The sequence below is a fragment of the Pseudomonas sp. App30 genome (assembly GCF_047947025.1).
GTDB lineage: Bacteria > Pseudomonadota > Gammaproteobacteria > Pseudomonadales > Pseudomonadaceae > Aquipseudomonas.
In genome coordinates this window covers 2,765,063-2,877,777 of the sequence record NZ_CP133165.1, presented here as the reverse complement: position 1 = coordinate 2,877,777, position 112,715 = coordinate 2,765,063, and the positions used below count along the sequence as shown (strand labels likewise).

General features: G+C 63.8%; 101 protein-coding genes and 6 tRNA genes (2 of these 107 running past the window's edge). 60 read left to right on the top strand and 47 right to left on the bottom strand.

The window, feature by feature from the left end; translation table 11 throughout:
* Together RAM80_RS13315 and RAM80_RS13310 are read right to left on the bottom strand one after the other, a co-directional pair.
* Positions 1 to 275: the beginning of a methyltransferase gene (locus RAM80_RS13315; RefSeq protein WP_416426993.1), read on the bottom strand. 850 nt of this gene lie to the left of the window's left edge; the window shows 275 of its 1,125 coding nt (coding positions 1–275); the start codon lies at positions 273 to 275; the stop codon falls past the left edge of the window.
* 135 nt (positions 276 to 410) lie between these two features.
* Entirely contained in the window at positions 411 to 1,112 is a 702-nt protein-coding gene (locus tag RAM80_RS13310) for an autoinducer binding domain-containing protein (RefSeq protein ID WP_416426992.1), read from the bottom strand.
* Between the two features lie 207 nt (positions 1,113 to 1,319).
* Between RAM80_RS13310 and RAM80_RS13305 the strand changes: the two genes are divergently transcribed.
* Positions 1,320 to 2,096 (top strand): ferredoxin--NADP reductase, encoded by a 777-nt coding sequence (locus RAM80_RS13305; RefSeq protein WP_416426991.1) that lies wholly within the window; start codon positions 1,320 to 1,322, stop codon positions 2,094 to 2,096.
* A 48-nt stretch (positions 2,097 to 2,144) separates the two neighbouring features.
* Here the strand turns inward: RAM80_RS13305 and mscL are convergent, their stop codons facing one another.
* Positions 2,145 to 2,558 (bottom strand): large-conductance mechanosensitive channel protein MscL, encoded by a 414-nt coding sequence (gene mscL, locus RAM80_RS13300; RefSeq protein WP_416426990.1) that lies wholly within the window; start codon positions 2,556 to 2,558, stop codon positions 2,145 to 2,147.
* Positions 2,559 to 2,723: 165 nt separating this feature from the next.
* On the opposite strand from mscL, the gene radA reads away from it, so the two are divergent.
* The 6 genes from radA (at position 2,724) to RAM80_RS13270 (ending at position 18,439) form a co-directional block, all read left to right on the top strand.
* Positions 2,724 to 4,091 (top strand): DNA repair protein RadA, encoded by a 1,368-nt coding sequence (gene radA, locus RAM80_RS13295; RefSeq protein ID WP_416426989.1) that lies wholly within the window; start codon positions 2,724 to 2,726, stop codon positions 4,089 to 4,091.
* Between the two features lie 325 nt (positions 4,092 to 4,416).
* Complete coding sequence (locus RAM80_RS13290) at positions 4,417 to 6,129, top strand: ShlB/FhaC/HecB family hemolysin secretion/activation protein (protein ID WP_416426988.1); 1,713 nt, start codon at positions 4,417 to 4,419, stop codon at positions 6,127 to 6,129.
* 24 nt (positions 6,130 to 6,153) lie between these two features.
* The gene (locus RAM80_RS13285; protein WP_416426987.1) at positions 6,154 to 15,762 is read left to right on the top strand and encodes a hemagglutinin repeat-containing protein; all 9,609 of its coding nucleotides are present in this window, start codon (positions 6,154 to 6,156) and stop codon (positions 15,760 to 15,762) included.
* 4 nt (positions 15,763 to 15,766) lie between these two features.
* The gene (locus tag RAM80_RS13280) at positions 15,767 to 16,225 is read left to right on the top strand and encodes an SMI1/KNR4 family protein (protein WP_416426986.1); all 459 of its coding nucleotides are present in this window, start codon (positions 15,767 to 15,769) and stop codon (positions 16,223 to 16,225) included.
* A gap of 498 nt (positions 16,226 to 16,723) precedes the next feature.
* Complete coding sequence (locus tag RAM80_RS13275) at positions 16,724 to 17,119, top strand: barstar family protein (RefSeq protein WP_416426985.1); 396 nt, start codon at positions 16,724 to 16,726, stop codon at positions 17,117 to 17,119.
* A gap of 157 nt (positions 17,120 to 17,276) precedes the next feature.
* A protein-coding gene (locus tag RAM80_RS13270) for an IS3 family transposase (RefSeq protein ID WP_416426984.1) occupies positions 17,277 to 18,439 on the top strand; the annotation gives its coding sequence in 2 pieces (ribosomal slippage) (positions 17,277 to 17,532 and positions 17,532 to 18,439; 1,164 coding nt in all).
* A 126-nt stretch (positions 18,440 to 18,565) separates the two neighbouring features.
* On the opposite strand, the gene RAM80_RS13265 is transcribed toward RAM80_RS13270, so the two are convergent.
* Complete coding sequence (locus tag RAM80_RS13265) at positions 18,566 to 19,141, bottom strand: RNA 2'-phosphotransferase (protein WP_416426983.1); 576 nt, start codon at positions 19,139 to 19,141, stop codon at positions 18,566 to 18,568.
* A 220-nt stretch (positions 19,142 to 19,361) separates the two neighbouring features.
* Between RAM80_RS13265 and RAM80_RS13260 the strand changes: the two genes are divergently transcribed.
* Positions 19,362 to 19,739 (top strand): hypothetical protein, encoded by a 378-nt coding sequence (locus RAM80_RS13260; protein ID WP_416426982.1) that lies wholly within the window; start codon positions 19,362 to 19,364, stop codon positions 19,737 to 19,739.
* A 171-nt stretch (positions 19,740 to 19,910) separates the two neighbouring features.
* On the opposite strand, the gene RAM80_RS13255 is transcribed toward RAM80_RS13260, so the two are convergent.
* Both RAM80_RS13255 and RAM80_RS13250 read right to left on the bottom strand, forming a co-directional pair.
* Positions 19,911 to 20,279 carry a PilZ domain-containing protein gene (locus RAM80_RS13255; protein ID WP_416426981.1) on the bottom strand — a complete coding sequence of 123 codons (369 nt, stop codon included), beginning with the start codon at positions 20,277 to 20,279 and terminating at the stop codon, positions 19,911 to 19,913.
* Positions 20,280 to 20,321: 42 nt separating this feature from the next.
* On the bottom strand, positions 20,322 to 20,771 hold the full coding sequence (locus tag RAM80_RS13250; RefSeq protein WP_416426980.1) for a methyltransferase family protein: 450 nt from the start codon (positions 20,769 to 20,771) through the stop codon (positions 20,322 to 20,324).
* Positions 20,772 to 20,989: 218 nt separating this feature from the next.
* Between RAM80_RS13250 and RAM80_RS13245 the strand changes: the two genes are divergently transcribed.
* The 4 genes from RAM80_RS13245 (at position 20,990) to RAM80_RS13230 (ending at position 25,646) form a co-directional block, all read left to right on the top strand.
* Positions 20,990 to 23,056, top strand: coding sequence for a carbon starvation CstA family protein (locus RAM80_RS13245; RefSeq protein WP_416426979.1), 2,067 nt, complete (start codon positions 20,990 to 20,992; stop codon positions 23,054 to 23,056).
* Positions 23,057 to 23,074: 18 nt separating this feature from the next.
* The gene (locus RAM80_RS13240) at positions 23,075 to 23,272 is read left to right on the top strand and encodes a YbdD/YjiX family protein (protein WP_416426978.1); all 198 of its coding nucleotides are present in this window, start codon (positions 23,075 to 23,077) and stop codon (positions 23,270 to 23,272) included.
* A gap of 124 nt (positions 23,273 to 23,396) precedes the next feature.
* On the top strand, positions 23,397 to 24,359 hold the full coding sequence (gene yjiA, locus RAM80_RS13235) for a GTPase (RefSeq protein ID WP_416426977.1): 963 nt from the start codon (positions 23,397 to 23,399) through the stop codon (positions 24,357 to 24,359).
* Between the two features lie 63 nt (positions 24,360 to 24,422).
* Positions 24,423 to 25,646, top strand: coding sequence for a phospholipase D-like domain-containing protein (locus tag RAM80_RS13230; RefSeq protein WP_416426976.1), 1,224 nt, complete (start codon positions 24,423 to 24,425; stop codon positions 25,644 to 25,646).
* Positions 25,647 to 25,764: 118 nt separating this feature from the next.
* Here RAM80_RS13230 and glyA read toward each other — a convergent pair whose 3' ends face one another.
* Positions 25,765 to 27,018 carry a serine hydroxymethyltransferase gene (gene glyA, locus RAM80_RS13225; RefSeq protein WP_416426975.1) on the bottom strand — a complete coding sequence of 418 codons (1,254 nt, stop codon included), beginning with the start codon at positions 27,016 to 27,018 and terminating at the stop codon, positions 25,765 to 25,767.
* A gap of 190 nt (positions 27,019 to 27,208) precedes the next feature.
* Positions 27,209 to 31,042: an EAL and GGDEF domain-containing protein gene (locus tag RAM80_RS13220; RefSeq protein ID WP_416426974.1), complete on the bottom strand. Its 3,834-nt coding sequence runs from the start codon at positions 31,040 to 31,042 to the stop codon at positions 27,209 to 27,211.
* Between the two features lie 245 nt (positions 31,043 to 31,287).
* Here RAM80_RS13220 and ettA point away from each other — a divergent pair, with 245 nt between their 5' ends.
* Positions 31,288 to 32,952, top strand: a complete 1,665-nt coding sequence (gene ettA / locus RAM80_RS13215) for an energy-dependent translational throttle protein EttA (protein ID WP_416426973.1) — start codon at positions 31,288 to 31,290, stop codon at positions 32,950 to 32,952.
* A gap of 163 nt (positions 32,953 to 33,115) precedes the next feature.
* On the opposite strand, the gene RAM80_RS13210 is transcribed toward ettA, so the two are convergent.
* The 3 genes from RAM80_RS13210 to RAM80_RS13200 all read right to left on the bottom strand — a co-directional run bounded on the left by RAM80_RS13210 (position 33,116) and on the right by RAM80_RS13200 (position 36,014).
* Positions 33,116 to 33,466 (bottom strand): hypothetical protein, encoded by a 351-nt coding sequence (locus RAM80_RS13210; RefSeq protein ID WP_416426972.1) that lies wholly within the window; start codon positions 33,464 to 33,466, stop codon positions 33,116 to 33,118.
* A 124-nt stretch (positions 33,467 to 33,590) separates the two neighbouring features.
* Positions 33,591 to 35,444 (bottom strand): DUF4105 domain-containing protein, encoded by a 1,854-nt coding sequence (locus tag RAM80_RS13205; RefSeq protein WP_416426971.1) that lies wholly within the window; start codon positions 35,442 to 35,444, stop codon positions 33,591 to 33,593.
* An 81-nt stretch (positions 35,445 to 35,525) separates the two neighbouring features.
* A complete protein-coding gene (locus RAM80_RS13200) occupies positions 35,526 to 36,014 on the bottom strand; it encodes a DUF3015 domain-containing protein (protein WP_416426970.1) in 489 nt (162 codons plus the stop codon).
* A 250-nt stretch (positions 36,015 to 36,264) separates the two neighbouring features.
* On the opposite strand from RAM80_RS13200, the gene RAM80_RS13195 reads away from it, so the two are divergent.
* From RAM80_RS13195 to RAM80_RS13175, 5 genes are all read left to right on the top strand, one after another.
* Positions 36,265 to 38,703 carry a Lon protease family protein gene (locus tag RAM80_RS13195; RefSeq protein WP_416426969.1) on the top strand — a complete coding sequence of 813 codons (2,439 nt, stop codon included), beginning with the start codon at positions 36,265 to 36,267 and terminating at the stop codon, positions 38,701 to 38,703.
* A gap of 162 nt (positions 38,704 to 38,865) precedes the next feature.
* Complete coding sequence (locus tag RAM80_RS13190; RefSeq protein WP_416426968.1) at positions 38,866 to 39,186, top strand: hypothetical protein; 321 nt, start codon at positions 38,866 to 38,868, stop codon at positions 39,184 to 39,186.
* 146 nt (positions 39,187 to 39,332) lie between these two features.
* Positions 39,333 to 39,821 carry a TIGR00645 family protein gene (locus tag RAM80_RS13185; protein WP_027981200.1) on the top strand — a complete coding sequence of 163 codons (489 nt, stop codon included), beginning with the start codon at positions 39,333 to 39,335 and terminating at the stop codon, positions 39,819 to 39,821.
* Between the two features lie 103 nt (positions 39,822 to 39,924).
* On the top strand, positions 39,925 to 40,230 hold the full coding sequence (locus RAM80_RS13180; protein WP_416426967.1) for a DUF6482 family protein: 306 nt from the start codon (positions 39,925 to 39,927) through the stop codon (positions 40,228 to 40,230).
* Positions 40,231 to 40,351: 121 nt separating this feature from the next.
* Positions 40,352 to 40,969, top strand: coding sequence for an FKBP-type peptidyl-prolyl cis-trans isomerase (locus RAM80_RS13175; protein WP_416426966.1), 618 nt, complete (start codon positions 40,352 to 40,354; stop codon positions 40,967 to 40,969).
* 143 nt (positions 40,970 to 41,112) lie between these two features.
* On the opposite strand, the gene RAM80_RS13170 is transcribed toward RAM80_RS13175, so the two are convergent.
* From RAM80_RS13170 to RAM80_RS13160, 3 genes are all read right to left on the bottom strand, one after another.
* Entirely contained in the window at positions 41,113 to 41,355 is a 243-nt protein-coding gene (locus RAM80_RS13170) for a hypothetical protein (RefSeq protein ID WP_158153825.1), read from the bottom strand.
* Positions 41,356 to 41,494: 139 nt separating this feature from the next.
* Positions 41,495 to 41,836, bottom strand: a complete 342-nt coding sequence (locus RAM80_RS13165) for a zinc ribbon domain-containing protein YjdM (protein ID WP_416426965.1) — start codon at positions 41,834 to 41,836, stop codon at positions 41,495 to 41,497.
* Between the two features lie 153 nt (positions 41,837 to 41,989).
* Positions 41,990 to 42,958 (bottom strand): polyprenyl synthetase family protein, encoded by a 969-nt coding sequence (locus RAM80_RS13160; protein WP_416426964.1) that lies wholly within the window; start codon positions 42,956 to 42,958, stop codon positions 41,990 to 41,992.
* Positions 42,959 to 43,197: 239 nt separating this feature from the next.
* Between RAM80_RS13160 and rplU the strand changes: the two genes are divergently transcribed.
* The 6 genes from rplU (at position 43,198) to RAM80_RS13130 (ending at position 48,236) form a co-directional block, all read left to right on the top strand.
* On the top strand, positions 43,198 to 43,512 hold the full coding sequence (gene rplU, locus RAM80_RS13155; protein ID WP_007950961.1) for a 50S ribosomal protein L21: 315 nt from the start codon (positions 43,198 to 43,200) through the stop codon (positions 43,510 to 43,512).
* 34 nt (positions 43,513 to 43,546) lie between these two features.
* A complete protein-coding gene (rpmA, locus tag RAM80_RS13150) occupies positions 43,547 to 43,804 on the top strand; it encodes a 50S ribosomal protein L27 (RefSeq protein ID WP_003281574.1) in 258 nt (85 codons plus the stop codon).
* A 185-nt stretch (positions 43,805 to 43,989) separates the two neighbouring features.
* Positions 43,990 to 45,213: an Obg family GTPase CgtA gene (gene cgtA, locus RAM80_RS13145; RefSeq protein WP_416426963.1), complete on the top strand. Its 1,224-nt coding sequence runs from the start codon at positions 43,990 to 43,992 to the stop codon at positions 45,211 to 45,213.
* A gap of 204 nt (positions 45,214 to 45,417) precedes the next feature.
* On the top strand, positions 45,418 to 46,536 hold the full coding sequence (gene proB, locus RAM80_RS13140) for a glutamate 5-kinase (RefSeq protein WP_416426962.1): 1,119 nt from the start codon (positions 45,418 to 45,420) through the stop codon (positions 46,534 to 46,536).
* 9 nt (positions 46,537 to 46,545) lie between these two features.
* A complete protein-coding gene (locus tag RAM80_RS13135) occupies positions 46,546 to 47,010 on the top strand; it encodes a CreA family protein (RefSeq protein ID WP_416426961.1) in 465 nt (154 codons plus the stop codon).
* A gap of 470 nt (positions 47,011 to 47,480) precedes the next feature.
* Complete coding sequence (locus RAM80_RS13130) at positions 47,481 to 48,236, top strand: LuxR family transcriptional regulator (RefSeq protein WP_416426960.1); 756 nt, start codon at positions 47,481 to 47,483, stop codon at positions 48,234 to 48,236.
* Positions 48,237 to 48,304: 68 nt separating this feature from the next.
* Here RAM80_RS13130 and rpsT read toward each other — a convergent pair whose 3' ends face one another.
* Complete coding sequence (rpsT, locus tag RAM80_RS13125; RefSeq protein WP_027981210.1) at positions 48,305 to 48,580, bottom strand: 30S ribosomal protein S20; 276 nt, start codon at positions 48,578 to 48,580, stop codon at positions 48,305 to 48,307.
* A gap of 254 nt (positions 48,581 to 48,834) precedes the next feature.
* Between rpsT and murJ the strand changes: the two genes are divergently transcribed.
* From murJ to ispH, 6 genes are all read left to right on the top strand, one after another.
* Positions 48,835 to 50,373, top strand: coding sequence for a murein biosynthesis integral membrane protein MurJ (gene murJ / locus RAM80_RS13120; RefSeq protein ID WP_416426959.1), 1,539 nt, complete (start codon positions 48,835 to 48,837; stop codon positions 50,371 to 50,373).
* Between the two features lie 108 nt (positions 50,374 to 50,481).
* Positions 50,482 to 51,435 carry a bifunctional riboflavin kinase/FAD synthetase gene (ribF, locus tag RAM80_RS13115; RefSeq protein WP_416426958.1) on the top strand — a complete coding sequence of 318 codons (954 nt, stop codon included), beginning with the start codon at positions 50,482 to 50,484 and terminating at the stop codon, positions 51,433 to 51,435.
* Position 51,436: 1 nt separating this feature from the next.
* Complete coding sequence (gene ileS / locus RAM80_RS13110; RefSeq protein WP_416426957.1) at positions 51,437 to 54,268, top strand: isoleucine--tRNA ligase; 2,832 nt, start codon at positions 51,437 to 51,439, stop codon at positions 54,266 to 54,268.
* Complete coding sequence (gene lspA / locus RAM80_RS13105; RefSeq protein WP_416426956.1) at positions 54,261 to 54,776, top strand: signal peptidase II; 516 nt, start codon at positions 54,261 to 54,263, stop codon at positions 54,774 to 54,776. The genes ileS and lspA overlap by 8 nt, the downstream gene beginning before the upstream one ends.
* Complete coding sequence (gene fkpB / locus RAM80_RS13100; protein WP_416426955.1) at positions 54,769 to 55,206, top strand: FKBP-type peptidyl-prolyl cis-trans isomerase; 438 nt, start codon at positions 54,769 to 54,771, stop codon at positions 55,204 to 55,206. The genes lspA and fkpB overlap by 8 nt, the downstream gene beginning before the upstream one ends.
* 33 nt (positions 55,207 to 55,239) lie before the next feature.
* Entirely contained in the window at positions 55,240 to 56,184 is a 945-nt protein-coding gene (ispH, locus tag RAM80_RS13095; protein WP_416426954.1) for a 4-hydroxy-3-methylbut-2-enyl diphosphate reductase, read from the top strand.
* On the opposite strand, the gene RAM80_RS13090 is transcribed toward ispH, so the two are convergent.
* Positions 56,164 to 56,679 carry a GspH/FimT family pseudopilin gene (locus RAM80_RS13090; RefSeq protein WP_416426953.1) on the bottom strand — a complete coding sequence of 172 codons (516 nt, stop codon included), beginning with the start codon at positions 56,677 to 56,679 and terminating at the stop codon, positions 56,164 to 56,166. The two genes, ispH and RAM80_RS13090, sit on opposite strands and share 21 nt — an antisense overlap.
* Positions 56,680 to 56,822: 143 nt before the next feature.
* Here RAM80_RS13090 and RAM80_RS13085 point away from each other — a divergent pair, with 143 nt between their 5' ends.
* The 7 genes from RAM80_RS13085 to thiO all read left to right on the top strand — a co-directional run bounded on the left by RAM80_RS13085 (position 56,823) and on the right by thiO (position 63,673).
* Entirely contained in the window at positions 56,823 to 57,287 is a 465-nt protein-coding gene (locus RAM80_RS13085; protein WP_416426952.1) for a GspH/FimT family pseudopilin, read from the top strand.
* Entirely contained in the window at positions 57,284 to 57,772 is a 489-nt protein-coding gene (gene pilV / locus RAM80_RS13080; RefSeq protein ID WP_416427471.1) for a type IV pilus modification protein PilV, read from the top strand. Before RAM80_RS13085 ends, pilV begins: the two co-directional genes overlap by 4 nt.
* Positions 57,769 to 58,491 carry a PilW family protein gene (locus RAM80_RS13075; RefSeq protein ID WP_416426951.1) on the top strand — a complete coding sequence of 241 codons (723 nt, stop codon included), beginning with the start codon at positions 57,769 to 57,771 and terminating at the stop codon, positions 58,489 to 58,491. Before pilV ends, RAM80_RS13075 begins: the two co-directional genes overlap by 4 nt.
* Before the next feature lie 65 nt (positions 58,492 to 58,556).
* A complete protein-coding gene (locus tag RAM80_RS13070; RefSeq protein ID WP_416427470.1) occupies positions 58,557 to 59,018 on the top strand; it encodes a pilus assembly PilX family protein in 462 nt (153 codons plus the stop codon).
* A complete protein-coding gene (locus tag RAM80_RS13065) occupies positions 59,008 to 62,127 on the top strand; it encodes a pilus assembly protein (RefSeq protein ID WP_416426950.1) in 3,120 nt (1,039 codons plus the stop codon). The genes RAM80_RS13070 and RAM80_RS13065 overlap by 11 nt, the downstream gene beginning before the upstream one ends.
* A gap of 12 nt (positions 62,128 to 62,139) precedes the next feature.
* Positions 62,140 to 62,544 carry a type IV pilin protein gene (locus tag RAM80_RS13060; protein ID WP_416426949.1) on the top strand — a complete coding sequence of 135 codons (405 nt, stop codon included), beginning with the start codon at positions 62,140 to 62,142 and terminating at the stop codon, positions 62,542 to 62,544.
* 25 nt (positions 62,545 to 62,569) lie between these two features.
* Positions 62,570 to 63,673, top strand: a complete 1,104-nt coding sequence (thiO, locus tag RAM80_RS13055) for a glycine oxidase ThiO (RefSeq protein ID WP_416426948.1) — start codon at positions 62,570 to 62,572, stop codon at positions 63,671 to 63,673.
* A gap of 145 nt (positions 63,674 to 63,818) precedes the next feature.
* Here the strand turns inward: thiO and RAM80_RS13050 are convergent, their stop codons facing one another.
* From RAM80_RS13050 to RAM80_RS13035, 4 genes are all read right to left on the bottom strand, one after another.
* The gene (locus RAM80_RS13050; RefSeq protein ID WP_416426947.1) at positions 63,819 to 65,159 is read right to left on the bottom strand and encodes a sigma-54-dependent transcriptional regulator; all 1,341 of its coding nucleotides are present in this window, start codon (positions 65,157 to 65,159) and stop codon (positions 63,819 to 63,821) included.
* Positions 65,160 to 65,161: 2 nt separating this feature from the next.
* Positions 65,162 to 66,754, bottom strand: a complete 1,593-nt coding sequence (locus tag RAM80_RS13045; RefSeq protein ID WP_416426946.1) for a sensor histidine kinase — start codon at positions 66,752 to 66,754, stop codon at positions 65,162 to 65,164.
* Entirely contained in the window at positions 66,744 to 66,977 is a 234-nt protein-coding gene (locus RAM80_RS13040; protein WP_416426945.1) for a PP0621 family protein, read from the bottom strand. Before RAM80_RS13040 ends, RAM80_RS13045 begins: the two co-directional genes overlap by 11 nt.
* 278 nt (positions 66,978 to 67,255) lie before the next feature.
* Complete coding sequence (locus tag RAM80_RS13035) at positions 67,256 to 68,281, bottom strand: outer membrane protein assembly factor BamD (protein ID WP_416426944.1); 1,026 nt, start codon at positions 68,279 to 68,281, stop codon at positions 67,256 to 67,258.
* Between the two features lie 149 nt (positions 68,282 to 68,430).
* On the opposite strand from RAM80_RS13035, the gene rluD reads away from it, so the two are divergent.
* The 7 genes from rluD (at position 68,431) to RAM80_RS13000 (ending at position 73,789) form a co-directional block, all read left to right on the top strand.
* On the top strand, positions 68,431 to 69,393 hold the full coding sequence (gene rluD, locus RAM80_RS13030) for a 23S rRNA pseudouridine(1911/1915/1917) synthase RluD (RefSeq protein WP_416426943.1): 963 nt from the start codon (positions 68,431 to 68,433) through the stop codon (positions 69,391 to 69,393).
* On the top strand, positions 69,390 to 70,130 hold the full coding sequence (pgeF, locus tag RAM80_RS13025) for a peptidoglycan editing factor PgeF (RefSeq protein WP_416426942.1): 741 nt from the start codon (positions 69,390 to 69,392) through the stop codon (positions 70,128 to 70,130). Before rluD ends, pgeF begins: the two co-directional genes overlap by 4 nt.
* A gap of 246 nt (positions 70,131 to 70,376) precedes the next feature.
* Positions 70,377 to 72,941 (top strand): ATP-dependent chaperone ClpB, encoded by a 2,565-nt coding sequence (gene clpB, locus RAM80_RS13020; protein WP_416426941.1) that lies wholly within the window; start codon positions 70,377 to 70,379, stop codon positions 72,939 to 72,941.
* Positions 72,942 to 73,372: 431 nt separating this feature from the next.
* Positions 73,373 to 73,448, top strand: a tRNA-Asn gene (locus tag RAM80_RS13015).
* A 10-nt stretch (positions 73,449 to 73,458) separates the two neighbouring features.
* A tRNA-Pro gene (locus tag RAM80_RS13010) sits at positions 73,459 to 73,535 on the top strand.
* Positions 73,536 to 73,540: 5 nt separating this feature from the next.
* Positions 73,541 to 73,616 (top strand) — tRNA-Lys (locus tag RAM80_RS13005).
* A 96-nt stretch (positions 73,617 to 73,712) separates the two neighbouring features.
* A tRNA-Pro gene (locus RAM80_RS13000) sits at positions 73,713 to 73,789 on the top strand.
* A 171-nt stretch (positions 73,790 to 73,960) separates the two neighbouring features.
* On the opposite strand, the gene hutC is transcribed toward RAM80_RS13000, so the two are convergent.
* The 5 genes from hutC to RAM80_RS12975 all read right to left on the bottom strand — a co-directional run bounded on the left by hutC (position 73,961) and on the right by RAM80_RS12975 (position 78,777).
* Positions 73,961 to 74,683: a histidine utilization repressor gene (gene hutC, locus RAM80_RS12995; protein WP_416426940.1), complete on the bottom strand. Its 723-nt coding sequence runs from the start codon at positions 74,681 to 74,683 to the stop codon at positions 73,961 to 73,963.
* Positions 74,680 to 76,215, bottom strand: a complete 1,536-nt coding sequence (gene hutH, locus RAM80_RS12990; protein ID WP_416426939.1) for a histidine ammonia-lyase — start codon at positions 76,213 to 76,215, stop codon at positions 74,680 to 74,682. Before hutH ends, hutC begins: the two co-directional genes overlap by 4 nt.
* Positions 76,216 to 76,439: 224 nt before the next feature.
* Complete coding sequence (locus RAM80_RS12985; protein ID WP_416426938.1) at positions 76,440 to 77,735, bottom strand: NAD(P)/FAD-dependent oxidoreductase; 1,296 nt, start codon at positions 77,733 to 77,735, stop codon at positions 76,440 to 76,442.
* Between the two features lie 63 nt (positions 77,736 to 77,798).
* Positions 77,799 to 77,972 carry a DUF3094 domain-containing protein gene (locus RAM80_RS12980; protein ID WP_416426937.1) on the bottom strand — a complete coding sequence of 58 codons (174 nt, stop codon included), beginning with the start codon at positions 77,970 to 77,972 and terminating at the stop codon, positions 77,799 to 77,801.
* Positions 77,973 to 78,147: 175 nt separating this feature from the next.
* Positions 78,148 to 78,777, bottom strand: a complete 630-nt coding sequence (locus tag RAM80_RS12975; protein WP_416426936.1) for a DUF1780 domain-containing protein — start codon at positions 78,775 to 78,777, stop codon at positions 78,148 to 78,150.
* Positions 78,778 to 78,888: 111 nt separating this feature from the next.
* Here RAM80_RS12975 and RAM80_RS12970 point away from each other — a divergent pair, with 111 nt between their 5' ends.
* A complete protein-coding gene (locus RAM80_RS12970) occupies positions 78,889 to 79,356 on the top strand; it encodes a hypothetical protein (protein ID WP_008371544.1) in 468 nt (155 codons plus the stop codon).
* The gene (locus tag RAM80_RS12965; protein WP_416426935.1) at positions 79,353 to 80,030 is read left to right on the top strand and encodes an energy-coupling factor ABC transporter permease; all 678 of its coding nucleotides are present in this window, start codon (positions 79,353 to 79,355) and stop codon (positions 80,028 to 80,030) included. Before RAM80_RS12970 ends, RAM80_RS12965 begins: the two co-directional genes overlap by 4 nt.
* A 129-nt stretch (positions 80,031 to 80,159) precedes the next feature.
* Here RAM80_RS12965 and yacG read toward each other — a convergent pair whose 3' ends face one another.
* From yacG to pilB, 5 genes are read right to left on the bottom strand one after another with little or no spacing between them, the layout of a single operon-like run.
* Complete coding sequence (yacG, locus tag RAM80_RS12960; protein WP_416426934.1) at positions 80,160 to 80,363, bottom strand: DNA gyrase inhibitor YacG; 204 nt, start codon at positions 80,361 to 80,363, stop codon at positions 80,160 to 80,162.
* Complete coding sequence (gene coaE, locus RAM80_RS12955; RefSeq protein ID WP_416426933.1) at positions 80,360 to 80,983, bottom strand: dephospho-CoA kinase; 624 nt, start codon at positions 80,981 to 80,983, stop codon at positions 80,360 to 80,362. The genes yacG and coaE overlap by 4 nt, the downstream gene beginning before the upstream one ends.
* The gene (locus RAM80_RS12950; protein WP_416426932.1) at positions 80,983 to 81,852 is read right to left on the bottom strand and encodes a prepilin peptidase; all 870 of its coding nucleotides are present in this window, start codon (positions 81,850 to 81,852) and stop codon (positions 80,983 to 80,985) included. Before RAM80_RS12950 ends, coaE begins: the two co-directional genes overlap by 1 nt.
* A gap of 1 nt (position 81,853) precedes the next feature.
* Positions 81,854 to 83,077 carry a type II secretion system F family protein gene (locus RAM80_RS12945; protein WP_416426931.1) on the bottom strand — a complete coding sequence of 408 codons (1,224 nt, stop codon included), beginning with the start codon at positions 83,075 to 83,077 and terminating at the stop codon, positions 81,854 to 81,856.
* Positions 83,078 to 83,080: 3 nt separating this feature from the next.
* A complete protein-coding gene (pilB, locus tag RAM80_RS12940) occupies positions 83,081 to 84,781 on the bottom strand; it encodes a type IV-A pilus assembly ATPase PilB (RefSeq protein WP_416426930.1) in 1,701 nt (566 codons plus the stop codon).
* 228 nt (positions 84,782 to 85,009) lie between these two features.
* Between pilB and RAM80_RS12935 the strand changes: the two genes are divergently transcribed.
* The 3 genes from RAM80_RS12935 to RAM80_RS12925 all read left to right on the top strand — a co-directional run bounded on the left by RAM80_RS12935 (position 85,010) and on the right by RAM80_RS12925 (position 86,060).
* Complete coding sequence (locus tag RAM80_RS12935) at positions 85,010 to 85,429, top strand: pilin (protein ID WP_416426929.1); 420 nt, start codon at positions 85,010 to 85,012, stop codon at positions 85,427 to 85,429.
* Positions 85,430 to 85,486: 57 nt separating this feature from the next.
* Positions 85,487 to 85,912: a pilin gene (locus tag RAM80_RS12930; protein WP_416426928.1), complete on the top strand. Its 426-nt coding sequence runs from the start codon at positions 85,487 to 85,489 to the stop codon at positions 85,910 to 85,912.
* Between the two features lie 72 nt (positions 85,913 to 85,984).
* Positions 85,985 to 86,060: transfer RNA gene (locus RAM80_RS12925), tRNA-Thr, on the top strand.
* Positions 86,061 to 86,091: 31 nt separating this feature from the next.
* On the opposite strand, the gene RAM80_RS12920 is transcribed toward RAM80_RS12925, so the two are convergent.
* On the bottom strand, positions 86,092 to 86,481 hold the full coding sequence (locus RAM80_RS12920; protein ID WP_416426927.1) for a hypothetical protein: 390 nt from the start codon (positions 86,479 to 86,481) through the stop codon (positions 86,092 to 86,094).
* Positions 86,482 to 86,770: 289 nt separating this feature from the next.
* On the opposite strand from RAM80_RS12920, the gene RAM80_RS12915 reads away from it, so the two are divergent.
* Complete coding sequence (locus RAM80_RS12915; RefSeq protein ID WP_416426926.1) at positions 86,771 to 87,547, top strand: EAL domain-containing protein; 777 nt, start codon at positions 86,771 to 86,773, stop codon at positions 87,545 to 87,547.
* 94 nt (positions 87,548 to 87,641) lie between these two features.
* Here the strand turns inward: RAM80_RS12915 and RAM80_RS12910 are convergent, their stop codons facing one another.
* Together RAM80_RS12910 and nadC are read right to left on the bottom strand one after the other, a co-directional pair.
* Positions 87,642 to 87,905, bottom strand: coding sequence for a hypothetical protein (locus tag RAM80_RS12910; RefSeq protein WP_416426925.1), 264 nt, complete (start codon positions 87,903 to 87,905; stop codon positions 87,642 to 87,644).
* A gap of 43 nt (positions 87,906 to 87,948) precedes the next feature.
* Entirely contained in the window at positions 87,949 to 88,797 is an 849-nt protein-coding gene (gene nadC, locus RAM80_RS12905) for a carboxylating nicotinate-nucleotide diphosphorylase (RefSeq protein WP_416426924.1), read from the bottom strand.
* 371 nt (positions 88,798 to 89,168) lie between these two features.
* On the opposite strand from nadC, the gene RAM80_RS12900 reads away from it, so the two are divergent.
* The 3 genes from RAM80_RS12900 to ampE are packed head-to-tail and all read left to right on the top strand — an operon-like array spanning position 89,169 to position 92,822.
* The gene (locus RAM80_RS12900) at positions 89,169 to 91,394 is read left to right on the top strand and encodes a DUF1631 domain-containing protein (RefSeq protein ID WP_416426923.1); all 2,226 of its coding nucleotides are present in this window, start codon (positions 89,169 to 89,171) and stop codon (positions 91,392 to 91,394) included.
* A gap of 31 nt (positions 91,395 to 91,425) precedes the next feature.
* Positions 91,426 to 91,989, top strand: coding sequence for a 1,6-anhydro-N-acetylmuramyl-L-alanine amidase AmpD (gene ampD / locus RAM80_RS12895; protein ID WP_416426922.1), 564 nt, complete (start codon positions 91,426 to 91,428; stop codon positions 91,987 to 91,989).
* Positions 91,986 to 92,822: a regulatory signaling modulator protein AmpE gene (gene ampE, locus RAM80_RS12890; protein WP_416426921.1), complete on the top strand. Its 837-nt coding sequence runs from the start codon at positions 91,986 to 91,988 to the stop codon at positions 92,820 to 92,822. Before ampD ends, ampE begins: the two co-directional genes overlap by 4 nt.
* 41 nt (positions 92,823 to 92,863) lie before the next feature.
* On the opposite strand, the gene RAM80_RS12885 is transcribed toward ampE, so the two are convergent.
* Positions 92,864 to 93,277: a serine kinase/phosphatase gene (locus tag RAM80_RS12885; protein ID WP_416426920.1), complete on the bottom strand. Its 414-nt coding sequence runs from the start codon at positions 93,275 to 93,277 to the stop codon at positions 92,864 to 92,866.
* A gap of 148 nt (positions 93,278 to 93,425) precedes the next feature.
* Here RAM80_RS12885 and can point away from each other — a divergent pair, with 148 nt between their 5' ends.
* Positions 93,426 to 94,061, top strand: coding sequence for a carbonate dehydratase (gene can, locus RAM80_RS12880; RefSeq protein WP_416426919.1), 636 nt, complete (start codon positions 93,426 to 93,428; stop codon positions 94,059 to 94,061).
* A 99-nt stretch (positions 94,062 to 94,160) separates the two neighbouring features.
* Here can and RAM80_RS12875 read toward each other — a convergent pair whose 3' ends face one another.
* Positions 94,161 to 95,321: a hypothetical protein gene (locus tag RAM80_RS12875; RefSeq protein WP_416426918.1), complete on the bottom strand. Its 1,161-nt coding sequence runs from the start codon at positions 95,319 to 95,321 to the stop codon at positions 94,161 to 94,163.
* A 119-nt stretch (positions 95,322 to 95,440) separates the two neighbouring features.
* Between RAM80_RS12875 and RAM80_RS12870 the strand changes: the two genes are divergently transcribed.
* The gene (locus tag RAM80_RS12870; protein WP_416426917.1) at positions 95,441 to 96,028 is read left to right on the top strand and encodes a D-Ala-D-Ala carboxypeptidase family metallohydrolase; all 588 of its coding nucleotides are present in this window, start codon (positions 95,441 to 95,443) and stop codon (positions 96,026 to 96,028) included.
* Here RAM80_RS12870 and RAM80_RS12865 read toward each other — a convergent pair.
* Positions 96,020 to 96,877, bottom strand: coding sequence for a LysR family transcriptional regulator (locus RAM80_RS12865; protein WP_416426916.1), 858 nt, complete (start codon positions 96,875 to 96,877; stop codon positions 96,020 to 96,022). The two genes, RAM80_RS12870 and RAM80_RS12865, sit on opposite strands and share 9 nt — an antisense overlap.
* Before the next feature lie 105 nt (positions 96,878 to 96,982).
* Between RAM80_RS12865 and RAM80_RS12860 the strand changes: the two genes are divergently transcribed.
* The gene (locus RAM80_RS12860) at positions 96,983 to 97,381 is read left to right on the top strand and encodes a tautomerase family protein (protein WP_416426915.1); all 399 of its coding nucleotides are present in this window, start codon (positions 96,983 to 96,985) and stop codon (positions 97,379 to 97,381) included.
* 3 nt (positions 97,382 to 97,384) lie between these two features.
* Here the strand turns inward: RAM80_RS12860 and RAM80_RS12855 are convergent, their stop codons facing one another.
* A complete protein-coding gene (locus RAM80_RS12855) occupies positions 97,385 to 98,326 on the bottom strand; it encodes a 2-hydroxyacid dehydrogenase (protein ID WP_416426914.1) in 942 nt (313 codons plus the stop codon).
* Between the two features lie 93 nt (positions 98,327 to 98,419).
* On the opposite strand from RAM80_RS12855, the gene RAM80_RS12850 reads away from it, so the two are divergent.
* Complete coding sequence (locus tag RAM80_RS12850) at positions 98,420 to 99,106, top strand: TerC family protein (RefSeq protein ID WP_416426913.1); 687 nt, start codon at positions 98,420 to 98,422, stop codon at positions 99,104 to 99,106.
* Positions 99,107 to 99,209: 103 nt separating this feature from the next.
* Here RAM80_RS12850 and RAM80_RS12845 read toward each other — a convergent pair whose 3' ends face one another.
* From RAM80_RS12845 to RAM80_RS12830, 4 genes are all read right to left on the bottom strand, one after another.
* On the bottom strand, positions 99,210 to 100,901 hold the full coding sequence (locus RAM80_RS12845) for an acid phosphatase (RefSeq protein ID WP_416426912.1): 1,692 nt from the start codon (positions 100,899 to 100,901) through the stop codon (positions 99,210 to 99,212).
* Between the two features lie 287 nt (positions 100,902 to 101,188).
* Positions 101,189 to 101,596, bottom strand: a complete 408-nt coding sequence (locus RAM80_RS12840; RefSeq protein ID WP_416426911.1) for a hypothetical protein — start codon at positions 101,594 to 101,596, stop codon at positions 101,189 to 101,191.
* Positions 101,593 to 101,835, bottom strand: a complete 243-nt coding sequence (locus tag RAM80_RS12835) for a DUF433 domain-containing protein (RefSeq protein ID WP_416426910.1) — start codon at positions 101,833 to 101,835, stop codon at positions 101,593 to 101,595. The genes RAM80_RS12840 and RAM80_RS12835 overlap by 4 nt, the downstream gene beginning before the upstream one ends.
* 228 nt (positions 101,836 to 102,063) lie before the next feature.
* Positions 102,064 to 102,140: transfer RNA gene (locus RAM80_RS12830), tRNA-Met, on the bottom strand.
* A gap of 252 nt (positions 102,141 to 102,392) precedes the next feature.
* Between RAM80_RS12830 and RAM80_RS12825 the strand changes: the two genes are divergently transcribed.
* Entirely contained in the window at positions 102,393 to 103,610 is a 1,218-nt protein-coding gene (locus RAM80_RS12825; RefSeq protein ID WP_416426909.1) for an MFS transporter, read from the top strand.
* A 683-nt stretch (positions 103,611 to 104,293) separates the two neighbouring features.
* Here the strand turns inward: RAM80_RS12825 and RAM80_RS12820 are convergent.
* From RAM80_RS12820 to RAM80_RS12800, 5 genes are read right to left on the bottom strand one after another with little or no spacing between them, the layout of a single operon-like run.
* On the bottom strand, positions 104,294 to 105,754 hold the full coding sequence (locus tag RAM80_RS12820; protein WP_416426908.1) for an amidase: 1,461 nt from the start codon (positions 105,752 to 105,754) through the stop codon (positions 104,294 to 104,296).
* Positions 105,755 to 105,812: 58 nt separating this feature from the next.
* Positions 105,813 to 106,847: an extracellular solute-binding protein gene (locus tag RAM80_RS12815; protein WP_416426907.1), complete on the bottom strand. Its 1,035-nt coding sequence runs from the start codon at positions 106,845 to 106,847 to the stop codon at positions 105,813 to 105,815.
* A gap of 28 nt (positions 106,848 to 106,875) precedes the next feature.
* The gene (locus RAM80_RS12810; protein ID WP_416426906.1) at positions 106,876 to 107,682 is read right to left on the bottom strand and encodes an ABC transporter permease; all 807 of its coding nucleotides are present in this window, start codon (positions 107,680 to 107,682) and stop codon (positions 106,876 to 106,878) included.
* Positions 107,682 to 108,611, bottom strand: a complete 930-nt coding sequence (locus RAM80_RS12805; RefSeq protein WP_416426905.1) for an ABC transporter permease — start codon at positions 108,609 to 108,611, stop codon at positions 107,682 to 107,684. Before RAM80_RS12805 ends, RAM80_RS12810 begins: the two co-directional genes overlap by 1 nt.
* Positions 108,612 to 108,620: 9 nt before the next feature.
* On the bottom strand, positions 108,621 to 109,733 hold the full coding sequence (locus RAM80_RS12800; protein WP_416426904.1) for an ABC transporter ATP-binding protein: 1,113 nt from the start codon (positions 109,731 to 109,733) through the stop codon (positions 108,621 to 108,623).
* Positions 109,734 to 109,974: 241 nt separating this feature from the next.
* Between RAM80_RS12800 and RAM80_RS12795 the strand changes: the two genes are divergently transcribed.
* Positions 109,975 to 110,886, top strand: coding sequence for a LysR substrate-binding domain-containing protein (locus RAM80_RS12795; RefSeq protein WP_416426903.1), 912 nt, complete (start codon positions 109,975 to 109,977; stop codon positions 110,884 to 110,886).
* Positions 110,887 to 110,889: 3 nt separating this feature from the next.
* Here RAM80_RS12795 and RAM80_RS12790 read toward each other — a convergent pair whose 3' ends face one another.
* The gene (locus RAM80_RS12790; protein ID WP_416426902.1) at positions 110,890 to 111,414 is read right to left on the bottom strand and encodes an RNA polymerase factor sigma-70; all 525 of its coding nucleotides are present in this window, start codon (positions 111,412 to 111,414) and stop codon (positions 110,890 to 110,892) included.
* A 408-nt stretch (positions 111,415 to 111,822) separates the two neighbouring features.
* Between RAM80_RS12790 and RAM80_RS12785 the strand changes: the two genes are divergently transcribed.
* Positions 111,823 to 112,715, top strand: partial view of an ATP-binding protein gene (locus RAM80_RS12785; protein ID WP_416426901.1) — the 5' portion only. Its footprint extends 370 nt past the window's final position; the window shows 893 of its 1,263 coding nt (coding positions 1–893); the start codon lies at positions 111,823 to 111,825; its stop codon lies off the right edge, out of view.

Genomic DNA, 112,715 nt, shown 5'->3' with positions numbered 1-112,715 from the left:
GGCCGGCCGTTGCGCACCAGGTTCTTTTCCAGCGCCTGGCTGCCCAGGAACGAGTCACCGCTGCTGACCAGGTCGAACTGGCCTTGCAGGCTGATGGCCAGGGCGCCAAAGCTGTCGTTGAGCACCAGCACCCGGGTGCTGGCAGGCAACTGCTGCTCGGCCAGGTGGTTGAGCAGGTATTCGTCGGCGGCGTCGAACGCCTGCAGCGGTTCGTTGGGCTGGTCGGGCTGGCGGATCAGGTCAAGCTGGGCGAAGGGCGTGGTCAACACGGGCATGGGGCAGAGACTCGGGGTGGGCAGCTGTAGATTTACGCAAGTCTCGGCGGTACCAAACTCGCAGCAGGGAGGCACAATGGGGTGCTCCGGGTCGTGAATTCTACGTCCATTTGCAGAATTATGCAGGCGTGGGGCTCACAGCAGGCCGGTTTGAGCGGCGTGAACCACGGCAGAGAGCTTGTTGCCCATGCCCATTTTCTTTACGGCCGTGCTGATATGAAAGTTCACCGTGCGCTCGGAAAGGCTGAGAATGGCGGCGATATCGCCGGCGGTCTTGCCCTCGGCCGACCAGCGCAGTATCTCCAGCTCGCGGCCGGACAGCTGGCCGTGGGTGTCCCCGTCCGCGCTGGCCTGCCGGGCGCCCAGGCGCTGGTGCAGCAGGTTGCCCAGCCACAGGCACTGGCCCACCTTCGCGCAGAATTCGTCGGCGCTCACCGGCAGGTGCTGGCGGGCCAGGGTCAGCATGCTGACGTGGTGGTCGCTGTCGTGGATGGCCAGGCTCAGGCCATGGCGAATGCCGTGGCTCCAGGCGTCCTGGCGGAACTCGGGGGTGCTGCGGAACAAGCCGTCAGTCCACAGCAACGGCACCACCGAGTGCCGGCAATGCCTGACGCTGGGGTCGGTAGCGCCATAGCCCTGCTGCCGATAACGCTGGCGCCATGCGGCTGGCATATTGTTCAGGGCCATGCGGTGCGGCATGACCTGGCCGGGGCCGGTGACGAAGGTTGCGTAGTCGAAGCCCAGGTCGCGGGCCAGGTCCAAAGCGCTCTCTACTATATCCTTGCGTTCGGCCATGCCTTGCAGGTGATGCAGTTGCGCTTCATGCCACATTCTCATGACGACACTCCAGTTGAGCTGCCCGATATGGATCCAAGTACTGCCCCGTCGCTTCATTCTAGGTGATTAATGCTTTGATACGAGTTAATTACGTCGATAAAATGTAGTTATCGTCTGGCTACTGCATGAAAAAGCCATTACAACTTGCGGGTGTTCCTGGTTGCCGCTTTGCTGGACACTATAAGCACTGTTCCCACGGAGACCGTCATGACCGCCAGCGCCGAGAATTTCACCCGCCAGACGCTGCTCGAGGTACAGCCGCTGACCCCCAGCCTGTTCACCCTGAGGACCACCCGCGACCCTGGGTTTCGTTTCCGCGCCGGGCAGTTCGCCCGCCTGGGGGTGACCAAGCCTGACGGCAGCGTGGCGTGGCGTGCCTATTCGATGGTGTCCTCGCCCCATGACGAGTTCCTGGAGTTCTTCTCCATCGTGGTGCCGGGAGGGGAGTTCACCAGCGAGCTGAGCCGCCTGCGCGAGGGCGACACGCTGCTGGTGGATCGCCAGGCGTTCGGTTACCTGACCCCGGACCGCTTCATCGACGGCCGCGACCTGTGGCTGCTGGCCACGGGCACCGGGGTGGCGCCGTTCCTGTCGATCCTGCAGGACTTCGAAGTGTGGGAGAAATTCGAGCGCATCATCCTGGTCTACAGCGCCCGCGAAGGCCGCGAGCTGGCGTACCAGCCGCTGATCGCCGAGCTCACCGGGCGTGAGTACCTGGCGGAATACGCGCACAAGTTCCAGTACATTCCCATCGTCACCCGCGAGCAGTGCCCGGGCGCGCTGGGCGGGCGCATCACCACGCTGATCGACAATGGCGCGCTGGAAGCGGCGGCCGGCTGTGCGCTGGCGCCGGAGCATTCACGGGTGATGATCTGCGGCAACCCGCAGATGATCGACGACACCCGGGCGGTGCTCAAGGCCCGCGACATGCGCCTGACCCTGACCCGCAAGCCAGGGCAGATAGCGGTAGAGAACTATTGGTAAGAGCGGGGCGCGCGGTCACGCACCCCGTAGCAGCCGCCGCAGGCTGCGTCACGGCCGCGCGTTCTGCTCTTTCAGCAAATCACGAATCTCGCCCAGCAGCAGCTCTTCCTTGGTCGGGGTAGGCGGCAGGGTAGGGGCGGCGGCTTCTTCGCGCTTGAGCTTGTTGATGGCCTTGACGCCCATGAAGATGGCGAACGCCACGATCAGGAAGTCGATGATGGTCTGGATGAACTTGCCGTAGGCCAGCACCACGGCCGGCGCCGTGCCCTGGGCTTCCCTGAGGGTCACCGCCAGGTCGCTGAAATCGACGCCGCCAATCAACAGCCCCAGCGGCGGCATGACCACGTCACCCACGAACGACGAGACGATCTTGCCGAACGCTGCGCCAATGATGATACCCACGGCCATGTCGACCACGTTGCCTTTGACCGCGAAGGCCTTGAACTCAGCTAGTACGCCCATGCTTTTGATATCCCTTGTTACAGATGAATGGTTGCAGGCAGTGTAAGACAGCGAAGCGCGCCGTGCTCGTTACCTGGTAACAATGACCCGGCTTCTCCCTATTAGTTTTACCGAATCCGGCCAGGATCGGTATGATGACTGTTTTTATATACAGGGGAATTCCTCATGGCCAAGGCCAAGCGCTTGTACGGCTGCACCGAGTGCGGCGCCACCTTCCCGAAATGGGCCGGCCAGTGCGGCGAGTGCGGCGCCTGGAACACCCTGACCGAGACCATGATCGAGGCCGGCGCTGCCGCACCCTCCAGCGGCCGCACCGGCTGGGCGGGCCAGCAGGCGCAGATCAAGACCCTGGCCGAGGTCAGCGTCGAGGAAATTCCCCGCTTCACCACCGCCTCCACCGAGCTCGACCGCGTGCTGGGCGGCGGCCTGGTGGACGGCTCGGTGGTGCTGATTGGCGGTGACCCGGGCATCGGCAAGTCCACCATCCTGCTGCAGACCCTGTGCAACATCGCCGCGCGCATGCCGGCGCTGTACGTCACCGGCGAGGAATCGCAACAGCAGGTGGCCATGCGCGCGCGCCGCCTGGGCCTGCCCCAGGACCAGCTGCGGGTCATGACCGAGACCTGCATCGAGACCATCATCGCCACCGCCCGGGTCGAGCAGCCCAAGGTGATGGTCATCGACTCCATCCAGACCATCTTCACCGAGGCCCTGCAGTCCGCCCCCGGCGGCGTCTCCCAGGTGCGCGAGAGCGCCGCCTTGCTGGTGCGCTACGCCAAGCAGAGCGGCACCGCCATCTTCCTGGTGGGCCACGTCACCAAGGAAGGCGCCCTGGCCGGCCCGCGCGTGCTGGAGCACATGGTCGATACCGTGCTGTATTTCGAAGGCGAGTCCGACGGCCGCCTGCGCCTGCTGCGCGCGGTGAAGAACCGCTTCGGCGCGGTGAACGAACTGGGCGTGTTCGGCATGACCGACAAGGGCCTGAAAGAGGTGTCCAACCCCTCGGCCATCTTCCTCACCCGCGCCCAGGAAGAAGTGCCGGGCAGCGTGGTCATGGCCACCTGGGAAGGCACCCGGCCGATGCTGGTGGAGGTGCAGGCGCTGGTGGACGACAGCCACCTGGCCAACCCGCGCCGCGTGACCCTGGGCCTGGACCAGAACCGCCTGTCGATGCTGCTGGCGGTGCTGCACCGCCACGGCGGCATTCCCACCCACGACCAGGACGTGTTCCTCAACGTGGTGGGCGGCGTGAAGGTGCTGGAAACCGCCTCCGACCTGGCGCTGCTGGCGGCCATCATGTCCAGCCTGCGCAACCGGCCGCTGCCGCATGATCTGCTGGTGTTCGGCGAGGTGGGCCTGTCCGGCGAGGTGCGCCCGGTGCCCAGCGGCCAGGAACGCCTCAAGGAAGCCGCCAAGCACGGCTTCAAGCGCGCCATCGTGCCCAAGGGCAACGCGCCGAAGGAAGCGCCGGCCGGGCTGCAGGTCATCGGCGTGACCCGCCTGGAGCAGGCCCTCGACGCCCTCTTCGAATAACCCATCCCCGTAGCAGCGGCCGCCAGGCCGCGTCCGCTTTTTTCCAGGTGAGCCGCGTGGGGGGGCGGACGCAGCCTGGCGGCAGCGGCCACGGGTTGACCGTTTGTCGGTTTTCGCATTCCGACATTACGGGGTAATGCCGGTAAATCATCTGTGCTGGTTTTCACCTGTTCATCTGCACTTTATCGACAATAGCCACTTAATCGGCACCATAGTCGCCAATGTTCTGAATTGTTCGAAATTGTATCGTGAATTTGACCTCGGGAGGCGCTCCCCCTAGTATCGCCGCTCTTTCGCGCCCCCCGACGTTTCAAGGATCGATTCAATGTCTGCTCCCAGACCACGGAAAACGGCCTGGCTGTTGCTGGTTGCCAGCCTTTTCTGCGCCCCCGCCGCTGTTGTCGCTGCCCCCGTGCCCCAAGGCGACCAGGACCTGATCCGCGAGCGGCAGAACCGCTTGCTGCAAGACCAGCAGCGGCGCCTTGAAGACCTGAAGAACCTTCCTGGCCAGTCCACCCCCGAAGCCGCCCCCGCAGCCCCGGCTGACCCCCGCTGTTTCACCATCCGCCACATCGAGCTCAAGGGCGCCGACCACCTGAGTGCCACTGAGCGCGAACCCTTGCTGGCGCCGTTCCTTGGCCAGTGCCTGGGCGTGGCGCAACTCAACGAAGTGCTCAAGGCCATCACCGACCACTATCTGGCGCGTGGCCTGGTGACCAGCCGTGCCTACCTGCCGCCCCAGGACCTGGGCAGCGGCACGCTGGTGGTGCAAGTGGTGGAAGGGCGGCTGGAACGCCTCAAGGGTGGGGCGGGCAGCGGCATTAGCGAGCGCGAACTGGCCATGAGCTTCCCGGGGCGCGCCGGGCAGGTGCTCAACCTGCGCGAGATCGAACAACTGGTGGATCAGCTCAACCGCCTGCCGTCCAACCAGGCGCGCATGGAGCTCAGCCCTGGCCAGGCCGTGGGTGGCAGCGAGGTGACGGTCACCAACACACCGCAAAAACCCTGGCGCGCTTCCCTGGGCCGCAGCAACGATGGCCAGCGCAGCACCGGCGAGCAGCAGTGGAACACGGGGCTTGAGTGGGACAGCCCGCTGGGCCTGGCCGACGAATTGATGCTGCGCGCCGGCCACGATGCCGTCAGCGACTCGGGCCACAGTTCCCACAACGAACTGCTCAATTACAACCTGCCGTGGGGCTGGTGGACCTTCAACTACAGCTACAGCCAGAGCGCCTACCGCTCCAGGGTCACGCCGCAGGGCTACGGCAGCTTCCTGCAAAGCGGCGACAGCAGCAGCCACCAATTGCGCGCCGAGCGTGTCATCCATCGTGATGCCCTGAGCAAGACCGCGGTCAACGTCGGCCTCACGCGCCTGGCCACCCGCAACTACAACGACGGCGCCTACCTGAGCGGCAGCAGCAACACCCTCACCGAGCTCAGCTACGGCATCAACCACGGCCGCCGTCTGGGCAATGCCTTCGTCAACCTCGACCTGGCCACCCAGAAGGGCATCGGCGCCCTGGGCGCCCAAGGTGACCCGGGCAACGGCGGGCCCTCCGCGCGTTACCGCAAGTACACCGCCACCGCCAGCTACCTGCTGCCCTTCCAACTGCTGGGTGAAAGTTTCACCTTCAGCAGCCTCGCCACCGGCCAGCACAGCAACGACCCTCTGTTCGGCAACCAGCGCATCAGCGTCGGCGGCCTGTCCTCGGTGCGCGGCTTCAAGGACCAATACCTGATGGGCGACAGCGGCGGCTACTGGCGCAACGAAGTGCGCTGGAGCCGCCCCGTGGCCTGGGACCGCCTGCGCCCGGCACTCACCGAATACGGCCTGGCCCTGGCCTACGACCAGGGCGTGATCAGCCGCGACCACACCGACACCGACCAGCACGGACGGCTGAGCGGCAACGCCGTGGAACTGTTTGCCCGCGGCCGCTACCTGGGCGCCAGCGTCACCTTCGCCCACTCGCTGGAACGCCCCGGCGCCGTCGCCGACCGTGAGACGCCGATCTACTTCAGCCTGAACCTCTTTCTCTAATTGTTGCTGCAACGAGTACCCGACATGGACGCCCGTCATCTTGCCTTCCTGGCCCGCCAACCTTCGGCCGCCCTGCAGCCCCGCGAACGCTTCTGGGGCCTGCCCAAGCGCGCCTTGGCGTTCCTGCTGGCCAACGTCATGTTCTGGCAGCCGCTGTGGGCCCAGGCCGAGGGCATCGTGGTCAGCGGCGCGGGCACCACGGTGGGGGCGGCGGGCAACGGCGTGCCGGTGGTCAACATCGCCGCGCCCAACGCCAGCGGCCTGTCGCACAACCAGTTCCAGGACTACAACGTCGGCAGTCAGGGCGTCATCCTCAACAACGCCACTGGCCGCACCCAGGCCACCCGGCTGGGCGGCATTATCCTGGGCAACGGCAACCTCAACGGCCAGGCCGCCAGCACTATCCTCAACGAGGTCACCGGCAACAACCGCAGCCAGCTCAAGGGCTACACGGAAGTGGCCGGGCAGGCCGCGCGGGTCATCGTCGCCAATCCCTACGGCGTCACGTGCAACGGCTGCGGCTTCATCAACACGCCGCGTGCCACCCTCACCACCGGCAAGCCGGTGCTCGACGGCAGCGGCCGCCTGGACCGCTTCCAGGTCGATGGCGGCGACATCAGCATCGAAGGCGCCGGCCTCGACGCCAGCAACGTCGACCAGTTCGAGCTGATCACCCGCTCCACCCAGCTCAACGCCAAGCTGTACGCCAGGAACCTGGCCGTGGTCACCGGCCGCAACGACGTCAACGCCGACACCCTGCAGGCCACCCCGCGCGCCGATGATGCCTCGGACAAACCGGCATTGGCGATCGACAGCAGCGCACTGGGCGGCATGTACGTGGGGGCAGTGAAGCTGGTGGGCACCGAGAAGGGCGTGGGTGTGCGCCTGGCCGGCGACCTGGCAGCCAGCGCCGGCGACGTGCAGATCGACGCCAACGGCAAGCTGACCCTGGCCAACGTCAGCGCCAACGGTGCGGTGGTGGCCAAGGCCACCGCCATCGACGCCCAGGGCCCGGTGTACGCCGGCACCCGCGTTGACCTGCGCAGCGCCGGTGCAATCGACAACCGCACCAGCCTGACCGCACGTGACAGCATCACCCTCAGTGCCGACGGCAAACTGACCAACAGCGGCGTGATCGAGGCCGGCGTCAACGCCGACAACACCCGCAACAGCCAGGGCGACGTGACTCTGCACGCCGCCGAGCTCAGCAACAGCGCCAGCGTGATCGCCAGCCGCACCCTCGACGCCCGCGGCAGCAAGAGCCTGCGCAACGACGGCGGGGTAATCCAGGGCCGCGACGTCAGCCTGCACAGCGCCCAGGTCACCAACAACGGCAGCACTGCGCGCCTGCGCGGGGCAAACAGCCTCAATCTCAACACCCCGGCACTCGCCAACCTGGGCGGCCTGATTCGCTTTGGCGCCGGGCAGAATGTCGACCTCAGCCTCACCAGCCTGGACAACCGCGCCGGCCGCCTGGAAGTGGTGGGCGGGCAGTTCAAGGTAGTGGCCAGCACCTTCGACAACCGCGGTGGCAGCCTGCTGGCCGACCGCCTCGACCTCGGCGTCGGGCAACTGGACAACCGCAACGGCATCGTCTCGGCCAGCGCGGGCGCCGCCAAGGTGCAAGCCAGCACACTGCTCGACAACCAGGGCGGACGCATCGAGGCCAGCACAACCCTGGACGCAGGCGCCGGCACCGTCGATAACCGCGCTGGCACCCTCAGCGGTGGCGACGTCAGCGTGGCGGCCGACAGCCTCGACAACCGCGCCGGCGGCCAGATTATCGCCACCGCCGGCAGCCTCGACCTGCGCCTGGCTCAGCGCTTCGACAACCAGGCCGGCCGCGCCCTGGCCAAGACCCTGTTCAGCCTGCAGGCCAGCGCGGTGGACAACCGCCACGGCAAGCTGCAAGGCCAGGCCCTGGTGCTCGATAACACCGGCGCCGGTTTCGACAACCGCGCCGGCAGCCTGCTGTTCGACACCCTCGACCTCACCGCCAGCCACCTCGACAACCGCGACGCCGGCCTGGTCGCCGCCGGCCTCGGTGGCGCCCGCCTCGCCCTGGGCAGCCTCGCCAACAGCGGCGGGCGCCTCCAGAGCGACGCCGCCCTGCACATCAGCGCGCCGACGCTCGATAACCATGCCGGTGTCATCAGCGGCAAGGCCGTGACCCTCGTCGCCAACCAGCTGGACAACAGCGCCAAGGGCGCCGTGCTGGGCAACGGCGGCGCCGTGCGCCTGACCATCAACGGTGTGCTCGACAACGCCACTGGCGTCATCGACGCCGCCGACCAGGCCCTGTGGCTGCAAGGCTTCAACCAGCTGGACAACCGCAACGGCAGCCTCAGCGGCAACCGTGTGGAGGTCAGCGGCAGCCAGCTCGACAACCGCCAGGGCGGGCAGATCCTGGCCGGTGCCGATGGCCTGCTGATCACCGCCACCAGCGTCCTCAATCAGCAGGGCCTGCTGCGCGCCCAGGGCGGCGCCCTGACCCTTGCCTTGGGCGACGGCACCCTGCAGAACCAGGGCGGCAGCGTGCTGGCCGACACCCTGGATATCACTGCCGGCAGCCTCGACAACAGCGCCGACGACAGCCGCGCCGGCATGCTCTCCAGCCTGGCCGGCAAGCTCAAACTGGCAGTTGCCCAGCTCACCAACCGCGCCGGCAAGGTGTTCGCCAGTGGCGACCTCAGCCTCGATGGCCGGCGCCTGGACAACGGCGCCGATGGCGAGATCAGCGGCGCCACCGTCGCCCTCAAGCTCGCCGACCAACTCAACAACCAGGGCCTGATCGAGTCTGCCGGCGGCCTGGACATTACTGTGGGTGACCTCAACAACAGCGGCCGCCTGCGGGCCCTGGGTGGCGCGCAAAGCCGCTTCGCCCTCGGCGGCGCGCTGGTCAACAGCGGCACCCTGCAACTCTACAGCCAGGCCTTCAGCCTGCAGGCCGCCAGCCTCGACGGCAGCCAAGGCAGCATCACCGGCACCGGCAGCGCCGACTGGCAGCTGGGCAGCATTCGCAGCGTCGGCCGCGCGCAGTTCGACGGCGCACTCAGCGTGACCAGCGGCGGCGCCCTGGCCCTGCTGGCCGGCGACCGCCTGGCCACGTCCGGCCAGTTGACCCTCAACGTCGCCAGCCTGGACAACGCCGGCGAACTGGCCAGCGACCTGGACCTGGCCATGGGCCTGATCGGCGACCTGGTCAACCGCGGGCGCATTTCCAGCCAGGGCCACCTGCGGGCCAGCGCCCAAGCGTTCACGCAACTGGGCGGGCGCCTGGCCAGCGCCGGCGACACCACCCTGACGTTGAGCGGCGACCTCACCAACGACGGGCGCCTGATCGCCAGCCGCAACCTGAGCATCAGCGCCGCCAACATCACCAACAACGGCACCCTGGGCGCCAATGGCACGCTCAGCCTCAAGGCCCTGGGCGCCATCAGCAACAGCGCCGACACCCTGCTGTTCAGCGCCGGCGACATGACCCTGCGCAGCGACCGCTTCAGCAACACCTACGGCGAGCTCTACAGCCAGGGCGCGCTGAGCTTCGCCGGCTACGACGGCGGCCGCGCCAGCACCTTCAGCAACCTCTCGGGCAGCGTCGAAAGCCTGGGCGCCATGGATCTCAATGCCGTCAGCATCGAGAACGCCAAGGCCCAGTTCGAACTGGCCAAGGCCGTCACCAGCGGCGGCCTGGAATGGCGATGCGGCCAGCACTGCGGTGGCCACGATTCCTTCAAGCGCGGCGCCATCACCATCACCAAGACCCTCGACGAGAGCGTACTGCTGGACTCGCCCATGGCCCGCCTGGTGGCCGGCCAGGGCATGACCCTCAACGCCAGCGACGTGCAGAACCGCTACAGCCTGATGGCCGCCAACGGCAACCTCACCATCAACGCCGACAGCCTCCTCAACCAAGGCGCCTCGTCGCGCAGCGGCAGCCAGGTCATCGTCATCAGCACCCCGGCACGCATCGGCACCGGCTACTGGGACCAGATGGAATTCATCGACGTGCCGGCGTTCAACGCCGCCGTCGCCGCCGGCAACTTCGACCTGGCCCGCTTCAACGAACTGATCGCTCGTTCCAGCGACAGCCGCTTCCGGCAGGACAGCGACGTCACCACCTGGAACCCCGACGCCAGCCACAACTACACCAGCACCCTGCAGGCGGGCGGCAGCGTGGCGCTGAACGTCACCACGCAGATCCAGAACGGCACCCTGCTGGAACAGACCCAGGCGCAGCTCACCGGCCACCTGGACAGCGAGGCCACCCAGCGGGTCGGTGCCGTCGAAATCCAGCTCAGCCCCGAGCACAGCAGCGCCACGCCGCTGCAAGCCAAGGACGTGCAGCGCGTGGAGCGCATTGACGCCGACGGTACCGTGCGCGTCAGCTACATTCCGGTGGACTTCACCGGCGTGCCGTTCGCCGCCGTCGACCCTACTGCCTCCAGCAGCTTCCGCCTGCCCCAGGGCCAGTACGGCCTGTTCGTGCCCAGCCAGAACCCGCACAGCCAGTACCTGATCGAGACCAACCCCAATCTTACCGACCCGAGCAAGTTCATGAGCTCGGACTACCTGCTGGGCCAGATCGGCTACAGCAGCGACGAAGCCGCCCGCCGCCTGGGCGACGGCCGCTACGAGACCCGCCTGATCAGCGACGCCGTGGTGGCCCGCACCGGCCAGCGCTTCCTGGCCGCCAGCCTCACCAGCGACTACGACCAGTACCGCTACCTGATGGACAACGCCCTGGCCAGCAAGGCCGCGCTCAACCTCAGCGTGGGCGTGGGCCTGAGCGCCCAGCAGGTCGCGGCCCTGACCCACGACATCGTGTGGATGGAAAACCGCGTCATCGACGGCCAGAGCGTACTGGTACCGGTGCTGTACCTGGCCCAGGCCGACAGCCGCAACGTCAACGGCGGCGCGCTGATCCAGGGTCGTGACCTGAAGCTGATGGCAGGCAATGACCTGATCAACGTGGGCACCCTGAGTGCCAGCAATGACCTCAGTGCAAGCGTAGGCGGGAGCGTCTACAACGGCGGGGTTGCAGAGGCCAATGAGCGCTTGAGCCTGTTGGCGCAGGACAGTATCCGCAATGCGCTGGCGGGGGATATTCGTGGCAAGCAGGTGGACCTGGTCACGCTCAGGGGCGACATCGTCAATGACCGCACGGCGATTGCGGTGCGCGATGGGGCGGGGATGCGGACCGTTACGGATGAGGGGGGGCGGATAACGGCGGGGAATGCCCTGAATGCAGCCGCCGGCCAGGATCTCACCAACCTCGGGGCGATCAATTCTGAAGGCAATGCGAACCTGCAAGCCGGGCGCGATATCAACTTGCGCGGGGTACAGGACGTCAGCGAGAAGCACGAATTCCACAACGGCGGACACAATTCCAGTATCACCCACGTTGTGGATAACCTCGTTTCCACGGTGACCGCCAAAGGCAACCTGGCCCTGGATGCAGGCCGAGACCTGAATGTCGTCGCCAGTAAAGCCAACGCCGAGAAAGACCTGCAGGCCACCGCCAGCCGCGACATCAATCTGCTGTCGGCGGGCGATGTCCAGGACGTGCACTCCTTCAGCAAAAGCGGGCACAAACGCGTCACCCGGGAAAACAACCAGACCCAGCAGCAAGCGGGTGAGTTGAGCGCGGGCGGTAACGTTGTCGCCGTAGCCACCAAAACCATGACTCTGGTTGCCAGCAAGATTACCGCTGGCGACGAGGCGTACCTGTATGCCGGCAAACAAGTAAGCGTACTGGCGGGGGAGAACAGCACTTCCACCCTTTACGACATGACCAAGAAGAGCCGTACCAGCAAGAAAAGCCAGCTGGACCTGGTCACCAACACCACCAACGCTGGCAGCGCCGTCACCAGCGGGCAGGGCACCACGGTCGTTTCCGGGCAAGACCTGCTGATCAGAGGCAGTGAAGTGTCGGCCGACAAAGGCGATGTACGCCTGCAAGCGGTCAACGACGTGGCGATCGTTGCTGGTGAAGACACCACCACTGCCCGCCACGAGAAGAGCAGCAGCAAAAGCAGCTGGGGCGGCCTCAAGGCCAGCAAGGTCAAGGACAAGGTCAACGAACACCAGACCAGTGCCGCAGGCAGCCTGGTCTCTGGCGACACGGTGAATGTGACGGCCGGGCGGGATGCGGCTATCACTGGCTCCTCGCTGGTCAGTACCGACGATATCAACGTGCTGGCCAGGCGTGACCTGACCGTGGACGCCGCCGAAAATACCTTCCAGCGCACGGAGTATCACAAGGAAAAAAGCCGTGACCTGACGGGCATCGCCACCGCCAACATGGGCGGGCTCGATGACATCACCGGCAACCTTCACCTGTCCATCGGCAGTCAGAAACATACCGGCAACGCCAGCGAAACCACCTTGACCGGTAGCACCATTGGCTCAAGCGCAGGCGACGTCAACCTCAGTGCGGGGCGAACGCTGAGCGTGGTTGGCAGCGATCTTGTCAGCACCAAGGACATGACCCTGACCGGTGCCGATGTGCGCATCGCGGCAGGTATGGAGACCGGCAAGCAAAGCAGCGTCGACACCTCCAGCAGCCTTGCCGTGGGCAGGGTAATTGGCGGTACGGTCATCGACACCGTCAAGAGCATCCGCAACGACGTACAGGCCGCCCGCCAGGCTGACGACAAGCGCCTGGCCGCAGTAAAGGGCGCGCAGGCGGCACTGTCGCTCTATAACGCCGTGGGCAACTCCAGCGCCGGCGCGGCTAACGAGTCCGATGGTCGGCCAGCCAACAGTGGCGGTTCGCTGATCAAGATCGGCACTGAACTGGCGTCCACCCATAGCAAAAGCACCAGCGATTACGAAAGCCAGACGGCCAAATCGTCGACGGTGACCAGTGGCGGCAATCTGGCCGTCATCGCAACCGGCGACCAGGCGGACGCGAAGGGTGACATCGACATCCTCGGCAGTCAGCTCAAGGCTGAGCAGACGCTGCTGATGGCCAAGAACAACATCAACCTGGAAAGCCAGCAGAACACCCAGGAATGGAGCAATCACGACACCCACAGCAAGCTGGCCATTGGCGCCAGTTTCAACATCGGCTCGCAGAATGGCTTTACCCTCGACTTGGGCGCTCAGGCGGCGAAAGGCTTGGGGACTGGCAGTGAATTAACCCAGGTCAACACGACCGTCGACACCTCTCAGTTGACAGTGCGCAGCGGCCGGGACACTACGCTGGCGGGTGCGCAGGTACGTGCAGACAGCATCAACGCTGACATTGGCGGCAACCTCAATATCGCGTCTCGCCAGGACGAGTCAGACAGCAAGAACAAGCAAACCAGCGGTGGTTTTGGCGGCAGCATCTGTGTACCGCCGTTCTGCTATGGGGCCACGGTTACCGCCAGCGGCAACCTGGCAGCAAGCAACACCAAGTCTGATTACGCTGCGGTCACGGAGCAGACGGGGCTGTTCGCTGGCACAGGTGGCTACGACATTCATGTAGGCGGGACTACCCGCCTGGATGGTGCTGTCATCGCCAGCGAGGCCACGCCGGACAAAAACCGCCTTGATACTGATCGGTTGGTTGTCAGCGATATCAAGAACAAGAGCGAAGTCAAAAGCTCTGCGGCTGGGATCAGCCTTTCCTACAACGGTAGTGACAACCGTGGGCCCGCCGACCCGACGGCTGGAAATACTGGCAACAGCCTTCTCGGCAAGAATTCTCCCCGCGCCGAGACGAGTTCCGGCGTAGGGGGGGCGGTCCCCTTGTTGCTTTCCGACAAAGACAGCAGCGCTACCCGGAGTGCGATCAGCGAAGGCACGATCGTCGTCCGGAACCCGGAAGGCGCCAATGATCTTGTTGGTTTGAATCGTGACACGGCCCATGCCAATGAACAGCTGGATCGCCCGGATGAGAAGGCGTTACAGGAACGTATCGATCTGATCCAGAGCACCGTGCAACTGGGTCAAAGCGTGATAGAAACGGTGGCGGCTGCAAAGCGCAAAGACGCAGAGGAGCAGAGGAAAAAAGCCACAACCGAAGCGGAAAAAGTGGCAGCTACCGCCGCTGTTGAAGATGCCAACGCTTGGTCTGTGGGGGGAGACAAACGCCTATTGGCGGATGTAGCCACTGGTTTGATAGCCGCTGGATTAGGTGGAGCTGGCGGTGCAACAGGTGTTGGTATTCTCGCCAATACCACGTCGGCTGATACCTACCAGGCCATTGGCAATTATGCCGACAGGCAGTCACGTCTGGCTCAGGATGAGACCACACGAGCAGCGTGGGCAGAAGGTGGATCGGCGCGGGCGTTGATGCACGCGCTGGCGGGGGCACTGCAAGGGCTGTCGAGTGGTAACGCCTTGGCAGGTGCATCGGGCGCTGCGGCCTCCGAAATGCTGATGCCTGTCATAGACAAGGCTTTGGCTGACAGCGGTTACTCCGCCACAGACAGAGCATCGTTGACGACACTGATCGCGGCGGGCGTAGGCGCCGGCGCAGCAGCCGCAACGAATGGGGGAGCTGCCGCCCAGGCAGTGGGAGCCAAGACGGCAACAGGCGTAGACCTCTACAACCGCAAGCTACATCAGCAACAGGAGGTGGCGGTACTCAAGCAGAAAGCTGAAGAGCTCAAAGCTACCGTCGCATTGAAATCTGATGTCAGCTGGGAAGATCTGCTGATGTTGGCTGGCGGCGCAGCGGTAGATGCCAAGGATCAGCAGCGCCTGTTGGGCATTCTGCGTATGGCCGATGGCAACGATCCGGAGTCGCTGAACTTCCTTGCGGACTTTGATCAAGCGATGAAGGTCGTCAACGACCTTGCAGCGCAGCGCATCCCCCTGACTTGGGCCAACGGGCAGCCGATCATCGCAGATGGCAAACCTGTTTACGCGTTCAGCGCCACCGAGGAGCAGTTCAATGACTCGGGGTTGTTTGATGCGACGACGCTCTATGGGCAGGGTGCGATATACGACCAGTGGCGTCGGTTCGGTCAGGCGCAGACGGCTGCGCACTCGAGTGAGCTGTCTGGAGCCTCAAGTTATCCCAGCCTTGTAGAGGGAGCGGCTGAGCGGGCAACAGGGCCTGCAATGAAAGGTATCAACACCATCGCGCCGGAGTTGGAGGCGCTGATGGTTATTGCTCCGGGGCTGAGGGGGGCGAAGCTTGCTGCTGACGCGGTGATGGCGCGGTTGGCGGGTAAGCGGGGGCAGGGTTTGATTGAGGCCGGGGCGAGTGATACCGTCGCCTCGACTGGGGTTAGTTCTGCGTCCGAAGCAACGTCAATATTTGCTCAGCAGAGAAAATTTTGGTCTAAAGACCCCATTGAGTTCAACGGAAACAGGGTTTACCAAAGGGATGACCTCTTTGATCCAAACCTAATAACGTCTTGGCGAGAGCGAGGAAAAGTAGTGACTGGAACCAATATTGAGCGTATGGCCACCGGTCGGGCTCCTATTGGGCTGGATGGTAAGTCGGTTAATCTACATCATATGACTCAGACTCAGTCGGGGGCCATCGCAGAGATGACACAGACCTTCCATCAGACGAATAGCAAGGTTATCCACATTAATCCGAATACCATGCCTTCCGGGATCGATAGGCCCATGTTTGATAAGTGGAAAGACAGCTATTGGCAGCAGCGTGCTGCCGGATTGAGGGAGTAAATATATGGAAGCCATGGCCGAAAAGGTTAAATGTCTAATCGCCGGACATCCAGAAATCATCAATTTCGGGTCTGAAAATGATTATGTCGGCGATGACTGGGTGGAGAGGGCGGAAAGTGTATTAGGGTATCCATTATCTCCATCCTATCTTTGGTTTTTACAAAATTATGGTGGGGGAGAGATAGGGTCTGAAGAGATTTATAGTATATATGGGATGGAGTTTGACGGCGTCTGTGGGGGGGACATCGTTTATCACCATATCATAGGGCGGAACGCCGGGTGGGACACGTCTAAGCTGCTTGTAAGTGAAACCGATTTTGGTGAGTCGTTTATGTTTGATTGCTCTTCGGTTTTCGAAGGGGAGTACCCAATACTGCAACGGCTGCCATCTGGGGAGTTAATCCATTATGCGACTGATTTTTACGGGTTTTTATACAAAAGAATTTTGGCGCATGTATCGTGATTGTTTGAGCTAAGTTGGGTTTTTTGACGGGGTTGTGCTGGACGAATTAAAAAGTTGAACGGATGAAGTCACTGGGATTAGTTCAAAGCTAGGGGGGGAGCGTCCGCGACCCTTAGTGAGCTTCTCGGGAGCCCTGGTGTTTTGGCACACGAAAACGCTTCGGTCTGGTGTGATATCCGACCAATGGCGTCGACTCGATCAGGTGCAGGCGGCTGCGGACTAAAGTGAAGTGTATAGGCCTAAGGTAGCCCAGTGCTGCAGATGCTAATCTGGGTGTGTTGTTGATGCTTAAAACGAGGCGTCAGCATTGGTGGATACGCTGTAAGAGTTAATGAAGTCGCATACAGTCGGTGGCTGGGAAGATTTTGTGCTTGCAATGGGTTAAGGTGGTGGGCCAAGTATGAAATTTAACGTCTAAATGATGTCAGCAGGGCAGGGCGGTTGGGATGTATGTGAGAGCGGAGCTTGGCTGTGTATTAAAATACATTCTTTGGTGAGGTGAAAGCTTTGTGGCGTGATACGTTGGAAAAGCCTTCCGCAACATCGGTGCATTTTTGTTGTTCCGAAGAATTTGACTTGTTGGTCTCAAGCGGATTGCAGTTGTACGTGGCCACGTTGGTAGAGGATGTGAGTAGTCAGGCCCTTTTCGGAATAATCGCTGAGGTATTGAGATTTCCTGCATGTTTCGGAAGTAATTGGGACGCTTTAGATGACTGCCTTACGGATTTGGAATGGTTAGCTCCAGTTGGGATAGTATTAGCTCTTCGAGATGCAAATAGGGCATGCGTGGAAAATTCGCTTGCGCTCAGGCGTTTCTTGGCGTCATGGTCGGAGGCGAATGAGTTTTGGCTTGAAGCAAATCGACCTTTTCATCTGCTATTTGTCTGCGGGTAAGTTTTTAAAAAAACAACGGTGGAGTGAGTGTGCAGCATTTAAGCGCCGCCTTTCGCCGCTCGAATTATTGTTAGAGAGAAATAGGTGAGGGGATGTAGTGGTCTAATGAAGCCGGACACCCATTTAGGCGAGAATGCTCGCCATAGAGAGGTGTCTGATGACCAAGCAACGACGTACCTTTACCCCCGAATTCAAAAGTAAAGCCGCCAGCCTGGTGCTTGACCAAGGCTACAGCCACATTGAGGCAGCCCGGTCGCTCGGGCTAGTTGAATCAGCATTGCGTCGGTGGGTCAGCCAACTCCAGCAGGAGCGTGGCGGTGTCACCCCGACTAGCAAGGCGTTAACACCTGAGCAGCAAAAAATCCAAGAACTGGAAGCCCGAATCAATCGTCTGGAACGGGAAAAGTCGATCCTAAAAAAGGCTACCGCGCTCTTGATGGCCGAGGAGCACGAGCGCTCGCGTTAGTCGATCAGCTTCGCTCCGAGGAGCCGGTTGATCTGTTGTGCTCGGTATTTGAAGTCACCCGATCTTGCTACTACGCGTACTGTCGAAAACGCCGATCCGCTGATGCCGAACGGGTGATTTTGCGCAGCCGTGTGAACGAACTGTTTACCCAAAGCCGAAGCGCTGCGGGCAGTCGAAGCATCAAGCTGATGATGAAAGAAGACGGCATGCAAATCGGGCGATTCAAGGTACGTAGGTTGATGCGCGAGATGAACCTGATCAGCAAACAACCGGGCTCCCATGCCTATAAAAAGGCCACCGTTGAGCGACCTGATATCCCGAACATGCTTGATCGAGAGTTCAGCGTGGTGTCCCCCGACAAGGTCTGGTGCGGTGACATTACGTACGTTTGGGCCGAAGGCCGATGGCACAATCTGGCAGCGGTCATCGATCTTTATGCGCGCCGGGTCGTAGGCTGGGCGTTCTCATCCAATCCTGACGCTGACCTGGTTATCAAGGCATTGGATATGGCCTATGAGCAGCGTGGCCGGCCTCAGAATGTGCTGTTTCACAGCGATCAGGGCAGCCAGTACGGCAGCCGGATTTTCCGCCAGAGACTATGGCGATACCGTTTCACACAGAGCATGAGTCGGCGTGGTAACTGCCATGACAACGCGCCAATGGAGCGGCTATTTCGCAGCCTGAAAACTGAATGGATACCGACGGTGGGCTACATGAGCGCCGCGTTGGCTAAACAAGATATCGGTCGTTTTCTGATGGAACGGTACAACTGGCGGCGACCGCATCAATTCAACGAAGGATTAGCGCTTGCCGTTGCCGAGGAAAAACTTAACGCAGTGTCCGGGATCAGTTGACCACTACAGTGCGCGCTTGGCATGGGCTGCGGGGCTGCTGGCCAGCGCAGCCTGGCGGCAGCGGCTACAGAGCTTGCTTGGGGTGGGGGATGCGCGCAGAAACTGGCGGCGCATTTTCATAACCCGTCAGCCTTGGCTTGGTTCTGCCTTTTCCGTGTCCAGCCTCAGAAATTGCGCAGGCACGCGTTCCACCAACCACACCCCATTCTCCGCCCGAAAGAACGTGAAGCCCTGCTGCTGCATCGCCTGTGTCTCGATGCGCAGCACCACGGGCTTGCCATAGCGCTGCCCCACGGCCGCTGCCGTAGTGATGTCTTCAGCCAGGTGCACGTGGTGACGCGCGCCGGCGATCAGGCCTTGTTCGCGGATGGAATCCAGAAAGCGGGTGGCAGTGCCATGGTAGAGCACGGTCGGTGGCTCTTGTGCTTCTAGCTGCAGGTTGACGCTGGTGGTGGAGTGGCCTTGCACGGCGCGTATGCGCTGGCCGTCGCTGGACAGGGCGAAGCGTTTTTTGTCGCTGGTGTCGACTACGGCTTGGATCTGGTCTCGGTTCAGGGTGCGGCCCTGGGTGGCTGCGCCGCGGATGAGTTGGTCGAGGTCGGCCCAACCTTCGCTGTCCAGGGTAAGGCCGATGGCTTGGGGCTCGTGGCGTAGGACGTAGCTGAGGAATTTGCTGAGGTCGTTGAGGGCGGTGCTGTTCATGGGGCTTCCTGCCTAGGGGGCTGGGTGATGGGATATCCAGTGGGAAGGTTTCCCTACGGTTTGTAGGAGGCTTCCGGTTTTGTTCGGATGGCTGGAATGAGCGTTTCGAAGAATCTATTGGAGGTGTTCGCAGGCTCAGTTAACGCGCCAGCGCACTAGATCCACGAGAAATGGTCCGTAATCCAGTCATTCAGCTGAATGTATTTACTAGAGATGAGCAATGACAAAATGGGATGGGTACCTGGATGCGTTGCAAGTCGCGAAGGGGCTGTACGAATTCGCTATGTCGGAGCGGAACTATAGCAGTCTGGCAGCCTTCCATTTTGTCAGCGATGAAATGGATTGCTTTGGCGGCCCTGGCTCAACTTTGATGTCTTTGTTTTTCTGGGTTTCTATTTTCAAGGTTGGATTTGATCGCGGGTTGAGCGTGGTAGGAGGTGATGAGTATTTTTTGGAAATATGCTCCGATTTGAAGGCCTCGCTCAGCGAATTTGTACTACAAGGCACTGATAAAAACAGATTTGATTCCATTGAGTTGAGTGTTTTCTCTTCAGATAGTGCGTTCGTCCTTTGCAAGCTTGATGAGACTGGTGTGTAGCGGCACGGTTGCAGTGGCTTCGGGCATTCTCGCGCTCCAGGCAGCCGGCAGGTAGGTGTGCATGGCGCAGAGAGCGCTGATGTAACCGGTGCCGAAGATTGAGTCTATGGTGAGGCAACTGGCCAGCGCAGCCTGGCGGCAGCGGCGACAGTCCTGGGGGCAGCTTCCCCCTCAAACCTCCACCAACGCCCCCAACTCCCGCTCCAGCTCCTCCATATCTCCGAGATTCAACTCGATGATCCGGCGCAAATGCCCAATATCTTCCAAGCCAATGTGCAGGCAGGCGAACCCCAGGTGCCCGTGCTCTTCATGGCGCAATTCCGCGTCCATGCGCACCTCGATCAGGTCGGTGAGGTGGATGTTGATCTGGAAGTGCTTGCGCGGGTCGACGTCCCAGTGGTCGGGCCGCTGGATCAGGGCGCCACGCAGGGACAGGTCGATGAGTTTCACCGACCAGTTGCGGTCGCCCTGGCTGATCTGAGTCTTGGCGTCGAAGGCGACGCGCTTGAAGCGGCGGCGCTCGTCGTGGGTATCGGTCATGGCTGCGGCCCTCTGCGATTCCCCTGACTATAGCTTAGTGTCTCAAAGCCATCTTCGAACCCGTCGACAATACTGACGATAGGTGTCGCCGAACTGTTGCTCCAGCTGCGCCTCGTCCGGGCGGATGACGGCGCGGTTCATGATGGCGATCAGGGCGGGCAGCAGCAGCCATGGCCACAGGCTGCTCAGCAGCACGCCGATGCCGGCGTAGGCCAGGGTGTCGCCCAGGTTCACCGGGTTGCGTGACACGGCGAAGGGGCCGTGCTGCAGCAATTGGTCCGGCTGTTCGAAGTTGCTGGGGCTGGTGGCCTGGCGCTTGAAGCGCAGCATGGCCCAGAACGACAGGCCCTGGCCCAGCACTATCAGGGCCACGCCGGTGGCGCGGGTCCAACTGGTGTCGGGCACGGGCAGGGGCAGGGCGTAGCTCAATGCGATGGCCACGGCGATGAAGGTCAGGTACAGCAGCGGCGGGGGAAACGGAGCCTTGGGCATGGGGGCATTCCTGTGCGGGGGCTTACTTATTGCGACCGGCGTTTGGCCGCGGTGTTCACTGGTCTGCTGGTGCTTGCCAAGTGCCACGCAAGGGCGGATAAAAATGATGGTCGTCCTGTAAAAGAAGGCTCTAGACCAACGTAAGGGGTGGTCTTTCCGTGCAGTCTCGCTAGACTCGCAGGGCTGACTTTCGTATCCACTTGGTTGGAATAAAAAAAATGAACAACAACAATAGTCCGCTCCGCCATCTGCCATGGCTGATCGTGGCAGTACTGGGAGCGTGCGCCCTCGGCGTCGTGGCGTTGCGCCGCGGCGAAGCGGTCAACGCACTGTGGATTGTGGTGGCGGCGGTGGCTATCTACCTGGTTGCCTATCGTTACTACAGCCTCTTCATCGCCAACACCGTGATGCAACTCGACCCGCGTCGGGCCACGCCGGCGGTGCTCAACAACGACGGTCTGGACTATGTGCCGACCAACAAGCACATCCTCTTTGGCCACCACTTTGCCGCCATCGCTGGCGCAGGGCCGCTGGTGGGCCCGGTGCTGGCCGCACAGATGGGCTACCTGCCCGGCACGCTGTGGCTGATCGCCGGCGTGGTGCTGGCCGGCGCGGTGCAGGACTTCCTGGTGCTGTTCATGTCCACGCGGCGCAACGGGCGCTCGCTGGGGGACATGGTGCGCGAGGAGATGGGCCGCATTCCCGGTACCATCGCCCTGTTCGGCTGCTTCCTGATCATGATCATCATCCTCGCGGTGCTGGCGCTGATCGTGGTCAAGGCCCTGGCCGACAGCCCATGGGGCATGTTCACGGTGATGGCGACCATCCCGATCGCGATGTTCATGGGCGTGTACATGCGCTACATCCGCCCGGGCCGCATCGGCGAGATCTCGATCATTGGCGTGTTGCTGCTGCTGGGCTCGATCTGGCTGGGGGGCCAGATTGCCGCTGATCCGGCGTGGAACAAGATCTTCAGCTTCACCGGCATCCAGATCACCTGGATGCTGATCGGCTACGGCGCGGTGTCGGCGGTGCTGCCGGTATGGCTGGTGCTGGCGCCGCGTGACTACCTGTCGACCTTCCTGAAGATCGGCACCATCATTGCCCTGGCGATCGGCATCCTGATCACCACCCCGGTGCTGAAAATGCCGGCGCTGACCCAGTTCATCGACGGCACCGGCCCGGTGTGGAAGGGCGGCCTGTTCCCGTTCCTGTTCATTACCATTGCCTGTGGCGCGGTGTCGGGCTTCCACGCGCTGATTGCCTCGGGCACCACGCCCAAGCTGCTGGATAACGAAACCAACGCCCGCTACATCGGTTACGGCGGCATGCTGATGGAATCCTTCGTGGCGATCATGGCCATGGTGGCGGCCTCGGTGATCGAGCCGGGCGTGTACTTCGCCATGAACAGCCCGCCCGCCGTGGTCGGTACTGACGTGGTGGCGGTGGCGACCGCCGTCAGCAACTGGGGCTTTGCCATTACCCCGGACGCCCTGACGGCCGTGGCCCACGACATTGGCGAGAACACCATCCTGGCCCGTGCCGGTGGCGCGCCGACCCTGGCCGTGGGTATCGCGCAGATCCTGCACCACGTGTTGCCGGGTGAGAACACCATGGCGTTCTGGTACCACTTCGCGATCCTGTTCGAGGCGCTGTTCATCCTCACCGCAGTAGACGCCGGCACCCGTGCCGGGCGCTTCATGCTGCAGGACCTGCTGGGCTCGTTCGTGCCGGCGCTGAAGCGCACCGAGTCGTGGACCGCCAACATCATCGGCACCGCCGGTTGCGTGGCGCTGTGGGGTTACCTGCTGTATCAAGGCGTGGTCGACCCGCTGGGCGGCATCAACACCCTGTGGCCGCTGTTCGGTATCTCCAACCAGATGCTGGCCGGTATCGCGCTGATGCTGGGCGTGGTGGTGCTGATCAAGATGAAGCGCCAGCGCTACATCTGGGTGCCGTTGATTCCCGCTGTGTGGCTGCTGATCTGCACCACTACCGCGGGCTTCATCAAGCTGTTCGACGCCAACCCGGCCATCGGTTTCCTGGCCCTGGCGAAGAAATACAGCGCGGCGCTGGACGCCGGGCAGATCGTTGCCCCGGCCAAGGACATCAACCAGATGCAGCACGTGATCTTCAACGCGTACACCAACGCGGCGCTGACCGGGCTGTTCCTGTTCGTGGTATTCGCGATTCTGTTCTATGCCATCAAGGTCGGTATCGCGGCCTGGGGCAAGACCGAGCGCACCGACAAGGAATCGCCTTTCCAGGCGGTCCCGGACGCGTGATGAACGAGGTAGGCAGACATGTTCAATGACCTGAGCCGGCTGGGCAAATACCTGGGGCAGGCCGCGCGCCTGATGGTGGGCATGCCCGACTACGACAACTACGTAGCGCACATGCAGGCCAAGCACCCGGACAAGCCGGTGATGGACTACGAGGCGTTCTTCCGCGAACGCCAGGAGGCCCGCTACGGCGGCAAGGGCGGGCCGAAGTGTTGTTGATTTGACCCACCGCGAACCCGTAGCCGCTGCCGCAGGCTGCGCTGGCCCTCATGTACCCTGGAGATCTCCAGTGGGGTACAGGGCCAGCGCAGCCTGCGGCAGCGGCTACGGTCACTTCTGGAGTATGCATTTGTCTTCCCCCATTCCCGTCACCATCCTCAGCGGCTTCCTGGGCGCCGGCAAGACCACCTTGCTGCGCCACCTGCTCAAGGCCGAGCACGGCCTGAAAATAGCCGTCATCGAGAACGAATTCAGCGACGCCGGCATCGACACCCAGCTGCTGGGCGACGCCCCGGTGCAGGTCATGACCCTGGCCAACGGCTGCGTCTGCTGCACCATCCACACCGACCTGACCAAGGCGCTGTTCCTGCTGCTGGAACGCCTGGACAGCGGCGAGCTGGCCTTCGACCGCCTGGTGATCGAGTGCACCGGCCTGGCCGACCCCGCGCCTGTGGCGCAGACCTTTTTCATCGACGAGGAACTGCGCGAGCGCTACATCCTCGACGGCATCATCACCCTGGTGGACGCCGCCAACGCCGACGTGCATCTGGCGCAGACCATCGCCCAGGCCCAAGTGGGCTTTGCCGACCGCCTGCTGGTGAGCAAGACCGACCTGGTCAGTGCCGAGGCCTTCGAGGCCCTGAGCCAGCGCCTGACCCGCATCAACCGCCGCGCCCCGGTGCGCGTGGTGCAGCACGGCGAGATCGACCTGGCCGAGCTGCTGGACGTGCGCGGCTTCAACCTCAACGCCAGCCTAAATTTGCGCCCGGTGGTGGCCGCCGGCAGCCTGGACCGCATCAGCAGCCTGGTGCTGCGCACCGACCAGCCGCTGGACATCGACCGCCTCAGCGACTTCATGAACCAGCTGCTGGAAGACCACGGCCGCCAGTTGCTGCGCTACAAGGGCGTGCTGAACATCGCCGGCGAAGACCGCCGCCTGGTGTTCCAGGGCGTGCTCAAACTGTACGGCTTCGACTGGGACACCGAGTGGGCCCCTGGGGAGGCGCGCGAGAGCGTGATGGTGTTCATCGCCGACGACCTGCCCGAAGAAAAGATCCGCGCCGGCTTTGCCGCGTTGCAGGCTTAACCGATCGGTCATGTTTCGCTGTTAGCGTGGCGCCCCTGCCCACCCCCTGACAGCGGAGCACCGATGCGTTCACGCCATACCCCACGGCCATGGTTGGCCCTTGCCCTGTTGCTGGCACTACCGGCGGCACGCGCCGATTTCAGCATTCCCGGCTTCGAGCTGGTGCACACGGTGCCGCTGGCCACCACCCTGCAAACCCCCGACCTGCGCGCGCCGGGGCCGGTGTGGATGCAGCTGTTCGACAACGCCCGCCACAGCATCGACATCGAACAGTTCTACGCCGTGGACCACCCAGGTTCGGTGATGGAGCAGGTGATCAAGCACCTGCAGGCCGCTGGCGAACGCGGGGTGAAGATCCGCTTCCTGCTGGAAGACAAGGGCCAGAAGCTCTCCGACCCGGCCACCCTGGCGCGGCTGCGGGCCATCCCCAACCTGAGCTTCGCCGTGCTGCCCTACGCGCAGCTGACCGGCAACGGCATCATCCACGCCAAGTTCATGGTGGTGGACGGCAAGCAGGCCTTCGTCGGCAGCCAGAATTTCGACTGGCGTTCGATGGAGCATATCCACGAGACCGGCATGCTCATCAGCGAGGCGCAGATGGCCGCCCAGGTGCAAGCCATCTTCAACCAGGACTGGGCCGCCGAGCAGGCCCTCAGCCAGCACCAGCCGGTGCCGCAGCCGGCCCAGGGCGCACCTGCGCCACGCACCGGCAATTACCTGGTGGCCAGCCCGGCGCGCTTCAACCCGCCCGGTGTGGGCGACTCGGAGCAGGAGCTGCCACAACTGCTGGCCGAGGCCAAACATGAGGTGCGCGTGCAGCTGCTGGACTATGCGCCGCTGTCCTACGGCCCCGACCACACCCGCCCTTATTACCCGGTCATCGACAACGCCCTGCGCGCTGCGGCAGCCCGCGGCGTGCTGGTGAAGTTGATGGTGTCGGACTGGAACACCGCCGAGCCCGAGCTGGACTACCTGAAAAGCCTGGCGGTGCTGCCCAACGTGCAGGTGCGCATTGTCACCATTCCCGAGGCGCCCACGGGCTTCATCCCTTACGCGCGGGTGACCCACAGCAAGACCATGGAAATCGACGGCCAGGTGGCCTGGGTGGGCACCAGCAACTGGCTGGGCGGCTACATGGACAAGTCGCGCAACCTGGAGGTGGTGATGCGCAACCCGGCCATGGCCACGCGCGTAGGCCAGCTGCATGCCCAACTGTGGGACAGCCCCTACGCGCACCTGCTACAACTGGACAAAACCTACCCACCCCCCCACCCCGGCACCCCGTAGCAGCTGCCGCAGGCTGCGTCCGGCGCCCTGGACGCGGCCTTTGGCCGCTGCTACGGGTTGTGCGGGCATAAAAAAACCGGCTCGATGAGCCGGTTTTTTTTGCGTCAGGGTACTGCTATCAGTTGCCGTAGACCGGCAGCTTGGCGCAGATGGCCTTGACCTTCTCGCGAACGGCGTCGATCACCGCTTCGTTGTTCAGGTCCGCCAGGATGTCGCAGATCCAGCCGGCCAGTTCCTTGCACTCTGCTTCCTTGAAGCCACGGGTGGTCACGGCCGGGGTGCCGAAGCGCAGGCCCGAGGTGACGAACGGGGAGCGTGGATCGTTTGGCACCGAGTTCTTGTTCACGGTGATGAACGCCTTGCCCAGTGCTGCGTCGGCGTCTTTGCCGGAGATTTCCTGCTTGATCAGCGACAGCAGGAACAGGTGGTTCTGAGTACCGCCCGACACCACGTCGAAGCCGCGCTCGATGAACACGCCGGCCATGGCCTGGGCGTTCTTCACCACTTGTTGCTGGTAGGCCTTGAACTCAGGCTGCAGCGCTTCCTTGAAGCACACGGCCTTGGCGGCGATGACGTGCTCCAGTGGGCCGCCCTGGGCGCCTGGGAACACGGCGGAGTTCAGCTTCTTCTCGATGTCGGCGTTGGCGCGCGCCAGGATCAGGCCGCCACGTGGACCGCGCAGGGTCTTGTGGGTAGTGGTGGTGACCACGTCGGCGAACGGCACAGGGTTGGGGTAGACGCCAGCGGCGACCAGGCCGGCCACGTGGGCCATGTCGACGAACAGGTAGGCACCTACCTTGTCGGCGATTTCGCGGAAGCGGGCGAAGTCCAGCACTTGCGAGTAGGCGGAGAAACCGGCCACGACCATCTTCGGCTTGTGCTCGACGGCCAGGCGCTCGACTTCGTCGTAGTCGATCAGGCCGTTGGCGTCGATGCCGTACTGGACAGCGTTGTACAACTTGCCCGACGAGGAAACGCTGGCACCGTGGGTCAGGTGACCGCCGTGGGCCAGGCTCATGCCCAGGATGGTGTCGCCGGCCTGCAGCAGGGCCAGGTAGACGGCGGCGTTGGCCTGGGAGCCGGCGTGCGGCTGGACGTTGGCGTAGTCGGCGCCGAACAGCTGCTTGGCACGGTCGATGGCCAGTTGCTCAACCACGTCGACGTACTCGCAGCCGCCGTAGTAGCGCTTGCCTGGGTAGCCTTCGGCGTACTTGTTGGTCAGCACCGAGCCTTGGGCTTCCATGACGGCTGGGCTGGTGTAGTTCTCCGAGGCGATCAGCTCGATGTGCTCTTCCTGGCGCTGAGCTTCTTGCTCCATGGCGGCAAAGAGATCGGCGTCGAACTTGGCAAGGGTCAAATCACGGCTGAACATGGCGGTCCTCAAGGATCGTGCTGGAAAAAGGTGATCAGGCGCGCATTCTACCCCATCGCGTTTTATCTGGCATATGAAAGGCAGTCATTGCCTTGACGAGTGGTGTTCATGACGCTTCTGTGGGAGCTGGCTTGCCAGCGAGTTCTTTGGGGGCTCCACAAGCTCGCTGGCAAGCCAGCTCCCACACTGTTCAGTCGAACATGAACAGCGCGTCGTTGCTGAACTGCGCCTCGAAGCGGCTGGCCTGCATGGGCCGGCCAAACAGGTAGCCCTGCACCTCGTCGCAGCCATGCTCGCGCAGGAAGTCCAGCTGCTCGTGGGTTTCCACGCCCTCGGCGATCACCGCCAGGTTCAGGCTGTGGGCCATGGCGATGATGGCGCGGGCGATCTGCGCGTCCTGCTCGCCCTCGGGCAGGCCGTCGACGAAGGTGCGGTCGATTTTCAGCACGTCGATGGGGAACTGCTTGAGGTAGTTGAGCGACGAGTAGCCGGTGCCGAAGTCGTCCACCGCGATGCTCAGGCCCAGGAACTTCAGGCTGTCGAGGATCTGCATGGCTTCGTTGACTTCGCGCATCAGGATACTTTCGGTCAGTTCCAGCTCCAGGCAGGCCGGCGGCAGGCCGGTCTCCTTGAGGATGTTGGCGATGCGCGTGCCCAGCTGGCCGTCGGAGAACTGCCGTGCCGAGATGTTCACCGACACCTTGGGCACGCGCACCTTGGCCTGGTGCCAGGCGCGCAGCTGGCGGCAGGCCTCGGTCAGCACCCAGTCGCCGACGTCCACCACCAGGCCCAGCTCCTCGAGCACCGGGATGAAGTCGCCCGGCGGCACCAGGCCGCGGCGGGGGTGGCGCCAGCGCAGCAGCGCCTCGGCGCCGGTCAGGCGCTTGCCGTCGCCGCTGAACTGCGGCTGGTAGTACAGCACGAACTCTTTCTGCTCCAGGGCGTGGCGCAGGTCGCTTTCCAGCTCCAGGCGCTCCAGGGCGCTGGCGTTCATGTCGGCCTGGTAGAACTGGAAGTTGTTCTTGCCGCGTTCCTTGGCGTGGTACATGGCGGTGTCGGCGTTTTTCATCAGCTGGCTCAGCTCGCTGCCGTCCTGCGGGCTGAGGGCGATGCCGATACTGGCGGTGACGAAGAATTCGCGGTTCTCCAGCACGAACGGCGTCACCAGGCTGGTGAGAATCTGCTCAGCCACGTGGATGGCGCGGTTCAGCGCCGCCTCGCGGGTGGCCCGCGGTTGCAGCAGCAGGGTGAACTCGTCGCCGCCCATGCGCGCCACCGTGTCTTCGTCGTCCACGCAGGCCAGCAGGCGCGTGGCCATTTCCTTGAGCATGCGGTCGCCGGCGGCGTGGCCCAAGGAGTCGTTGATCGGCTTGAAACGGTCGAGGTCGAGGAACATCAGCACTACCCATGACTTCTGCCGCTCGGCCTGCTGCAGCGCGGTGTGCAGGCGGTCCTGGAACAGCGTGCGGTTGGGCAGGTGGGTGAGGGCATCGTAATAGGCCAGGCGGTGAATGCGCTGTTCGCTGGCCTTGCGCTCGCTGATGTCGCTGAAGAAACACACGTAGCTGGCCAGGTCGCCTTCGTCGTCGAACACCGCGGTGATGCCCACCCAGGCCGGGTAATGTTCGCCACTGCGGCGCTTGAGCCACACCTCGCCTTCCCAAGTGCCGCGGGTGTGCAGCTGCTTGATCACGTAGCTCAGGTGCGCCTGTTGCTCCTGGTCGACGGTGAGCATGGTCGGCAGTTGGTCAAGCACCTGCGCCACTTCGTAGCCGCTGACGCGGCTGAACGCCTCGTTGGCCTGCACGATGTAACCGGCCGGGTCGGTGATGAGGATGGCCGAGGTGGAGTGCTCGAATACCGTGGCGGCCATGCGCAGGTCTTTCTCGGCGCGGCGCTGCTGGCTGATATCGCGGGCCACGCCGAGGATGCCCTCGAAGGTGCCGTGGTCGTCCCACACCAGCACCAGGCGCAGCTCGATGGGGATCTTGCGGCCATCGCCGCGCAGGCAGTCGAGCACGAACAATTGGGTGGTCAGCTGGTTGCGCAGGGCGGCCAATTCATCGGGCTGGTCCAGCACCTTGCTGACCCGTTCGATCAGCTGGTAGATGCCGGTCAGCTGCTGCGGGTTGGCGATGGTCGACTGCCAGCCGTTGTCGAACACCCACTTCACGTCGTAGCCCAGCACTGCCTGCACCGAGGGGCTGACGTAGTTGAGGGCCAGCTGGCTGTCGGTGGAGAAGATCACGTCGCTGATGCTTTCGGCCAGCATGCGGTAGCGCTGCTCGCTGTCGCGCAGGGACTCGCTGGCCTCGATCTGTTCGGTGACGTCCTTGGCCACGCCGATGATGCGCGTGGCGCGGCCTTCGCTGTCGCGGGCCAGGGCTTGTTCGCGGATGTCGAAGCGCAGCCAGCGGCCGTCCTTGTGCTTGAACCGCAGTTGGCACTGCAGCAGCTGCAGGTCGGCGTCCTGGCGCCGGGCCAGGCGCATGCGCTGGTAGTCGCCGGCGTCCTCGGGGTGCAGCAGGATCTCCCAGAAGTATTCGCCCATCTGCACCAGCTCGGCCTTGCTGAAGCCCAGGGTCTGGCCCAAATGGTGGTTGCTGTAGATCATGCGCTGGCTCAACACGTCCTGCACGTACAGGTGGTCGGGCACGGTGCGCACCACGTCCGACCAGAAACCTTCGCGTTCCACCAGTGACAGCTCGACGCTCTTGCGGCTGGTGACGTCGTTGATGCTGAGGATCACCGAGCCGTGGTCGCCGCTGGCGTGGGGCAGGCGCAGGGTCAGCCACAGGTACTGGTGCTGGCCCAGGCGGTCGTTGATGCGAATTTCGGTTTCCAGCTCACGCTGCTCGCCCAGCAGGGTGTCCAGCAGTTGCCGGCCGACGCTGGCGTTGTCCAGCCGGTCGCTGCCGAACAGGCGCTGCCAGGCGCCCTGGCTGTCTTCGACGTTGAGCAGGCCCAGGGCCATCTGGTTGACTTCGGTGATGCGCAGCTGCTGCATCAGCGCCTCGCGGCGGGCCGGCTGGGCCGCCAGCCAGGTGTCCAGCTCGGCGGGGGTGGCGATGCCGCTGGCGGCGAGGAAGTCTTGCAGGGCGCACAGGTCGAGCACGCACAGCGCCACGCCGGTGCCCTCGAAGATGTCCTGGTAGCGGCGGCGGTCTTCATGCAGCTGGCGCTGGCGGCGGCGCAGGTTGAACAGCGCCAGCAGCGGCAGCAGCGAGCAGGCGCCCAGCAGCAGGAACTTGCCGATCAGGGCGGGCAGCAGTTGCAACTCGGCGTCGTGTTCGTCGAACAGCGTGCGCAGTTGCCAGTCGGTGTTGGCCAGCGGCACGCTGGTGACGCTCTGGGCCTGCTCGCGGGCGCTGAGGGCCAGGCCGGTCTCGCTGCTGGCCGGGTCGCGTTGCAGCACCAGCGCCGGCTCGCGGCTTTCCAGCAGCCAGCGCGGCGGGGCGGTAGGGTCGACGCGGTGGGTGAGGATGGAATAGATGGAGGTGTCCAGGCGCAGCAGCCAGTAGCCTTCGCCGGGGCGCTCGCTGGCGCTGAGCAGCAGGTATACCTGATGGGCGTCGGGGCTCTGGCTGAAGTGGAAGCTCTCGCCCAGGCTGCGCTTCACCAGGCTGGGCAGGTCGTAGCCGGCGGCGGCATGGCCGTTGTCGGCGAGCACGTTGCCCTGGCTGTCGAGCCGGGCCACGCTCTGCAGGGCCGGCAGGTGCGCCTGCAGCAGCGCCTGCACGCCCTGGGGCGTCTGCGCGTCGCCGCTGGTGGCGCGGTACAGCGCCTGTTGGCCCTTGAGGGCCATGTTCAGCCCCAGGTGCTCGCCCAGCACCGTGGTGTAGTCCAGGGTGCGCTGCCGTTGGTCGGCAACGCTATGCTTGAATTGGTCCAGCAGTTGCCACACCAGCAGGGTCAGCAGCAGCAAGGCCAGCAGGGCCAGGGCGCTTTTTAAGGTGCCGCGCGTCGGCTCGCCGGTCGCGTTGATCGGGGAGCGCAGGGATGACGGCTGGTTGAGGTTGGTCAAACTGTGATCCTGCGGTCTGGCTGGCTGTGGCAAGTGGCTGGCAACAGGGCTTGCAGCCCGCTGCAAAGGGCCCCCTGGCCATAAACTGCGCGCACTATAAGCCGGACGCCCGAAGGGCGGCTAGCATGCCTTGTTTTATGGCCATGTGCCACTAGTGCTTGCAGGTCGTTTGCCCTGTCTCGCGCATTCCGGTAGCTTTGACCATCTCGCGGATTCTTCATCTGTCTACTGTCACCAGGTTTCTCATGGCTCAATACGTCTACACCATGCATCGGCTGAGCAAAGTTGTGCCGCCGAAGCGGGAAATTCTCAAAAACATTTCCTTGTCGTTCTTCCCTGGCGCCAAGATCGGCGTGCTGGGCCTCAACGGCTCGGGTAAATCCACCCTGCTGAAAATCATGGCCGGCGTCGACAAGGAATTCGACGGTGAAGCCCGCCCGATGCCCGAGCTCAACGTGGGTTATCTGCCGCAGGAGCCACAACTTGACCCGGCCAAGACCGTGCGTGAAGTGGTGGAAGAAGCGGTCAGCGTCATCAAGGACGCCCAGGCGCGCCTCGATGAAGTGTATGCCGCCTACGCCGATCCGGATGCCGATTTCGACAAACTGGCTGCCGAACAGGCCAAGCTCGAGGCCATCCTCCAGGCCAGCGACGGCCACAACCTGGAGCGCCAGCTGGAAGTGGCGGCCGACGCCCTGCGCCTGCCGGCCTGGGACGCCAAGGTAGAACACCTGTCGGGTGGTGAAAAGCGCCGCGTGGCCCTGTGCCGCCTGCTGCTGTCGGCCCCCGACATGCTGCTGCTCGACGAACCGACCAACCACCTGGACGCCGACTCGGTAGCCTGGCTGGAGCACTTCCTGCACGACTTCCCGGGCACCGTGGTAGCGATCACGCACGACCGTTACTTCCTGGACAACGTGGCAGGCTGGATCCTGGAACTGGACCGCGGCGCCGGCATTCCTTACGAGGGCAACTACTCGGGTTGGCTGGAAGCCAAGTCCGACCGTCTGGCCCAGGAATCCAAGCAGCAGTCGGCCCATGAAAAGGCCATGAAGGAAGAGCTGGAGTGGGTGCGCAAGGGCGCCAAGGCCCGCCAGTCGAAATCCAAGGCTCGTCTGCAGCGCTTCGAGGAAATGCAGTCGCAGGAATTCCAGAAGCGTTCGGAAACCAACGAGATCTACATCCCGGCCGGTCCGCGCCTGGGTGACAAGGTCATCGAGTTCAAGAACGTCACCAAGGGCTATGGCGACCGTGTGCTGATCGACAACCTGTCGTTCGCCATGCCCAAGGGCGCCATCGTCGGCGTGATCGGCGGTAACGGTGCCGGTAAGTCGACCCTGTTCCGCATGCTGATGGGCAAGGAACAGCCGGACTCGGGCAGCATCGAGATCGGTGAAACCGTGCAGCTGGCCTGCGTGGACCAGAGCCGTGACGACCTGGACGGCAGCAAGACCGTGTTCCAGCAGATATCCGACGGCTCGGACAACATCCGCATCGGCAACTACGAGATCCCGTCGCGCACCTACGTCGGCCGTTTCAACTTCAAGGGCGGCGACCAGCAGAAGTTCGTCAAGGACCTGTCCGGTGGTGAGCGTGGCCGCCTGCACCTGGCCCTGACCTTGAAAGAGGGCGGCAACGTCCTGCTGCTCGACGAACCATCCAACGACCTCGACGTGGAAACCCTGCGTTCGCTGGAAGAAGCGCTGCTGGACTTCCCTGGCGCCGCCATTGTGATCTCTCACGATCGGTGGTTCCTGGACCGCGTTGCGACCCACATCCTGGCGTACGAGGATGATTCGCAGGCCGTGTTCTTCGAAGGCAACTACACCGAATACGAAGCCGACCGCAAGAAGCGCCTCGGCGACGCAGCGGCCCAGCCGCACCGGGTACGCCACAAGAAACTGGCGTAAACAGAAACGGGGCCTTCGGGCCCCGTTTTTTATGGGCCGTACCGCAAACGCGTAGCCGCTGCCGCAGGCTGCGCTGGCCCTATGCCTCGCTGGAAATCTTCAGGGTTCACGCTGGCCAGCGCAGCCTGGCGGCAGCGGCTACGCATTTGTTGGTCGGCAGCAATCAAGGGTGGTACGCGCGGCCTTCGCCCTGGGTTTTCTGCTGCTGCCACGCCCGCTCGCGGTCGTCGCCGTGCTGCACGCTCCAGTCGCTCTGGTCCGGCTGCGCGCTGGCGCTGGCCTGGCATTGCCTGAAGCCGTCGTCCCAGCCGGTGGCGTAGACCTTCTCGTTGAGGTAACGCGGCACATCCTTGCGGAAGAAGCCGTTGACGCCTGCCGCTTCCCGGCCACTGCCGCAGCCATCCTTGAACCCGTCGGCGTAACCCGGCGGGTACCCTTGGCTGACCATTTGCTCATGGGTGGACTGGCATCCCGCCAGCGCCACCACCATCAAAACCACCACACAGCGCCACATGATCCGACTCCCGTTTCATGCCCACCGCTCCCGCCTGGAAACTGCGACGGTCAAACGGTGGACCCGTGAGTCAAGTCTAGGTTCGATTTGGTTGCTGCCCCGTCAACGCCGTGTGATGGAATTGTCAGTAGTGGTACCACTTGAGCTCCACCATCACCTCGTTGCGTGGCCCTGCAAGCTCGCTGAAGTCGCGCTGGGCGCTCAAGCGCAGGCCCAGGTTGCGTGACAGCTCCCACTGCTGGTTGAGGCTCAGGGTGCGGCGTACTTCGCCGTTGAGGAAGTAGTCGCCCTGGGCCTCCAGGCGCAGGTTGCCCAGGCGGTTGCGCCACAGCAGGCCGCTGTCGAAGCCGGCGGCGGGGGAGAGCATGGCCGAGAAGTCATTGTTGTGTTCGAGCCGCGCGGTGCCCAGGGCGAACGCCAGGGTGTGTTCGCCCAGTTGCCAGGTGCCGCCGGCGCCGCCGTTGACGTGGCTGACCAGGGTCTCGCCGCCGTGCTTGCCCAGCACCCGTTCCAGGCCGCCGGTCACCTGCCAGGACAAGGGCTGCAGCAGCTCGTTGCGCGGGGTCATGGAGCGGATGGTGGCCAGGTCCAGGCGCTGCAACTGCCAGCGGTTGCCCTCGTACTGGCGCAGCCTGGTATTGAGGATCTCGATCTGCGCGCCCAGGGGGAAGCCTTCGCTGTTGTCGTTGAGGTCGTGGTAGGCCATGCGCAGGCCATACTCGGCGAAGTTCTTGCCGTCGCGGTTGCCCGCAGCCACCTGCCAGGTGCGCGAGTCGTGGCCGTCTTCTGGCAGGCCGGGGCGCTCTACCTGCAGCTCCGGCGGGGGGTTCTGGCTGATGGCGCGCAGCAGCTGGAAGCTGCGCTGGGCGCTGGCCGGGTCGCGCTCCTGGGCGGTGGCGCGGTAGCGCTCGAGACGGTAGGCGGCGTCCTGGATCAGCGCCCGGCGCGGGGCCGGCAAAGCGCTGTAGGCGGGGTTCTGCAACTGCCCGGTGTCGGCGGCCACCTTCAGCACCCACTGTTGCTCATCGGCATCCAGGGGCTTGGCACGGGCCAGCAGCTCCCGCTCGCGGGAAGGCCGGTAATCGATCTCGCCGACGATGCCCGCCTGCTTCACCGCCTTCACCGTGTCGGTGGGGATGGCCGTCAGCGGGAATTGCCCGGTCAACCGCAGGCTGGGGCGCGCCACTTGCAGCAGCTCCAGCAGGCGGTACGAGCAGTTTTCGTCGAAGAAGAAATAGTCGAAGCGGATCTGCTTGAGCTCCCACACGTGCTCCACCATGCGTCCGGTTTCCTCGGGCGTCAGGTCCAGGTGGTACTCCCACAGGTCGCGGTTCTCCAGGCTGCGGTATTCGGCCAGTTTCTGCTGGTAGGGCACCAGCGAGAACATGCCCGGGTAGCCGCCCGCCAGGCCCTTCCAGGCGTAGAGGATGCTGTTGTCGTTGCCCTCGATGTAGGCGCCGAAGTTGATCGCCGAGCTCAGCAGAGCGGTCTTGTCCTGCCTGGCTTCGGCCTGGTCGATGCGCAGCAGGGTATGGCCGAACATGGACGAGGGGCTGTTGAGGTAGGCCGCGGGGAACACCAGCACGGTGTGGTGGGGGGAGATTTCCTTGTACCACTGCTGGAATTCGCTGCACTCGGGCGTGGGCAAATCGTGCAGGTCCAGCTGTTGCCGCAACCAGCGGGTGCGCGCGGGAAACACGCACTGGGCCTGTTGGTTGCCCAGGCTGGCAGGGGCGTACAGCGCCGTGACCGTGGCCGCCAGTTCCTGGTCCGGGTGGTGGGCGCCGTCGGCGGCCAGGAAGAAGCGCCTGTCATCGACGTAGCTGCGCCAGCCATCCAGTTTGGCCGGGGTGTAGTGGCCCAGGGCGAGCCAGTACGGGTCGGCTGCCAAGGCGGTGATGCGGGATGGATCCACGTGAGGTGCGGCATGCAGCGGGGCGCAGACACAGAGCGCCAGGTAAGCAAGGCGTTTGAGCATCTTTGGCAACTAAATCAGATGGACGAAAAGGCGTGCCGCAGTGGCGTGGAAATCCCGCCCCGAAGGGCGGGCGGTTCGAGCTTAGGCCTCGGTTGCGTACTTGGCCAGGCGAGGGTCGTTTTTCAGCACGTGCAGGGTGTTGGCGTGGACATCGTCGGCGGTGACGTTGGCGGTGGTGAAAATGTCCTGGAAGTGCTGGTGAGTGACGGATTCGAAGTAGGCGCGGTCCTGTGGCGCCACGCCCAGTACCACGGCGTAGGTGGTCAGGGCTTCGCCCTGGCCCTTGGCCATGTCCTCGGACAGTTCATTCATCATGCCATTCATGGCGATCCACGACTTGCCACCGTAGGTGAGCGCGGCGTTGGTGGAGCAGCCGTTGGTGCCCGAGGTCATGCCGAAGGTGGCGTTGCCCGAGGTGCCGTTGGTGGTGGATGCCAGGAAGTGGGCGGGGGTGCCGCGCTGGCCTTGGAACAGCATGTTCCCCCAACCGCAGTCCGGGCCGCCAGGGGCCTGGGCCATGGCGTTCAGCGAGACAACAGTGAAGAGCGTACCCAGAAGAATCCGTTTCATAGCTTTGTTCTCTTTTGAAGGTGCAAAGCTCAAGGTTCAGGACTACCTGGGACGGCACGGCTCCAGGACGCAGTTTGGAGTTTAGGCGGGGATTCACAGTTCAACTGAAAAACTGCCTTTTGAGCCTGACACCCATCCCCGTAGCAGCGGCCGCAACGCCGCGTCCGCATCCACCGCGCATGTCGCTTGCAGGCTGGCGCTTATCGGCGCCAGAATGCCGTCATCTGCCCCGCCGAAGTAAGGATGCCCGATGCCTGATCCTGTTGCTGCCAGCTTGCGTCTTGCGCCAGAAGCGCTGACCCGTCCGTTTTCCGCTGAACAGTTCAGCTTCTCCACCACCAATGATCTGGAGCCCTTTCGCGGTGTGCTTGGCCAGGAACGCGCCGTGGAGGCGCTGCAATTCGGCGTGGCCATGCCACGCCCCGGCTACAACGTATTCGTCATGGGCGAGCCGGGCACCGGCCGCTTCTCGTTCGTCAAACGCTACCTGAAGGCCGAAGGCAAGCGCCTGCAGACCCCGCCGGACTGGGTGTACGTCAACAATTTCGACGAGCCGCGCGAGCCGCGCGCCCTGGAACTGCCGCCTGGCACCGCCAGCGCCTTCATCGCCGACATCGGCGGGCTGATCGACAACCTGCTGTCGACCTTCCCGGCGGTGTTCGAACACCCTTCCTACCAGCAGAAGAAGAGCGGCATCGACCGCGCCTTCAACCAGCGTTATGACCGCGCCCTGGACGTGATCGAGCGCCTGTCGCTGGAGAAGGACGTGGCCCTGTACCGTGACAGCAGCAACATCGCCTTCACGCCCATGCTCGACGGCAAGGCGCTGGATGAGGCCGAGTTTGCCCAGCTGCCCGAGGCCGACCGCGAGCGTTTCCATTCGGACATTTCCGACCTCGAAGAGCGCCTCAACGAGGAGCTGGCCAGCCTGCCCCAGTGGAAGCGCGAGTCGGGCAACCAGCTGCGCCAGCTGAACGAGGAAACCATCACCCTGGCCCTGCAGCCGCTGCTGTCGCCGTTGTCGGAAAAATACGCCGAGAACGCTGCGGTGTGCGCCTACCTGCAGGCCATGCAGGTGTACCTGCTCAAGACCGTGGTCGAGCAACTGGTGGACGACAGCAAGACCGACGCCCAGGCGCGCAAGCTGCTCGAAGAGCAATACGCCCCCAGCCTGGTGGTCGGCCACCCGGGCAATGGCGGCGCGCCGGTGGTGTTCGAGCCGCACCCTACCTACGACAACCTGTTCGGCCGCATCGAATACAGCACCGACCAGGGCGCACTGTACACCACCTACCGGCAGCTGCGCCCGGGTGCCTTGCACCGCGCCAATGGCGGTTTCCTGATTCTGGAAGCCGAGAAAATGCTCGGCGAGCCTTTCGTGTGGGACGCCCTGAAGCGCGCCCTGCAGTCGCGCAAGCTGAAGATGGAATCGCCGCTGGGCGAGTACGGCCGCCTGGCCACCGTCACCCTGACGCCGCAGATGATCCCCTTGCAGGTCAAGGTCATCATCATCGGCTCGCGCCAGTTGTACTACGCGCTGCAGGACGCCGACCCGGACTTCCAGGAGATGTTCCGGGTGCTGGTGGACTTCGACGAAGACATTCCCATGGTCGACGAGAGCCTGGAGCAGTTCGCCCAGCTGCTCAAGACCCGCACCTCGGAAGAGGGCATGGCACCGCTGACGGCCGACGCCGTGGCGCGCCTGGCCACCTACAGCGCGCGCCTGGCCGAACACCAGGGGCGCTTGTCGGCACGTATCGGCGACCTGTTCCAGCTGGTCAGCGAGGCGGACTTCATTCGCCACCTGGCCAACGACGAGATGACCGACGCCGGCCACATCGACCGCGCGCTGAAGGCCAAGGCCACGCGCACCGGACGGGTGTCGGCGCGGATCCTCGACGACATGCTGGCGGGCATCATCCTGATCGACACCGACGGCGCCGCCGTGGGCAAGTGCAACGGCCTGACGGTGCTGGAGGTCGGTGATTCGGCCTTCGGCGTGCCGGCGCGCATCTCCGCCACGGTGTACCCGGGCGGCAGCGGCATCGTCGACATCGAGCGCGAGGTCAACCTGGGCCAGCCGATCCACTCCAAGGGGGTGATGATCCTCACCGGTTACCTGGGCAGCCGCTACGCCCAGGAATTCCCCCTGGCGATCTCGGCCAGCATCGCGCTGGAGCAGTCCTACGGCTACGTCGACGGCGACAGCGCCTCGCTGGGCGAGGCCTGCACGCTGATCTCGGCGCTGTCGCGCACGCCGCTCAAGCAGTGCTTCGCCATCACTGGCTCCATCAACCAGTTCGGTGAAGTGCAGGCGGTAGGCGGGGTCAACGAGAAGATCGAAGGCTTCTTCCGCCTGTGCGAGGCCCGCGGCCTGACCGGCGAGCAGGGGGCCATCATCCCTCACGCCAACGTCGCCACCCTGATGCTCGACGAGAAGGTGCTGCAGGCCGTGCGTGCCGGGCAGTTCCACGTCTACGCCGTGCGCCAGGCCGACGAGGCCCTGAGCCTGCTGGTGGGCGAGGACGCCGGTTCGCCGGACGCCAACGGCGAGTTCCCCGAGGGCAGCGTCAACGCGCGGGTGGTGGAGCGCCTGCGGGAAATTGCCGAGATGATCAGCGAGGAAGACCTCAAGGAAGCCGAGAAGGAGCACGCCGAGGCCGAACTGGCCCAGGTCAAGCCAGCCTGAGGCGGGGAGGGCGCCGGATGACCATTCGGCGCCTGACTGCGCAGTCGCACATTGCCAGCCCAGGTTTTCTTCTATCCTCAGGGCATGGATAGCCACGGGTCGCAGGATTGAAACAGCCTTCCCTTGAAGGTTGAAGCAAAAGCTTTATTGAGGAGCGACGCCATGCCGCGCAACCTCAGCCTTACTCGCCAATGCCTGGGTCTGGTGACCCGAATCGAATGCAGCATACGCCCACTGGCCGGTGATACCGGGATGTGGACACTGCTTTTTGCCGCTGGCATGGCCGGCGAACAACCCTCCGCCATCAAGTCCCAGGGGCCTTTCCCCGGCCCCACGGTGGCCGAGTCGGTGATGGAGGCCATCGTCGACAGCCTGACGCTGCACGGCTACCAGGTGGCGGGTGACCCGCAGATCTGGTCGCTGCACTTGCAGGCGCAGCTGCGCAAGATCAACGGCGAGCGCTGTCACCGCTGTTCGTCTTGAATGTCGCGGTGGGAAATTTGTGGGAGCTGGCTTGCCGGCGAGTTTTTGAGGGCCTTCAAAAACTCGCCGGCAAGCCAGCTCCCACAAGAGTGTGCACTTGGCAGGTATAATCGCGTCCCGATTTTACCGCCCAGGTGCAGTTTTCAATGGAACGCTTTATCGAAAAAACCATGTACGCCTCGCGCTGGTTGCTGGCGCCGATCTACGTGGGCTTGTCCCTGGGGCTGCTGGCGCTGGCCCTGAAGTTCTTCCAGGAGGTCTTCCACGTCATCCCCAACGTGTTCTCCATGGGCGAGGCAGACCTGATCCTGGTCCTGCTGTCGATGATCGACATGGCGCTGGTGGGTGGCCTGCTGGTGATGGTGATGCTCTCGGGCTACGAGAACTTCGTCTCGCAGCTGGACGTCGACGAAGGCGAGGAGAAGCTCAGCTGGCTGGGCAAGATGGACTCCAGTTCGCTGAAGATGAAGGTGGCCGCGTCCATCGTCGCCATTTCCTCGATCCACCTGCTGCGCATGTTCATGGACGCGCGCAACATCGAGCCGCAATACCTGATGTGGTACGTGATCATCCACATGACCTTCGTGGTGTCCGCGTTCGCCATGGGTTACCTGGACAAGATCACCAAGCACTGACCGACAGCTATCGGACGGGCGGCGTGGCGGCCGCCTTGTGCTTTGTGCGCCGCTGTACGAAAAATGAGCGGTGACATCCATTCGAATTACCTGAGGTGCAGTCATGAATTTTCAGGAACTGACCACCCACGCCAATGCCGGCATGATCGACGAGCTCAACCTGATCTCGCTCGAAGGCGGCATCTACCTGCTTGAAGCCCGCATGCACGGCAAGTCCCACCCGCTCAACGACGCCACCGGCCACGCCTTGCACCTGCGCTCGGTGGAGCATGCCCGCGACCTGCTGCAGACCCTGCCGGCCATGCCGTTCCACCTGGTGCACGGCTCGGTGCATGATGAGATGTGCGGCCTGGGCGACAGCGCCGAGGAAGACCTGCGCGTGCCCATCTCCTTCCGCTCCCGCCACTGACGGCCCGGGCAGGCTGGACTGGCCACTTCAGTGTGCTAGTCTGCTTGCCCTTTTGGTTTGGGCCCGGGGAGGCAGGCGACGTCATGGTTGCCGCTGCCGGGCCCTGCAGCGGAGCACGAAGATGTCCGAAGTAAACCTGTCCACCGACGAAACCCGCGTCAGCTACGGCATTGGCCGTCAGCTGGGTGACCAGCTGCGCGACAACCCTCCGCCGGGTGTCAGCCTGGACGCCATCCTGGCCGGCCTGACCGACGCCTTCAACGGCCTGCCAAGCCGCGTCAGCCAGGAAGACCTGTCTGCCAGCTTCAAGGTCATTCGTGAAGTGATGCAAGCCGAAGCGGCTGCCAAGGCCGAAGCGGCCGCTGGCGCTGGCCTGGCGTTCCTGGCTGAAAACGCCAAGCGCGACGGCATCACCACCCTGGCTTCGGGCCTGCAGTTCGAAGTGCTGACCGCCGGTGAAGGCGCCAAGCCTTCGCGCGATGACAGCGTGCGCACCCACTACCACGGCACCCTGATCGACGGCACCGTGTTCGACAGCTCCTACGAGCGTGGCCAGCCGGCCGAGTTCCCGGTCAGCGGCGTGATCGCAGGCTGGACCGAGGCGCTGCAACTGATGAACGCCGGCAGCAAATGGCGCCTGTACGTGCCAAGCGAACTGGCCTACGGTGCCCAGGGCGTTGGCAGCATCCCGCCGCACAGCGTGCTGGTGTTCGACGTAGAGCTGCTGGACGTACTGTAAGCGCTAGTGTTGGCTCGCCCTGTGGGAGCGGGCTCTGCCCGCGAAAAGTGCACCGCGTAGCTTCAGTTCTACAGCAGTGTCTGCTTCGCGGGCAGAGCCCGCTCCCACAAGGGCAGAGTTTGTATTCAGGATATGCCAAGGGTTCAATGCAGGCTGCTTACCGGGCGCAACGCTCGGGCATAGCAGAACAGAAACAGGTTGCGCACCAGCTCCTTGAGCACGATCGGCTCGCTGGAACTCAACCCGGACAGGTCCAGGTCCCCCTGGTCGCGCAGTTCGTCCAGCGCTTCTTCTTCCAGCACCGCACACACTTCGCCCGTCTCCCGATGGAGGATGCGCAGGTAAGGGTGTGGCCGGTCCAGCCAGGCGTCGATGAGATAGGTCATGATGATTCTCCTTGAAAGCGTTCAATGAGAATAATTCTTATTCAAAGAATAGCAAGGATCTATCGCGTCAATTTTTTCGCGGCGGGGCGGGGGAGGTGGGCGGAGGCCGCAGCGGGCAGCCTCGCAACCATTCGTCGGCTCAGACCTTGCGGACGAATTCGGACTTCAGCTTCATCGGGCCGATGCCGTCGATCTTGCAGTCGATGTCGTGATCGCCGTCGCACAGGCGGATGTTCTTCACCTTGGTGCCGACCTTGACCACCAGCGAAGTGCCCTTGACCTTGAGGTCCTTGATCACGGTGATGGTGTCGCCGTCCTGCAGCACGTTGCCTACCGCGTCCTTCTTCACCGCGTCATCGCCGCCAGCCTCGGTTTCACCACTGGCCGACCACTCGTGGGCGCATTCCGGGCACACCAGCTGGGTGCCGTCCTCGTAGGTGTATTCGGAGTTGCATTTGGGGCAGGCAGGCAGAGTGCTCACGCGGGATCCTCGGTGCGGGCAAAATAAAGGCGCGCATTGTATAGGGTTTTTAACCCGGCGGGGGATCTGCGGAATTGACAAGCCTGTGGGAGCTGGCTTGCCAGCGAGCTGTTAGGGTCTAAAGGCTCGCTGGCAAGCCAGCTCCCACAGGTATCAGTGCGTACGAGCTACGGCGAATTCGCTCAGCTCGACCAGCGCGTCGCGGTATTCGCTGGGCGGCAGCACATCAAGGCAGGCAATGGCGCGCTTCACGTAGTCGCGGGCCAGGTTGGCGGTGTAGGCCAGGGCGCCGGAGCTTTCCACGGCGGCGCGGATGCTTTCCAGGTCTTCGATGCCACCTTTCTGGATGGCACGACGCACCAGGGCAGCCTGCTCGGCGGTGCCTTCGCGCATGGTGTAGATCAGCGGCAGGGTCGGCTTGCCCTCGGCCAGGTCGTCACCGACGTTCTTGCCCAGGGTCTCGGCGTCGCCCTTGTAGTCCAGCAGGTCGTCGACCAGTTGGAAGGCTACGCCCAGGTGGTCGCCGAAGGTGCGCAGCGCTTCGGCCTGCTCTGGCGTGGCTTCGGCCAGGGCCGCGGCGCTGTGGGTGGACGCTTCGAAGAGCATCGCGGTCTTGCCGCGAATAACTTCCATATACACTTCTTCGGTGGTGCTGGCGTCGCGAACCTTGGATAATTGCAGCACCTCGCCCTCGGCGATGACGCGCGTGGCCTGGGACAGGATGCGCATGACCGGCATCGAGCCCAGCTCGACCATCATCTCGAACGAGCGCGAGTACAGGAAGTCGCCTACCAGCACGCTGGGGGCGTTGCCCCACATGGCGTTGGCGGTGGAACGGCCACGGCGCATGCCGGACATGTCGACCACGTCGTCGTGCAGCAGGGTGGCGGTGTGCAGGAATTCGATGGTGGCCGCCAGCAGGCGCAACTGGTCGCCTTCGCGCCCCAGGGCCTTGCCGCACAGCAGCACCAATAAAGGACGCAGGCGCTTGCCCCCGGCCGACGTGATGTAGTCACCGATTTTCGACACCAGCGGTACGCGCGAAGTCAGTTGCTTCTTGATGATGACGTCGACGGCGTTGAAATCGTCCGCCACCGCGCGGTAGAAAGCTTGGGGTTGCATCAGCGACAGGTGCTCCAGAAGGGTTGCGCGGCATGCTAGGTCTCAGGTCCGGCCCTGTCAAGGCGCGATGGACGGCCTATTGCAAGGCGGGCGGGGCTTGCGTACAATCGCGCACCCTGAACTTCCTGGGCAGCACCTGCCTTACGCAATTGCATTTGGGTCGTTCCACCCCATGCAGCCATGCCAGCCGACACTCTACTTATAAAGAGCTGGGTGAGCAGGATTATCGGAGAAATACCATGTCTTACGCAGTAATTGTTACCGGTGGCAAGCAGTACAAAGTCGCCCCGGGTGAGTACCTGAAGATCGAGAAACTGGAAGTCGCCACTGGCGAATCCGTTACCTTTGATCGCGTTCTGCTGGTCGCCAATGGCGACGACGTCAACATCGGCGCACCAGTTGTTGCTGGCGCTACCGTTGTTGCTGAAGTGATCTCCCAAGGTCGTCACGACAAGGTTCGTATCATCAAGTTCCGTCGTCGTAAGCACCACATGAAGCGCATGGGCCACCGCCAGTGGTACACCGAGATCAAAATCACCGGTATTCAGGCTTAATTTCAGCCTAATTCCTCACTAGGAGAATTGACTCATGGCACACAAAAAAGCTGGTGGTAGTACCCGTAACGGTCGCGACTCAGAAGCCAAACGCCTTGGCGTGAAGATGTATGGCGGCCAGGCTATCAAAGCAGGCAACATCATCGTGCGTCAGCGCGGCACCCAATTCCACGCTGGCTACGGCGTTGGCATGGGTAAAGATCACACTCTGTTCGCTAAAGTCGAAGGCGTGATCAAGTTCGAAGTAAAAGGCGCCTTCGGTCGTCGTTACGTGAGCGTAGTCGCGGCCTAATCGCGAGTTCGCTTGGAAAGCCCTGTCTCGCGACGGGGCTTTTTCGTTTGTGGGGTGAGTCTCTTGCAAAGGTTTGCATGGGCCGCTGGCGCGAGTATCGTTGATGGGGTCCGCCGCGCTCATTTTTGCAAGAGCCTTATGTCTTTGCTTTTTTTGGCTCGTCCGTAAGGCGAGAGGCGTTTTTCATGAAATTTGTTGATGAAGTATCCATCCGGGTAAAAGCAGGCGACGGCGGCAATGGCTGCATGAGCTTCCGCCGGGAAAAGTTCATTGAGAACGGTGGCCCCAACGGTGGTGATGGTGGTGACGGCGGCTCGATCTACATGATCGCCGACGAAAACCTGAACACCCTGGTGGACTACCGCTACACCCGTCACTTCGACGCCGAGCGCGGTTCGAACGGCGGCAGCACCGACTGCACCGGCAAGAAGGGTGAAGACCTGGAGCTGCGCGTGCCGGTCGGCACCACCGTGATTGACGCGGCCACCCAGGAAATCATCGGCGACCTGGTCAAGGCCGGCCAGCGCCTGCTGGTTGCCCATGGCGGCTGGCACGGCCTGGGTAACACCCGTTTCAAGTCGAGCACCAACCGTGCGCCACGCCAGACCACGCCAGGCAAGCCGGGCGAGCAGCGTGACCTGAAGCTGGAAATGAAAGTGCTGGCCGACGTTGGCCTGCTGGGCCTGCCGAACGCCGGCAAGAGCACCTTCATTCGCTCGGTCTCGGCCGCCAAGCCGAAAGTCGCCGACTACCCGTTCACCACCCTGGTGCCGAACCTGGGCGTGGTCAGCGTCGACCGCTGGAAGAGCTTCGTCATCGCCGACATTCCCGGCCTGATCGAAGGTGCTTCCGACGGTGCTGGCCTGGGCATTCGTTTCCTCAAGCACCTGGCGCGTACCCGCGTGCTGCTGCACCTGGTCGACATGGCGCCGCTGGACGAAACCAGCCCGGCCGATGCTGCTGAAGTCATCGTCAACGAGCTGACCAAGTTCAGCCCGTCGCTGACCGAGCGCGAGCGCTGGCTGGTGCTGAACAAGTGCGACCAGATCCTGGAAGAAGAGCACGAGGCGCGCGTCAAGGAAATCGTCGAGCGCCTGCAGTGGGAAGGTCCGGTCTACGTGATCTCGGCCATCGCCAAGGAAGGGACCGAGCGCCTGACTCGCGACCTGATGCGCTACCTGGAAGACCGTGCCGACCGCCTGGCCAACGACCCGGCCTACGCCGAAGAGCTGCGTGACCTGGACCAGCGCATCGAAGACGAGGCGCGCGCCCAGCTGCAAGCCCTGGACGATGCCCGTGCCCTGCGCCGCAGCGGCGTGAAGAGCGTCCACGACATTGGCGAGGACGACAGCTTCTGGGATGAAGAGGACGCTGAAGACGGTCCGGAAATCATCTACGTGCGCGACTGATTGGTGGTGTTTTCTTCGCGGGCAGAGCCCGCTCCCACGCGTTGAGGCTGGTCACGGGCTCTGTGGGAGCGGGCTCTGCCCGCGAAGAGGTCGTAACTGACACACCGCTTGATGCAGGACCCGTAGTAAACTACAGCGCCGCTCCCCAGGGAGCGGCGTTTTGGTTTCTACGAATTAATTCTCCCGGGCATAGGTTGGAAGAACATGCGGAGCAAGGTGACGGGTGCGCAGCGCTGGGTCGTGAAAATCGGCAGCGCGTTGCTGACAGCTGACGGCAAGGGTCTGGACCGTGCCGCCATGGGCGTCTGGGTTGAGCAGATGGTGGCGCTGCACGAGGCTGGCGTGGAGCTGGTGCTGGTGTCGTCGGGCGCGGTAGCGGCCGGCATGAGCCGCCTGGGCTGGGCCAAGCGACCCAGTGGCATGCACGAACTGCAGGCAGCAGCTGCCATTGGCCAGATGGGCCTGGTGCAGGCCTGGGAGTCGAGCTTTGCCGAGCATGGACGGCACACGGCGCAGATCCTGCTGACCCACGACGACCTGTCCGACCGCAAGCGCTACCTGAACGCCCGCAGCACCCTGCGCACCCTGGTGCAGCTGGGGGTGATCCCGGTCATCAACGAAAACGACACGGTGGTCACCGACGAGATCCGTTTCGGCGACAACGACACCCTGGCGGCCCTGGTGGCCAACCTCGTGGAGGCTGACCTGCTGGTGATCCTCACCGACCGTGACGGCATGTTCGACGCCGACCCGCGCAACAACCCCGATGCGCAGCTGATCTACGAAGCCCGTGCCGATGACCCGGCGCTGGACGCGGTGGCGGGTGGTACCGGTGGCGCGCTGGGCCGCGGCGGCATGCAGACCAAGCTGCGCGCTGCGCGCCTGGCTGCCCGTTCCGGTGCCCATACCATTATCGTTGGCGGGCGCCTGGAGCGCGTGCTGGACCGCCTCAAGGCCGGGGAGCGCCTGGGCACCCTGCTGTCGCCCGAGCGCGGCATGCTGGCAGCGCGCAAGCAGTGGCTGGCTGGCCACCTGCAGACGCGTGGCACCCTGACCCTGGACGCTGGTGCCGTGCAGGCCCTGCTGGAAGGTCACAAGAGCCTGCTGCCGGTGGGCGTCAAGGGTGTGCAGGGCGGTTTCCGTCGTGGCGAGATGGTGGTGTGCCTGGCGCCCGACGGGCGTGAAGTCGCCCGCGGCCTGGCCAACTACAGCGCTGCCGAGGCGCAGAAAATCATCGGCCAGTCCTCCGAGGTCATCGAGCGCCTGCTGGGCTACATCGCCGAGCCGGAGCTGGTGCACCGCGACAATCTCATCCTGGTCTGAGGAATACTCATGCGCGTGATCATCAAGGCGGCGGTCGGGCTGCTGCTGGCATTGCCGTTGTTTGCCTCGGCCGAGGAAATTGGCCAGGTGTCGACGGTGTTCAAGTTCGTGGGCCCCAACGACCGTATTGTCGTCGAGGCCTTTGATGATCCCAAGGTGCAGGGCGTGACCTGCTACCTGTCGCGCGCCAAGACCGGTGGCATCAAGGGCGGCCTGGGCCTGGCCGAGGACCGTGCCGAGGCGTCCATCGCCTGCCGGCAGGTGGGGCCCATCCATCTGCCCGATGACCTGAAGGATGGCGAGGAGGTGTTCAAGGAGCGCACCTCGCTGGTGTTCAAGACCATGCAGGTGGTGCGCTTCCTGGACAAGAAGCGCAACACCCTGGTGTACCTGGTGTACAGCGACCGCCTCATCGAGGGTAGCCCGCAGAACGCGGTGACGGCCATTCCGATCCTGCCCTGGGCCCAGCCGTAACCGGGCGTGGTCTGACGGCTGCACATAACGGCGAGCATTGCTCGCCGTTTTTTATGCGCGGGATTAATGTGCGGGACTATTATTCCCTCTTGAATATTATTGTTATTAATTAATCTTTGATTAATAAGGGGGGTTGGTTTCCTTGGGGAAAGTACAGTATTGCTGCGCCGGGAATTTTGTTATGTGGGTTGCTATCGGCTATTTTCGAAAATATCTTTTTAACCCGTTGAAACAAAGCGTGGCGCCTTGATTCAATGCTGAATGTTCCCTCGTTATTCACTTTCCAGGGTTGCGCTTCCCGGCTAATCCAAAGTGTTTCGGCGCATTGACACGTTTTCCGTCCATGCGTAGTGTCCCGCCCGTCGCACGCCGGCGCGACGGCAGGGCCCATGGGTCGTGGGTGTTGCCATGGAGGGGGATAGCGCTGTCCCCCTTGTAATGGTTGCAGTGTAAATTGAGTGCGAAATAATATGAAAAGCCGGATTTCGAATCAGTCGGTCGACAGCGTTCGTCTGTTGGAAAGTTCATTGCTGGCAGACTTTGCCTTGTTGGCGGGGCGTGCTCATCAGCGCGGTTGGGAGTTGCGATTGCGCCGGATATTGAAGCGCATGAGCTTTCGTTATTATTCGATGTCGTTTGGTTCGGTCAAAGGGGCCGAGCCCGTTCGCCCATTGACCAACTTCCCCAGTGGCTGGCTGGAGCATTATGAGCGCGAGCGCTACCAGGACATCGATCCTATTGCTCGCCACTGTCGCCAGCACCTCAAGCCGCTGTTCTGGGAGCGTGCCCAGCGTCGCGCGCGGGGGCGCTCCAGGGAGTACTGGGAGGCGCTGGCGGCCGAGGGCTTGCAGGGTGGGGTCAGCATTCCGCTGCGCGGCAAGACGCTGGTGGGGTCGCTCAGCGTGGCGCATGTTGCGGGGGAGGGGGTGCAGGTTGGGCGTGACGATGACCTGGGCATGCTGTTCATGCTGGTGCCCTACCTGATCGAGGGTTTGCAGCGGCGCATGGTCATCGAACAGTCGCCAGAGACCTGCCTGACGCTCAAGGAGGCGGAGTGCCTGGGCTGGGCGAGCATGGGCAAGACCAGTTGGGAAATTGGTCGCATCATCGGCTGTGCCGAGCGCACCGTGGACTTTCACATCGCTAACGCGGGCCACAAGCTGGGCTCGACCAATCGCGGGCATGCCATCGGCATTGCCGTGTCCCAGGGCCTGATCACGTTTTAAGCGGTAGCTTTTCGCGGGCAACAAAAAACCGACCCTAGGGTCGGTTTTTTGGTACATCAAGCAATTGCTTAGGCGGCAGCCTGAACCAGTGCTTTGATGTGGCCATTCAGACGGCCTTTATGGCGAGCAGCCTTGTTCTTGTGGATGATGCCTTTATCGGCCATACGGTCGATAACTGGCACGGCCAGAACGTAAGCAGCTTGTGCTTTTTCGGCGTCTTTTGCGTCAATGGCTTTGACTACATTCTTGATGTAGGTGCGGACCATGGAACGCAGGCTGGCGTTGTGGCTGCGACGCTTCTCAGCCTGTTTAGCACGTTTTTTGGCGGAAGGTGAGTTGGCCACCGTCGAGCTCCTCGAAAGACTTTTTAAATAGCAAACAAAATAGGCCGCGAATCATGCCGATGACTGGATCTATTGTCAAGGGTGGGTGAGACGTTCCGCTGAGTGGTCACTCTCCAGAGCGAAGTGATTCACTTCTGGCGCATGACCTGTAAACTCGCGAGTTTTGGCTCTGCCTGCTGATGCGGCGCGGAGTATCGCACAGTTGGGCGCATTCTCGCGCTGCTCTTTCGTCCAGAAGGCAGAAAAATCTTTCGATGAATCTTCTCAAGTCACTGGCTGCGGTCAGCTCCATCACCATGATCTCGCGGGTGCTGGGCTTCGTGCGCGACACCCTGATCGCCCGTATCTTCGGCGCCGGCATGGCTACCGACGCCTTTTTCATTGCCTTCAAGCTGCCCAACCTGTTGCGGCGGATCTTCGCCGAAGGGGCTTTCTCCCAGGCCTTCGTGCCGATCCTGGCCGAGTACAAGAGCCAGCAGGGCGAGGAGGCCACGCGCACGTTCATTGCCTATGTAGCCGGCATGCTGACCCTGGTGCTGGCCCTGGTGACGGTGGCGGGGATGATCGCCGCGCCGTTCGTCATCTGGGTCACGGCCCCGGGTTTTGCCGACACGCCGGAAAAATTCCAGCTCACGGCTGACCTGCTGCGGGTGACCTTCCCCTATATACTGCTGATCTCGCTGTCATCCTTCGTCGGCGCCATCCTCAACACCTGGAACCGTTTCTCGGTGCCGGCCTTTACCCCGACGCTGCTGAACATCGCGCAGATCATCTTCGCGCTGTTCCTGACCCCCTATTTCCACCCGCCCATCATGGTGCTGGCCTGGGGCGTGCTGGCCGGTGGCCTGGCGCAACTGCTGTACCAGCTGCCGCACCTGAAGAAGATCGGCATGCTGGTGCTGCCGCGTTTCAGCTGGCGCGACACCGGGGCGCTGCGGGTGATGAAGCAGATGGGGCCGGCCATCCTGGGTGTGTCGGTGAGCCAGATCTCGCTGATCATCAACACCATCTTCGCCTCGTTCCTGGCGGCGGGCTCGGTGTCGTGGATGTACTACGCCGACCGGCTGATGGAGCTGCCGTCCGGCGTGCTGGGCGTGGCCCTGGGCACCATCCTGCTGCCCACCCTGGCCAAGACCTACGCCAACCGTGACCGCCAGGAATACTCGCGCATCCTGGACTGGGGCCTGCGCCTGTGTTTCATGCTGGTGCTGCCGTGTTCCGTGGCCCTGGCGCTGCTGTCCGAGCCGCTGACCGTGGCGCTGTTCCAGTACGGCAAGTTCGACGCCTTCGACGCCTCCATGACCCAGCGCGCACTGATTGCCTACGCCGTGGGCCTGCTGGGGATCATTCTGATCAAGGTGCTGGCCCCTGGCTTCTATGCCCAGCAGAACATCCGCACGCCGGTGAAGATCGCCATCTTTACCCTGGTGGCCACGCAATTGATGAACCTGGTGTTCATCGGCCCGCTGGCCCACGCCGGGCTGGCCCTGGCTATCAGCGGCGGTGCCTGCCTGAACGCCGGGCTGCTGTTCTGGCAGCTGCGCAAGCAGGACATGTTCCAGCCGCAGCCGGGCTGGATGACATTTTTCGTCAAGCTGTTGCTGGCAGTAATTGCCATGGCCGCCGTGCTGCTGGGCTTGATGCACTATATGCCGGCCTGGTCCGACGGCCAGATGCTGGCGCGTTTCCTGCGCCTGGGCGCCCTGGTATTGACAGGCGTGGTAGTGTATTTCGGTGTGCTGTTCGCGTTTGGCTTCCGGCTGCGGGACTTTGCCCGCCGCGGGCTGGCCTGACCGTCCGGCGTCGGTTTTCCGGTTTAGTGCCCCATGGCGGGCGGTGGCGCCTGTCGCCAGCGCCCGTGTGTGGTTATAATCGGCCACTTTATGAGCAAGAAGCGCGTTATGCAGCTGGTTCGAGGCCTCCACAACCTGCGGCCCCAACATCGGGGCTGTGTCGCCACTATTGGCAACTTTGACGGTGTTCACCGTGGCCACCAGGCTATCCTGGCGCGGCTGCGCGAGCGTGCCCGGGAGCTGGGCGTGCCCAGCTGCGTGGTGATCTTCGAGCCGCAGCCGCGCGAGTACTTCGCCCCCGAGACGGCCCCGGCGCGCCTGGCGCGCCTGCGTGACAAGCTCGCGTTGCTGGCCGAGGAGGGCGTCGACCGCGTGCTGTGCCTGGCCTTCAACCAGCGCCTGAGCAAGCTCAGCGCCGCCGAGTTCGTCGACACCATATTGGTCGATGGCCTGGGTGTGCAGCACCTGGAGGTGGGGGATGACTTCCGCTTCGGCTGCGACCGCCTGGGCGACTTCGACTTCCTGATGCAGGCAGGCGTGGTCCAGGGCTTCACCGTGGAAGCGGCGCAGACCGTCGAGCTCGATGGCGTGCGCGTCAGCAGCACGCAGGTGCGCAAGGCCCTGGCCGCCGCCGATTTTTCCCTGGCCGAGCAGCTGCTCGGCCGCCCGTACCGCATTGCCGGGCGGGTGCTGCACGGCCAGAAGCTGGCCCGCCAACTGGGCTGGCCCACCGCCAACGTGCAGCTCAAGCGCCGTCGCGTACCGTTTACCGGGGTGTACCAGGTAAGCGCCGAAATCGACGGCACGCTATGGCCGGGAGTCGCCAACATAGGCGTGCGGCCAACCGTTGCAGGTGATGGCAGTGCCCACCTGGAAGTACATTTGCTGGACTTTGCCGGTGACCTCTATGGCCGGCGTTTGACGGTGGTATTCCACCACAAGCTGCGTGATGAGCAGCGTTTCGCCTCCCTTGAGGCGCTGAAGTCGGCGATCGATGCGGATGTCGCCGCCGCCCGAGCCTATGCCCTTGAGCATCGGCCAACTGCTAACCCAAGAGCCTGAAATGACCGACTACAAAGCCACGCTAAACCTTCCGGACACCGCCTTCCCAATGAAGGCCGGCCTGCCCCAGCGCGAGCCGCAAACTCTGCAGCGCTGGGACAGCATTGGCCTGTACCAGAAGCTGCGTGAGATTGGCAAGGACCGTCCAAAGTTCGTCCTGCACGACGGTCCTCCGTACGCCAACGGCAGCATTCACATCGGTCATGCGGTCAATAAGATCCTCAAGGACATGATCATCCGTTCCAAGACCCTGGCCGGCTTCGATGCGCCGTACGTGCCGGGCTGGGACTGCCATGGCCTGCCGATCGAGCACAAGGTGGAAGTCACCCACGGCAAGAACCTGGGTGCCGACAAGACCCGCGAACTGTGCCGCGCCTACGCCAGCGAGCAGATCGAGGGCCAGAAGGCCGAGTTCATCCGCCTGGGTGTGCTGGGTGACTGGGCCAACCCGTACAAGACCATGAACTTCACCAACGAGGCCGGCGAGATCCGTGCCCTGGCGGAAATGGTCAAGAACGGTTTCGTGTTCAAGGGCCTCAAGCCGGTGAACTGGTGCTTCGACTGCGGTTCGGCCCTGGCCGAGGCGGAAGTGGAATACCAGGACAAGAAATCCGACACCATCGACGTAGCCTTCAACGTCGCCGACCAGCAGAGCCTGGCCGACGCGTTCGGCCTGCCGGGCCTGGAAAAGACCGCCGCCATCGTCATCTGGACCACCACCGCGTGGACCATCCCGGCCAACCAGGCGCTGAACGTGCATCCGGACTTCACCTACGCCCTGGTGGACGTCGGTGACCGCCTGCTGATCCTGGCCGAAGAGCTGGTGGAAGCCTGCTTGAGCCGCTACGGCCTGACCGGTAACGTCATTGCCACCGCCAAGGGTTCGGCCCTGGAAAACATTCACTTCCAGCACCCGTTCTACCACCGCACTTCGCCAGTCTACCTGGCCGAGTACGTGGAACTGGGCGCCGGCACCGGCGTGGTTCACTCGGCGCCTGCCTACGGTGAAGACGACTTCGTGACCTGCAAGAAGTACGGCATGGTCAACGACGACATCCTCAACCCGGTGCAGAGCAACGGCGTGTACGTGGACTCGCTGGAGTTCTTCGGTGGCCAGTTCATCTGGAAGGCCAACCCGAACATCATCGCCAAGCTGGCCGAAGTCGGCGCGCTGATGAACACCGAGACCATCAGCCACAGCTACATGCACTGCTGGCGCCACAAGACCCCGCTGATCTACCGCGCCACCGCGCAGTGGTTCGTGGGCATGGACAAGCAGCCGACCGAAGGCGCCACCCTGCGCAACCGCGCGGTGAAAGCCATCGAAGAGACCAAGTTCGTCCCGGCCTGGGGCCAGGCGCGCCTGCACTCGATGATCGCCAACCGTCCGGACTGGTGCATCTCGCGTCAGCGCAACTGGGGCGTGCCGATCCCGTTCTTCCTGCACAAGGAAAGCGGCGAGCTGCACCCACGCACCGTCGAGCTGATGGAAGAAGTCGCCAAGCGCGTCGAAGTGGAGGGCATCGAGGCCTGGTTCAAGCTGGACGCCGCCGAGCTGCTGGGCGCCGAAGCTGCCCAGTACGACAAGATCAGCGACACCCTGGACGTGTGGTTCGACTCCGGTACCACCCACTGGCACGTGCTGCGCGGTTCGCACCCGATGGGCCACGAGACCGGCCCGCGCGCCGACCTGTACCTGGAAGGTAGCGACCAGCACCGCGGCTGGTTCCACTCGTCGCTGCTGACCGGCTGCGCCATCGACAACCACGCGCCGTACCGCGAGCTGCTGACCCACGGCTTCACCGTGGACGAGAACGGCCGCAAGATGTCCAAGTCGCTGGGCAACGTCATCGCCCCGCAGAAGGTCAACGACACCCTGGGCGCCGACATCATGCGCCTGTGGGTATCGGCCACCGACTACTCGGGCGAAATGGCCGTGTCGGACACCATCCTGCAGCGCAGCGCCGACGCCTACCGTCGTATCCGCAATACCGCGCGCTTCCTGCTGTCGAACCTGTCGGGCTTCAACCCGGCCACCGACCTGCTGCCGGCCGAGGAAATGATCGCCCTGGACCGCTGGGCCGTCGACCGCGCCCTGCTGCTGCAGCGCGAGCTGGAAGAGCACTACGGCGAATACCGCTTCTGGAACGTGTACTCCAAGATCCACAACTTCTGCGTGCAGGAGCTGGGTGGTTTCTACCTGGACATCATCAAGGACCGCCAGTACACCACCGGCGCCAACAGCACCGCACGCCGTTCGTGCCAGACCGCGCTGTTCCACATCTCCGAGGCGCTGGTGCGCTGGATCGCGCCGATCCTGGCGTTCACCGCCGACGAGCTGTGGCAGTACCTGCCGGGCGAGCGCAACGAATCGGTGATGCTCAACACCTGGTACCAGGGCCTGACCGAACTGCCGGAAGGCTTCGAGCTGGGTCGCCAGTACTGGGAAGGCGTGATGGCGGTGAAGACCGCGGTCAACAAGGAACTGGAGAACCAGCGTGCGGCGAAAGCCATCGGTGGCAACCTGCAGGCCGAAGTCACCCTGTACGCCGACGAAACCGTGAGCGCCGACCTGGCCAAGCTGGGCAACGAGCTGCGCTTCGTGCTGATCACCTCCAAGGCCACGGTCGCGCCGTTCGTCGATGCCCCGGCCGATGCCGTGGTCACCGAAGTGGCGGGCCTGAAGCTGAAAGTGGTCAAGTCCGGCTACACCAAGTGCGCCCGTTGCTGGCACTTCCGCGATGACATCGGCGTGAACGCCGAGCATCCGGAAATCTGCGGCCGTTGCGTCGACAACATCAGCGGTGCCGGTGAGGTACGTCACTATGCCTAAGGCCGATGCCGGGCGCTTCGGGCGCCTGGGCTGGCTCTGGCTGAGCGTGCTGGTCCTGGTCCTCGACCAGGCCAGCAAGTTCTACTTCCAGAGCAACCTGAGCCTGTACCAGCAGATGGTGGTCATTCCCGACTACTTCAGCTGGACCCTGGCCTACAACACCGGTGCGGCGTTCAGCTTCCTGGCTGACAGCTCGGGCTGGCAGCGCTGGCTGTTCGCGCTGATCGCCGTGGTGGTCAGCGCGGTGCTGCTGGTGTGGCTCAAGCGCCTGGGGCGCAACGAGAACTGGCTGGCCGTGGCGCTGGTGCTGGTATTGGGCGGCGCGCTGGGCAACCTGTACGACCGCATCGTGCTGGGCCACGTGATCGACTTCGTGCTGGTGCACTGGCAGAACCGCTGGTACTTCCCGGCGTTCAACCTGGCCGACAGCGCCATTACCGTGGGCGCCGTGATGCTGGCCCTGGATATGTTCAAGAGCAAGAAAACCGGAGAAGCGGTCAATGACTGAGCAGCGTATCGCTCAAAACACCGAAGTGACCCTGCACTTCGCCTTGCACCTGGAAAACGGTGACACCGTCGACAGCACCTTCGACAAGGCCCCGGCCGTGTTCAAGGTGGGCGACGGCAACCTGCTGCCAGGCTTCGAGGCCGCCATCTTCGGCTTCAAGGCCGGGGACAAGCGCACCGTGGTCGTGCCGCCGGAGAACGCCTTCGGTCAGCCCAACCCGCAGAACGTGCAAATCATGCCACGCTCCCAGTTCCAGGACATGGAGCTGTCGGAAGGGCTGCTGGTGATTTTCAACGACGCGGCCAATACTGAACTGCCTGGCGTGGTAAAAGCGTTCGACGACGCGCAAGTGACCGTCGACTTCAACCACCCGCTGGCTGGCAAGACTCTGAACTTCGAAGTGGAAATCATCGACGTCAAGGCTCTTTGAGCCTGACGCCAGCGCGCTGACACGAGGCCTAGCATGCAAATCAAACTCGCCAACCCCCGTGGCTTCTGCGCTGGCGTGGACCGGGCGATCGAAATCGTCAACCGCGCCCTGGAAGTCTTCGGCCCGCCGATCTATGTGCGCCATGAAGTGGTGCACAACAAGTTCGTGGTCGAAGACCTGCGCAACCGCGGGGCCATCTTCGTCGAGGAACTGGACCAGGTGCCGGACGACGTCATCGTCATCTTCAGCGCCCACGGGGTTTCCCAGGCCGTGCGCCAGGAAGCCGCGGGCCGTGGCCTGAAGGTGTTCGACGCCACCTGCCCGCTGGTGACCAAGGTGCACATCGAGGTCGCCCGCTACAGCCGTGACGGCCGCGAATGCATCCTGATCGGCCACGCCGGCCACCCCGAGGTGGAAGGCACCATGGGCCAGTACGACGCCACCAACGGCGGCACCATCTACCTGGTGGAAGACGAGAAGGACGTTGCCACGCTCGATGTGCGCAACCCCGACAACCTCGCCTTCGTCACCCAGACCACCCTGTCGATGGACGACACCAGTCGCGTCATCGACGCCCTGCGCGCACGCTTCCCCAACATCGGCGGCCCGCGCAAGGACGACATCTGCTACGCCACGCAAAACCGCCAGGACGCGGTCAAGCAGCTGGCCGACGAGTGCGACGTGGTGCTGGTAGTGGGCAGCCCCAACAGCTCCAACTCCAACCGCCTGCGCGAGCTGGCCGAACGCATGGCCACCCCGGCGTACCTGATCGACGGTGCCGAGGACATGCAAAAGGCCTGGTTCGACGGCGTGCAGCGCATCGGCATCACCGCCGGCGCGTCGGCACCCGAAGTGCTGGTGCGCGGCGTGATCGACCAGCTGCATGCGTGGGGCGCCACGGGCGCCGAGGAACTGGACGGCCGCCCGGAGAACATCACGTTCTCGATGCCCAAGGAACTACGCGTCAAGGCGATCTGAACGTTGTACTGAACAAAGGGCCTCATGGGCCCTTTTGTTTGTCAGGTGCACGCGGCCGGACATGGCCACCACCACCTGATAATCGCTGTAGCCCAGCCCATCGCACACATGGATAGTACCGGCCAGAAAGCCGCCGCCTTCCAGCCTTCCCCAGCCATTGGCATTGAAGCGCACCTGCTCACGCACCGGGCCGTTGCCTTGCACCCGCACCTTGGGGTTGCCCTGGTGCACCCGTAACACTGCCTCGTCAGGCGCCACCACGATCCGCCAGCCGTTGGCCCAGTTCCCTTCCAGTGGATGCATCAGCACATCGCGGCCACGCAGCACCGCCTCGGTGCGCGCGGCACGCAGGCTGTCGTGCAGCTCCTGCGCCAGCACCTGGCGACGCAGTGCCTGGGTCATGCCCTGGTAGTGGGGCACTGCCAGATGCATCAGTACCCCCGCGACCGCCGTGGCGATCATCAATTGCAGCAGTGAAAAACCTTGTTGGTGCATGCCGGTGCTCCTTGCGTGGCAAACCCGAGACGTCTTTGTACAGATGAACGCTGATCCCTCTGGAACAACCGTATATCCTGTGCCGTGCTTTGGCGCAGGCACTGCTGGTTTATAGTCCAGCGCATCCGGGGGGAGTGGGGAAAATGGATTCAAGACGTAATGGATTTACCATGGTGGAGATGGTGGTGACCGTGGCGATATTGGCGATCATGGCCGCTGTCGCATTGCCTTCCTTCAGCACCCTGATCGCTAACAACCGTGCCGACTCCGAGACTGGTGACCTGTACCGGGCCCTCAACTACACCCGGCTGGAAGCCATCAATCGCGGCTTGAGCGTGCGTATCACGCCGGCCAGCCCAGGCGTCTGGACCGGCGTGCTGAACATCACCCTGAGCTCCACGGGTACTACATTGCGGGTCATACCGGGCATGTCCAGCAGCGCGGGCCTGACGTTCAACACGGCACCCACCTACATCGAATTCAACAACCTTGGGGGGCTGACCTACCCGGCGGCCGCGCTCACGTTCACCTACACCCAGGCTACGGTCACCCGCAACCTTGGGGTATGCCTGAACGGGCGCGTGGTATTGAGCGGGGTATGCTCATGAGCTTGAAACCGATGCAGCGGGGCTTCTCGCTTATTGAGGTGCTGGTGGCCTTGCTGGTGATGTGCATCGGCTTGCTGGGGGCAGCGGCCATCCAGCTCAATGCCTTGAAATACACCGACAGTTCATCCATGCGTACCCAGGCAAGCTTCATAGCCTATGACATGCTGGACCGTATCCGCGCCAACAGTGGGGCGAATTACAGCCTGGCCTCGGCCAAGGCCGTAGCGACCAGCACCGACACCACCAACCCGCGTGCGTACGACTGGTCCGACTTCAAGAGCAATATCGCCACCTTCAGCAACAACACGGGGGAAGGCACCATTGCCATCGCCAGCAACGTGATTACCATCACTATTACCTGGGATGATTCGCGTGCCGGAATGTCACTCAACGCCATTAATGCCACCACGGTAACCAACCCCACCACCACGCAGACCTTCACGCTGGTCTCCAGAGCTTTCAACAACGCCACGGTGACCCAATGAGAAAGCAGGCAGCCGGCTTCGGGCTGATCGAGTTGATGGTGGCGTTGACCCTGGGGCTGGTCATCCTGCTGGGGGTGACGCAGATTTTTGTCTCCGCAAAAAACACCTACCTGGCGCAGAACGCCGCCGCGGCAATGCAGGAAGACGCCCGCTACGGTCTCAGCAAAATGCTCCAGGAGGTGCGTATGGTGGGCATGTTCGGCTGCATCGCCACGGTGACGGCCGATGCCAGTGCCCCTGATTTCCAGCTGGCAGCTGCCAAGCCGATCAGCTACGTCACCACTGGCACCACGCAAGTGTTGACGCTGATTACCGGTGATGTCGGCAGCAGTGGTGGCGTACCCAATTGGACAATTCTCACCGATTGCATCACCAGCCCGGCCACGGCCTACGGCGGCGCCAAGGCCGCGGGCACCGGGCAGATGGCATTGCCGATCCGCAAGGTCATCTACACCTACAACAGCAGCGCGCAGACCTTGACCACCACCGTTGGTACCACGGCGTACACGTTGCTGAGCAATGTCAGCAGCTTCGGCGTGATGTTCGGCGTGGCCACCGACACCAGCCTTTCCAGCCCCATCACGTCCTACAGCGCCGCACCCGTCACGCCCGGCCTGATCCGCAGTGTGCGGATCAGCTTGACCCTCACCGACCCCAATGGCCGATTGCAGCCGCGCACGTTCGCGGCCGTGGCGGGCATTCGCAACCGCTTGCCCTGAAGGAGGCGCCCTTGAGCAACCTGCGAAATATCAGCTGCGCCCCCGGCGGCGGAAGGCAGCAGGGCATGGTGTTGTTAGTGGCACTGGTGATGTTGCTGCTGATCACCATGATCGGCGTCTCGTCCATGCAGAACGCCACTCTCCAGGAAAAGATGGCCAATAGTGCGCAGACCCGCAACACCACCTTCCAGGCTGCCGAAGCCGCACTGCGCGTGGGCGAAAACGCGGTGGCCGCCACCTCGTACAGCCTCACGGCCTGCTCGGGCGTCGCCGGCTGCGCGCCGCCGCCAGCGTCGGACTACAACAACGTCACCGCGGCAGGGGTGTACGGCACTGCGGGCATCACCTGGGTCGCCGTGGGCACCACCGGTTTCTACGGCGTGCAGTTGGTGGGCACCACCAGCGATCCGGTGAACAACACCTCGGGTACCACCAGCGCCTCGCTCTATCGCATCACGGCCATCGGCTTCACCGCGGTAGCCACGACCAACCCGCGCAGCGTGGTGGAGAGCATCTATGTCAAGTAACAAGCAGCCATTGCCACGGTGGCTGAGCCTGCTCATGGGGTTGGTGCTGACCCTGTTCATCGGCACCCCCGCTGACGCGTTCGCGCCCTCGACTTCGCCGCTGTTGAGCGCCGCCGCCGTGCCGCCCAACCTCATGCTGCTGGTGGACAACTCCGGCAGCATGGACAGCATCCTGATGGACTCGGGCTTCAACTCCGCACTGACTTACCCCACCAGCTACGCAGTAACGCGCGGGTGCATCCTGTTCATCTGTGGTGGCTATGCCCCGGGTAACGCCATCAGCAACGGTAGCGCCGACTACGTGTTCGTGGGCAATCTCAGCACCTCCTACTGCAGCAGCGGCCAATATTCGTTCTACAAGAATGCCACCACCGTGCTCTGCCTGACGCTGCCCGACCCCCGTGGCAGCGGCCTGACCCGCTACCCGATCAACTACATCAACTACCTGGTGGCCCAGGCCATCGCCGGCAACACCATCACGGTGACCAACAGCACGCGGATCCTCACGGCCATCAGCGTGGCCACCAGCCTGATCACCGCCAACCGGGCGCTGCGCATCGGCCTGGCCACCTTCAACCCGCCGACCAACTCAGACCCCGGCCCCGGCGGCAAGATCGCCCAGGCTATCAGTGACCTGTCGCCGGTGGCGGCAAGCGGCACGGTGACCGCCGTCAGCCAGGCCACGGCGGACAGCAACTTCAACAACCTGAAGAACTCCATCGCCGCGCTGACCGCCAGCTCCAACACGCCGCTGGCAGAAACCTACTACGAAATCACCCGCTACATGCGCGGCATGGCGCCGTACTACAACTCCACGCCCAACACCTACACCAGCCCCATCCAGTGGCGTTGCCAGAAAAACTTCGGCGTGGTGATCACCGACGGCCTGCCCACCTATGACCGGACGTTCCCGACCAACGATCCTCTGGGTGGCAAAAACCTGCCCAACTGGGACGGCATCAACAACGACGGCAACAACCTCAACGGCGATGCCGAGGGCGACACGCTGTACCTCGATGACCTTGCCAAGTTCGCCTACGACATCGACATGCGCACTGCCAGCAACGGCACCGATGCCGCCGGCAAGAGCTGGGACGCGGTGGACTTCCCCACGCAGAACATGTCGACCTACGCCGTGGGTTTCACCGCCAGCAACCAGATGCTGCTCGACACCGCCAGCTATGGCCACGGCAAGTATTACCTGGCCACCGACAGCGCCACCCTGACCACTGCGTTGTCCTCGGCGTTGAGCGACATCACCTCCAAGGCGGGCTCCGGGGGCGCCGGTACCACCAGTTCATCCACCCTGAGCGCGAGCACGGCCTATTACCAGACCCTGTATGACCCGGTGGACTGGCGCGGCATCGTCAACAACTACCCACTCAGCAGCACCGGGGTCATCGGCACCACGCCCACCTGGACCACCAACACCACCATGGCGGCAGGCACCATCACGCCGCTGTTCGAGTCGTACAACACCAGCACCGCCGCGCCCATCACCATGGCCTACGGCAACTACTCGAGCGCGCAGCAGGCGGTGCTCAACGCCAACCTGCCCACCGGCATCACCGGTGCCAACCTGGTGGCCTGGAGCCAGGGCACCAACATCACCGGGCTGCGCACGCGCAGCGTGCTGATGGGCGATATCATCAACTCGACCCTGGCCCTGGCATCGCCCACCGCGCAAACCGCTTCGGACCTGACCAACGACACCACGTACACCGCCTACCTGGCCACCAAGGCCGCCGGCATGACCGCCAGCCTGGTGGTGAACGCCAACGACGGCTACACCAACGTCCTCAACGCCGCGACGGGCGCGCGGACCTACGCCTACATGCCCTCGACGGCGCTGGCATCGTTGTACAAGGTGTCGGACACCGGCTACATCAATGGCACTGCCCACGCGTTCCTCAACGATGGGCAGATAGGCATCTACGATGCGCAGATCAACAGCGGCTGGAAGACCCTGGCGCTGGGAGGCACCGGGGCCGGTGGCAAGGCCTACGAGGCTATCCAGCTGTACGACGCCACCGCCGGCAACGTGGTCAAGGCGCTGTGGGAATTGCGCCCCGACACCGCCACGGCGTTCGCCAACCTGGGCTACGCCTATTCGAAGCCGGAAGTGGCGCGCATGCCCGATGGCACCTGGGCCGCGTTCATCGCCAACGGCTATGGCAGCACCAAAGGCGTGGCTTCGCTGTTCGTGGTGAACCTGGCCACCGGTGCGCTGATCAAGGAGATCGTCGCCGAGAGTACCAACGGCAGCAACGGGCTGTCGTCAGTGAAGCTCAAGGTCAACGCCTCCAACGTGGTGCAGGCTGCCTACGGCGGCGACCTGCTGGGGCACATGTGGAAGTTCGACCTCAGCAGCACTTCCACGGCCAGCTGGGGCGTGGCGTTTTCCGGCAACCCGCTGTTCACCGCCCCAGGCGGCGCCAACCAGCCCATTACCGCGCAACCGCTGCTGATCAACAACACCACCAGCGGCAAGATGGTGTACTTCGGCACTGGCAAGCTGCTGGAAACAGCGGACAAGACCACCACCGCCGCCCAGGGGTTCTACGCGGTGTGGGACGCCGACAACGGTGCCGGCAACTACACCGTGGCCAACCTGCAGCCCCAGTCGATCACCGCCATCACCACCGTGGGCACCAGCCAGTACTTGCTGACATCCACGACGGCCACCAACTATGCCTCGCTCAAGGGCTGGTACCTGCCGCTGGTGCTGGGTACCCAGCTGACCGGCCAGCGGGTGATCTACCCGGCCCTGACCACCAACGGGCGGATCATCTTCACCACGGCCTACGTCGATACCACCGACCCCTGTTCCAGCCAGGGCTCGGGCTACCTTGTGGAGCTGGACGCCATCAATGGCAGCATGTTCAGCTACCCGGTCCTGGACACCACGGGGGACCTGCTGGTCAATTCAAGTGACACTATCGTCGCCGGGGTTTACTACTCGACGGGTATCCCCAACATCAACGCTATCCTTTCGACCAATGGCGCCCAGGTGAAAATCGTCAACCTGTCCAGTGGCGAGAAAAAGTCCCAAGGGGAGCTGGGGGTGACAACGTCGCCAGGGCGGATCATGTGGCGGCAAATTCAATGAAGGAACATGAGCATGCGTAGCAAGACAGCTGGCTTTACCTTGGTAGAACTGATGGTCGTGGTGGCGATCGTTGGCATCCTGGCCGCCATTGCCTATCCCTCGTACACCAACTACGTGAGGCGCACGCACCGGGCGGAGATCGTCGAGCTTATGTCGGAGACGGCGCAGAACCTGGAGCGTTTCTATTCTAAGACCGGTTCTTACGCCGATGGCACCTCGAGCTTCACGCCGCCGTCAAGCAACGCCTGGTACACCGTGCAGTTCACCAGCCGCCTGGCGACCACTTATACCCTGACAGCCACGCCGATTGCCGGTACCTTGATGGCATCTGATACCTGCGGCATCTTTACCCTGCAGCAGGATGGCACCCGCACTGTCAGCGGCTCCACCAGCCTGGCCACCTGCTGGGGCCGTTGATCACCTTTTCACCCTTGGACCAAGCATGCCCACACAACAAGAACTGATCATCGTCGGCGGCGGCGTCATCGGCCTGCTGACCGCCCTCAACCTGGCCCCCCACGTGGGCCATATAACCCTGCTGGACCGTTCAGGCCTGGGCCAGGAGTCGTCGTGGGCGGGCGGCGGCATCGTCTCGCCGCTGTACCCCTGGCGTTACAGCGCGGCGGTGACGGCGCTGGCGCATTGGTCCCAGGACTTCTACCCGCAACTGGGCGCGCGGCTGTTTGCCGACACCGGCATCGACCCTGAGGTGCATACCACCGGCCTGTACTGGTTGGACCTGCCCGACGAGGACGAAGCCCTGGCCTGGGCGGTGCGGTTGAACCGGCCCCTGAGCAAGGTGGATATTTCCGCAGCCTACGACGACGTGCCAGTGCTGGGCGGTGGCTACCGCAGCGCGGTGTACATGGCCGACGTGGCCAACGTGCGTAACCCGCGCCTGGTGAAGTCGCTGAAGGCTGCGCTGCAGGCCTGCGCCAACGTCACCGTGCGTGAGCATTGCGAGGTGCGCGGCTTCCTGCGCGACGGGCAGGCAGTGGTCGGGGTGGACACGGCCGAGGGCGTGCTACGTGCCGACCAGGTGGTGCTGACCGCTGGCGCCTGGAGCGGCGACCTGCTGGAAAGCCTGGGCGTGCGTTTGCCGGTGGAGCCGGTGAAGGGCCAGATGATTTTGTTCAAGTGCGAGGCGGACTTCCTGCCGAGCATGGTGCTGGCCAAGGGGCGCTACGCGATCCCGCGGCGCGACGGGCATATCCTGGTGGGCAGCACGCTGGAGCATGAAGGTTACGACAAGACGCCGACCGTCAGTGCGCTGGAAAGCCTCAAGGCTTCGGCCGTGGAACTGTTGCCGGCGCTGGCGCAGGCGACGCCGGTGAAACACTGGGCGGGCTTGCGGCCAGGGTCGCCGGAAGGCATCCCGTTCATTGGCCGGCTGGAAGGTTTCGAGGGTTTGTGGCTCAACTGTGGCCACTACCGCAACGGCCTGGTGCTGGCGCCGGCCTCGTGCCAGCTGTTCGCCGACCTGATGCTGGGGCGCGAGCCGATCATCGACCCCGCCCCCTACAACCCCACCGAACGTTTGGCATAGCCGCGTAGCCGTAGTTCCAGGAAAGTCGCGTGGGCCCCGGACGCAGCCTTCGGCAGCTGCTACGACGTCCCTGTAGCAGCGGTCGCAGACCGCGTCACGGGCACCACGTAGTTCCAGGAAGGCCGCGTAGGGTGCAGCGGTTCTTTTACTCCAGGCCCAGCTTCTTCAACCGATAACGCATCGACCGGAACGACAGGCTCAGCCGTTGCGCCGCTGCCGTGCGGTTCCACCTGGTTTCTTCCAGGGCTTGCAGGATCAGCTTGCGCTCGATGTTCTCGAGGAAATCTTCCAGGTTGTCGACGTTGGTCAGGTCGGGCAGGCCGCCTTCGGTGGTCGGGGCCGATTCGCTCAGGCGCAGGTCGCTGGGCTCGATACGCTCGTTCTCGCACAGGGTGTAGGCGCGTTCGAGCATGTTCTCCAGCTCGCGCACGTTGCCGGGGAAACGGTAGCCCTTCAGGGTTTCCAGCGCCGCCGGGCTCAGTTGCGCCGGGGGCAGGCCGCTGCCGTGGGCCAGGCGCTTGAGCACGCGAGTGGCCAGCAGGGCGATGTCTTCGCGGCGTTCGCGCAAGGAAGGCACGCGCAGTTCGATGACGTTGAGGCGGTAGTAGAGGTCCTGGCGAAAACGCCCGGCTGCCACTTCGGCGTTCAGGTCCTTGTGGGTGGCGCAGAGGATGCGCACGTCCACCACCACCTCGCTCTGGCCGCCGATGCTGCGCACCGCCTTCTCCTGGATGGCACGCAACAGTTTCACCTGCATGGCCAGCGGCAGGTCGGCGACCTCGTCGAGGAACAGCGTGCCGCCGTTGGAGGCCTGGAACAGTCCGGGCTTGTCTTCCACGGCGCCGGTAAAGCTGCCTTTGCGGTGGCCGAAGAATTCGCTCTCCATCAGCTCCGAGGGAATGGCGCCGCAGTTCACCGGCACGAACGGCAGTTCGGCGCGCGGGCCTTGCTCATGGATCAGCCGCGCCACCAGCTCCTTGCCGCTGCCCGACTCGCCACTGATGTACACCGGCGCCTGGCTGCGCGCCAGCCGGCCGATCTGCTTGCGCATGGCCAGCATCGGTGGCGAGTCGCCCAGCAGGCGGTCGTCGATGCTCTGCTCGCTGCCGGCCGGGCCTTGCAGGCGCAGGGCGCTGGCCACCAGCTCGCGCAGGCGCGCCAGGTCCACGGGCTTGGTCAGGAAATCGAAGGCACCGGCCTTGAGGGCGTTGATGGCGGTGTCGAGGCTGCCATAGGCGGTGATCATCGCCACCGGCAGCTGGGGAAAGCGTTGCTGGATATGTTGCACCAGCTCAAGGCCGGTGCCATCGGGCAGGCGCATGTCGGTCAGGCACAGGTCGAACGGCTCGCGGGCCAGCAGCTCGCGGGCTTCCTTGACGTTGCGCGCGCTGCGCGTGTCGAGTTTCATCCGGCCCAGGGTGATTTCCAGGAGTTCGCGGATATCCGGCTCATCGTCGACGATCAGGATCTTTTGCCGTTGGCTCATGTTCAACTCAGCTTCCGTGCATGGGCGAACGTGATACGCAGGCAACTGCCGCCGCGTTCACGTGGCTTGTAGTCTAGGTGCGCCTGGTTGCTTTCGCACAGTTCACGGGAAATGTAGAGGCCCAATCCTGTTCCTTTGGTTTCGGTGGTGAAGAAAGGTTCGAAGATGTGTTGCAGTTGATCGGCTGAAAAACCCGGGCCATCATCCAGCACGTCGAGAATCGGCAGGCCGTTGGTCGGGTCGACGAACAGGTTCAGCCACACTTGGGCCTGGCCATGGGCGTGGGCGCTGTAGCGCAGGCCGTTTTCCACCAGGTTGCTGAGCACCTGGGTCAGGTGGTGCGGGTCCATGCGGGTCTCGATCGGCCCGTCGGTAACATACAGGTGCAGGGCCTGGCGCGGCGTGGCGGTGGTGCGGAAGTCGGCGAGGAAGCGCTCGAGGAACGCCCGCAGGTCCAGCGGCTCGGGCTCGGCCTGGCGGCGCCGGGACAGCTGCAGCACGTTCTCGATGATCAGGTTCATGCGCTTGGACTGGTCCTTGATAATCTCGGTCAGGCGCAGGTCGGCGGGGTCGAGGTTTTCCGACTCCTGCAACAACTGGCCGGCGTGGCTGATGGCCCCCAGCGGGTTGCGGATCTCATGGGCGATGCCCGCGGTCAGCCGGCCCAGGGCAGCCAGCTTGAGTTGCTGGGCCTGTTGGGCGACCTGCGAGAGGTCTTCGAGGAACACCAGGGTCTGCTGCTGCTCGCCGCGGCGCAGGGCGATGAAGCTGGGCTGCACCGAAGGGCCGGTGGGCGTGAACTTCAGGCTGCGCAGGCGCAGGGTAGGGTTGGTGCGCCACTGTAGCAGGCGCTCCACCAGCTCCGGTGAGTAGGCGGTGATCAATTGGCCGCCCAGGTTGAACTGGCCGATCAGCTTGAGCGCGCCTTCGTTGGCCAGCTGCACGCGGTTGACCGTATCCAGCACCAGGATGCCGGTGCGCATGCGCTGCAGGATCAGCGCGTTGAGCTCTTCCAGGTTGGTGACGTCGCTGGCGCGCTGCTCGGCCAGGCTCTCGCTGACCCGCAGCAGCCGCGTCAGGGCCTGCACCATCAGCGCCACGGCAAAGCACAGCACCCCCAGTGTGCTGGCCTGCACGTAGTTGGTGGCGGAGTTGGGGCGCAGGAAGTTCAGGTAGAAGGTCAGGTAGATGATGCCGATGCTGCCCAGCGCGGCGATCAGCAGGCCGTTGCGCCCGCGCAGCAGCAGGTTGCTCATGGCCACCGAGGCGATCATCAGGTTGCCAATGCCGCTGCCCGTGCCGCCACCGGCGTAGAACAGCCCCGAGAGCATGAGGATGTCGAGCAGCGCCAGGGCGAACACGTGGCCGGGCGGGCGCAGCTTTTCCAGGAGGATGACGGCGGCGATGTTGAACAACAGGTAGGCCCAGCTGCCCGTGCGGAACCAGGCGCCGTTGGCCAGCTCCAGCAGCTTGTCATCCATGTTGCTGGAAATCAGCAGGATCAGGGTGATGCCGATGGTCAGGCGGTACAGATGGTACAGGCGCAGCAGGCGCCGCGCCTGGGGGCCGCCCGGCAGGAAGGTCTCAGCGCTCACGTGGCGCCGGGCCCTGGTCCAGGTGCGCCTGGCTGCAGTACCACTGCTGGCCGTTGCCCAACGCGCGGTTCTGCGGCAGGTGCACGCCACAGTGGGCGCAGCGCACCATCAGCAGCGGCTGGTCGTTGCCGGTGCGGGCCGGGCCCTGGGGCCGTGGCTTGATCTTGCGCCATAGCCACAGGATGGCGAAGACAATGGCGATCCAGAAAATCAGGCGAATCATGTTCAGCGGCTCGAACTTGAGGGAGATGCGGCAGTGTAGGAGCGGGCCGGGCAGGGGACAAGCGGTGCCGGGTATCGGCGGTGATATCTTTTTGATGGCGCCTGCTTTGTAGCCGCTGCCGCCAGGCTGCGCTGGTCCGCGAGTACACCCGTGGGGCATCTGGTGTATGAAAGGGCCAGCGCAGCCTGCGGCAGCGGCTACAGGTGCAGGGGCGAGAAATATATTTCTGCGGATACAAAAAAAGAGGCCCGAAGGCCTCTTTTTCAATGCAGCGTTGCTCAGTCGAACAGGCCGAAGGTCAGGTAGCTGAAGAAGCCGCGCTTCTTCTTCGGTGCGTCGTCTACCGGCTTGGCCGGCTCGTCGGCGGTACCGCCCTGGTCTTTTGGCAGCAGCTCGTGCGGGATGGCGTCCTTGTCGTCCTGGAACTGTTTGGTCAGCTCCTGGTTGGCGCGGGTCTCACCCGGTGGCAGTGGCGCGCTGGTGCCTACCAGGCCCAGGGTGGCCTTGGTCAGCCACGAGCGGTTGTCCGCCTCGGCCTGTTGCGGCACGAACTTGCCGTCCACCAGTTGCGGGTGGTCAGGGTAGTTCAGCTTCAGGGTTTCCAGGCTGGTGGCGGCCAGGTCGTCCAGGCCCATGCGCTGGTAGGCTTCCACCATCACGGCCAGGCCGTCACCCACGGACGGGGTTTCCTGGAAGTTTTCCACCACGTAGCGGCCACGGTTGGCGGCGGCGACGTAGGCCTGACGGGTCAGGTAGTAGTCGGCCACGTGGATCTCGTAGGCCGCCAGCAGGTTGCGCAGGTAGATCATGCGCTGCTTGGCGTCAGGGGCGTAGCGGCTGTTGGGGTAGCGGCTGGTCAGCTGGGCGAACTCGTTGTAGGAGTCGCGGGCTGCACCCGGGTCACGCTTGGTCATGTCCAGCGGCAGGAAGCGCGCCAGCAGGCCGCGGTCCTGGTCGAACGAGGTCAGGCCCTTGAGGTAGTAGGCGTAGTCGACGTTCGGGTGCTGGGGGTGCAGGCGAATGAAACGCTCGGCAGCCGACTTGGCTGCTTCAGGCTCGGAGTTCTTGTAGTTGGCGTAGATCAGCTCGAGCTGCGCCTGGTCGGCGTAGCGCCCGAACGGATAGCGGGAGTCCAGCGCCTTCAGCTTGGCGGTGGCGCTGGTGAAGCTGTGGTTGTCCAGATCGGCCTGCGCCTGCTGGTACAGCTCGGTTTCGCTCAGGTTTTCGTCGACCACTTCCTTCTTCGACGAACAGGCGGCCGTGAGTCCGAGGATGGCGATCAGCAGCAGGTGTTTCACTTGCATGGCGGCTTGCGTCCCTATGACGGCCGCTGTCTTGGGCGTGACCGTCCTGTTATGATGAGCGCCCCGTGGAAGCCTCGGGGCAAAAGACGCCGTATTTAACCACAAGCGTGCAGCCGAAACCAAAGGCTGTGCCGCCGCACAGTCCGAGCATGTCCGAGATCATACAACTTAGCGCAGAGGTACCGTCCGAATTGGGCGGCCAACGCCTCGATCAAGTCGCCGCACAATTGTTCGCCGAGCACTCTCGCTCGCGCCTTTCCGCCTGGATCAAAGAAGGCCGCCTGACCGTGGACGGTGGCGTGCTGCGCCCACGTGACATCGTTCACGGCGGCGCCATCCTGGCCCTTTCCGCCGAACAGGAAGCCCAGGGCGAGTGGATCGCCCAGGACATCGAGCTGGACATCGTCTACGAGGACGACGACATCCTGGTCATCAACAAGCCTGCGGGCCTGGTGGTGCACCCGGCTGCTGGCCACGCCGATGGCACCCTGCTCAACGCCTTGCTGCACCACGTGCCGGACATCATCAATGTCCCGCGCGCCGGCATCGTGCACCGCCTGGACAAGGACACCACGGGCCTGATGGTGGTCGCCAAGACCATCCAGGCGCAGACCAAGCTGGTCGCGCAGCTGCAAAGCCGTACCGTCAGTCGGATTTATGAGTGTATCGTCATCGGCGTGGTCACCGCCGGGGGCAAGATCAACGCCCCCATCGGTCGCCACGGCCAGCAGCGCCAGCGCATGGCGGTCATGGAAGGCGGCAAGCCAGCCGTCAGCCACTACCGCGTGCTGGAGCGCTTCCGCTCGCACACCCACGTGCGGGTCAAGCTGGAAACCGGCCGTACCCACCAGATCCGCGTGCACATGTCGCACATCAACTTCCCGTTGGTGGGTGACCAGGCCTACGGCGGGCGCTTCCGCATTCCGCCGGCCGCCAGCGCGACCATGGTCGATGCCCTGAAGACCTTCCCGCGCCAGGCGCTGCACGCGCGCTTCCTGGAGCTGGAACACCCCACCACCGGCCAGCGCATGAGCTGGGAATCGCCACTGCCGGATGATTTCGTCTGGCTGCTGTCGCTGCTCAAGCAGGACCGCGAGGCGTTCGTCGGATGAGTGACCTGACGCAGGACCTGATTTTCCCCGATTGGCCGGCACCGGCCAACGTGAAGGCCTGCGTCACCACGCGAGAGGGCGGCGTCAGCGCCGCGCCTTTCGAGCATTTCAACCTCGGTGACCACGTGGGCGACGCGCCCGCGGCGGTGGCCGAGAACCGCCTGCGCCTGACGCGCACGTTCGGCATCCAGCCGGCGTGGCTCAAGCAGGTGCACGGCATCCACGTGGCGCACGCCAACCCGGCGGTCATCGCCGAGGCGGACGCCAGCTGGACGGCCACCCCCGGCATCGCCTGCACGGTGATGACCGCCGACTGCCTGCCCGCGCTGTTCTGCGACCGCGCCGGCACCCGCGTGGGCGCTGCCCATGCCGGCTGGCGCGGGCTGGCCGCCGGGGTGCTGGAGGCCACGGCGGAAAGCCTGGCGGTGCCGGCCAGCGAGATCCTGGTCTGGCTGGGCCCGGCCATCGGCCCGCGCAACTTCGAGGTGGGCGCCGAGGTGCGCGACATCTTCATGGCCAGCCACCCGCAGACCGCAGCAGCCTTCGTGCCGGGCGCCGCGCCGGGCAAGTTCATGGCCGATATCTACGCCCTGGCGCGCCTGCGCCTGGCGGCGATGGGCATTACCGCGGTGTACGGCGGTGGTGAATGCACCATCGAGGATCTACGCTTCTTCTCCTACCGGCGTGCGCCGCAGACCGGCCGCTTCGCGTCGCTGATCTGGCTCGATAACGCCTGACCACGACACTTCGTAGCCGCTGCCGCAAGGCTGCGCTGGCCTGTGTGAACCCTGAAAATCTTCAGCGAGGCACGGGGCCAGCGCAGCCTTCGGCAGCGGCTACGGGTAGTGTGCGTTATTGATGTGGGTCAAGCCCCTGCCGCTTGAATCTTGAACAATACCCCCCATCTATATCGGTATCTCAGGCAGGTTTTTCTTCATCAGGTGTGTCCATCGCTCCGGCCTGCCCCTATAGGAAGGTGACATATGCGTATAGACCGTTTGACCAGCAAGTTGCAGTTGGCGCTGTCCGATGCCCAATCCCTGGCGGTGGGCATGGACCACCCGGCCATCGAGCCTGCGCATTTGATGCAGGCCTTGCTCGACCAGCAGGGCGGGTCCATCAAGCCGCTGCTGATGCAGGTGGGCTTCGACGTGAACAGCCTGCGCAAGGAATTGAGCAAGGAGCTCGACCGCCTGCCGAAAATCCAGAACCCTACCGGCGACGTCAACATGTCCCAGGACCTGGCGCGCCTGCTCAACCAGGCCGACCGCCTGGCGCAGCAGAAGGGCGACCAGTTCATCTCCAGCGAGCTGGTGCTGCTGGCGGCCATGGACGAGAACAGCAAGCTGGGCAAGCTGCTGCTCGGCCAGGGCGTGAGCAAGAAAGCCCTGGAGAACGCCATTACCAACCTGCGCGGCGGCGAGGCGGTGAATGACGCCAACGCCGAAGACTCGCGCAAGTCCCTGGAAAAATTCACCGTTGACCTGACCAAGCGCGCCGAAGAGGGCAAGCTGGATCCGGTCATCGGTCGTGACGACGAAATTCGTCGCACCATCCAGGTGTTGCAGCGCCGTACCAAGAACAACCCCGTTCTGATCGGCGAACCGGGCGTGGGCAAGACCGCCATCGTCGAGGGCCTGGCCCAGCGCATCATTAATGGCGAAGTGCCGGACGGCCTGCGCGGCAAGCGCCTGCTGTCCCTGGACATGGGCGCGCTGATCGCCGGTGCCAAGTTCCGCGGCGAGTTCGAAGAGCGCCTCAAAGGCGTGCTCAACGACCTGTCCAAGCAGGAAGGGCAGATCATTCTGTTCATCGACGAACTGCACACCATGGTCGGCGCCGGCAAGGGCGAGGGCTCCATGGACGCTGGCAACATGCTCAAGCCGGCCCTGGCCCGTGGCGAGCTGCACTGCGTGGGCGCCACCACGCTCAATGAGTACCGCCAATATATAGAGAAGGACGCGGCCCTTGAGCGGCGCTTCCAGAAAGTGCTGGTGGACGAGCCGAGCGAGGAGGACACCATCGCCATCCTGCGCGGCCTGAAGGAGCGCTACGAGGTGCACCACAAGGTGGCGATCACCGACGGCGCGATCATTGCCGCGGCCAAGCTCAGCCATCGCTACATCACCGACCGCCAGCTGCCGGACAAGGCCATCGACCTGATCGACGAAGCCGCCAGCCGCATCCGCATGGAAATCGACTCCAAGCCTGAAGTGCTGGACCGCCTGGAGCGTCGCCTGATTCAACTCAAGGTCGAGTCCCAGGCCCTGAAGAAAGAAGACGACGAAGCGGCGATCAAGCGCCTGGAGAAGCTGACCGAGGAAATCGCCCGCGTCGAGCGTGAGTACGCCGACCTGGAAGAGATCTGGACCTCGGAGAAAGCCGAAGTGCAGGGCTCGGCGCAGATCCAGCAGAAAATCGAACAGTCGCGCCAGGAGCTGGAAGCCGCCCGCCGCCGTGGCGACCTGAGCCGCATGGCCGAGCTGCAATACGGGGTGATCCCGGACCTGGAGCGCAGCCTGCAGATGGTCGACCAGCACGGCAAGAGCGACAACCAGTTGTTGCGCAGCAAGGTCACCGAGGAAGAGATCGCCGAAGTCGTGTCGAAGTGGACCGGCATTCCGGTGGCGAAGATGCTCGAAGGCGAGCGCGAGAAGCTGCTGAAAATGGAAAGCCTGCTGCACAAGCGCGTGATCGGCCAGAACGAGGCCGTGGAAGCGGTTTCCAGCGCCGTGCGCCGCTCCCGTGCCGGCCTGGCGGATCCGGATCGCCCCAGCGGCTCGTTCATGTTCCTGGGCCCTACCGGCGTGGGCAAGACCGAGCTGTGCAAGGCCCTGGCCGAGTTCCTGTTCGACACTGAGGAGGCCATGGTGCGTATCGACATGTCTGAGTTCATGGAGAAACATTCCGTGGCTCGCTTGATCGGTGCACCACCGGGCTACGTCGGCTATGAAGAGGGCGGCTACCTGACCGAGGCCGTGCGCCGCCGGCCATACTCGGTGGTGTTGCTGGACGAAGTGGAGAAGGCTCACCCGGACGTGTTCAACGTGCTGCTGCAGGTGCTGGACGACGGCCGCCTGACCGACAACCAGGGCCGCACCGTGGACTTCCGCAACACCGTGATCGTGATGACCTCCAACCTGGGCTCCGCGCAGATCCAGGAGCTGGTGGGGGACCGCGAGGCCCAGCGTGCCGCAGTGATGGACGCGGTAAGCTCGCACTTCCGGCCGGAGTTCATCAACCGTATCGACGAGGTGGTGGTGTTCGAGCCGCTGGCCCGCGACCAGATCGCCGGCATCACGCAAATCCAGCTCGGCCGCCTGCGCCGCCGCCTGGCCGAGCGCGAGCTGAACCTGGAGCTGAGCGAAGAGGCGTTGGACAAGCTGATTGCCGTGGGTTACGACCCTGTGTATGGCGCGCGGCCGCTGAAGCGCGCGATCCAGCGCTGGATCGAGAACCCGTTGGCGCAGTTGATTCTGTCCGGGCAGTTCCTGCCGGGCACGACCATTACCGCCAGCGTGGCGGACGACGAAATCGTCTTCGCCTGATGGTTGAGTCTCTGTAGCCGCTGCCGTCAGGCTGCGCTGGCCCTGTAGTACACCCGGGAAATTACAGGTGTGCCATAGGGCCAGCGCAGCCTGCGGCAGCGGCTACGGCGTTTCGGGCCTGGAAAATCGGCACTTTGAAAAAAATTGCAGCTAAATGCATGTTTCTATTTGCATTTCTGAAAAAGGTTGAGTAAAGTTCGCCTCGCTGTAACGGCAACCCACAGATCACCACGCTACACCGGGATCTGAAAATAGTTTGAAATTCAGTAAGTTGAATGAAAATTAGGGGTTGACAAGGGTTTTGAAGGTTGTAGAATAGCGCGCCTCAGAGGCACTAACGTAGCGATACGGGAAAGCCGAAGAGTTCGAAGCGGTAGGAATACAGATTCGAAACTTGCAGTACTGAAATTGCAGCATCTGAAATTGATAGTTCCGTGATAGCTCAGTCGGTAGAGCAAATGACTGTTAATCATTGGGTCCCAGGTTCGAGTCCTGGTCACGGAGCCAAATTTCATATCGGGGTATAGCGCAGTCCGGTAGCGCGCCTGCTTTGGGAGCAGGATGTCAGGAGTTCGAATCCCCTTACCCCGACCATTTTTGGGTCGTTAGCTCAGTTGGTAGAGCAGTTGGCTTTTAACCAATTGGTCGTAGGTTCGAGTCCCACACGACCCACCATTTTTGACTCCAGTTCGCTGGGTCAGATCTTAAAAGCCCTTCCGGGTAACACTGGGAGGCATCAAAAAAGGCGCCTTCTGGGTGCCTTTTTTGTACCGGGGTATAGCGCAGTCCGGTAGCGCGCCTGCTTTGGGAGCAGGATGTCAGGAGTTCGAATCCCCTTACCCCGACCATCTTCAGAAAAAAGGCGTCCCTCGTGGACGCCTTTTTTTATGCCTGAAAAACTTCACCGACTCCAAACACGATCCGTAGCCGCTGCCGCCAGGCTGCGCTGGCCCTTGTGAACGCTGAAAAAGTCCAGTGGGGCATAGGGCCAGCGCAGCCTGCGGCAGCGGCTACGGGTATCAGGCTTTGACGGTCATTCGGCTACCTAGCCGATACCGCGAAGACGGATGGGTGAGCTTCACATAGGTCACCGCCCGCTCCGCATTCCACGTGCGCCGCAGCAGCACCAGGCAGGCCTCGTCCATCTCCATCTGCAGCAGCCGAGCTTCCTCCTCGCTGGGGTGCCCGGCTTCGACGATGTGCTCCATCTCGTCCGGGCGAATCACCTGCAGCAGGTAGCTGGCAGGTTGCAGCTGGGCGCCAAAGTCCTGTGCCAGCAGCTGCGGGATCAGGTCCGGGTTCACGTAGCGATCTTCCAGCTGCACCGGCACCCCTTCCTCCAGGTGCACGCACAGCAGGTGAAACACCGATGCACCAGTGGCCAGGCCCATGGCGGCCGCCACCTGCAGGGACGCGGCTTCACGCCCCATGTGCAGCATGCGGCATTCATAACGGTGGCCACGGGCGAGGATCTCGTCGCCGATATTGCTGATGCGCATCAGGTTGGACTGCGGCTTGGGCTCGGCCACGAAAGTCCCCACGCCGTTCACCCGCACCAGCCGGCCTTCCTCGGCCAGCTCGCGCAGGGCGCGGTTGACGGTCATGCGCGACATGCCCAAGGTCTGCACCAACTGGTTTTCCGAGGCAATCAGGTCGCCGGGCTTCCAATGCCCGGCGTGGACCTTGTCCAGCACGAAGTCCTTGGCGCGTTGGTACAGCGCCTGGGCGGGCCGGGTGTTCATCCCTGGTACAGCTCGGCGAAGGCCAGCCAGCGGCCGAATACGCCATCTTCCACCCAGCTGCGGGCGGCGGCGATGTCCGGGGCGAAGTAGCGATCTTCGTCGTAGTGGGCCACGCCCTCGCGGATGAAGCGCATGACTTCGGTGAGCTTTGGCGAGGTCTGCAGCGGTGCCAGCAGGTCGATGCCCTGCGCTGCGCCCAGCAGTTCGATGGCGACCACGGCGCTGCTGTTGCCGGCCATGTCCAGCAGGCGGCGGGCGGCGAAGGTGGCCATGGACACGTGGTCTTCCTGGTTGGCGGAAGTGGGCAGGCTGTCGATGGAGGCGGGGTGGGCCAGGGTCTTGTTTTCCGAGGCCAGGGCGGCGGCGGTGACCTGGGCGATCATGAAACCAGAGTTCAGGCCGCCTTCGCGCACCAGGAAAGCCGGCAGGCCGGACAGCGCCGGGTCCACCAGCTGCGCGGTGCGGCGCTCGGACAGCGCGCCGATTTCCGAGATGGCCAGGGCCAGCACGTCGGCGGCCATGGCCACCGGTTCGGCGTGGAAGTTGCCGCCCGACAGCACGTCACCGTCGGCGCTGAACACCAGCGGGTTGTCGGACACGGCGTTGGCTTCGCGCAGGAATACCCCGGCGGCGAAGCGCATATGATCCAGGCAGGCGCCCATCACCTGTGGCTGGCAGCGCAGGGAGTAAGGGTCTTGCACGCGCTTGCAGTCGGCGTGGGACTGGCGGATCTCACTGGTGGCGCCCAGCAGGTCGCGGTAGTAGGCCGCAGCGGCGATTTGCCCGGGCTGGCCACGCACCGCCTGGATGCGTGGGTCGAACGGTACGGCCGAGCCTTTCAGCGCTTCCACGGTCAGGCTGCCGGCAACCACGGCGGCGCTGAACAGTTTCTCCGCGGCGAACAGCCCGCGCAGGGCCAGGGCGGTGGACACCTGGGTGCCGTTGATCAGCGCCAGGCCTTCCTTCGGGCCCAGCTCCAGCGGCGTCATGCCAGCGATGGCCAGGCCCTCCACCGCGTCCATCTCACGGCCTTCATGGCGCACGCGCCCGACGCCAATCAGCACCGCCGACATATGCGCCAGGGGCGCCAGGTCGCCCGATGCGCCCACCGAGCCCTGGGACGGAATGCACGGGAACACCTTGGCCGCATACAACTGGCGCAACGCCTCGATCAGCTCCCAGCGCACGCCGGAAAAGCCACGGGCCAGGGACGCCACCTTGAGCGCCATGATCAGGCCGACGCTGGCGTCATCCAGTAGCGGGCCGGTGCCGGTGCAGTGCGACAGCAGCAGGTTGCGCTGCAGCTTGGCGAGCTTGTCGGTGGCGATGGAGGTGCGCGCCAGCAGGCCGAAGCCGGTGTTGATGCCGTAGACGGTGCGTTCGTTGGCGATGATCTGGCTGACGGTGTTGGCACTGGCCGCCACTACATCCCGGGCCGAGGCGTCGAGCTCGAAGGGAGCCTGGTGCTGATAGATGGCGCGCAGTTGGTCGAGGTCGAAATGGCCGGGCAGGATCTGCAGGGTGGCGGGCATGGCGGTGTCCTGGTGTCAGGTTGAGAGGGTAGCTATATAAGCCTGTATATACAGGTATAGCAAGAGCCCTGTCGCCGGTAAAGCGCAGCTTGTCGCAAATCCATACGCCACAAACGACGTAGCCGCTGCCGCAGGCTGCGCTGGCCCCATGCCTCACTGGAGATTTTCAGTGGGGCTCAGGGCCAGCGCAGCCTGCGGCAGCGGCTACGTAGCTGCGGGGGCTGTTAGTGCAGTTTCAGGCGCGGCTCGGTGCCGCGGCCGATGCGGCTGCCGAGCATCAGCATCATGGTCTTGAAGGTGCCGTACAGCGCCATCTGGTGCATGCGGTACAGCGACACGTAGAACATGCGCGCCAGCCAGCCTTCCAGCATCACGCTGCCGGTCAGGTTACCCATCAGGTTGCCCACTGCAGAGAACTTCGACAGCGAGATCAACGAGCCGTAGTCCTTGTAGGTGTATTCCGGCAGCTCCTTGCCCTCGATGCGCAGCTTCAGCGACTTGGCCAGCAGGGACGCCTGCTGGTGGGCCGCCTGGGCGCGCGGTGGCACGTTGCGGTCGGTGCCTTTCTGCGGGCAGGCCGCGCAGTCACCGAAGGCGAAGATGTTCTCGTCGCGGGTGGTCTGCAGGGTCGGCAGCACTTGCAGCTGGTTGATGCGGTTGGTCTCCAGGCCGTCGATGTCCTTGAGGAACGCCGGCGCACGGATGCCTGCCGCCCAGACTTTCAGGCTGGCGGGGATGACCTTGCCATCGGCGGTCTTCAGGCTGTCGGGGCCCACTTCGCTGACCGAGGCGTTGGTCAGCACGGTGACGCCGAGTTTTTCCAGGGTCTTGTGCACCGGCCCGCCGATGCGCTCCGGCAGGGCAGGCAGCACCCGCGGGCCGGCTTCGATCAGGGTGATGCGCATGTTTTCCGGCTTGATCTTGTCCAGGCCATAGGCCGCCAGCTCGTGGGCCGCGTGATGCAGCTCGGCGGCCAGCTCCACGCCAGTGGCGCCGGCACCGACGATGGCGACGCTGATCTGGCTGTCCAGGTCGCTGTGGGCATGGGCGCGCAGGTAGTGGTTGAGCAGCTGCTGGTGGAAACGCTCGGCCTGCTTGCGGGTGTCCAGGAACAGGCAGTTCTGCGCCGCGCCCAGGGTGCCGAAGTCGTTGGTGGTGCTGCCCACCGAAATCACCAGGCTGTCATAGCCCAGGGTGCGCGCAGGCAGCAGCTCCAGGCCATTCTCGTCGATGGTGGCGGCGAGCTGGATCTGCTTGGCCGCACGGTCGAGGCCGCTCATGCGCCCCAGCTGGAACTCGAAGTGGTTCCACTTGGCCTGGGCCACGTAGTTCAGCTCGTCTTCCGAGGAGTTCAAGGAGCCGGCGGCCACTTCGTGCAGCAGCGGTTTCCAGATGTGCGTCAGGTTGGCGTCGACCAGGGTCACGCTGGCGGTGCCACGCTTGCCCAGGGTCTTACCCAGGCGGGTCGCCAACTCCAGGCCGCCGGCGCCGCCGCCGACAATCACGATACGATGTGTCATTCAAAGTACTCATAAGGTTTACGGAATTCTGTAGGTCAGTGGGAAGGGCGAGCGCAAGGCAGCTCAAAGCACCAGGTAACTGATCAGGCGGCTCAACAGGCCAAGGCCGATGGTGACGGCTACCGTCAGCACCAGGAGCATCCACGGCCGAAAGGGCCGGCGCTCGACTTTGTGCTGGGGCAGCTGCAGGTAGTGATCCACGCGTTGCTGATCTTCGGGATTCAGACGGCTGCTCATCATGGCCTCGCAAGGTAGACGCTTCTGACTGTAGGAAAAGTACAGTGTTCCCACCGCAAATCATACAACCATTCCACCCCCGTAGCAGCTGCCGCAGGCGGCGTCCGGCCCCCACGAGGTATGCCTGCAGGAACGCGTCGCCTGAGACGCGGCCTGGCGGCCGCTGCTACGGGGGTTAGAGGCTGATGCCCACATCAAACACAATACTGCGCCCCAGGTTACTGCGCAGGAAGTCCGGCGCATCCGGATGGGCGAACAGCACCCGGGCGAAGGTCGGGCCCACCAGCGACAGCGAGCGCCAGCCCTGGCGCAGGTACTCGGTAGGCGGCGGGAAATGGCTGTTGAGGTCCAGCACCTCGCGCTTCAGGCTGGCGAAGGCAATGATGTCCAGCTCGCCCAGGTCCAGGCCGCGTTCCTTGTAGTTGTGCGACTTCTTGCGCAGGGTGGGGGCCAGGCGCTGCAGCAGTTCCGGCGCGCCGATGCGCTTGGGCCGGGCCTCGCGCCGCACCAGCTGGGCCAGGGAAAAGGCGCTGCGGCGCCGTTGCAGCTCCTCGCGCCACTCGTCATTCAGGCGCCGGCCCTCGTCCAGCACGAAAAACACCTCGAAACTGGCGTCGCGGAACAGCACGTCGGGCGGCTCCTGGCCCGCCGGGTTGAACTCCTCGGCGCGGTACGGGATGTTCAGGCCTTGCAGCAGGCGCTGGCACACCCAACGCTCGCGCTCCCATTTGCGGGCATTGGATAGGAACGCATTGGCTTGTTCGGCCTGGATGGTAAGCAGGCGCAGGTAATCTGAGTCATCCATGCACACAAGCTTAGCGGGTCAAATGCGCTTTGCCGTGAATGACTTGCACACGCTGTGTCACGGTGTGGGGTGTAAACTGCCAACAAGCACATTCGCCAGAGGAACCTGCACATGAAGTTCTGGACCCTGTTGCTGCTCAGCCTGCTGCCCTGCTGGGCCATGGCCCTGGAGGTGGGCGAACGGTTGCCGCCGTGGACGCTGCTGGACCAGTTCGACGCGCCCTACAGCCTCAACGAAGACGCGCGCATTCTGCTGGTGGCCCGCGACATGGGCGGCGCCAAGCTGGTCAACGCCGCCCTGCAAGGCCAGCCCAAGGGCTACCTGGAAGGACGCAAGGCGGTGTTCCTGGCGGACATCCAGCGCATGCCGGCCTTGATTGCCAGGATGTTCGCGCTGCCGTCCATGCGTTCCTACGACTACCGCGTGGTGCTCGACCGCGAAGGCCGCATCGCCCCCAACTACGGCGTAGCCGATGACTCGGTGCTGTGGCTGGAACTGGACCACCAGCGGGTGGTGGCCCAGCACGCGTTCACCGACGCCGCTGCGTTGAAGACGGCGTTGGAACAGGCGCAAAAATGATCAGCGCGCAGGTGCTGTCCGGCGCGACGCTAAGCGTGGGCTGGTGCCTGTATATACCGGTGTTGGGCTGGGCTGCCTGGCGCGCACCCTGGGTTGAACTGTTCAGTGACAGCCGCCGCCAGCACCTGCTGTTCGGCACGGTGCTGGCGCTGTTCCTGCTGTGGCTGATGCGGCGCGATTTCGACACCGGGGTGTCCTACCATTTCATCGGCATGACCGCCGTGACCTTGCTGCTGGACTGGCCGCTGGCGCTGCTCGGCGGCCTGGCCGCGCAGATGGGCCTGGTGCTGCTGGGGCGCCAGGACCTGCTGGCCGCCGGCATCAATGGCCTGCTGCTGATCGGCCTGCCGGTGCTGGTGACGGAAGTCTGTGCCGTGTTGGTGGAGCGCGCGCAGCCGAAGAATCCCTTCGTCTACATCTTCTGCTCAGGGTTCTTTCCTGCCGCGTTGGCGGCGTTGCTGTGCGTGTTCGCCGGGCTGGGGCTGTTGTGGCTGGACGGGCGCTTCGCGCTGCCGGAGTGGATCTGGGACTTTGTCGGCTACCTGTGGTTGGTGATCTTTCCCGAGGCGTTCATCAACGGGGTGATCGTCACGGCGTTGGTGGTGTTTTGTCCTGAATGGCTGGAAACCTTTAACCGCACGCGGTACCTGGCGGCGCCGTGGAAGGATGAGTGATGCCCCCCCCGGATGGCGCGAGGAGCTCTGTAGCCGCTGCCGCCAGGCTGCGCTGGCCGGTGTGAACCCTGAAAATCTACAGTGGGGCACGAGGCCAGCGCAGCCTACGGCAGCGGCTACAGGGGTATATCAGTGCTCGCTGTGGGGCAGGTCGCCCGAGAACAGCTCATCCTCGGCGTCCGGCGCCACCGGGATCTTGTGTTCCTCGGCGGCCCAGGCGCCCAGGTCGATCAGCTTGCAACGGTCGGAACAGAACGGCCGGGTAGGGGTGGCCGCGGTCCATTCCACCGGCGCCCCGCAAGTGGGGCATTGTACGGTCAGGGGTTGGCTCATGATTGGCCTCCAGTCAACGTCAGGTAAAAATCATGCAGCCGCTCGACTTCGGCGCGCAAGGCGCCCAGGTCGCGGTCATTGACCAGCACGTCATCAGCGTGGCGCAGGCGTTCCTCGCGGGTAGCCTGGGCCTTGAGGATGGCCTGCACCTGCTCAAGGCTGGTGTTGTCACGGCGCAGGGTGCGCTCGATCTGCAGCGCCTCGGGCACATCGATCACCAGCAGGCGCTGGGCTAGCCGGTACTGCCCTGACTCCACCATCAGCGGCGAGACGAACACCGCATAGGGCGAAGTGCCCCTGGCCAGCGCCTGGGCAATCTCGGTGGCAATCAGCGGGTGCAACAGGCCTTCCAGCCAGCGCCGCTGCTCGGCGTCCTCGAAAATCAGCCGGCGCAGCGCCGCGCGGTCCAGCGTGCCATCGGCCTGCAATACCCCGGGCCCGAAGTGCCGGGCAATCTCGGCCAGGGCCGGGCGCCCCGGCTCGACCACCCAGCGCGACGCCTGGTCGGCGTCCACCACGTGCACGCCCAGCTCGGCGAAGCGCTCGGCGGCGGCACTCTTGCCGCTGCCGATACCGCCGGTAAGGCCCAGGATCCAGGGCGTCGAAGAAGCTGTAGTCATCAGAAACCAGCAAACTGCATGTAGGAAGCGGTTATTTGACCACCCCACAGCAATGCGATCCAGCCCGCAATGGCCAGATACGGCCCGAAAGGGATCGGCGTGCTGTGCGCAGCATTGCGCAGGCGCAGCAGGATCACCCCGAGAATGGCGCCCACCAGCGACGACAGCAGGATGGTCAGCGGCAACACCTGCCAGCCACCCCAGGCGCCGAGCATCGCCAGCAGCTTGAAGTCGCCATGGCCCATGCCTTCCTTGCCGGTCACCAGCTTGAATAGCCAGAACACCAGCCACAGCGCCAGGTAGCCGGCCACCGCGCCCCACAGTGCGTCGGGCAGCGTGGCAAACAGGCCGAACGCATTGACGATCAAGCCCAGCCATAGCAACGGCAGCACCAGCGAATCCGGCAGCAACTGATGGTCGGCATCGATCATGCTCATGGCCAGCAGGCCCCAGGTCAGCAGCATCATCGTCCCGGCGGCCCAGCCAAAGCCGAAATGCCAGGCAACGAACGCGCTCAACAGGCCACTGGCCAGCTCCACCAACGGGTAGCGCTTGCTGATGGGCGCCTTGCACTGGCTGCATTGGCCCTTCAGCGCCAGCCAGCTGACCACGGGGATGTTTTCCCAAGCGCGGATCTTGTGCTGGCAATGCGGGCAGGCCGAGGCAGGTAGCATCAGGTTGTAGCGCGGGCCCTCGGGCTCGGCCGGCAAGCCGAGGATGTCGCGGGCCTGGGCCTTCCAGTCGCGCTCCATCATTTTCGGCAGGCGGTGGATGATGACGTTGAGGAAACTGCCCACTACGAGGCCCAGGATCAGGGCGCAGAGGGTGAAGGCCACGGGGGAGGTGGCCAGGTAATCGGATAGGGGCATGTTAGACGACGTTGCCGAGTTGGAAGATGGGGAGGTACATGGCAACGACGAGGCCGCCAACGATGATGCCGAGGAAGCACATGATCAACGGCTCCATCAGGCTGGTCAGGCTGTCGACCATGTTGTCCACTTCGGTTTCGTAGTACGTGGCAACCTTGTCGAGCATCTCATCCAGGGCCCCGGACTCTTCGCCGATAGCCGTCATCTGGATGGCCATGGTCGGGAATACACCCGTGGAGCGCATGGAGAAGTTGAGCTGCATGCCGGTTGAAACGTCAGATTTGACCTTATTGACCGCGTTCTTGAAAACGATGTTGCCCGTGGCGCCAGAGACCGAGTCCAGCGCTTCTACTAGGGGGACGCCGGCGGCGAAAGTTGTTGAAAGGGTGCGAGCGTATCGCGCAACTGCGGATTTGTAGAGAATGTCGCCGACAACGGGCAGTTTTAGGACCGCACGATCGAGAAAATCCCTGAAACGTTGGCTTTTTTTATGGGCCTGTTTAAAGGCGAAGATGGCAGCAATCAACCCCAACAGTACCATCCACCAGTAGGATTGCATGATTTCCGAGAGCCCGATCACCATCAAGGTGAAGGCAGGCAGTTGCGCGCCAAAGCCCTGAAATACGATTTGGAACTGAGGTACTACTTTTATCAAGAGAATCGACGAAACAATAAGTGCCACCACCACGACGGCAATAGGGTAGTTCATTGCCTTGCGGATTTTGGACTTGAGCGCTTCGGTCTTTTCTTTATACGTGGCTACCCGGTCGAGTAGGGTCTCAAGCGCGCCGGCTTGTTCGCCGGCATGAACAAGGTTGCAATAGAGGTCATCAAAATACTGCGGTTTTTGCCGAAGTGAAGTAGCAAAACTGTTGCCGGCCGCGACCTCTTGCTTCAGTTCATCCACCAATTTTCGCATGTTGGGGTTGTCGAACCCTTCGCCGATAATCTCGAAGGACTGCAATAAAGGGACACCAGCTCGCATCATGGTTGCCATTTGCCGGGTAAAAAGCGCGATGTCCATGGGCTTGATTTTCTTGCCGCGCCCGAACAGCGATGCTGACTTTTTCCGCACTTTACTGGGGTTGATACCCTGCTTGCGTAGTTGAGCCTTGACCAATGCCAAATTGGTCCCGGTCAGTTCGCCCGTCACTTTGGTACCCTTGCGGTCCACGCCTTCCCACGCATAGGTGCTGACTTTTGCTGTTGCTGGTTTTGCCGCCATGACTTAGTCCTTGGTGACCCGGTTGACTTCCTCAAGGCTGGTAACACCCTGCATTACCTTCATCAGCCCTGAGGTGCGAAGGTCGTTGAAACCTTCCTTGCGTGCCTGGTCGCTGATCTCGATCGAGTTTCCTTCCTCCATGATCAAACGCTGAAGCGCTTGGGTGTTACGCACCACTTCATAGATACCCTGGCGCCCCTTGTAACCGCCGTTACACAGGTCGCAGCCCACAGGCTCGTAAATTTTGAAGGTACCGATCAAATGTTCAGGAAGGCCTTCCTTGATCTGCGTCTCTCGGGGGATGTGAGACTCTTTCTTGCAGTGTGGGCACAATTTGCGCGCTAGCCGCTGGGCGATGATCAAGTTTACCGACGTGGCGATATTGAAACCTGCAACTCCCATGTTCTGCAGGCGGGTGAGTGTTTCGGCAGCGCTGTTGGTGTGCAGCGTAGACAGCACCAAGTGGCCTGTTTGGGCAGCCTTGATGGCGATCTCGGCTGTTTCCAGGTCGCGAATCTCCCCGACCATAATGACATCCGGGTCTTGGCGCAGGAAGGAACGCAGAGCCTGGGCAAAGTCCAGGCCCTGCTTGGGATTCACGTTGACCTGGTTGATCCCCTCCATGTTGATTTCGACCGGGTCTTCTGCCGTCGAGATGTTGATGTCGACGGTATTCAGGATATTCAAGCCGGTATAAAGCGAAACCGTTTTACCTGAACCTGTAGGCCCGGTGACCAGAATCATGCCCTGTGGCTGGCGAAGGGCCTGCAGGTACAATTCCTTTTGCTCGGGCTCGTAGCCCAGTGCATCAATGCCCATTTGCGCGCTGGTGGGGTCAAGAATACGCATGACGATCTTTTCGCCCCATAGTGTGGGCAGCGTGTTGACCCGGAAGTCGATGGACTTGTTTTTGGATATGCGCATCTTGATGCGCCCGTCTTGAGGCTTGCGGCGCTCGGAAATATCCAGGCTCGCCATGACCTTCAAGCGCGCTGCAATGCGGCCAGCCAGGTTGATCGGTGGTTTCGCAACCTCCCTGAGCATGCCGTCTGTGCGCAGGCGGACCCGATAGCTTTTCTCATAGGGTTCGAAGTGCAGGTCTGAGGAACCTCCACGAATTGCATCAAGCAGCATTTTGTTAACGAAGCGCACCACCGGCGCGTCGTCGGCATCCTGCCCTGGAATGGGGCCGTCATCGTTATCATTAACGCTCTGTACGTCCAGGCCGTCCAGGTCTACGTCGGCCATTTCCTCAAGGCCGGTGCTGCCGTTGTCGAAGAATTTGTCGATGGCGTCCATCAGCTTGTCATCTTCGACAAGGATGGCTTCGGTGGTCAGCCCGGTACTGAACTGAATGTCAGTAATGGCTTGATGATTTGTAGGGTCGGAGACGCCGACAAATAATTTGTTGCCGCGGCGCCACAGGGGCAAGGCGTGGTGTTGGCGGACCAGTTTTTCACTGACCAGGCCCTTCGGTTGCCCTTCCTTGTCCAGCATGGTCAGGTCAAGAAACGATACGCCAAACTGTTCTGAAGCGATCTCGGCGATCTCGCGACTTTTTACCAGTTTATTTTGTACCAGGAAGTGTACGAGGGGAATGCGGTTGCGTTGAGCTTGCTGATACGCCTGTTGCGCACTCTTGTCGGTAAGCAGTTCAGCCTGGACCAAATGCTTGGCCAGGCCGGTGAGGGCGATATCGTTCATGTTGGCACCGGTCACATCTAATCGGTGTTTTATAGCGTAGTCGGGCTGCGGTGCCAAATGACTCGTTCAAGGGTGACAAAAAATGTCAGTTTCGACGTTATAGGGGCATGGTGTTGGCGGCCGCAGCGTCAGGTTCGCTCCGCAATTGCAAACTCCACGGCACTGGCACGAGGCTTGCTGGGAAGGTTTCAGGTCAAATGGCCTGCGGGCAAACACGGAGACGAGCTTATGAATAATCAGAAGGGTTTTACCCTGATTGAATTGATGGTCGTGGTGGCGATCATCGGCATCCTGGCGGCTATTGCTATTCCGCAATACACGCGTTACCAGTCGAAAGCCAAAGTTACCGCGGCACTTGGCGAGATTTCCGGCCTCAAGGCCGGGTTTGATGATGCTGTCAACTCCAACACTGCTGTAGCAAACGCTGCCGGCATCGGTGGTCAAGCCAGCAGCACCAACTGCAGCGCAATTACCGCATCGAGTGTTGCGGATGGTTCGGGTAGCATTGGTTGCACCATCACCAACGCGCCAAACGCCGTACAAGCGCATACTATCACCTGGACTCGCTCCAACGTGGGCGTGTGGACCTGCGCGACAGCAGGTATCACGGATCTGACCTTGGTACCAAAAAGCTGCGGCGGGAGCTGATAGCCCGGTTTGAATCAATGTATCTGAGCAGTGGTCCCTTGGACTGGAGTCATCGGGATGAGGGGCCAAAAAGGATTTACGTTGATAGAGCTGATGACCGCCGTCGCGGTCATCGGCATTTTGCTTGCAATTGCTATCCCCAGTTACATCAACTACTTGTCTAAAGCCAAGTTGACTGCAGCACTTCAGGAACTAACGGCCTTGAAATGGCCCGTCGAAGATGCCATCAATTCAAATATGCTCGCGCCGTCGCTCAGCGATATAGGGGTGAGTCAAACCTCCACTACAAATTGTGTGCTCTCCCTGGCAGCCGGGGCCCAGAGTGGTAGTGAGGTCATAAGCTGCACCTTGGTCAACCCTCCTTATCCTGTTATCGGTGGTGTTCTCATGTTGAGCCGGTCAAGTGCGGGAGTCTGGACCTGTACATCAAATCAAAACGTTGCAGCGAGCTACCTGCCCATTGGTTGTTCGCAGGCGGGCTAGTGAGTTGGAGGGGCTTGTGGCCAGGATTGAATCGGCACTCAGCTGATGCTAGCTTTACAGCGTGATTCCCCCGCCGGTGTAGCTCAGTCGGTAGAGCAGCGCACTCGTAACGCGAAGGTCGTAGGTTCGATTCCTATCCCCGGCACCATCTCCCCCCGCGCCACCAGCACCTTCCTCCCTCAATGCCGCGATATGCGATTGTTCGTGGTCATGTTCGTGGTATCGATCAACCAGATCCACTGGTCATCCGCCTTCACGTTGTTGCACTTGTTGCCATACGCCGCGTAGTTCACGCACAGGGTGCTTTCGGTCACTTGCCAGCTGCCTTTCTGCGGCCCGGTGCCACCCATGCTGAGCACGGCGGTGCCGTCGGCCTGGAAGGTCTCGCTGTAGGGTTGGCCGTCACGGTTGATGCCGCGGTGCGGGCGGCCTACCAGTGCGCTGCTGATGGCGTCGCCCTTGAGGTCCATGGCGTTGGCCGAAGGGTCGCGGGGGTCGTTGGTGCGTTCGTCGTGCATGGCGCAGCCGGCGAGCAGAATGACCAGGGCGGTCAAGCAGATCCCTTTCATGGTGAAGTACCTGTATTGGCTGGAGGGCCCACTGAGGGGAGATTTGCATATTCCAGCGTAGTCAGGGGAAGGGGCGGGGCTATGTTGATTGGCGATAGGGCGCGTGGCGGTGATGCGCAACGGTTCTGCATGTTTTCGGAACTAACCAGGGCGCGCGCGGTTCGGCAATGCAATGGCATTGCTATCGAGTTGATTGAAGAAAATTGCGCGCCGGACGTTAGTCAAATGCGATGATGGCCAAGTGCTCCAGCTGCGAAATTACCCACGTGCCACGTTTTCAGGGGGGCCTATGACCCGTACCTTTTTTCCTACGCCTTTCGAGCCCGCCAGCTGCGCCCAATGCCGCAACCTGGAAGCGCTGGATTTTGACTTCACCATGGCCTTCCAGCCCATCGTCAACGTGCGCAGCGGCCTGCTGTACGCCTACGAGGCGTTGGTGCGCGGGCCCAATGGCGAGTCGGCCGCCAGCGTGCTGGGCCAGGTCAATGACGGCAATCGCTACCGCTTCGACCAGGCTTGCCGGGTCAAGGCCATCGAGACGGCCGCTAGGCTAGGGCTTGTGGATATCCCCGATTGCAAGTTGAGCATCAACTTCCTGCCCAACGCGGTGTACCGCGCCGAAACCTGCATCCGCGCGACGCTGGAGGCGGCCCAGGCCTCGGCGTTTCCGCTGGAGCGGCTGATGTTCGAGGTGACCGAGGGCGAGAAGGTGGAAGACCCGGAGCATTTGAAGTCAATCTTCAAGGCCTACGAGCGCCAGGGGTTTACCACCGCCATCGATGATTTCGGTTCGGGCTATTCGGGGTTGAACCTGTTGGCGACGTTCCAGCCCCAGGTGTTGAAGCTGGACATGGCGCTGACGCGCAATATCGACAGTGACGGCGTGCGTGAGGCCATTGTGGCGGGGATCGTGCTGGTGGCGCAGCGGCTGGGGATAACCTTGCTGGCCGAGGGCGTGGAGACGGATGGCGAGCGTGATGCGCTGCTGGCGCTGGGCATTGAGTTGATGCAGGGCTATCTGTTTGCGCGGCCGCAGGTGGGCGCGTTGCCGCTCAAGCCACTGTAGCCGCTGCCGCAGGCTGCGCAGACCTTGAACCTCGCTGGAAATCTCCAGTGAATATCAGGGCCAGCGCAGCCTGCGGCAGCGGCTACGGGGGGCGTTAGCCTTCCTGGCGCCAACGCACGGTGTAGTGCGCCGCCACGCTGGTCATCTGCGGCTGGAAGTGGGTGTTGGTGATCAGGTATTTGTCCACCTGGCCGTTGTCCCGGTGGTGTTCCAGGGTGTCGCCGGCGCCGGCGTTGAGGGTTACTTCGTAGATCAGCGCCTTGTTGGGTTCGACCCGGGTCTGGAAGGGCCCCAGGCGGGTGCCGTCGATGCGGATGATGTAGACCTTGTCGGCCCCGGGGTTGAGCGTGTTCGTCACTGCGAGTACTCCAATACCTTCGTTCATCTCGTGGGTGGTGGTGTCACAGACTCAGGCGCATCGACAGGTCGATGGCCTTGACGTCCTTGGTCATGGCGCCGATGGAGATGTAGTCCACACCGGTCTGGGCAATGGGCAACAGGGTGCTTTCATTGATGCCGCCGCTGGCTTCCAGCTTGGCCTTGCCGGCGTTCAGCCGCACGGCCTCGCGCATGTCGTCGTGGCTCAGCTCGTCGAGCATGATGATGTCGGCGCCGGCGTCCAGGGCTTCCTTGAGTTCGTCCAGGCTTTCGACCTCGATCTCCACCGGCTTGCCGGGGGCGATGCGGTGCGCGGCGCTGATGGCCTGGGCAATGCCACCGCTGGCGGCAATATGGTTTTCCTTGATCAGGAAGGCGTCGTACAGGCCAATGCGGTGGTTATGGCAGCCGCCGCAGGTTACCGCGTACTTCTGCGCCAGGCGCAGGCCGGGCAGGGTCTTGCGGGTGTCCAGCAGCTTGACCTGGGTGCCGGCGACCTTGTCGGCCAACGCCTGGGCCTGGGTGGCCACGGCGGACAGCATCTGCAGGAAGTTCAGCGCCGTGCGCTCGCCGCTGAGCAGCGAGCGCGCCGGGCCTTCGAGGTGGAACAGGGCCTGGTTGGCGCTGGCGCGCTGGCCGTCGCTGACCTGCCAGTGCACGGCCACCCGCGGGTCGAGCTGGCGGAACACCGCGTCCACCCAGGCGGTGCCGGCCACCACGCAGTCCTGGCGGGTGATGATGGTGGCTTTTGCCAGGCGCTCGGCCGGGATCAGCTGGGCGGTGATGTCCCCGCTGCCAATGTCCTCGAGCAACGCACGGCGCACGTTGGCTTCGATCTCGGCAGTCAGGTCGGCGAGGCGTAGATTCGGCATAGCAGGCTCCACAGGCAAAGTGGCCGGATTATAGGGCAGTGATGCCCTGGCGCGAAGCCTTGCGAGCGGCTTGCGGCCCGGTGGCGCCAGGCTACGAAATAGAGCCGTGCATGGGAGCTTTTTGCCATCTTTGTTGTCCACTTCGCATCGGGTTGCAAATAACCCGTTCAGGCGCTCTAGCGCTGCCGCCCGGATTTGCAGATAATGAGCGCCTTGTTATTGGCGTCATGACTTTGACGTCGGTCCATATTGTTTTCGTTCTGCGTGCTGGCGCTTACAAAAAGCGTTGCGCAGAGAGCTGTGGGCGGGTGCCGGGAACCTGCATACTAGAGCGACACGCAAACAGGACCTCATTCTTTCAGGAGGACGGGATGCACAACGATGGGAAAGTCGTGCCGTTGAACAAGGCCGCTGCTGACCAAGCCAGTCAGACGCCCTTGGCACGCCTGCCCGTTGTTCTCCTGCAAGTGCGCGACAAGGCCGCCCAGCAGTTGCGCCAGGGCTTGCAGGCACTGTTCGACAACGCCGACGACACGCTGTTCGAGATGGCCGACCGGGCCCAGAACAATGTCGAGCAGAATACGTTCTTCGAGGCCATGCGCGACCTGCGCCTCAAGCGCAAGAGCATCGAGCGCGGTTTCCTCGAGCGTCTCTACGAAGCCTTCGTCGCCATCGGCCAGTACGAAATCGCCGAGCCGGTGGTGGCTGCCCCGGTCAACTACGACAAGCTCGAGCTGGTGGCCAACGACGACCTGGAGCGCACCGTGGCGCTGGACGCCATGGTGGGCAAGGTGCTGGCCCGCGACGGCTTTGCCTTGGGGCAACTGACCGCGCGCCTGAACTCCCTGGTGCTGCGCCGCCTGGAAGACGCCAGCAACCCCCTGGGCCCGGCCATGCTCTGCGACTATTTCCTGGAGGCGGGGCGCAACCTGGGCGTGGAGATCAAGGTCAAGCTGATCGTGCTCAAGCTGTTCGAGAAGTACGTGCTCAGCGATTGCGACCAGCTGTACGCCGAGGCCAACCAGCTGCTGATTGCCACCGGCGTGCTGCCCGAACTCAAGGCCGCGCCGGCCCGCCGCAGCGCCGACCGGCCGCCGGCTCGCGAGCACCCGCGCCGCGATGACGCCGCCGGCCCCGCCGCGCCAAGTGCCGCGCAGCTGGACGAAAGCGTGCAGGAGGTGTTCGGCGCCCTGCAGGACCTGCTGCGCCAGTTGCGTGGCAGTGTGGCACCCAAGCTTGAGGCCAGCCACGAAGCCCAGCCCATCACCACCAACGACCTGATGCGCCTGTTGTCGCACTTGCAGCAGTACGTGCCGTCGTCCCAGGCGGCGCAGGACGACTACGACCTGCGCTACCAGCTGGAACAGCTGCTGACCCGGGTCAGCGTCAAGAGTGGCAAGTTTCGGGTGATCGGGGTGGTGGACGAAGACGTCATCAACCTGATCGCCATGCTGTTCGAATTCATCCTCGATGATCGCACCCTGCCAGACTCGCTGAAGGCGCTGATCGGCCGCCTGCAGATTCCGATGCTCAAGGTGGCGGTGCTCGACAAGAGCTTCTTCAGCCGCGGCAGCCACCCGGCGCGGCGGCTGCTCAACGAAATTGCCTCGGCTGCCATGGGCTGGGGCAACCGCGACGACTATCAACGCGACAGCCTGTACCTGCGCATCGAGCAGATCGTGCAGCGCCTGCTCAACGACTTTGTCGACGACCCGGCGATTTTCTCCGAGCTGCTCGCCGACTTCCTGGCCTTTACCGCCGACGAGCGCCGCCGCAGCGAATTGCTGGAGCAGCGCACCCGCGACGCCGAGGAAGGCCGCGCCAAGGCCGAGCTGGCGCGCCACCGGGTGCAACAGGAGCTTAACCGCCGGCTGCTGGGCAAGGTGTTGCCGGTGGTCGTGGTGCGCCTGCTGGAGGAAGCCTGGAGCAAGGTGCTGCTGCTGGTGTGCCTCAAGCACGGCGACGGTTCCACGCAATGGCAGGACGGCCTGAACACCATGGACGAGCTGATCTGGAGCGTGGAACCCCATGACGAGCCCGACGCCCACCAGCGCCTGCTGGAGGTGGTGCCCGGCCTGCTCAAGGCGCTGCGCGATGGCCTGACCAGCTCGGCGTTCGACCCCTTTGCCACCAGCGAATTCTTCAGCCAGCTGGAGCTGCTGCACGTGCAGGCGCTCAAGCGTGACGCCCTGCACCCGGCGCCGTTGGTGGCGGGGCAGGAGCCGCCGGCGCTGGTGGCCGTGGTGGAGGAGATCGTGTTGGCCGGCCATGGCGACGCCGAGGCCAGCGAGCCTCAAGTGTGCCTGCCTGCCGATGACCCGGGCCTGTTGCAGGTGGCCAAGCTGCGGCCTGGCTGCTGGGTGGAGATCCAGGAAGACCACGACCACCGCCTGCGCTGCAAGCTGACCGCGATCATCGAGGCCACCGACAAGTACGTGTTCGTCAACCGCACGGGCATGAAGGTGCTGGAGAAGACTCGCAACGGCCTGGCCCTGGAATTCCGCAATGGCAGCGTGCGCATCCTCGATGACGCCCTGCTGTTCGACCGCGCCCTGGATTCGGTGGTCAGCAACCTGCGGCAGCTGAAAAGCAAGTAGACTGCCAGCAACCCTCTTCCTGGAGCCACGGATGCACATCGATCCTGCCACTGGCTGGTGCCAGGGCGCCCAGCACTGCCCTTCGCCGAACTTCAACGAGCGCCCGGATGGCGAGATTTCCCTGCTGGTGATCCACAACATCAGCCTGCCGCCGGGGCAGTTCAAGACCGGCCGCGTGCAGCAGTTCTTCCAGAACCAGCTGGACACCACGGCCCATCCTTTCTTCGAGACCATCGCCGAGCTGCGGGTGTCCGCGCACTTCCTGATCGAGCGTGACGGTGAGGTGACGCAATTCGTCTCCTGCTTGCAGCGTGCGTGGCATGCCGGCGTGTCCTGTTTCGAGGGGCGCGAGGCCTGCAACGATTTCTCCTTGGGCATTGAGCTGGAAGGTACTGACTTCGAACCCTTCACCGATGCCCAGTACCAGGCGCTGGCGCAGCTGACCCGGCAGCTGTTGACGCATTACCCGGGCATTACCCCGACGCGCATCTGCGGGCACAGCGACATTGCCCCGGTGCGCAAGACTGATCCAGGGCCGCATTTCGACTGGGCGCGCTACCGCGCCAGCCTGGCGGCCAACGAGGGCGAACAATGAGTTTTCTGGTCTTGGTGCTGGTGCTGTGGGTCGAGAAATTCTCGGCCCTGCGTCACCGCCTGCAACGTGATGGCGCCTGGCTCAAGGAGCTGGCGCGGCTGGAGGCGAAACCGAAACTGGCCAAGGAGCCGGCGCTGATCCTGGCCCTGTGGGTGCTGTTGCCGGCCATCGTGCTGGGCGTCGTGCTGCTGGCGCTCAAGCCTGTGGCTTACGGTCTGATCGCGTTCCCGATCCATCTGTGGGTGGTGATCTACAGCCTGGGGCGCGGTGACGTGAAGGCTTCGCTGGGGCCGTTCCGTGACGCCTGGCGCCGGGGTGATGAGCAGGCCGCGGTGCACGTGGCCGAGCGTGACCTGGGGGTTACCGGGGACGACGAGGCGAGCCTGTTGACCAAGGTGCAGAACCTGTTCCTGTGGCAGGCCTACCAGAGCTTCTTCGCGGTGATTTTCTGGTACGTGCTGCTGGGCCCGGTGGCGGCGTTGGTGTACCGCCTGCTGGCGCTGGCGGTGGCCCATTCGAAACATCCGGGCGTCGTTGCGCGCGCAGGCAGCATTCGCCATGCCTTCGACTGGCTGCCGGTGCGGGTGCTGGCCGCCAGCTTCGCCCTGGTGGGCAACTTCGTCGCGGTGGGCAAGGTGATGCTGCATGAAGTGCTGCACTGGCACATCGGCGCGAAAAAGCTGATTGCCGATGTCGGCCGTGTCGCCGGCGAGCTGCCGGATTCGGCCGCAGGCGAAGCGGGGGTCGCCAGCCTGGACAACCTGTGGGACCTGCTGCTGCGCTCGGCGGTGCTGTGGTACGCGGTGATCGCCCTGTGGACGGTGCTGTTCTGAGGTAGGCGCGGCGCTGCCCGTAGTGGCAGCGCCGCATGCCGTCAGCGGTTTTCCGGCTTGCCGTCCAGCGGGTCCAGTTGCGCCCACTCCGCTTCGTCGAGGCCATCGCCACCGCCGATGTCGTCCTCGTCCACCACGCTCAGCGATGAGTCTGCCGCGCGGCCACGGCCGGGTTCGTCGGCGTCGCGGGCGCCGTCTTCCTCTATCAAGGTCTCGGGGCTCATGTCGTCGTCAGTGGGCTCATGGTCGTCCATCGAGGCCCCGGTCATGCCGGCTTCGCGGGCGCGGCGTGGTGGCAGTTGCTGTTCCAGCTCCGGGTTGGTCATCTCGTCGCCGATCTTTGCCGATGGCTCATCCTGGTCCAGGTGCAGCTCTTCCATGGAGCCCATGCGGTCTTCGTTGTCGTCGATGGGCGCCGGTTGTGGCGCGTGCATCGGGCGGTGTGACTCGGTCATGGCAATTCCTCATGTTTGGGGCCTTAATAGGGTGGACCCGTGGCCTTCATGAAGATTCCCCCTGTATCGAGCCGGCCATCGCGGCTTGCGCGTGACCCGGCGCGCCCGGCGCCAGTCATAGGTTGCGCACCAATTTCGAGGCTAGAACATGAACGATCTACAGGAACTGATTGATAACAACGCCCGCTGGGCCGAAGGCATCAAGCAGAAGGATCCCGACTTCTTTGCCAAGCTGGCGCGCCAGCAGACTCCGGAGTTTCTCTGGATTGGCTGCTCGGACGCCCGTGTGCCCGCCAACGAGATCGTCGGCATGCTGCCGGGCGACCTGTTCGTGCACCGCAACGTCGCCAACGTGGTACTGCACACCGACCTCAACTGCCTGTCGGTGATCCAGTACGCGGTTGACGTGCTCAAGGTCAAGCACATCCTGGTTACCGGCCACTACGGCTGTGGTGGCGTGCGGGCGTCGATGCAGGACCGCCAGTTCGGCCTGATCGACGGCTGGCTGCGCTCGATTCGCGACCTGTACTACGAAAACCGCCTGGCCCTGGCCGAGCTGCCCACCGAGGAAGAGCGGGTGGACCGTATGTGCGAGCTGAACGTGATTCAGCAGGTGGCCAACGTGGCGCACACCAGCATCGTCCAGAACGCCTGGCACCGCGGCCAGCCGCTGTCGGTGCACGGTTGCATCTACGGCATCAAGGATGGCCTGTGGAAAAGCCTGGGCGCCAACATCAGCGGCTTCGAGCAACTGCCGCCGCAGTACCGTTTGCGCCCGCTGTAAGAGCCAGATCAACTCCCGTAGCAGCGGCCGCCAGGCCGCGTCAAAGGCCCCACGCCTATCGCGTCGGGCCCGGACGCAGCCTTCGGCAGCTGCTACGAGTTAGATGCTTTCGGGCACCACCAGCGGTGCCTTCAGGGTCTTCAGCACCTTGCTCACCGGCGCCGTGGCGCATTTCGCCTTGGCCTGCTCGGCCGTGTCATGGCGCACCGAGGTGTAGAACAGTTCGCAGGTCTGCTCCTTGTCCGTCACTTGCCATTTCTGCATGCAGGCGCTGAGGGTCGCCTGGGCGTCGGCCTTCGGGTTGCCGCCCATGCCTGCCTGCCAGCAGGCGGCGCTGAGGTCCTGGCCCATCACCTTCAGGCCCACGGCATCGGCTTCCTGCACGTTGTTGTCGTAGTTGGCCGGGTCTGCCGCGTTCCAGATGTAGCTGGGGTGGTTGGCGCCCAGCACCGGCACGTTCTGGCCAGGGTTGGGGCTGATGCTGGCCAGGCCCAGCACGTTCAGGCTCTGGCCGTATTGCGCCTTGATCCAGGCCCGTACCGGCGCGCCGAACGCGACCATGGGCAGGGTCTGCCCGGCCAGGTTCTGGCTGACCTGCTTGACCATGGTGGTCTGGTAATCCTGGAAGTAGCCGTACACGCCTTCCAGGTCCTTGCCGGCGGTGGCGGGCGCGGCGATGGGGGCGATGTCGATGATGGTCTGGTAGCCCGGGGTCTGCTCGGCGGCCACGCCGTTGTCGGTGAGCAGTTGGGCCCAGCGGTCAGTGGTGTTGGAGCGCAGGTAGTCCTGGGCCTGGGTCAGCGAATAGTCTGGCGGGAAGTGCAGCAGCTCGACGCTGCGGCGGTTTTCCAGGGCCATGCCCAGGGGCAGGAACAGGTACCAGTTGTAGGCCCACTTATTGTCGGCGTTGAGCTGGCTGGCACCCTTGTAGGCCAGGTCGCCGGCGTTGAGCAGCTGCACCAGCGGCTGGTCGTAGTTGTCGGGCACGCCCTTGAGGGTGGCGAACACCTGCTGGTTGTCGGTGGTCACCCGCACGGTGGCCTGGCTGTAGCCGTCGCGTTTCAGGCTCTGGTCCAGGTAGTGTTCGACGGTCTGCTCCAGCGTCCAGTTCTTGTAGCAGATGACATTGCAGTTATTGGGGTAGGCAAACAATTGGGTCACACGCTGGGTGCTGCCCAGGTCGATCTGGATGTCTGCCTGGGCGGCCCCGGCCAGGGTCAGGGCGGCAAGTGCGGTGGCGAGCGCGGAAACCTTTGGCATGCATAACTCCTTGTCAGTGAGAGGCCGAATAGTGCGCGAGTGTGCGTTACCGGGGAATGCTTTCCGAGAAAAAAAGTGTGTGGTCTTGTAGCCGCTGCCGATGGCTACACTTCAACCCCATGAAAACCGTGCTGATGGTGACCCTGGCCCTGCTGGCAGGCGTGGCCCACGCTGACGACCCCCGCGACGAAGCCCTGTTCGTGGCCTGGTTTCGCCATCACGATACCGCGGCTTTCGAGCGCTTCCTGGTGCAGCGCAAGGTCGACACCGTGGTGCCGCTGTACCAGCTGCTGCGCACGGCCAGTGACTGGCAGCAGTGCCAGGCGCAGCCGTTCGCGGTGCCGCCGGCCAGCCATTGGCCGGCGGTGGAGTCGACCTTGCAGCTGCTGGCCACGCTCAAGCGCGAAGGTGTGCTGGGCCGTTTCGAGGTGGTCTCGGCGTACCGCGGCAAGCGCCTGAACGCCTGCGCCGGCGGCGCCGCCCATAGCGCCCATGTGCAGGCGTTTGCCGTGGACCTGGCGTTTCCCGAAGGCAGCGCCGACCCGCAGCGCCTGTGCGATTTCTGGAAGCAGCACGGCGGCGAATGGCAGCTGGGCCTCAGCCGTTACCCATCCGGGCGCGTGCACCTGGACACCACCGGCTACCGCACCTGGGGTGATGACTACAGCGCGCGCACGTCCTATTGCCTGCAGCCAGCGTCAGGTTAAATGCGCCTTGAGCACGCCCAGCACGTCCCGGGCGAAGGCGCCGCTGTGCGCGTTGACCTTGGCGCGGAATTGCACGGCTGGCAGCGCCGGCAATTGCCAGCTGGCCGGCACTGGCACCGTGCCCGGCGGTATCGACGATTCATTCAGGCAGGCCACCCCCAGCCCGGCACTCAAGGCTGATTGCAGGCCGGCCACGCCCGAGGCTGAATGGGCCACCAGGTAGGGCCGCCGGGCCCGTTCGAGAATGTTCAGTGCCAGGCCCTGCAGCGAGCAGGTGGCGGGCAGCACCACCAGTGGCAGGGTCGCGGGGCGTTCGGCGGCCAGGTGTTCGGCGATCACCCAGTGCAGGCGTTCGTCGCGCACCGGTTCCACGCCCGCCAGCAGCGGCTGGGCGTGGTCGTGGAGGATCTGCATGTACAGGCCAATGTCGAAATCTGCCGGTTCGGCCTCGATCAGCGCGCTCTTGCGCACGGTCACGTGCAGGCGCAGGCCGGGGTAGCGTTCGGCCAGGCGCTTGAGCAGCGGGGCGATGGCGTTGGGGCGGAAGTAGTCGGTTATCAACAGGCGCAGGTCGCCGCTCAGGCCGGTGCCGCGCATGTCGTGCAGCACCTGGTCGTTGAGGTCCAGCAACTGCCGCGCGTGGCCCAGCAGGCGCTCGCCCGCAGGCGTGAGGCGGGTGCCGCGCTTGCTGCGGGTGAACAGTTGCTGGCCGCAGAAGCTTTCCAGTTTCTGCAGCTGCTCGCTGACCGCGGACTGCGAGCGATGCAGGCGTTCGGCCGCCGCTGCCAGGGTGCCGGCCTCGGCGACCACCGTCAGTGTGTTGAGCAAATCGAGGTCGAAGCGGCTCACGGTCATCACGCCTTTTGCCGATGGATGTGCTCTGAATATCCCGCTTTTCCGATGATGGGGCAAGGGCGATGATCAGGGCGCAATCCACTCACAAGGAGCAATATCATGCCTGGCCTGACCTTACTGATTTCCGGTGAACCCAAGGACGCCCTGGTGCCTGTGCTGGCGCGGGAACTGACCGAGCTCACCTGCGCCATCCTCGACAAACAGCAGCAGAGCACCACAGTGACCGTGGATTTCCTGCCCCGCGCCCAGTGGTTTATCCACAACCGCAGCCTGGCCGAATTGGGCAAGGACGCCTTCCGCCTGCAGGTGACCATTACTGACGAAACCACCACCAAGGACCAGAAGGCGCGGTTCCAGCGCGAGGCCTACGCGTTGCTGGCCGAGCGCATCGGCAACCTGCACTCGCACTCCAACGTGCACCTGATCGATTGCCGCGCCTCGGCCTACAGCTACGCCGGCATTACCCAGGAGTACCGCTACCAGCACCCCCAGGCCTGAGCCTCACGGGCAGGGAATGGGCGTCAGCACCGGCTGGCCGGCGAAGAAGGCCAGCAGGTTCTGGTTCACCAGGCTTACCGTGGCCTCGGAGGCCTGGGGCGACAGGCCGGCGACGTGTGGCGTGAGCACCACGTTGTCCAGGGCCTTGAGCGCGTCAGGGACGGCGGGCTCGTCGTCGAACACGTCCAGCGCCGCGCCGGCGATGGTGCGTTGCTGCAGGGCCTCGATCAGGTCGGCGGTGGCGATCACGCTGGCGCGGGCAATATTCACCACGAAACCGTGCGGCCCCAGGGCCAGTAGCGCGGTTTTGTCGATGGCGTGCTGGCTGCTCGGGCCGCCCGGGGTGGCGATCACCAGGTAATCGCAGGAGGCCGCCAGTTCCACCGGGCTGGCGCAGTAGTGGTAGTCGACGTCGGTGCGTGGGCGGCGGTTGTGGTAAGTGACGGTCATGTCGAAACCGCGCGCGGCGCGCTTGGCAATCGCCAGGCCCACCGCGCCCAGGCCCAGGATGCCCAGGCGGCCGCCTTCCAGGGTGGGGCGGCTGAGCTTGCGCCATTCACCGCGGCGCACCGAGGCATCGGCCCCTGGAATATCGCGCACCAGCGCCAGCAGCAGGGCCATGGCGTGGTCGGCCACCGACGAGGCGTTGGCGCCGGCGCCGTTGGTCACGGTGATGCCGGCGGCACGGGCGGCGGCCAGGTCCACGTGCTCGTAGCCGGCGCCGATCACGCAGATGATTTTCAGGTGCGGCAGCGCCGCCATTTCATCGGCGAAGAACCCCAGCGGGCCACGGGTGAGCACGGCGGTGATGCGCTGGCCGTGGTCGCGGATGGCGGCGGCGCGCAGCTCGCGGGTGGGCGCCAGAATCAGCGTGAAGCCGCTGTCTTCGAGGATATGCAGGTAGTCGTTGACGGCTTCCACCAGCACCAGGACCGTTGCGCTCATGGGTTCCCTCCGGAATAAAGTAAGTCAGGCGCCCATTGACCGATTCCTGGCGACAATGGTCAATGACTATTCAAGGCCCTGCGAGTTTATTTCATGTCCTGGTTGACCGACCCCGCTGTCTGGACCGCGCTGTTGCAGATTGTCGCCATCGATTTGCTGCTGGGTGGCGACAACGCCGTGGTCATCGCCCTGGCCTGCCGCAACCTGCCGCGCGAACAACGGCGCAAGGCCATCCTGGGCGGTGTGGCGGGCGCAATCCTGCTGCGCGTGGTGTTGTTGTTCTTTGCCATGCAACTGTTGTCGCTGCCTTACCTGAAGCTGGCGGGGGCGCTGCTGTTGCTGTGGATCGGGGTGAAATTGTTGATTCGCGAGGAGGACGGGCACGCCGACATTCGTGGCGATGTGCACCTGTTCAATGCCATCAAGACCATCATCATCGCCGACGCGGTTATGTCGCTGGACAACGTGCTGGCGGTGGCCGCCGCGGGCGCTGGGAATATCTACCTGGTCAGCTTCGGGGTGTTGATCAGCATCCCGGTGATCGTGCTGGGCAGCCGCCTGGTGCTGGCGGCCATGGAGCGTTTCCCGGTGGTGATTCAGCTGGGCGGGGCGTTGATTGGCTGGATTGCCGGCGGCATGGCGGTGGCGGATCCGGCGCTGGCGGGGTACCTGCCGGGTAGCGTGGCGGTGCAGCATTATGCCGCCAGCGTGGTGGGTGCAGGGTTGGTGCTGGTGGTAGGGCAGGCGTGGAACCGGCGGTTGGTGGCGCGGCGCCTGTGAGCAGCCGCGTAGCAGCTGCCGCTAGGCTGCGTCAGACGGCATGTGCGGTTAGCCTGACGCACCGTGGCCGCCATGACGCGGCCTGGCGGCCACTGCTACGGTCTCAGAATTTCAGGGCATTGGTCAGGTCGCCCATGGGCTTCTGCCCGCGTGCCACCATGGCGTCGTCGCGCTGCTTGAGGCCGTCCAGCGTCTCCAGCTTGAATACCCGGGTGATCAGCCGCAGGATCGACGCGGTGTCATACACCGTGTGGTCCACCGTGCCCTTGCGTGCGAACGGCGACACCACCAGCGCCGGAATGCGCGTGCCCGGGCCCCAGCGGTCGCCCTTGGGTGGCGCCACGTGGTCCCACCAGCCGCCGTTCTCATCGACAGTGACCACCACCACCATGTTTTTCCATTGCGGGCTGTTGCGCAGCACCTTCAGGGCGGTGGCGATATGCCGGTCGCCGGCGGCCACGTCAGCGTAGCCGGCGTGCATGTTGAGGTTGCCCTGGGGCTTGTAGAAGGTCACGGCGGGCAGCTTGCCGGCGGCCGCGTCGGCGAGGAACTTGTTGCTGCCGGGCTCGTCGCCCAGGCCACCGTCGCGCAGGCGCTTCTGGCGCTCGGCCGGGTTCTCCGGGCCTTGCTGCTTGAAGTAGTTGAACGGCTGGTGGTGGTACTGGAAGTTGGGGATCTTGGGGATGCCGCCCGAGTCCTTGTACTGGTCCAGGGTGGCCTGCCAGGCGCCCGCGTACCAGGCCCAGTCGACGTTCTTCTTGCTCAGCTTGTCGCCGATGTGTTCGTGGCTCTGGGGCACCAGCACGCTGGGCAGGTCCGGCTTGGAATAGTCTGGGCGTTCCGGGTCGCGGATCCAGGTCGGCCAGTAGGGCGGCGCCATGGTGTTCACGGCGAAGCCGTCCGGGGTCAGCGCGCTGGGGCCGAACGCCGGGGCGCCGGTCATGGCGCTGGCCGGGGACTTGTCCAGGGGCTTGAGGCGCGTGTCCAGCGGGTCATCGCTCTGCAGCGTGGCGATCTGTTCCTTGGCCACCGAGCTGGTGGCGTTGGGGTAGAACGGCGCGGTGGCGCTGATCAGGTACTGGTGGTTGAGGAACGAGCCGCCGAAGGCGCCCTGGAAGAAGTTGTCGCACAGCACGAACTCGCGCGCCACGTCCCACAGGCGCAGGGAATACTGGGTCTGCGCGTAGTAGCCCATGGTCAGGCCACCGGAGTCGGCCCAGGCCACGAACTGGTCATTCTTGCCGCCGTTGATCTGCATCTGGTTCTGGTAGAACACGTGCCACAGGTCGCGGGTCACCACACTCAGCGGCAGGTCTTCCTGGTTCGGGCCTTTCAGCGCGAACGGCGCGTTGGGCAGGTTTTCCTGGTACTGCAGGCCCGGGGCGTAGGTCACGCCATCCACGGTTTGCGGGCCAAGCTGCAGGGTGCCGCCCCAGGCCGGTGGCAGGGTCTTGAGCAGGCTGCCGTCACGGTCGCGCTGCTGGTGCTCCTCGGGCTTGAGCGCCGCCAGCGGTTGTTCCAGGCCAGGGAAGTTGGCGAACAAGTTGTTGAAGCTGCGGTTCTCGGCGTAGATCACCACCACCGTCTTGACGTTGTCGGCCAGCGCCTTGTCCAGCTCGGTGGGCGACAGCGGATGCTCGTCGGCCTTGCCCGGCTGGTCGTTGGTGCTGCCACAGGCGCTCAGCGTCGCCGCGCCCACGCCCAGCACCGCCACGCCACCCAGGAAACGGCGGCGGCTGGTGTCGGGCAGCAAGGGGGAGGAGGGGGCTTGGGTATCGTCAGTCTTGTCACTCATCACGGCATCCCTGGTCAGGCGTAACAAAAAATTACTGGCCGGGAGGGTAGCAGTGGTTTGTGACGGTTGTGGGGCGGGTTTGTTTCAGCGGGTTCCCTCGGGGGAAACAATCCGAAGCGGCCAACCGCAGAATAGGGTCTTTCCCAAAGATCCAGAAGTGCCGCAGTCAGACAAGGTGTGTCACCAGTCTGTAGCAGCGGCCGTTAGGCCGCGTCACGGGCAATGCCAAGGTGGGTTGGGACGCGCCCTGGCGGCCGCTGCTACGAGTAGGTGCAGGCCGAGGTTGGTTAAATTTTCAGCTGCTCAAACTTGCCGGGAGGCGAGTAGCGCCAGCTGATGTTGAACCCAGCGCCACCTTTGATCAGCGATGACTGCTGGACAATCGCAGGCCACCAGCGGATGAGGTTGTGGGCTTTGCTCCAGTAGGTTTCCGCGGCCCATTGCCTAGCCAGGCAGAATACAGGAATGCCAGACGTCCTGAATGCCTGGCGCTCGGTGTCTCCCTTGATAAACCTGTCCTGTGAAATGACAATCCAGTCACCTTCAGCCTTCAGTACGCGGATCCAGCATTGGTCACTGGTCTCGGGCGCAAAGCGGTCCCTCAAGGGGTAAACGTTGTGGCCATCTGCTTTGGATAATTCATTCAGCGCTCTGGCCAACGCCGGAGGCAGGTTGTGGTCGAGCAGAAACTTCAAGCCGCGCTCCCGGTTTCAAAGGCGACTGCGGCTGCGACATCGCTCGCTGGAATCTCGTACAGCGCGGCAACGCGCTCGCGATCTTCACCTTCCGCCAGATAGGCTTGATACAGCAGGGCCGTATCGATGCCGCTAGCTGACAATATGGCACCGCCGAAATTCCGATCAGGGTCGATGACTATCACCCTGCTCCGGCGAAACGGATAACGGCATTGGGGTGTTGGGTGAGCGTTATTCATGAAGCCCTCCCAGGTATGTGGGCAACGTGAATCGGAGGTGGCAAGGTTATCCATGGGTTTAAGGTGCCAACGGCATACGCCCGCGGCACTAGCTCCTACTGAAATATGACAACCGCCAGCATACGTCTGTCAGCAAAGACCCTATATCAGCGTAACCCCAAAATTGCGTAGGACTTTTCCCAAGCCAAAAAAAAAGAGCCTACCTTTCGGTAAGCTCTTTTTCGTACTTGGTGGCTACACAGGGACTTGAACCCCGGACCCCAGCATTATGAATGCTATGCTCTAACCAACTGAGCTATGTAGCCAAGATGGCGCGCATTATTCCCTCAGAACGAACATGTGTCAATCATCTTTTTGAAATTTTTTTACGTGTGATCAAAAGGTTAGGGTCCACACGGACGAACGGGCCGGAAAACCCGGGCCATCCGGACATAAATTGTTTCATTGTTAGCAATCCCGCCCCGAAAAATGGCACATTAGGGCCCCATGCGCTGGACGTGCACTCGTTTGCGGCACGCTGAGCAGCGTTCCTACCCGTTGTGTGGAAGATTTGCCTGATGGCCATAACCAACGTTCAAACCAGCTCGGCCCCGGCGGCCGCTGCGGCGCAGACCAGCCCCCTGGTGATGCGCATCATCGGCGCCTGTGCGCTGGCGCACCTGATCAACGACCTGATCCAGTCGGTACTGCCCTCCATCTACCCGATGCTCAAGGCCAACTACGGCCTGAGCTTCACCCAGGTGGGCCTGATTACCCTGACCTTCCAGATCACCGCCTCGCTGCTGCAGCCGTGGGTGGGCTTCTATACCGACCGCAACCCCAAGCCGAACCTGCTGCCGCTGGGCACTATCTGTACGCTGGTGGGTATCGTGATGCTGGCCTTCGTCGGCAGCTTCCCGATGATTCTGGTGGCGTCGGCGCTGGTGGGCATTGGCTCGTCGACCTTCCACCCGGAAACCTCGCGCATCGCCCGGCTGGCCTCCGGTGGCCGCTATGGCCTGGCGCAGTCGACCTTCCAGGTGGGCGGCAACGCCGGCTCCGCGTTCGGGCCGCTGCTGGCGGCGGCGCTGATCATTCCGTTCGGCCAGGGCAACGTGGCGCTGTTCGGCGTCTTCGCGCTGTTCGCCCTGGGTGTGACCTGGGTGCTGAGCCGCTGGTACAAGGAACACCTGAACCTGTTCAAGGCCAAGAAGGGCGGCCAGGCTACCCACGGCCTGTCCAAGCGCCGCGTCACCGCCGCGCTGGTGGTGCTGGGCCTGCTGGTGTTCTCCAAGTACTTCTACATGGCCAGCTTCACCAGCTACTTCACCTTCTACCTGATCGAGAAGTTCCAGCTGTCGGTGGCCAGCTCGCAGCTGCATCTGTTCCTGTTCCTCGGGGCGGTGGCGGCGGGGACCTTCTTCGGCGGCCCCATCGGCGACAAGATCGGCCGCAAGGCGGTGATCTGGTTCTCAATCCTGGGCGTGGCGCCGTTCACCCTGGCGTTGCCTTATGTGGACCTGTTCTGGACCACGGTGCTCAGCGTGATCATTGGTTTCATCCTGGCGTCGGCGTTTTCGGCCATCGTCGTCTTCGCCCAGGAACTGGTGCCCGGCAACGTCGGCATGATCGCCGGGGTGTTCTTCGGCCTGATGTTCGGCTTCGGCGGCATCGGCGCGGCGCTGCTGGGGCACCTGGCGGACATTCACGGCATCGAGTACGTGTACACCCTGTGCTCGTTCCTGCCGCTGTTCGGCATCCTGACGATATTGCTGCCTAATACGCGCAAAGCCTGACCCACGAAAAGGCCCGCGAGATGCGGGCCTTTTCGTAGCCGCAGCCGCCAGGCTGCGCAGGGCGTGTGCCACGGTGAAGATCTGCAGCGTACACGAGGGCCAGCGCCGCCTGCCGGCAGCGGCTACGGGGTGCGTGTCGGGTCGCAAATGGCGCGATTATTTTGAATCGCGCCACAATCGCGCCACGCCTCCCGAGCAACCGCGCCACCTACCACCGGGCCTGTAGCCGCTGCCGCCAGGCTGCGCAGGGCGTGTGCCACGGTGAAGATCTGCAGCGTACATGAGGGCCAGCGCCGCCTGGCGGCAGCGGCTACGGGGTGCGTGTGGGGCGCAAATGGCGCGATTATTTTGAATCACGCCACAATCGCGCCACGCCTTCCGAGCAACCGCGCCACCTACCACCGGGCCTGTAGCCGCTGCCGCCAGGCTGCGCAGGGCGTGTGCCACGGTGAAGATCTGCAGCGTACACGAGGGCCAGCGCCGCCTGCCGGCAGCGGCTACGGGGTGCGTGTCGGGTCGCAAATGGCGCGATTATTTTGAATCGCGCCACGCCGCCCGAACAACCGCGCCACCGACCACCGGACCTGTAGCCGCTGCCGGCAGGCTGCGCTGGGCGTGTGCCTCGGTGAAGATCTCCAGCGTGCACGAGGGCCAGCGCAGCCTGGCGGCAGCGGTTGCAAGGTTTACGTTGTCAGGTTCAACACCGGCGCCGGCACCCGCGCAAACCACCGGCTCGCCTGCTCATACGCATGCGCCAGTTGCAGCACCGCGAAGTCGGCCTGGTGGCGGCCGATGATCTGCATGCCCATGGGCAGGCCCTGGGGATTGAAGCCCACCTGCACGTTGGCAACCGGGCAGCCGCTGAGGGTGCCGGGGATGACGACTTCCATCCAGCGGTGGTAGGTGTCCATGCTGCGCCCGGCCACTTCGGCGGGCCAGTGCTGGCGCTTGTCGAACGGGAAGACCTGGGCGCTGGGCAGCAGCAGGTAGTCGTAGCGTTCGAACAGCGCGTTGATGGCGCGGTACCAGTCAGTGCGGGTAACGCCTGCCTGGTGCACGGCGCTGGCGCTCAGGGCCAGGCCGTTTTCCACTTCCCATTGGGCTTCGGGCTTGAGCTGCGCGCGCTTGGCCGGGTCCTGGTAGGCCTTGCCCAGGGAGCCTGCCACGGTCCAGTGGCGCAGGGTGCGCCAGCAGTCCCACAGGCGTTCCGGGCTGAAGCCCAGGTCGGCGTGTTCCACGCTGCAGCCCAGCGCCTGGAAGTCGCCCAGGGCCTTTTCGCACAGGGCGGTGACGCCGTGCTCCATGGGCAGGTAGCCGCCGAAGTCGCCCAGCCAGCCCAGCCGGGTGCCCTTGAAGTCACGGGCCAGGGGCGCGGCGAATTCGCTGCCGTCGCCGGCCAGCGACAGCGGCGCCCGCGGGTCATGGCCGGCCTGCACCGACAGCAGCAGGGCGGTGTCGCGCACGGTGCGGCCCATGGGGCCCTCGTAGCCCAGCTGGTCGAAGAACAGGTCAGCGGCGTCGTCGAAAGGCACGCGGCCCTGGGACGGGCGGAAACCGATGATGTTGTTGAAGGCCGCCGGGTTGCGCAGCGAGCCCATCATGTCGCTGCCGTCGGCCACCGGCACTAGGTGCAGGGCCAGGGCCGCGGCGGCGCCACCGCTGCTGCCGCCGGCGGTCTTGCTGGGGTCGAAGGCGCAACCGGTGGCGCCGAACAGCGGGTTGTAGCTTTGCGAGCCGAGGCCGAATTCCGGGGTGTTAGTCTTGCCGATGATGATCGCGCCGGCGGCCTTGATGCGCGCCACCATGATGCCGTCGCGCTCGGGAATGAAGTCGCGGTACAGCGGCGAGCCCAGGGTGGTGGCAATGCCCTGGGTCAGCGACAGGTCCTTGATGGCGTGGGGCAGGCCGTGCATCCAGCCCAGGTAGACGCCTTGGGCCAGTTGCGCGTCGCGCTCGTCGGCCTGGGCCAGCAACCGTTCGGCCGGTTGCAGGCTGACCAGGGCGTTGACCAGCGGGTTGAAGCGTTCGATGTGGGCCAGGTAGGCCTGCATCACCTCGCGGCAGGACACCTGGCGCAGGCGGATTCGTTCGGCAAGCTCATGGGCCGGCAGCAGCACCAGCTCGTTGACAGTCGGGGTGTTCATGGCAGCAACCTTGGTAACAGGAAAACAGACCCCGCCGTCCTGGCGGGGCAGGGGTGCATCAGCGCATCAGGTTGGTCCACAGCCGGTCGGCCAGGCGGATGGCGCCCTCGCCGCAGGTCTGGCTGAACACGACCTTGGTGCCGGTGGGAATGTGCAGCTCCGGCGCATCCTTCAGGCTAGCGTCGAGGAACGGCTCCACGCCTTTGATCGGGCTCTGGTGCTTGAGGAAGTTCTGGGTGATGGCGGCATTTTCAGGCTGGCTGAGGAAGGCGATGAACTTGCGCGCGTTGTCCGGGTGCTGGCTGCCCTTGGGGATGACCATGTTGTCCACCCAGGCCATCACGCCCTGCTTGGGGTACAGGTAGGCCAGGCTCGGTTTCATCTCGCGGGCGCGCATGGCCGAGCCACCCCAGAACATCGACATGTCGACTTCACCCGCGGCCAGGTTCTCGCGAATCGAGCCGGCCTTGGAGCTGTAGGTCTTCACGAACGGCTTCTGCGCCTTGAGCAGCGCCAGCACCTGTTGCATCTGCTTGGGGTCTTCGCTGCACAGCGGAATGTTCAGGTACAGGCTGGCGGTGTCGATCACCTCGCTGGAGGAGTCGAACATGTTGATGCGCCCCTGCAGCTCGGCCGGCGGGTGGTACAGCACGTCGTAGCTGTCCAGCGGGCCTTTGTAGCGCGCGGTGTCGAGGACCACGCTGGTGGTGCCCCAGATGAACGGCATGGCGTAGGCACCGTCCGGGTCCCAAGTGGGATTCTTCAGGTTGTCCACCACGTTGGCGTAGTACGGCTGCTTGGCCGGGTCGAAGCGCTCCAGCAGCTGCTCCTTGATCAGGATGGGCACGAACTGGTGCGACGGAATCGCCACGTCATAGCCGCTGCCGCCCTGTTTCAGCTTGGCCAGCAGGGTCTCGTTGGAATCGTAGGAATCCACGGTCACCTTGATGCCGGTTTCCTTCTCGAACTTGTTGAGAATCTCCGGCGAAAAGTAGCCGCTCCAGCTCACCACGTTCAACTGCTCCGCCGCCTGCGCGGTGCCGGCCAGGCCCAGCGCCAGCGACATCCCTACGGTGGTCATCAACGTCTTCATGCAAAACCCCCACGGTTGGACAAAAGGCTCAGGCTTTCTTTTTGCCGAGCAGATAGGAAAGGCTGACGAACAGCACCGACACGCCGAGGATCAGCGTGGAAACCGCGTTCACGTCCGGCGTCACGCCCATGCGCAGCAGGCCGAAGATGAAGATCGGCAAGGTAGTGGTGCCCGCCTGCGAGACCATCATCGAGATCACGAAGTTATCCAGCGAGACGATGAACGCCAGCATCAGGCCGCTGACGATGCCCGGCATCAGCAGTGGCAGCGTGACCTTGGTGAAGATCCGCCAGGCGCCGGCGTACAGGTCGGCTGCGGCGTGCTCCAGCGACAGGTCCATGTCGTTGAGCCGCGCGCGGATGGGCAGGTAGGCGAACGGGATGCAGAACACCGTGTGGGCGATGATCAGGTTGCCATAGCCCAGCGACACCCCCAGCGACGAGAACAGCGCCAGGGTAGCGACGCCGACGACGATTTCCGGCAGCACCAGCGGCAGCATGATCGCGCCCATGGACAGCTGCATGCCCTTGAACTTCGCCCCGCGCGAGGTGCCCAGCGCCGCCAGGGTGGCGATCACCGTGGCGATCACGCTGGCGCAGCAGGCAATCAGCAGGCTGTTGCCGGCGGCGCTGCGCAGGGCCTGGTTGGCGAAGGCGGCGCGGTACCAGTCCAGGCTCAGGCCGGTCCACACGGTGGCGGACCGGTTGGCGTTGAACGAGAACACCACCAGCACCACGATGGGCGCGTACAGGTACAGGTAGAACAAAAAGCTGAAGCCGCCGAAGCCGGGGAAGTCCTGCACCCCCAGCCGGCCACGGGTCAGTAGACGCAGCATCACAGGCCTCCTTGGGCAACGCGCTGGCGCTCGGCGCGCAGGGCGTACAGGGTCAACACCAGCATCACGGCGGCCATCAGCACCAGCGCCAGCGCGGCGCCGAACGGCCAGTTGCGGGCGTCGCTGAACTGGCGAAAGATCAGGTTGCCGAGCATCAGCTTCGTGCCGCCGCCCAGCAGTTCCGGGGCAATCATGGCACCCAGGCACGGCACGAAGGTGAGGATGGCTCCGGCCATGATGCCGGGCCTGGCGATGGGCAACACCACCTTGCGCAGGGTGCGCCACTTGCCGGCGTACAGGTCCTGCGCGGCCTCCAGCAGGCGGATGTCCATCTTCTCCAGGGTGGCGTAGATGGGCAGCACCACGAACGGCGCGTAGGTATAGACCAGCCCCAGCAGCACGGCGCCGTCGGTGTACAGCAGCGGCAGCGGCTGCTTGATCAGGCCCAGGCCCATCAGGCTGTTGTTGATCACGCCGCTGTCGCGCAGCAGCAGAATCCAGGCGTAGGTGCGGATCAGCAGGTTGGCCCAGAACGGCACGGTGATCAGGAAAATCAGCAGGCCGCGGCGCTGGGGCGGCTGCATGGCCAGCCACACGGCCACGGGGAAGCCGATCAGCAGGGTGATCAGCGTGGTCAGCCCGGCGATGCCGATGGAGCGCAGGGCAATCATCAGGTACGCGTCGGTGAAGGCCAGGCTGTCGTCCATCTGCCGCTCGAACAGCAGGGAAATGTAGGCCTCGGTGCTGAAGTGGTGATCGACGCCGCCATAGGGGTTGGCCTGCATCAGCGAGTAGGCCATCACGATCAGTATCGGCACCACCAGGAACAGGCCGATGGCGGTCAGCGCCGGGCTCACGCCCAGCACGTTGCCCAGCGCCTTGCGGCGCAGCAGGGCGCTGGGGCGGGGCAGCACAGTGGTTGTGTCCATGTTGCCTCCTCAGTCCACCAGCACGCTGGCGCTGTTGTTTTCCAGCAGCAGGCCGGCGCGGCCGCCCAGGGCAAAGCGCTGGCCGCCGCTGTTGGGCACGCGCACGGTCAGGCGCTGGCCGCCGGTGAGGCGCACCTGGTACTGCAGGTCGGTGCCCAGGTAGATTTGCTGCTCCACGGTGCAGTCCATCGCGCCCTGGCGGGGCAGCTCGATCAGTTGCAGGCGCTCGGGGCGGATCGACAGGTTGACGCTGGCGCCCACCCGCAGGCCCTCGTGCACCGGCGCGGTGACGGCAGCGCCGCCTGGGGTCTGGTACAGCGCGCTGGCGCCGTCGATGCGGCTGACCACCGCCGGAATCAGGTTGGTCTCGCCAATGAAGTCGGCGACGAAGCGGTTGCGCGGGCGTTCGTAGATCTCGTCCGGGCGGCCCACCTGCTGCACCTCGCCCTCGCTGAGCACGGCGATGCGGTCGGACATGGTCAGGGCTTCTTCCTGGTCATGGGTGACGAAGATGAAGGTGATGCCGGTGCGCGCCTGTATGGCCTTGAGTTCTTCGCGCATGGCCTGGCGCAGCTTCAGGTCCAGCGCCGACAGCGGTTCGTCCAGCAACAGCACCTTGGGGTGCGGCGCCAGCGCCCGGGCCAGGGCGACACGTTGCTGCTGGCCGCCGGACAACTGTGCGGGGCGGCGTTCGGCGAAGCGCTCCATCTGTACCAGCGCCAGCATTTCACGCACCCGCTCGGCCACCTGCGGTTTGCCCAGGCGCTTGCCCATGGGGTGCGATTCCAGGCCGAAGGCCAGGTTCTGGGCGATGCTCATGTGCGGGAACAGCGCGTAGTGCTGGAACACGGTGTTCACGGGGCGCTGGTGGGGCGGGCGGTCGGCGATGTTTTCGCCATACAGCTGGATCTCGCCGCGGGTGGGAAACTCGAAGCCGGCGATCATTCGCAGCAGGGTGGTCTTGCCGCAGCCCGAGGGGCCGAGCAGGGTGAAGAATTCGTTGTCGCGGATGTCCAGGTCAACGTGCTTCAGGGCCACGGGCCCGGTGTCCGGGTCGCCATAGACCTTGCGTACCGAACGGATGGAAACAGCCAGCATCTGTAGCGAATGCAAGGCGCTCATGCAGTACCTCCGATTCCCCCATCGAGCCCTTTCCAGCAGGCGGCCAAGTGCACCGCATGCAGCCCGGGACGATGGAATATTGTTGTTTTGGCAGGAGTAGAGAGTCGTGATACCGGCCGCTTGGCAGGGCCGTTGTTGTTCTGCGTTGGCCTGATTATCAGCGAGGGATTGCCGGGGCGAAAGATCAATTTTAACATAGGTGGTGTTAAATAATTTAACAGCGCGCGAGGCCGGAAACGTCATGTCCAACCTGCATCTGCCACCCCTCAACGCCATCCGCGCCTTCGATGCCGCCGCGCGCCTGGGCAGCTACGTGGAAGCCGCCAAGGCCCTGCACGTGACCCAGCCGGCGGTGGGCCGGCACGTCAAGCTGCTGGAGGACTGGCTGGGCGTGCAGTTGTTTGAACGCACCTCGCGGGGCGTGGTGCTGACGCCGGGCGGGCGCAAGTATCACCAGAAGATCTCCCGTGCCCTGCAGCAGATAATCGAAGCGGGCGAGGCCCTGCAGCCCCACGCCAGCGAGCGCTGGCTGCGCATCATGGTGGTGCCGGGCCTGGCCAAGCGCTGGCTGACGCCGCGCATCGAGACGTTGCGCCACCTGCGCCCGGGCTTGAAGGTGGCCATAGAGCCCAACTCCACCTTTACCGAGGTGGACGCGCGCACCGCCGACCTGGGCATCGTCTACGGCATGCCCGGCCAGTACGCCAACAGCCGCGCCACGCTGATCTGCCCGCGGGTGTTCCCCATCTGCACGCCCAAGTACCTGGCCAGCATCAAGCCCATCCGCCGGGTGCAGGACCTGATGAAGCTGGACCTCATCCACTTCGACGACGGCGAGTGGTGGAACATGTGGTTCAAGGCCCTGGGCATCGACGCGCAGCTGTCGTCGGACGTGCTCTACGTCAGCAACGATCACGCCCTGGCCGTGGCCGAGAGCGGGCAGGGCATAGCCTTGGCGAACGAAGTACTGGTGCGCGACGAGCTGGCGGCCGGCACGCTGGTGCGGGCGATCGACGTGGAGGTGCCGCTGGAGAGCTACCAGCTGCTGACGCCCAGCGGGCAATTGTCGGCGGACGTGCAGTGGTTCGAGCAGTGGCTGGCGCAGGCGCTGCGCGAAGAGTTCGCCGGCGCTTTCGACGGCGCCGGGGCGTAGGCTTCAGCCCAGGGTGTTGAGGGTCTTGCGGCAGTGCACCAGGGCGTCGCGGATCATGAAGTTGACCAGCGTCGGCGACACCCCCAGTTCCAGGGCGATGTCTTTCTGCGACTGGCCATTGAGCCGGTACTGCTCGAAGGCGTAGCGGGTGCGCGGCGGCAGGTCCTGCAGGGCCAGGGCCAGCTTGTCGAGGGTCTGGCGGTCTTCGTGCAGGGTCTCGGGGCTGGCGCCGGGCACGGCCACGCTCAGGCCTTCCTCTTCGCTGCACTTGTAGCGTTTTTCCAGCGCCTGGCGGCGATAGTGGTCGATGGCCAGGTTGCGCACCACGCGCATCAGGTAGCTGCTCTGGGACTGGATGCCCGGGCTTTCGCCGTTGCCGTTCATTTTCACGAAGGCATCCTGCACCACGTCTTCAGCCGACGCGCGACAGCCCAGGATGCGGGTGGCGGCGTTGATGAAGCGCTGGCGATGGGTCACGAACAGTTGCTGAAGAGCCGGCCTTGGCTCGATGCTGATTGTTTTAGGCATTTGACGTGTTGACCTATGCGGCAGTGCACATGGGGAAGCGGTAAAACTAATGTGATTGATAATCTTTATCAAATGATTTCTGCTCGCGTCTCATGATTTTTTCTTCTATGACACAATTGCCATCACTGCCTCCCCACCCCCGTAGCAGCTGCCGCAGGCGGCGTCCGGGGCCTCGCGAGCTGCCTGGAACCATGCGGCGCCCATGACGCGGCCTGCGGCCGCTGCTACAGGGCCACCGCCAACCGCCGTAGCAGCTGCCGCAGGCTGCGTCCGGGCCCCGCGCGAGCTGCCAGGAACCATGCGGCGCCCATGACGCGGCCTGTGGCGCTTTGCCGCACAATTGTCTGTGCGCGCCGCGAGTTGGTTATACTTGCAACGATCTGCCTGGAGCGCTCATCAGGAGAGCTCATGCTCGCCCCATCTATGCCGTTGTCCGCTACACGCCAGAACCTCTGGCGCTTGACCTTTATTCGTTTCCTGGTGCTGGCCGCGCAAGCCGGCTCGGTGGGCTTCGCCTACCTGACGCACCTGTTGCCACTGCCCTGGCTGCAGCTCAGCGCCACCCTGGCGGTGTCGTTGCTGCTGTGCACCGTGACCGCGTTGCGCGTGCGCGCCTCGCTGCCGGTGACCGAGCAGGAATACGCCCTGCAACTGACCTGCGACCTGCTGCTGCACAGTGCGCTGCTGTATTACTCGGGTGGGTCCACCAACCCCTTCGTGTCCTATTACCTGGTGCCGCTGACCATTGCCGCGGTGACGCTGCCGTGGCTGTATTCGGTGATCCTGTCGGGTATCGCCCTGGCCTGCTACTCGGTGCTGCTGGTGCGCTTCTACCCGCTGCCAACGCTGCCGATCGCCCGGGAAAACCTGCAGAACTACGGCATGTGGCTGAGTTTTGCCCTGGCCGCCGGGGTCATCACCTTCTTTGCCGCGAAAATGGCCGAGGAGCTGCGCCGCCAGGAGCAGATGCGCGCCCAGCGCCGCGAGGAAGGCCTGCGCGACCAGCAACTGCTGGCCGTGGCCACGGAAGCCGCCGGTGCCGCCCATGAACTGGGCACGCCGCTGGCGACCATGAGCGTGCTGCTCAAGGAAATGCGCCAGGACCACCACGACCCGGCGCTGCAGGAGGACCTGTCGGTGCTGCAGGACCAGGTCAAGCTGTGCAAGGAAACCCTGCAACAACTGGTGCGCGCCGCCGAGGCCAACCGCCGCATGGCGGTGATGGAACAGCCCGTGACGGCCTGGCTGGACGAGGCGCTGAACCGCTGGCACCTGATGCGCCCGGAAGCCACCTACCGCTT

Bases quoted from the DNA above. Each gene is read 5' to 3' on its own strand.
- RAM80_RS13310 (WP_416426992.1), bottom strand. From the start codon at position 1,112: ATGAGAATGTGGCATGAAGCGCAACTGCATCACCTGCAAGGCATGGCC.
- RAM80_RS13305 (WP_416426991.1), top strand. From the start codon at position 1,320: ATGACCGCCAGCGCCGAGAATTTCACCCGCCAGACGCTGCTCGAGGTA.
- mscL (WP_416426990.1), bottom strand. From the start codon at position 2,558: ATGGGCGTACTAGCTGAGTTCAAGGCCTTCGCGGTCAAAGGCAACGTG.
- radA (WP_416426989.1), top strand. From the start codon at position 2,724: ATGGCCAAGGCCAAGCGCTTGTACGGCTGCACCGAGTGCGGCGCCACC.
- RAM80_RS13290 (WP_416426988.1), top strand. From the start codon at position 4,417: ATGTCTGCTCCCAGACCACGGAAAACGGCCTGGCTGTTGCTGGTTGCC.
- RAM80_RS13285 (WP_416426987.1), top strand. From the start codon at position 6,154: ATGGACGCCCGTCATCTTGCCTTCCTGGCCCGCCAACCTTCGGCCGCC.
- RAM80_RS13280 (WP_416426986.1), top strand. From the start codon at position 15,767: ATGGAAGCCATGGCCGAAAAGGTTAAATGTCTAATCGCCGGACATCCA.
- RAM80_RS13265 (WP_416426983.1), bottom strand. From the start codon at position 19,141: ATGAACAGCACCGCCCTCAACGACCTCAGCAAATTCCTCAGCTACGTC.
- RAM80_RS13260 (WP_416426982.1), top strand. From the start codon at position 19,362: ATGACAAAATGGGATGGGTACCTGGATGCGTTGCAAGTCGCGAAGGGG.
- RAM80_RS13255 (WP_416426981.1), bottom strand. From the start codon at position 20,279: ATGACCGATACCCACGACGAGCGCCGCCGCTTCAAGCGCGTCGCCTTC.
- RAM80_RS13250 (WP_416426980.1), bottom strand. From the start codon at position 20,771: ATGCCCAAGGCTCCGTTTCCCCCGCCGCTGCTGTACCTGACCTTCATC.
- RAM80_RS13245 (WP_416426979.1), top strand. From the start codon at position 20,990: ATGAACAACAACAATAGTCCGCTCCGCCATCTGCCATGGCTGATCGTG.
- RAM80_RS13240 (WP_416426978.1), top strand. From the start codon at position 23,075: ATGTTCAATGACCTGAGCCGGCTGGGCAAATACCTGGGGCAGGCCGCG.
- yjiA (WP_416426977.1), top strand. From the start codon at position 23,397: ATGCATTTGTCTTCCCCCATTCCCGTCACCATCCTCAGCGGCTTCCTG.
- RAM80_RS13230 (WP_416426976.1), top strand. From the start codon at position 24,423: ATGCGTTCACGCCATACCCCACGGCCATGGTTGGCCCTTGCCCTGTTG.
- glyA (WP_416426975.1), bottom strand. From the start codon at position 27,018: ATGTTCAGCCGTGATTTGACCCTTGCCAAGTTCGACGCCGATCTCTTT.
- ettA (WP_416426973.1), top strand. From the start codon at position 31,288: ATGGCTCAATACGTCTACACCATGCATCGGCTGAGCAAAGTTGTGCCG.
- RAM80_RS13210 (WP_416426972.1), bottom strand. From the start codon at position 33,466: ATGTGGCGCTGTGTGGTGGTTTTGATGGTGGTGGCGCTGGCGGGATGC.
- RAM80_RS13205 (WP_416426971.1), bottom strand. From the start codon at position 35,444: ATGCTCAAACGCCTTGCTTACCTGGCGCTCTGTGTCTGCGCCCCGCTG.
- RAM80_RS13200 (WP_416426970.1), bottom strand. From the start codon at position 36,014: ATGAAACGGATTCTTCTGGGTACGCTCTTCACTGTTGTCTCGCTGAAC.
- RAM80_RS13195 (WP_416426969.1), top strand. From the start codon at position 36,265: ATGCCTGATCCTGTTGCTGCCAGCTTGCGTCTTGCGCCAGAAGCGCTG.
- RAM80_RS13190 (WP_416426968.1), top strand. From the start codon at position 38,866: ATGCCGCGCAACCTCAGCCTTACTCGCCAATGCCTGGGTCTGGTGACC.
- RAM80_RS13185 (WP_027981200.1), top strand. From the start codon at position 39,333: ATGGAACGCTTTATCGAAAAAACCATGTACGCCTCGCGCTGGTTGCTG.
- RAM80_RS13180 (WP_416426967.1), top strand. From the start codon at position 39,925: ATGAATTTTCAGGAACTGACCACCCACGCCAATGCCGGCATGATCGAC.
- RAM80_RS13175 (WP_416426966.1), top strand. From the start codon at position 40,352: ATGTCCGAAGTAAACCTGTCCACCGACGAAACCCGCGTCAGCTACGGC.
- RAM80_RS13170 (WP_158153825.1), bottom strand. From the start codon at position 41,355: ATGACCTATCTCATCGACGCCTGGCTGGACCGGCCACACCCTTACCTG.
- RAM80_RS13160 (WP_416426964.1), bottom strand. From the start codon at position 42,958: ATGCAACCCCAAGCTTTCTACCGCGCGGTGGCGGACGATTTCAACGCC.
- rplU (WP_007950961.1), top strand. From the start codon at position 43,198: ATGTCTTACGCAGTAATTGTTACCGGTGGCAAGCAGTACAAAGTCGCC.
- rpmA (WP_003281574.1), top strand. From the start codon at position 43,547: ATGGCACACAAAAAAGCTGGTGGTAGTACCCGTAACGGTCGCGACTCA.
- cgtA (WP_416426963.1), top strand. From the start codon at position 43,990: ATGAAATTTGTTGATGAAGTATCCATCCGGGTAAAAGCAGGCGACGGC.
- proB (WP_416426962.1), top strand. From the start codon at position 45,418: ATGCGGAGCAAGGTGACGGGTGCGCAGCGCTGGGTCGTGAAAATCGGC.
- RAM80_RS13135 (WP_416426961.1), top strand. From the start codon at position 46,546: ATGCGCGTGATCATCAAGGCGGCGGTCGGGCTGCTGCTGGCATTGCCG.
- RAM80_RS13130 (WP_416426960.1), top strand. From the start codon at position 47,481: ATGAAAAGCCGGATTTCGAATCAGTCGGTCGACAGCGTTCGTCTGTTG.
- murJ (WP_416426959.1), top strand. From the start codon at position 48,835: ATGAATCTTCTCAAGTCACTGGCTGCGGTCAGCTCCATCACCATGATC.
- ribF (WP_416426958.1), top strand. From the start codon at position 50,482: ATGCAGCTGGTTCGAGGCCTCCACAACCTGCGGCCCCAACATCGGGGC.
- ileS (WP_416426957.1), top strand. From the start codon at position 51,437: ATGACCGACTACAAAGCCACGCTAAACCTTCCGGACACCGCCTTCCCA.
- lspA (WP_416426956.1), top strand. From the start codon at position 54,261: ATGCCTAAGGCCGATGCCGGGCGCTTCGGGCGCCTGGGCTGGCTCTGG.
- fkpB (WP_416426955.1), top strand. From the start codon at position 54,769: ATGACTGAGCAGCGTATCGCTCAAAACACCGAAGTGACCCTGCACTTC.
- ispH (WP_416426954.1), top strand. From the start codon at position 55,240: ATGCAAATCAAACTCGCCAACCCCCGTGGCTTCTGCGCTGGCGTGGAC.
- RAM80_RS13090 (WP_416426953.1), bottom strand. From the start codon at position 56,679: ATGCACCAACAAGGTTTTTCACTGCTGCAATTGATGATCGCCACGGCG.
- RAM80_RS13085 (WP_416426952.1), top strand. From the start codon at position 56,823: ATGGATTCAAGACGTAATGGATTTACCATGGTGGAGATGGTGGTGACC.
- pilV (WP_416427471.1), top strand. From the start codon at position 57,284: ATGAGCTTGAAACCGATGCAGCGGGGCTTCTCGCTTATTGAGGTGCTG.
- RAM80_RS13075 (WP_416426951.1), top strand. From the start codon at position 57,769: ATGAGAAAGCAGGCAGCCGGCTTCGGGCTGATCGAGTTGATGGTGGCG.
- RAM80_RS13070 (WP_416427470.1), top strand. From the start codon at position 58,557: ATGGTGTTGTTAGTGGCACTGGTGATGTTGCTGCTGATCACCATGATC.
- RAM80_RS13065 (WP_416426950.1), top strand. From the start codon at position 59,008: ATGTCAAGTAACAAGCAGCCATTGCCACGGTGGCTGAGCCTGCTCATG.
- RAM80_RS13060 (WP_416426949.1), top strand. From the start codon at position 62,140: ATGCGTAGCAAGACAGCTGGCTTTACCTTGGTAGAACTGATGGTCGTG.
- thiO (WP_416426948.1), top strand. From the start codon at position 62,570: ATGCCCACACAACAAGAACTGATCATCGTCGGCGGCGGCGTCATCGGC.
- RAM80_RS13050 (WP_416426947.1), bottom strand. From the start codon at position 65,159: ATGAGCCAACGGCAAAAGATCCTGATCGTCGACGATGAGCCGGATATC.
- RAM80_RS13040 (WP_416426945.1), bottom strand. From the start codon at position 66,977: ATGATTCGCCTGATTTTCTGGATCGCCATTGTCTTCGCCATCCTGTGG.
- RAM80_RS13035 (WP_416426944.1), bottom strand. From the start codon at position 68,281: ATGCAAGTGAAACACCTGCTGCTGATCGCCATCCTCGGACTCACGGCC.
- rluD (WP_416426943.1), top strand. From the start codon at position 68,431: ATGTCCGAGATCATACAACTTAGCGCAGAGGTACCGTCCGAATTGGGC.
- pgeF (WP_416426942.1), top strand. From the start codon at position 69,390: ATGAGTGACCTGACGCAGGACCTGATTTTCCCCGATTGGCCGGCACCG.
- clpB (WP_416426941.1), top strand. From the start codon at position 70,377: ATGCGTATAGACCGTTTGACCAGCAAGTTGCAGTTGGCGCTGTCCGAT.
- hutC (WP_416426940.1), bottom strand. From the start codon at position 74,683: ATGAACACCCGGCCCGCCCAGGCGCTGTACCAACGCGCCAAGGACTTC.
- hutH (WP_416426939.1), bottom strand. From the start codon at position 76,215: ATGCCCGCCACCCTGCAGATCCTGCCCGGCCATTTCGACCTCGACCAA.
- RAM80_RS12985 (WP_416426938.1), bottom strand. From the start codon at position 77,735: ATGACACATCGTATCGTGATTGTCGGCGGCGGCGCCGGCGGCCTGGAG.
- RAM80_RS12980 (WP_416426937.1), bottom strand. From the start codon at position 77,972: ATGAGCAGCCGTCTGAATCCCGAAGATCAGCAACGCGTGGATCACTAC.
- RAM80_RS12975 (WP_416426936.1), bottom strand. From the start codon at position 78,777: ATGGATGACTCAGATTACCTGCGCCTGCTTACCATCCAGGCCGAACAA.
- RAM80_RS12970 (WP_008371544.1), top strand. From the start codon at position 78,889: ATGAAGTTCTGGACCCTGTTGCTGCTCAGCCTGCTGCCCTGCTGGGCC.
- RAM80_RS12965 (WP_416426935.1), top strand. From the start codon at position 79,353: ATGATCAGCGCGCAGGTGCTGTCCGGCGCGACGCTAAGCGTGGGCTGG.
- yacG (WP_416426934.1), bottom strand. From the start codon at position 80,363: ATGAGCCAACCCCTGACCGTACAATGCCCCACTTGCGGGGCGCCGGTG.
- coaE (WP_416426933.1), bottom strand. From the start codon at position 80,983: ATGACTACAGCTTCTTCGACGCCCTGGATCCTGGGCCTTACCGGCGGT.
- RAM80_RS12950 (WP_416426932.1), bottom strand. From the start codon at position 81,852: ATGCCCCTATCCGATTACCTGGCCACCTCCCCCGTGGCCTTCACCCTC.
- RAM80_RS12945 (WP_416426931.1), bottom strand. From the start codon at position 83,077: ATGGCGGCAAAACCAGCAACAGCAAAAGTCAGCACCTATGCGTGGGAA.
- pilB (WP_416426930.1), bottom strand. From the start codon at position 84,781: ATGAACGATATCGCCCTCACCGGCCTGGCCAAGCATTTGGTCCAGGCT.
- RAM80_RS12935 (WP_416426929.1), top strand. From the start codon at position 85,010: ATGAATAATCAGAAGGGTTTTACCCTGATTGAATTGATGGTCGTGGTG.
- RAM80_RS12930 (WP_416426928.1), top strand. From the start codon at position 85,487: ATGAGGGGCCAAAAAGGATTTACGTTGATAGAGCTGATGACCGCCGTC.
- RAM80_RS12920 (WP_416426927.1), bottom strand. From the start codon at position 86,481: ATGAAAGGGATCTGCTTGACCGCCCTGGTCATTCTGCTCGCCGGCTGC.
- RAM80_RS12915 (WP_416426926.1), top strand. From the start codon at position 86,771: ATGACCCGTACCTTTTTTCCTACGCCTTTCGAGCCCGCCAGCTGCGCC.
- nadC (WP_416426924.1), bottom strand. From the start codon at position 88,797: ATGCCGAATCTACGCCTCGCCGACCTGACTGCCGAGATCGAAGCCAAC.
- RAM80_RS12900 (WP_416426923.1), top strand. From the start codon at position 89,169: ATGCACAACGATGGGAAAGTCGTGCCGTTGAACAAGGCCGCTGCTGAC.
- ampD (WP_416426922.1), top strand. From the start codon at position 91,426: ATGCACATCGATCCTGCCACTGGCTGGTGCCAGGGCGCCCAGCACTGC.
- ampE (WP_416426921.1), top strand. From the start codon at position 91,986: ATGAGTTTTCTGGTCTTGGTGCTGGTGCTGTGGGTCGAGAAATTCTCG.
- RAM80_RS12885 (WP_416426920.1), bottom strand. From the start codon at position 93,277: ATGACCGAGTCACACCGCCCGATGCACGCGCCACAACCGGCGCCCATC.
- can (WP_416426919.1), top strand. From the start codon at position 93,426: ATGAACGATCTACAGGAACTGATTGATAACAACGCCCGCTGGGCCGAA.
- RAM80_RS12875 (WP_416426918.1), bottom strand. From the start codon at position 95,321: ATGCCAAAGGTTTCCGCGCTCGCCACCGCACTTGCCGCCCTGACCCTG.
- RAM80_RS12870 (WP_416426917.1), top strand. From the start codon at position 95,441: ATGAAAACCGTGCTGATGGTGACCCTGGCCCTGCTGGCAGGCGTGGCC.
- RAM80_RS12860 (WP_416426915.1), top strand. From the start codon at position 96,983: ATGCCTGGCCTGACCTTACTGATTTCCGGTGAACCCAAGGACGCCCTG.
- RAM80_RS12855 (WP_416426914.1), bottom strand. From the start codon at position 98,326: ATGAGCGCAACGGTCCTGGTGCTGGTGGAAGCCGTCAACGACTACCTG.
- RAM80_RS12850 (WP_416426913.1), top strand. From the start codon at position 98,420: ATGTCCTGGTTGACCGACCCCGCTGTCTGGACCGCGCTGTTGCAGATT.
- RAM80_RS12845 (WP_416426912.1), bottom strand. From the start codon at position 100,901: ATGAGTGACAAGACTGACGATACCCAAGCCCCCTCCTCCCCCTTGCTG.
- RAM80_RS12835 (WP_416426910.1), bottom strand. From the start codon at position 101,835: ATGAATAACGCTCACCCAACACCCCAATGCCGTTATCCGTTTCGCCGG.
- RAM80_RS12825 (WP_416426909.1), top strand. From the start codon at position 102,393: ATGGCCATAACCAACGTTCAAACCAGCTCGGCCCCGGCGGCCGCTGCG.
- RAM80_RS12820 (WP_416426908.1), bottom strand. From the start codon at position 105,754: ATGAACACCCCGACTGTCAACGAGCTGGTGCTGCTGCCGGCCCATGAG.
- RAM80_RS12815 (WP_416426907.1), bottom strand. From the start codon at position 106,847: ATGAAGACGTTGATGACCACCGTAGGGATGTCGCTGGCGCTGGGCCTG.
- RAM80_RS12810 (WP_416426906.1), bottom strand. From the start codon at position 107,682: ATGCTGCGTCTACTGACCCGTGGCCGGCTGGGGGTGCAGGACTTCCCC.
- RAM80_RS12805 (WP_416426905.1), bottom strand. From the start codon at position 108,611: ATGGACACAACCACTGTGCTGCCCCGCCCCAGCGCCCTGCTGCGCCGC.
- RAM80_RS12800 (WP_416426904.1), bottom strand. From the start codon at position 109,733: ATGAGCGCCTTGCATTCGCTACAGATGCTGGCTGTTTCCATCCGTTCG.
- RAM80_RS12795 (WP_416426903.1), top strand. From the start codon at position 109,975: ATGTCCAACCTGCATCTGCCACCCCTCAACGCCATCCGCGCCTTCGAT.
- RAM80_RS12790 (WP_416426902.1), bottom strand. From the start codon at position 111,414: ATGCCTAAAACAATCAGCATCGAGCCAAGGCCGGCTCTTCAGCAACTG.